The sequence below is a fragment of the Citricoccus sp. NPDC055426 genome, from assembly GCF_040677445.1.
Classification (GTDB): Bacteria; Actinomycetota; Actinomycetes; order Actinomycetales; family Micrococcaceae; genus Citricoccus.
In genome coordinates, this window is the sequence record NZ_JBFARZ010000002.1 from 1 (window position 1) to 115,343 (window position 115,343).

The following is a 115,343-nucleotide window of genomic DNA, read 5'->3' on the forward strand; positions in this document are numbered from 1 at the left end:
GACGGCGGCTGCACCGCCCCCGGCTGCTGGATCCCCGCACCATGGTGCGAAGCACACCACGTAGAGCATTGGGAACACGGCGGACCCACCTCAGTGCAGAACGGGGTACTACTCTGCGTCCACCACCACCACGCCGTGCACTCCGGCGCCTGGGACATCGACATGAGAACCGGCAACCCGTGGTTCATCCCCGCCCCCTACCTGGACCCCCGAAGACAACCCCAACGCAACCTCTACTGGCGACAACGGTGAACCCTCCGCAGGAAATCCGACGGACCTACTCCACCGCCGCTGACCACCACGCCCGACTACAGACGCACCCGGCGCGCACGCATGCCCGCAGCACGAGCCGCCAACGCGGCAGACGGGGCCAGGGAGACCCCAACGCGTGAACCTGCTGGTCTGGTTGGGCACCCGGCAGCACGAGGCGCCCAGATTCGCTGAAGACCTGCGCAGACCCCGCACAGATAGCGGAGCCGAACACGATGTACAGCCACCTAAGATCCAGACGAGAATCGCCGGCGACCTCGGCACCCTGGCCGATCCCGAACCTTGACTGCCCGGACTTGAGCCTCGGAAAGTCCCGGCGGAAGGGGCCCGGACAGGGCGAAGGCCCCGGGACACCATCGCTGGTGTCCCGGGGCCTTCGCCGTGGGATGGTGGAGATGGCGGGAATTGAACCCGCGTCCGATGCAGTGTTGCCAGGTCTTCTCCGGGCGCAGTGTGCACTGGGTGTTACTCGGCCCTGGCTGTCCTACACACAGGCAGCCAACCCGGGCCCAGCCGGATTAATGTCTCCACCACGACCCCCGGCGAGGGCGGTGGACAGTGGCTATCTAGTTGACGCCAGGATCCGGGGCGATAGCATCCCCGGGCTGACGGACTCGTTCACTGATCAGGCAGCGAGAGCGAAGTCAGTGCGCTTAGATTCGGCACTTGTTGGTTTGCAGAGAGCGTTGACGAGATGACTCTGCATCCTCGGCCCGCTTCCCCTGTCGCGACTCACATCGTCGAAACCGATCATCCCCGTATTCAGTTGACAAGCAACCGTCCATCATCCGGTCCCTGCGGAGCTTCGCTGACTCTCCACCTGACCCGGACTGTCCAGTGTAACGCATGCGCCGCCCCGGGTATTCCACGCCGGCCGACCACCAGGCCGGCCGCCGGGTCGGGCCCTCCGGTCAGGCGGCGCCGCGGTTGCGGAGCCGCATGGCCCGCTGGGCCTCACGGTTGTCCTGCTTCTCCCTCAGCGCATGGCGCTTGTCATAGTCCCGCTTGCCCTGGGCCACCGCGATCTCGACCTTGACGCGGCCATCCCGGAAGTACAGCTGCAGGGGGACGATGGTGTGCCCGGCCTCAGCGATCTGGCGGGAGATCTTCGTCAGTTCCTGGCGGTGCAGCAGCAGCTTCCGCCGGCGCCGGGCCGAGTGGTTGGTCCAGGAGCCGTTGAGGTATTCCGGGATGTAGACCTGCTCCAGGAAGAGTTCGTCGCCGTAGAACACCGCGAAGCCCTCAACCAGAGAGGCGTGACCTTCCCGCAGGGACTTGACCTCGGTGCCCATCAGGGAGATCCCGGCCTCATAGGTGTCCAGGATGAGGTAGTTGTGCCGGGCCTTGCGGTTGGTCGCGATGACCTGCCGGCCGTCCGGCGTCTTCTTGCTGCCGGTCTTGCCGGCTGACTTCTTGGCCACGGTGACTCCTCTCCCGTCCAGTGACACGGACTGACCAGTCTACCCGCGCCGTCCATGGCGGCACGGCGCTCCCTCCAGGGCCCCGGCCAGAACCCCTAGAGCAGGCCGGCCGGGTTGACGGCCCGGCCGTCCAGGATGGTCTCGAAGTGCAGGTGGCAGCCCGTGGAGTTTCCGGTGGTGCCCGTGTAGCCGATGACCTGACCGCGCTTCACGTCTTGGCCCGGGGAGACGATGGAGCGGGTCATGTGGTGGTACTTGGTAGCCAGGGCGCGGCCGTTGACCACCCCGTGGGAGACGACCACGCGGTTGCCGGAGGTCCAGACAGCCCAGTCGGCGTTCCAGACCTCGCCGTCCGCCGCGGCCCGGATCGGCAGGCCACAGCCTCCACCGAAGTCCATCCCGGTGTGCACGTACCCGCCGGCGCCCCCGTAGTCGAAGGTGCCGGACGGCGTCGGGCGCCATCCGAAGCCGGAGGTGATGTAGGTGTTCAGGGGCCACTGCAGCCCCCAACCGCTGGAGGTGCTGGCGGCCTTCTGGGCCGTGCTGGCCCGCTCCTCCGCGGCCTCGGCCTCCCGGTTCGCCTGCTCCGACGCCTGTTGGGCCTTGCGGGCGGCCGCCCGGTCCGCCTGTGCTGCGGCCTCGCGGGCCTTGCGGGCCGCCTCCTCGGCGGCGCGCCGCTTGCGCTCGGCCTCGGCGACGGCCTCACGGTGCTTCTCCTGCAGGTCCGAGGTCTTCGAGGCCTCCGCCGTCAGCGCCCGCTGGCGTTCGGCGATCTGCTCGTTGACCTGGTCCTGCTCCGCACGGTTGGCGTCGATCTGGGCCTGTATTTTCGGGCGCTCGGCCTTCAGCTCGTCTGTCAGCCGGGAGGTTGCGGAGACCATCTGGTCCAGTTCCCGCTTGGCATCGGCGGCCTCGTTGCGGGCCTGCTCCTCGCGCTGCAGCGCCTGCTCGGCCTCGGCCCGCAGGTCCCGGATCTCGCCCTCGACGGCGGCCAGGCGCACCTCGGCGTTGACCTCGGTGGATCTGGATTGGGAGACCGAGGAGATGCGGCTGTTCTGGATCCGCAGGGCCTGGTTGGCCAGCCCCATGGCGTCCGGCAGCGAGGAGTCACTCAGCCCCAGGATGAAGGCCAGGTCCGAGGAGACCCCGCCCTGCTTGTAGGCCTGGTTGGCGATCTGCCCGATCTCGGTGGCGGCGGCGTCCAGCTCCTGCTCGCTCGCGGCGATCTCGGCCAGGATCTCCGAGCGGCTCGACTCGGCCTGTCGGACCCGTTCGTTCAGGGACGCCACCTCGGCGGTGGCCGCCGAGACGCGCCCCTCCGCCGCGGACAGCGCCTTCTGGGCTCCCGGCAACTGGTCCTGCAGTCCGTTCAGGTCCCGGATCTTCTCGGCGATGTCCGCGTCGAGCCCCTCGAGGGACGCGTCCAGGTCACCCTGGCGGTCCTTCAGCTCGGACTGCTCGCCCCCGAGGTCCCCGATCTCCCGGTCGATCTCCGCCTGGTTGCGCTCAGCCTGCTCGATCTGCCGCTGCAGGTCATCCACCGAGTCCTGGGCCACGGCGGTACCGCCCATGGACAGGGTCATCAGCGTCACCAGACCGGCGCCGAGGATGGCGCGGGAGAGTCGGCGTCGGGTCACGGTGGGCCTCCGGGGTCGGGGTGCGATGCGAGTGGTCGGGCTAAGGGTCGGGCTAAGGGTCGAACGAGGGGTCAGATCTCAATACGGCAGACGTCAGGTCACAATAGTCACACGAGCCCCAAGGTCATCACACCTTAAGATAACGTCTCAGCGTCAGAATCGACGAAAGCGCGGCCAGCAGGACCGCCACGCCCAGCAGCAGCGGGATGAGGATGAGCGCGTCCACGCCGGCGATGAACCCGGTCCCCGGGTACTGTCCCGTGAGCCAGTCCCCGATGAAGAACTCCGCGATCGCCCAGGTGGTCAGGCTCGCCAACAGGGCGCCGATCAGGGCCGCGATGACGCCCTCCAGCAGGAAGGGCAGCTGGATCATGGTCTTCGAGGCGCCGACCAACCGCATGATCCCGGTCTCGCGCCGTCTCGAGAAGGCTGAGAGTCGGATGGTGGTGGCGATCAGCAGCACCGCGCAGACCAGCATCACCACGGCCACGGAGACGGCGATGACGGAGGCCATGTTCATCAGCGAGAAGATCTGCTCGAGCAGTTCGCGCTGGTCGGACACGATCTCCACGCCGGGCATCGACGAGAACAGCTCGTTCACGACCTCGTACTGCTCGGGGTCCACCAGGGCCACCCGGAAGGACTCCGGCAGCTGCTCGGCCGTGACGGTTCCGGACATCGCCGAGTTCTTGAACTGTTCCTGGAAGATCTCCAGGGCCTGCTCCTGGGACTCGTGCTCGTAGCTCTTGATATAGGGGGCGGCTGTGGAGGAGTCCAGCAGCGCCTGGATGGACTCCCGCTGCCCGTCCGTGACGGGCCCGGAGGCGCAGGAGGTGGTGGTGGAGGTGTCAGTGCACAGGAAGATCGCCACCTCCACCCGGTCATACCAGTACCCCTTCATCTGGTTGATCTGCAGCTGGAGCAACCCGGCGGTGCCCACGAAGGTCAGGGAGATGAAGGTCACGAGGATCACCGAGACCACCATGGACAGGTTGCGGCGGATACCGGAGAAGGTCTCCCCGAGGACGAAAGCGAACCTCATGCCGTGGCCCCCTCGGTGCCGACGGGATCGGTGCCGGCGGGATCGGTGCCGGCGGGATCGGTGCCGGCGGGGTCGATGCTGGCGGGATCCGTGCCGGCGGGATCGGTGCGGTAACCGCCCTCGGTCTCATCGCGGATGATCTCGCCGGCGCTCAGCTCCACCACGCGGCGGCGCATCTGGTTGACGATGTCGTCGTCATGCGTGGCCATCACCACGGTGGTGCCGTTCTGGTTGATCTTGTCCAGCACGGACATGATGCCCAGCGAGGTCTCCGGATCGAGGTTTCCGGTCGGCTCGTCCGCCAGCAGGATGTCCGGCCGGTTCACGATGGCGCGGGCGATGGCCACGCGCTGCTGCTCGCCGCCGGAGAGCTCGTGCGGCATGCGCCTCTCCTTGCCCGCCAGGCCCACCGTCTCCAGGACCTCGGGCACGTCCTTGCGGATCTGGGCCCTGCCCTTGCCGAGGACCTGCATGGCGAAGGCCACGTTGGCGTAGACGGTCTTGTTGGGCAGCAGGCGGAAGTCCTGGAAGACCACGCCGATCCCCCGACGCAGCCTCGGCACCCGCCAGGACGGCAGCCGCGCCACGTTCCGGCCCACCACGTAGACCGCACCCCGACTGGCCCGTTCCTCTCGAAGCATGAGACGGATGAAGGTGGACTTCCCGGAACCGGACGCCCCCACCAGAAAGACGAATTCGCCGCGCTCGAACTCCACCGTGACGTCCTGCAACGCTGGACGGGAACGGCGGTCATAGACCTTGGTGACCTGCTCGAACCGGATCATGTTCCATACTCGCCCCCGGACATAGACGTCCTGCGGCACCAGGGGGGATCGGTAGGGGAAGACGCGGTGCTCGCGGAGTCCACCGTAGTCACGAAGTGATAACAGCGGTGGGACCTCGGGCCCGGAAGGTGCCGGTGTGTCACCACCGGGCGCCCCGGCGCCCCGGCCCCGACGGGGGCTCAGTCCTCCTCTGCGCGGACCACCGCCGCCACGGCCCCGGCCCCGGCCGGGGCCATCACGATCGTGTAGTGGTTCGTCCCCGGGACCTCCACGCTGCGCAGGTGGGCCGCGAGCGCGGGAACCCGGTCCCGCCAGGCGGCCAGGTACTCGGGGGTGTACAGCCCCGGCTGCTCGTTGTACAGCCCCCGGGCGGACCACAGCAGGGTGGCGGGTACCGCCAGGGCCTCGAGGGCCGCCAGCAGGGAGCCGTCCGCCTGCAGCTCCTGGGTGTCCTGGGCCATCGCCTCATACCGGGTGGCCGGACGCAGGGAGCCGACGGACGGATCCGCCGGGGCGCACGGTTCGAGGTCGTAGGCGATGTAGTCCTCCATCAGCGGCCGCATGCCGGGCTCCGCGCCCGGGCCCCGGCCCCAGGCCATGCCGAGGGCGGGGTGGACCTGCCAGAAGCCCCGGTACTCGTCCACGGAGCCGAAGCGCATGGCCAGCCGTTCGGCCACCGGGCCAAGGATCGCCTGCACGATCTCGTCGGGTCCGAGCCCGGCGGGCACCTTCAGGGGGATCCCGCCGTCCACCAGGACCACGGAGGAGACCTGCTCCGGATGGAGGTGGGCGAGCACCAGGGTCACGAACGCTCCCATCGAGTGACCGATGACGGTGACCGGCCCGGAGGCCAGCTCACCGATCACGGCGGCCATGTCCGCCGCATGGGTCCTCATCCCGAAGGGACCCGGCAGGTGGTTGGAGCGGCCACGGCCGCGCAGGTCCGGGGCCAGGATGCGGACCTCGGGCAGCTGTTCGGCCAGCAGGCCGAAGCTGCGGTGGGAGGCGGAGACACCGTGCACCGCCAGGATGGTGGGCGCCGCGGGGTCCGTGGGACCCCACACCCCGACCGTCAGCAGGCCCCCCGGCACGGCCACTGTCTCCTGCCGGTACCCGGGGCCCACCTCGGTGTGCCGGTGCAGATCCTTCAACACGGCCAGCTCAGCGGTGGACTCAGCAGTGGACTCAGCGGTGGTCATCATCAGGTCCTGTTCCGTCCACGGGGGCCAGGGCCCGCTCGATGAACTCCATCATGGTGTCGAAGACGTGGTCCGGGATGTCCGCGGCGGCCTGCCCTGCGGAGTCCTCCTCCTGGGGCCAGAGCACCCAGCGCATCCCGATGATCTCGCCGATGCCCATCAGGGCCCAGGCCACCACCTCGGGGTCCATCCGGTGCACCTCACCGGTCTGCTGGCCCTCCTCGATCCCCTGGGCGTAGCCGTCCACGATCTTGGCGTAGTGCAGACGCAGCGCATCCGGTGAGGCGAACTCCGCCTGGCGGATGATCCGGTACAGCGCCGGGTGCTCTGCCGTGAAGCGGAAGAAGGCCCGGAAGCCGGCGCGTTCGGAGGCGATCCGGCCGGTCTCGGCCCGGGAGGCGTCGTTCATGGCGCGGCGGACCCGGCGGTTGAGGTCCACCACGACCTCGTTGAAGATCTCCTGCTTGCCCTCGAAGTAGAGGTAGAAGGTCCCGAGGCCGCAACCGGCCTGCTCGGTGATCTTGACGATCGAGGCGGCCGGGTAGCCCAGCTCGGCGAAGATCGTCTCGGCGGCGTCCAGCAGCCGGCGCCGGGTGCGCAGCCCGCGGGCGGTCAGGACCGTGCCCCGCGTGGTCGTCGGGGCGCTGACATCCGCCGCGTCGGTGTCCGTGTCTGGGTGGAGCGGCTCAATGGCCATGGTGGGTCCTCTCAGGGGCCGGCACTGGGTTGGCTGGGGTTGCGGCCCGGCCCGGCGCGGGGTGGGCGGTCCGCAGCCGGGAGCGGGCGATCTTCTCGAGCCCGGTCCGGGGCAGTTCGGTCACGAAGGTGTAGGCGGCCGGTTGCTTGAAGCCGGCGAGCCGGCCGGCACAGTGCTCCCGCAGGGCGGTCTCGTCCACGGGGACGCCGCGGCGCAGCACCACGTAGGCGTGCCCGCTCTCCCCCCAGCGCCCATCCGGTACGCCCACGACGGCGGCCGCGGCCACCCCGGGGTGGCTCACCAACACGTCCTCCACCTCGGCGGGGACCACGTTCTCCCCGCCGGAGACGAAGATGTCCTTGAGCCGGTCGACGATCCGGAAGTACCCCTCGGCGTCCCGCTCGACCAGGTCCCCCGTGTGCAGCCAGCCGCCGACCAGGGCCCGGTCCGTGGCGGCCGGGTCCCGGAAGTACCCGGCGAAGACGCTGGGCCCGGCGACCAGCAGCTCCCCCGTGGCGGGGCCCTCCAGCACGGCGCCGGTGACCGGGTCCGCCACCGCCACCTCCACGTGGGGGTAGGGCCGGCCCATCCAGCCGACCCGCTCGGTGGCGTCCTCGGCCGGCAGGGACAGCACGTTGGGGCCGGCCTCGGTCAGGCCGTAGCCCTGGACCAGGGGCACCCCGCGGACATGCCAGACACGCAGCAGGGCCGGCGGCATGGAGGCCCCTCCCACCACGGCCAGGCGGAGGCTGGACAGGTCGGTGGCGGCGAACCGCGGGTGTTCGGCCAGCATCAGGTACTGGGCCGGCACGGCCATCAGGGTGGTGATCCGGCGGTCGGCGATCAGCGCGAGCACCCGGCCCGCGTCGAAGGTCCGCTCCATCACCACGGTCGCACCGGTCCACCAGGCCAGCAGCGGCTGGATGTTCCAGCCCCCCGTGTGGAACTGGGGCAGCACGGCCAGCACCACGTCGGAGGAGGTGATCTCCAGGGTGCGGGACAGGGCCAGGTTGTTCCAGAAGCAGTTCGCATGGGTGAGGACCGCCGCCTTGGACCGCCCCTCCGTGCCGGAGGTGAACGGCATCAGGACGGGGTCCTCGTCCCGGACGGGACTGCCCGGCTCCCGCCACAGGGCGGGGTTCAGAGCCTCGCAGCTGGGACCGGAGGCAGTCGCGGAGGGCGGCCGGGCCGGCGTCGGGACCTCCGCCTCGATCCCGTCCAGGCCGGGCAGGGCCCTCGGCGGGGGCAGCGGCACCAGGGCGCAGGCCTCCGCCGCCAGGGAGCCGAAGTCCTCCTCGACGACTAGCAGGGCGGGATCCGCGGTGCCCAACTGGGTGGCCACCTCCGCGGGGCGCAGCCGCCAGGACAGGGGCGTGAGCACGAGCCCGGACTTGGCGCAGGCGAAGAACAGCACCACCTGGTCCGCGCTGTTGCCGCTCAGCGTGGCGATCCGCTCCCCCGGCCGGTACCCGGCGGCCACGAGCCTCTCGGCCAGCCGGGTCGCCCGGGCCTCCAGGTCGCGGTAGGTCAACGCGACCCCCGCGTCTAGGATCGCCGTGCGGGTCGGGGTGGCCACCGCGCGGTCGGCGGTCCACCGGCCGAGGGTGTGCAGCCCGCCGGTGGCCGGGGTGCTCATGGCGTGCTGGGGGCTCATGCCGACTGCTCCAGGAGGTCCACGGGGTCCTTCTTCCGGTTGGTGCGTCCACCGTAGCGGGCACCCATCCGGCGCACGAAGCCGGCGAGGCCGCCGGGCATGAACAGCACCACGAGCACGAAGAGCGTCCCGAGCAGGAACAGCGGCTCGGACAGCGGCACCCGCAGGATGGCGGGCATCGCCTGGATCGTGTCGGACTGGGCCAGCACGGTCAGGCGCTGGTCCAGCAGGGTGTAGAGCACCCCGCCCAGCACGGCGCCCCAGCGCGAGCCCACTCCGCCGAGCACCACCATGACCAGCAGGGAGATGGTGAAGTCCGCGGAGACGGTCTTGGGCACGGCCCCGGACTGCAGCAGCAGGTGCACCATGCCCACGCAGGCGGCCAGGGTGCCGCCGACCACGAAGACCAGCAGCTTGGCCACATAGGGCTTCAGCCCCAGCACCCGCACCCGGTTCTCGTTCTCCCGGACGGCCTCGGCGAGGCGCCCGGCGCGGGAGTTCTGGATCCAGGTGACCACCGCGAAGACCAGCACGAGCACGATCAGCGCCAGCCAGTACAGGTTCCGGGTGTTGGACACGCCCACCAGGAACGCGGGGACCTGCTCCGTGTTCAGGCTCAGGCCCTCCTCACCGCCGGTGGCGCTGCCCGGGTTGCGGCGCACCAGCACGGAGCCGGCCTGGGCGAACGCGAGGGTGACCATGGCGAAGGGGATGCCGGAGACCCGCAGGGCCACCGAGCCGGTGAGCCCGGCCAGCAACACCACGAGCACCAGGGTGAGGATCATGGCGGGGATCAGGCCCATGCCGGTGCGTTCGAGCAGGATGCCCAGCAGGTACGCCCCGGCCCCCACATAGAGGGCGTGGCCGAAGGACAGCAGCCCGGCCACCCCGATCAGCATGTGGTAGGTCAGCGCGGCCGCGCCCATCAGCAGGCACAGGGCCATCAGCTGCAGCGCGCCGGGCTGGTAGGTGGCGGTCGGCAGGAGGCCGGGCACCTGGATGTTCAGCATCGGCAGCAGGGCCAGGAACAGAAGCCCGACGGCGGCCAGGGCCGGTTTCAGGAATCGGCGCTCCGGGCGCGCCCCGCCGGTGGAGGGCCGCGGTCCACCGCCTCGCGGCGGCGGGGTCAGGGACGCCTGCAGCCGATCCTTCACCGTGGTGCCGGTCGAGGAGGTGCCGGTCGATGAGGTGCCGGTCGATTCTTCCGTGGAGGCGCTCATGCCGTGGCCACCTTTCGTCCCATCAGTCCGGAGGGCCTGGTCAGCAGGACCACTGCGAGGAGGATGACGACCACGAAGTCGCCGACGCCCCAGTAGAAGTTGGCGAACTGCTGGAGCACGCCGACCACCACGGCCGCCACGGCCGCACCGGCCAGGGAGCCCAGCCCGCCGATCACCGTGACGATGAACGCGAAGATCAGCAGGGATCCGCCGAGCATCGGGGAGACGTAGCCGAAGAAGTGGCTGGCAAGCACGCCACCCAGTCCGGCCACCGCGCCACCGATGGTGAACACGAGGGTGAAGGCCCGGCGGACGTCGATCCCCAGGGCGGTGACCATGGAGCGGTTCTCCACCCCGGCCCGGATGATCATCCCGTAACGGGTCTTCTTCAGGAACAGCACCAGGCCGAGCAGCACGAGCCCCGCGAGCGGGATGGTGATGAACAGGTCGTTGGAGATGTGGGCCCCGAGGATCTCGGTGGTCATCCCCATCCACGTGGGCCCCTGGATGAACACGGGGTCCGTGCCCCAGACGCCCTCGAAGAGGGCGATGGCCGCGAGGTTGAGCCCCACCGTCACCAGGACCTGTTCGATGTGGCGTTCATACAGCGGTCTGATGAGGATGAACTCCGTGGCGGCCGCGAGCAGCGCGCCCACCAGGCAGCCGACGAGCAGGGAGAGGGCGAAGCCGCCCCAGGAGTCGGCCCCCACCAGGCGGGCGGTCTCCCACCCGATGAGCGCACCCAGGGTGAGGAAGGCCCCGTGGGCGAAGTTCAGCACCCCCATCAGCCCGTAGATCAGGGACAGCCCGGAGGCCACCAGGAAGTACACGGCGCCGAGGCCGAGGCCGGTGATCAGCAGCAACACGATGGTGCTCATGGGTGGGCCCCCTCTGCGGTGGTCTGGGTGCTGGTCTGGGTGCTGGTCTGGGCGCTGGTCTCGGTGCTCGTCTCGGTGGCTGTTCCGACGCCGAGGTACCGGGTGACCAGCTCCTCGTCCGCCAGGAACTCCGCCGCGGAGTCGGTGGTGTGCACCACGTGGCCGTCCGAGAGGACGATCGCCCCGGCCGCCAGCTGGCGGACCACCGCGAGGTTCTGCTCCACGAGCAGGATGGGGACGGTCCGGGCGGCCTCGGCCAGCGCCTCGGCCACCTCGCCGACGATCTTGGGCGCCAGGCCCTTGGTGGGTTCGTCCACCAGCAGCACGCGGTTCTGGTTCATCAGGGCGCGGGCCAGGGAGACCATCTGCTGCTGGCCGCCGGAGAGTGTGCCGGCGGGCTGCTGGGCCCGCTTGACGAGGTCCGGGAACAGGGACTCCACGAGCTCGCGCCGCGGGTTCTCGTCCCGCTCGGAGAGCCGGAGGTTCTCCGCCACGGACAGCCCGGCGAAGACCTCCCGGTCCTCCGGCACGTAGCCGACGCCGCGCTGGACGATCCGGTGGGTGGCCAGGGAGGTGATGTCCTGCCCCTCGAGGCTCACGGTGCCGGCGTCGCGGTGGATCAGGCCGAGGATGGCCTTGATCGAGGAGGTCTTGCCGACCCCGTTGCGGCCCAGCAGGGCGGTGATGCCCTGGGCGGGGACATCGAAGGTCACGTCCTCCACCACCTGTTGGCCGTTGATCGAGGCCTGCAGGTTCTGCACGGAGAGTATGGAGCTCATGCCACCTGTCCTGTCTGTTCGGTCGGTGCGCCCGCCTGCCCTTCGGACTGTCCGAGGTAGGCGGCCTGGACCTCGGCGTTGGCCATGATGGCCTCCGGCTCGTCCACGGCCAGCAGCGTGCCGCGATGCATCACGGCCACCCGGTCCACGAGCCCGAGGACCACCTCCATGTGGTGTTCGACCATCATCAGGGTGCGCCCGGACTCGCGGTGGATGCGCCGGATGATCTCCACGAGCCCGGGGACGTCCCCCGAGCCGACCCCGGCCATCGGCTCGTCCAGCAGCACGACCTCCGGATCGGTGGCCAGGATCATGGCGATCTCGACCTTGCGCTTGTCCCCGTGGGACAGCCCCCCGGCCGCGGCCTGGAGCCGGTGGGTCAGGCCCACCTGCTCCAGGCATTCCAGGGCCCGCCGGGTGGCCGCATCCGAGGACCGCGGGAAGCGGAACAGGGACAGCGAGCCGCCCATGGCGGCCTGGGCCGCCAGGCGGACGTTCTCCTGGACGCTCAGGCCCGGGAACAGCGAGGAGGTCTGGAACGTGCGCCCCAGCCCGGCCCTGGCCCGGCGGTCGACGGCCAGGTCGGTGATGTCCTGGCCGTTCATGGTGATCCGCCCCTCGGTGGGGCGCATCAGTCCGGAGACCAGGTTGAACAGGGTGGTCTTGCCGGCCCCGTTGGGGCCGATCACCCCGACCATCTCGCCGGAGGCCACCTCGAGGTCGATGGCCTCGAGGATGCGGGCGCCGCCGATCTGCAGTCCGATGCCCTGGAAGCGCAGGGCCACGCCCCGTTCGGTCGGTGGGGTCGGTGCCATCGCCGTGGTGCCGGCCACCGGCCTCACTGCTCCGCGACGGGAGGAGCGGCGTCCTCCGCCGAGACGGTGTCGACCAGCTCGGCCGTCCACTCGGAGCCGTCCTGGACCAGTTCGGCCTGGTACATGTCCTGGATCAGGGCGTGGTCCTCGCCGCGCACCGTGGTGGTGCCCTTCGGGCCCTCGAACTCCCAGTCCTCGAGGGAGGCGATCATGGAGTCCACGTCCGTGCCGCCGCCCTCCTCGATGGCGCGGACGATCATCTGCCCGGCCACGAAGCCGTCCGGGGTGAAGAGATCGGGCTCGGCCCCGGCCTCCTCGACGTGCTCGATCATGAAGTCCTCGACCTCGTTCTGCCCGGCCCCCGGGAAGTAGTGGGAGAGGAAGGAGATCTTCTCGCCGGCGGCACCGTACGCGCCGTAGGTGGCCTTGTTCGCCAGGCCGGTCACGATCGGGGCGGCCTCGAAGGCCCCCTGCTGGTCCAGTGCCTGCCACATGGACCCGGCGTTGGCTCCGGCCCAGGCGACGAACACCAGGTCCGGGTCGGCGTCCACGATCTGGCGGGCGAACGGCGTGAACTCGGTGACGTCCTCGGGGACCAGGATCTCGGAGACGTTGGCGCCCTCGGCCCCGAGGACGGCGTCCACGGCGGCCACATTGCCCTGGCCGAAGGCGTTGTCCTGGGCGAAGACGGTGACATCCGCCCCGTCCAGGTCGTCCACGAACTGGCCGGCGGTGGCCACGTCCTGCACCGACTGGCGGCCGGAGCGGAAGGTGTAGTCGTTGATGCCCGTGATGGCGTCCGTGGCGGCCGGTCCGGAGATGTACAGCACCTGGTTCTGCTCGGCCTGTTCGGCGAGCTTAAGGGCGATGCCGGAGACGGTGGTGCCGGCGAGGATGGAGTACTCCTTGCCGATGAGCGTCTTGGCGATGGAGACACCCTTGTCCGGGTCGCCGCCGTCGTCATGGTAGGTCAGGTTGATCTCGGTCTCCCCCACCTTCCCGGTGCCGTCCGTGGCGTAGTCGATGCCGGCCTGGAGCCCGTTGTAGTACTCCTCGCCGTAGGCGGCCAGGGGGCCGGTCTCCGAGTAGACGATGCCGACGTCGACGGACTCGGGCGCTCCGCCCTCCTCGCCTCCGCCGGTGGCCGTGCCCTCGGTCGGGGCGCAGGCGGTGAGGGTCAAGCCGGCGGCCAGCAGGCCTGCGGTGAGGAATGTGGCTGGGGTCTTCGCGTTCTTCACGGCGGTGGGCCTTTCCATGGGACCGATGATGCGGTGCTGGGTTCAGTGCGCTGGGTTCAGTGCTGAGTGCGGTGTTGGGTGAAGTGCTGAGTGCGGTGTTGTGCGGTGTTGCCGGGGGATTCACCTGAAAGGCGATTCAGGTTCTGGATCGAGTATGTGTGACGCGTCACACCGGCGTCAAGGGTTCCGGGGAAATTTCCTGAATCACCTTTCAGGTTGACCTGATGTCGCAGGTCACCGCCCAGCTGTGGCGATCCGTTCCGGCCCGTGGATGCAGCGAGGCCCGGCCACCGCGTTGCGGTGACCGGGCCTGCGGGAACCGGCCGGCCGGCGTCGTGCCGGGGGTCGGATGGAGGGGGGTCGGATGGAGGGGGTCGGACGGAGGGGCGCCCCTAGTGCAGGGTGGCGCCGGTGGCGGAGCGGACCTCGTCCTCGCTGAGGCCGGGCGCGGTCTCCACGAGCACCAGCCGGGGGGCCGAGCCGTCAGCGGGCTTCTCCACGTCGATCACGGCCTTGTCCGTGATGATCCGGTCCACCACGCCCTGGCCGGTGAGCGGCAGGTCGCACGTGCTGAGGATCTTCGGGGAGCCGTCCTTGGCGTTGTGGTCCATCAGCACGATCACCACGCCGGCGCCGTGGACCAGGTCCATGGCCCCGCCCATGCCCTTGACCATCTTGCCGGGCACCATCCAGTTGGCGAGGTCCCCGTTCTCGGCCACCTGCATGCCGCCGAGCACCGCCACGTCGATCTTGCCGCCCCGGATCATCCCGAAGGAGGCCGCCGAGTCGAAGAAGGAGGCGCCCGGGCGGACCGTCACGGTCTCCTTGCCGGCGTTGATCAGGTCCGGGTCCACGTCCTCGTCCAGCGGGTAGGGCCCCACCCCGAGGATGCCGTTCTCCGACTGCAGCACCACGGTGCGGGATTCGGGGATGTGGTTCGGGATCAGCGTGGGCATCCCGATCCCCAGGTTCACGTAGGCCCCATCCGGCAGTTCCTGGGCGGCACGGGCCGCCATCTCATCACGGGTCCAGCTCATCGGGTCTCCTCCCCATCCTGTCCGGCGCCGGCTGCGGCGCGCACCGTGCGCTTCTCGATCGGCTTCTCGATGTCCGGGCCGACCTCCACGATGCGGTGGACGTAGACCCCGGGCAGGTGCACGTGATCCGGATCGATCTCCCCCGGTTCCACGAGCTTCTCCACCTGGGCGATGCACACGGTGGCGGACATGGCCGCCGGCGGGGCGAACTGGCGGGTGGCCTTGTTGAAGACGAGGTTGCCGTGGCGGTCCCCCATCGCAGCGTGGACCAGGGCGAAGTCCGTCACGATGGACTCCTCCAGTGCGTAGTCCTTCTCACCGGTGTGGCCCAGGGTGAAGGACCGGACGTCCTTGGCGGCCGAGGCCTTGGCCACCGAGCCGTCCGCGTTGTACTTCATCGGCAACCCACCGTCCGCCACCTGGGTCCCGACGCCGGAACGCGTGTAGAACGCGGGGATGCCGGCTCCCCCGGCGCGCAGCTTCTCGGCCAGGGTGCCCTGCGGCACCAACTCCACCTCCAGCTCGCCCTCCAGGTACTGCCGGGCGAACTCCTTGTTCTCCCCCACATAGGAGGAGGTCATCTTGGAGATGCGGCCGGCGCCGAGCAGGATGCCCAGTCCCCAGCCGTCCACGCCGCAGTTGTTGGACACGATGGACAGGTCCTTCGCGCCCTGCTCCTTCAGCGCCTCGATCAACTGGATGGGGTTGCCGGAGAGGCCGAAGCCGCCTACGGCCAGCGAGGAGCCGTCCGGGATGTCCTGGACGGCTTCCGCCGCCGATGCCACCGTCTTGTCCAAACTCATGGTGAACCTACTCTCTTGCTCGTGTGGTCTGGCTGGTCACTGGGGCGGTCCGGCTCACTGGGCGGTCCAGCCGCCGTCCATGGTGTAGGAGGCGCCGGTGGCCATCCCGGAGGCGTCCGAGGCCAGCCACAGCACGAGCGAGGCGACCTCCTCCGGCTCGGTCAGCCGCTTGATGGCCGAGTGCGTGAGCATGATCTTCTCCAGCACCTCGTCCTCGGAGATGCCGTGGGTGCTGGCCTGGTCCGCGATCTGCTGCTCCACCAGGGCGGTCTTCACGTAGCCGGGGTTGATGCAGTTGGAGGTGACCCCGTGCGGCCCGCCCTCCAGGGCGGTCACCTTGGACAGGCCCTCGAGGCCGTGCTTGGCGGAGACGTAGGCGCTCTTGAAGGCCGAGGCCCGCAGGCCGTGCGCGGAGGACAGGTTGATGATCCGGCCGAAGCCCCGCTCGTACATGCCCGGCAACACGGCCCGGGTCAGCAGGAACGGGGATTCGAGCATGAGCCGGTGGATGAAGCGCCAGGCCTGCGGGTCGAACTCGTGGATCGGTGCCACCCGCTGGATCCCGGCGTTGTTCACCAGGATGTCCGCGTCCAGCCGCACCTCCTCCAGGGCCTGGGTGTCGGCCAGGTCCGCCACCCAGGCGGTGCCCCCGACCTCGGCGGCCAGGGCCTCGGCGGCCTCGGCGTTGAGGTCCGCCACGGTCACCGTGGCTCCGGCGGAGGCCAGGGCACGCACGCAGGCCGCGCCGATGCCGGAGGCCCCGCCCGTCACCACGGCGGTGCGGCCGGCCAGGTGGCCGTCCCGGAAGATGGAGGCCCCCTGCTGGGGCCGGTGCTGCTGGGAGGGTGCGTCGGTCACGGTGTGCCTGCCTCTCGTGGGTGGGGGTAGGGGTGAGGGTGAGGGTAGGGGTGGTGGTGGGGGTGGTGGTGGGACGGATGCGGTGCGGTCGGTTCTAGCGGCGAGTCAGACGGTCGGTCCTAGAGGCTCAGCAACAGGGCCTCGCCCTGACCGCCACCGCCGCAGAGGCTGACGGCGGCCCTGCCGCTGCCGCGCCGGGACAGTTCCAGCGCGGCCGTCAGGGCGAGCCGTGCGCCGGAGGCCCCGATGGGATGGCCCAGGGCGATGGCGCCACCGTGGATGTTGGTCTGCTCGGCCGGGTAGTCCAGGTCCTTGAGGGACTGGACCAGCACGGCGCCGAAGGCCTCGTTGATCTCGATGAAGTCGAGATCCCGGACAGCCCAGCCTCCCTTGGCCACGGCCGCCTTGATGGCGTTGGCCGGCTTGGAGTGCAGGGAGGAGTCGTCCGGGCCGGCGACCTGCCCGGCCGCGCCCACGGTGGCCAGGATCCTCAGGCCCCGCTCCTCCGCGAAGGCGCGGGACGTCACCACGAGCGCCGCGCCGCCATCCGAGATGGGCGAGGAGTTGCCGGCGGTGATGGTGCCGTCCTTGCTGAAGGCCGGGCGCAGCGTCCCGAGGGATTCCACGGTGGTCTCCGGGCGGACGCCCTCATCGGCCGAGACCACGATCGGCTCGCCCTTGCGCTGCGGGATCTCGATCGGGGCGATCTCCGCCTCGAACAGCCCCTCGGCCTGCGCTGCGGCGGCCCGCTGGTGGGAGGCGGCGGCGGGCGCGTCCTGGGCGGCGCGGTCGATCTGCCGCTCGGCGTTGCCGTCCTCGGTCAGGTCCCCCATGGACTCCTTGCTCAGGGCGTCCGTGAGGCCGTCGTAGGCGACCGAGTCGACCATCGTCACGGGGCCGTACTTGTGGCCCTTGCGCGAGTCGGGCAGCAGGTGCGGCGCGTTGGTCATGGACTCCTGGCCGCCGGCCACCACCACGCTGGCCTCACCCAGGCGGATCAGCCGGGCGGCATCGATCACGGCGGTCAGGCCGGACAGGCAGACCTTGTTGACGGTCACCGCCGGGACGTCCCAGCCGATCCCTGCCGCCAGGGCGGACTGCCGGGCCGGGTTCTGCCCCTGGCCGGCCTGGACCACCTGGCCCATGATGACCGCCTCGACGTCACCGGCCTCCACCCCGGAGCGTTCCAGGGCGTGCCGGATGGCGTGCGCCCCCAGGTCCATGGCCGTCAGGGACGCCTGCTGGGACAGCAGCCGGGTGAAGGGGGTCCGCGCCCCGCCGACGATCACCGCATCGTGGGCCGAGCGCTGCTCCGCCGCGGGGGTGGTTGCCGGGGTGGTGGGGTTGGTGGACATCGAATACTCCTTGGTGAATCACGATTAACTGATGGTCAAGACCTTACCCGGACCGGGCTCAGGCGAGGCCGAGCAGGAACAGCGCGCCCAGCAGGATCGCCACGGTGACGACGGGGACCACCAGGGTGACCATGCCGATGTCCTTGTACGACTGGCGGTGGGTCAGGCCGCACACGATCAGCAGGGTGACCACCGCACCGGAGTGCGGCAGGGTGTCCAGTCCGCCGGCGGCCAGGGCGGTCATCTTGTGCATGATCTCCAGGCTCACGCCCTGATCCTCGGCGAGGCTCCTGAGCTCCCCGCCGAAGGCGTTCAGGGCGATCGTCATGCCGCCGGAGGAGGACCCGGTGATGGCGGCGGTGACGGAGGTGGACACCACGGAGGTGATCAGGGCACCGCCGCCGATGTTGAACACGGAGTCGCGGATGAAGGCGAACGCGGCCACGGAGGCCACCACCGCGCCGTAGCCGACCTCCGAGCCGACCGAGAAGATCGGCAGCATGGAGCCCTTCACGCCCTCGGCGAAGCCCTTGCGCAGGGCGGCGAACTCGCGGGCGTTGAAGGCCACGATCACCAGGATGGCCACCAGCAGACCCAGGATCACGGCCCAGACGCCGGAGCGGCTGTCCATCTGGATCCCGCCGAACTTCTCCTCGGAGAGGTAGCTCCAGTCCAGGACCGGGAAGATCAGCAGGGTGCAGGCGAAGGTGACCGCGAAGACCGTCAACAGCGGGATGAAGGGGATGACCGCGTTGGACGGGGCGAGCAGTGCCGTGACGCCGTGGGCGTTGTCCTCGGTCTCGACGGTGGGGCGGTCGCCGGCGCGCTCGTCCTGGCGCAGTGCGGCACCGGGGCCGCCTCCGGCACGGGGATGGGCGGCGGCATGGCTGGCGGCGTGGATGGCGGACTTGCCGTCCGCCTTGGTGCCCACGGGGCTGTCGAAGTGCTCCCCCTTGGCCCGCATCGACTTGCGGCGGTACTCCAGCCAGGCCCAGCCGCCGCCGAAGATCATCAGGGCGGCGATGATGCCCAGCACCGGGGCCGCGTAGGCACCGGTGCCGAAGAACTGGCCCGGGATGAGGTTCTGGACCTGCGGGGTACCCGGCAGTGCGGTCATGGTGAAGGTGAAGATGCCCAGGGCGATGGTGCCGGGGATCAGCCGCTTCGGGATGTCCGCCACCCGGAACAGCTCACGGGCCAGCGGGAACATCACGAACGCGACCACGAAGAGGCTGATGCCGCCGTAGGTCATCAGGGCCGAGGTCAGCACGGTGGCCAGGATGGCGTTGCGGGCGCCGATCCAGCCCGTCACGGTGCGGGCGATCGACTCCGCATAGCCCGTCACCGTCATCAGCAGGCCGAAGATGGCGCCGAGCAGGAAGATCGGGAAGTAACTCCCCACGTACCCGGCCATGGCCGGCATGAAGATCTCGGTGTAGGAGGCCAGGATCGGCGCACCGGAGAAGACCACCGCGACGACGGAGGCGATCGGCGCCGCGATGATCACGGGCATACCGCGATAGGCCAGCGTGATGAGCAGGACGAGGGACAGGATGATCCCGATGATCCCCAGAAGCATGGGTGGTACCTCTCGGACGTGGGGGTGGAACGGCCGGTGCAGGACCGTGGCCCGCCGGCTGCAGGCCCGCCCCGAGGACTATAGAAGGACTATAGGAGCGTGACGTACATCACGATCACGACGAGGCGACTTCTACCAGCATGGACCTGAAGAGTGATTCAGGCTACGTCCGGGTCTTCAAAGGCGGGGCGGTCCTTTGGTAGCTGGCGACGAAACGCGGTGTGCGGTCAGGGCCCATGAGGCCTCGATGAGCGTCTCGACGTCCTGGACGTTGCCGCCGGTGAGCTCGCGGTACCGCTTCAGGCGGTAGCGCAGGGTGTTCACGTGCACCGGGATCGAGGCCGCCGCGTTCGGGATGTTCAGCCCGTGGTCCAGGTAGGCGCCCAGGGCCTCCAGCACCAGCTCGCCGAAGGGGCCCTCCTCCACCACGGGGGCCACGTGCTTGTCCAGCAGCAGCCGGGTGGTCTCCGGGCTGGACTGGATGCCCATGCGCCAGGACAGCGCGTCCACGTCCACCACACCGGTCCAGCCCACCCGGTGGGCGGCCTCCAGGACCCGGGTGGCCACGGTGAAGGACTCCCCCACCTGGGTCAGGTGGCCCGCCGAGCCCAGCGCGATGGTGAGCCCGGGCTCCGGGGCCGCGCGGCCGACGTCGTCCATCAGGATCCCCACGGCGCCCTCACCGCGGGGCGCGGTCAACAGCCGGACCCCGGCGCGCTCGGCCCACTGCTGCAGCTTCTCTGCAGGGTCCCCGCCCTCGCCGGCCGGCGCCGTGGCGCGCACGGCGCGGACCGGCCGGTCCAGGGGGAGGTCATAGGTGCCGGCGCCGGCCAGCAGGGCGGTGCGGTCCAGCCCGCCGATCACGGCATCCCGGATCCAGTGGGTGCGGCGGGCGGAATCAGCCACGGCCTGGGCGATCGAGCGGTCCCGGTGGACCACCACGGCCTGCGTGGTGAAGGCGTCTCCGAGCGCCCACAGCAGGGTGCTGAAGTCCAGCGCCCGCTCCGGGGGCACCCCGTGACGCGGGGCCAGGTCCAGCAGGTGGCGCAGGATCACGGACATGGACAGGCGGAAACCGGCGAGCACGCTGACGATGGACACGCCCTGGCGCATCCGCTCCTCCATCAGGGTGCGCGGCTCCTCGATCTGTTCGGCGTCCGGCGCCCGGCCGTCCCGGAGGGTCCGGATGCTCAGGTCCAGATTGCGCCGGGCCGAGGCGCGCACGGACTCGGCGGGGATGTCCTCGTAGCCCGGGATGGTGGCCCGCAGCTCGGCCACCGTGTCCTCGAGGATCGCGGCGTCCGACTCCAGGTCCGCCAGCAGCGCGCGCAGGCGATGGTCCCCGGCACTGTCCACCGTGACTACCTCCCGGACTCCGCGAGCCCCGCGAGGCGGTCGATCGAGCCCATCAGGCGTTCCGGGGTGTGCCAGCGGGCGCGGGCGAAGCGGGACTCGTCTGTGAGCCGGGTCCAGTCATAGGTGTGGCGGACCAGGGTGGTGCCGTCTGCGGCGGGTTCCAGCTCCCAGCGCCAGAGGTGGCCTCGGGGTTCCTCCCCGACCGGCGCAGGCAGCCAGGCGATGAGCCGGCCCTCCGCGAACTCGACCACGTGGTTCTGACGGGTGGCGCCCTCCTTGGTCAGGACCATGGTGAACACGTCCCCCACGGCGGTGACAACCTGCCCGGACGGTGCCTGCGCCAAGTTGTCGTTGCCGTCCCACTCGGGTTGGCGGGCCGGGTCTGCGATCAGCCCGAAGATCAGCGACGCCGGCGCGCGCACCGAGCGCTCGGCGCTCACGACGCGTTCGGACACGGGCGGCGAGCCAGGCTGGTCGGGCTGGTCGGGCTGGTCGGGCTGATCGGATCGGGTCGCCATGGGGCAGGTCCTTCCAGTCCGCTCAGTCGTCGGAGTGCTTGGCCCCGGCGCGCCAGCGGATGCCGGCGTCGATGAAGCCGTCGATGTGGCCGTCGAAGACGGAGGAGGGGTTGCCCTCCTCGTGGTTGGTGCGCAGGTCCTTGACCATCTGGTACGGGTTCAGCACGTAGGAGCGCATCTGGTCACCCCAGGAGGCCTTGACGTCCCCGGCCATCTCCTTCTTCTTCGCGTCCGCCTCGGCCTGGCGCACGAGCAGCAGGCGGGACTGCATGACGCGCAGGGCGGCGGCGCGGTTCTGGATCTGGGACTTCTCGTTCTGCATCGAGACCACGATCCCGGTGGGCAGGTGCGTCATGCGCACGGCGGAGTCGGTGGTGTTGACGGACTGCCCGCCGGGGCCCGAGGAGCGGTAGACGTCGATCTTCAGCTCGGTCTCCGGGATGTCGATCGAGTCGTCGGACTCGATGAGCGGGATGACCTCCACGGCGGCGAAGGACGTCTGGCGGCGGCCCTGGTTGTCGAAGGGGCTGATCCGCACCAGGCGGTGGGTGCCGGCCTCCACGGAGAGGGTGCCGAAGGCGTAGGGGGCCTTGATCTCGAAGGTGGCGGACTTCAGCCCGGCCTCCTCCGCGTAGGCGGTGTCCATGACCTTGGTGGCCCAGCCGCGCTGCTCGGCCCAGCGCAGGTACATGCGCATCAGGATCTCGGCGAAGTCGGCGGCGTCCACGCCACCGGCCCCGGCGCGGATGGTGATGACGGCGTCCCGCTCGTCGTACTCGCCGGAGAGCAGGGTGACGATCTCCAGGTCCGACATGGTCTTGCGGATGGCCTCGAGCTCCTTGACGGTCTCCTCGCGGGCAGCCTCGTCGTCCTCCTCGGCGGCCAGCTCCACCATGACCTCGAGGTCGTCGATGCGCTCCTCGAGCCGGGTGATGCGCTCCAGCTCGGACTGGCGGTGGGAGAGCTTCGAGGTGACCTTCTGCGCCGCCTCCGGATCGTCCCAGAGGTCCGGGGCGGAGGCCTCTGCCTCCAGCCGGGTGATGTCCGCCCGGATCCGTTCCATGTCCGAGACCTGCTCGATGTTGGACAGCGTGGAGCGCAGCTGCGCGATTTCTGCGGTGTAGTCAGTCTCAGCCATGGTGTCCTCCAGCCTACAGCGCGGTGGGGCCGGCCGACCGCACGTGCTCCAGCAGCTCCGGTTCGGCCGAGGTCAGCACGTCCATCTCCTCCCCGCCATCACAGGTCAGCAGGGACAGGGTGACCTCCTCGGCGGGCCCCGCACGGGCGACGTCCCCGGCACTGTCAGACCGGACGGCACCGTCAGAGCCGAGATGGCGGCGGGCCGCCACCCGCCAGGTGCCCCCGGACTCCTCCCAGCGGAGCAGGCGCTGCAGGTCGGGGTGCGGGGTGTTCTCGGCGGTCATGGAGATCTCCTATCGGGTGAGGGCGGTCCGGGACGAGCTCGAGGCCACCACCGTGACTCCCTCGGGCACGATCCAGTTCACGATCGGCGGGCGGGCGGTGGCGGTCAGCACCACCTCCACCGTCTGGCCGTTGTCCCCCACGGTGACCGATTCCACGGTCAACCCCTCGAAGCGGCCGTGGGCCCCTGCGGCGGAGAGGTATCCGGCGACGGCACCGGCGGCGGCAGCGTCGTCGAGGACGGGCGTGTTGCCGGTCTCCGCCCCGTCCTCCACGTCCACCGTGAAGCTGTCCGCGGCGGCCATGGTGGCACCGTCCGCTGCCGAGAGGAGTTTGCGGGCCTGAAGGTTGACGGTGGTGACGGCGAGGATCACGGTGGCCAGCAGCAGGCAGACGACGCTCAGCCCGACCACCAGGACCGTGGTCTGGCCCTCGTCCCCCGCAGCGTCCCCCGCGGCCCTCGTCCGCTCTCCGGCACCGCGTCTCATCCGAACCTCGGCACGGGTTGCTGGGACGAGCTGGTGACCGTGGCCGCGGCGGCGTCCCACCCCAGACCCCGCGGCAGCAGGGGGACGGGGACGCGGATGGCGACCTCCACGGACACGGAGGAGCCGGGCTCGAGGCAGGGACTGGCCGAACAGCTCACCGCGGAGTGTGCGAGGGACGGGTCCAGCCCATAGTCCCCGAGCGTCAGGGCCACCACCGCATCGGCGCGACCGGCGGCGCTCGGGGCGTCCGGAGCGGTCACCATCGCCTGGGCCGCCTGATCGGCCGCCGCCACCGAGGCATAGGCCGCGGATTGGATCTGGCTGGTCAGCATCAGGAAATAGATCACCGGAATCAGCAACAGGGCGGCCAGCAGCACGAACTCCACGGTGGCTGAGCCCTCCTCGCCGTCCGGGTCCGGTGCCCTCGTGTCAGTACCGGTACGCATGGCCGTCCGCCTCCAATCCCACGGGGCCTGCGAGGAATCCGACCATGGGCATCTGGGTGCGCACGGTGACCCGGACGAGGTCGGTGCCGTCCCCGCCGACGACCTCCGCCGAGACCTCGGCATCCGCCCCGCCGGGGATCGACCCCGCGAGCAGGTCCCGGGCCCTGGCGGCCCCGTCGTCCGGCGTCCGGTCCCCCAGCGCGCCGTACCGGGCGCCGGCGCTGGCCGCATCGATCAGCGTGTTCCGGACGTGGATGATGATGCCGAACTGCAGGATCGCGGCGAAGATCAGCGCCAGCAGCGCCATCACCATGACGGATTCGGCCACCGCCGATCCGCGGTCGCCAGGGTCACCGCGGCCCATGCTCAGTTCTGGGTGACCTGGCTGATGGCCTGGTTGAACAGGTCAGTCAGGGCGGGCCCGGCGATCGCCAGCAGCCCGGCGACGAGCACGGCCGACATGAGGGTGATCATGACCCAACCGGGGACATCACCGCGATCGTCGTCGCGGGCCTCTGCGAACAGGGCGGTGATGGTCGCCAGGAGCCGGTGCTGCACAGTGGTCTGTCGTTTCATGGTCCCCTCCAGGGCTGGTGATCGTGAGTGTTGGTTGGATTCGTCGGATGGCGGGCAGGAGAACGCTTCTGGTCTGGGGCTCAGAAGCCGAGGTTCATGATGGAGATTCCGGGGTACACGGCAAAGATGACCGTCAGTGGCAGGATGCCGAAGACCAGCGGGGTCATCATGCCGATCTCCTTGCGTCCGGCGGATTCCAGCAGTTCGCGCTTCGACAGCTCCCGGACGTCCTTGGCCTGCGCCCGGAGCACATCGGCCAGGGGCGTCCCGCGTTCCAAGGCCACGAGGATGCCCTCGATGAAGCGCTCCACCGGGGCCAGCTGGATCCGCCGGGCGCAGGACTTCAGGGCGGCGTGGATGGAGGACCCGGACCGCATGTCGGACAGGACCGTGGCGAACTCTCCCGCCAACTCACCACGGGCCGTGGCGGCCACACGTTCCAGGGCTCCGGCGGCGCTGTCCCCCGCGCTGACCGACAGGGCCACCAGCTCGGCGACGGAGGGGAACTCGCTCAGGATCTTGGTCCGGCGCCGGTTGACCTGGGCAGACAGGACGTTGTCTCGGAGGAAGAACGCCGCCACGGCCAGGGACACCACCAGCACCACCCCCAGAAAGGGGTTCAGCCTTCCGTTGACGGCGAGCGCCACACACCCGGCCATCCCCACGGCGGCGGCTGCTGCGGCCGCAATGAGCTGTTGTGCACGGTAGTCCTGCACGGAGAGCCGGGATCCAGCGGCCTCGAGCTTGCGTTCGAGCGCCTGGTTGCCCAGGTTGAACCGGCCCAGTTGACGGACGCCCTCGGAGAGCACCGGCTGGATGATGCGGCCCAGGGCGCCCCAGGGTGACACCACCTCCTGGTCGGCCAGCAGCGTCGAGGCCGGGGCATGGTGGCGCAGCTGCGGTTCCACCCTCCGGGCCAGGGACGGGCGCCAACCCCACGGCAGCGCGATCAGCACGAGGGCGAGTCCTGCGCCCAGGGCCAGGCCCAGCGCCAGGGCCATGGTGAACGTCGTCATCTACAGCACCCTCTGCTCGGGTGGCAGTGTGCCGATCTTCAGCATCAGTTGATAGCAGATGAAGGACACCACCAGGCCGGCTGCCAACACCAGCAGTCCGGAGAAGGTCTGGTAGACCCGGACGGCGTCCGGCTGGGTTCCCAGCAGGAGCAGCACCACCCAGGGTGCCGCCACGGCCAATCGAGCGGCGTTGACGGTCCAGGACTGGCGCGATTCCAACTCGCTGCGTGTTCTGGCGTCCTCCCGCAGGAACTCGGACAGGGTGGACAGGAGGGTGCCGATGTCCGCGCCCCCGACCTCCCGGGTGAGCCGCAGGGAGGCGATCAGCCGGTCGGCCACCGGGTCCGCCATCCGGAACTTGAGATGGTCCAGACATTCGGTGAAGCGCAGTCCGGAACGGTAGTCCCGCGCGAACTCACGGAAGGCGGCCTGTAGTTCGACGGGTCCCTTCTCCCCCAGCTGGATCAGCGCCTCGGGCAGGGTCAGCCCGGCCCGGATGGCGGAACGCAGATGGTCCACGGCATCGGGCCAGACGTCCCGCAGCAGGGTGCGCCGTTTCTTGGCCTGCCACCTCACGGCGACCCAGGGCAGCAGGGCGCCGAAGATCCCGAAGCACAGGGCGATCGGCAGGGCGCGGGTCAGGATGAACACGATCAGGAGGGCGACCAGTCCGCATCCGATCATCGCCGCCACCAGCCCGGCGGGGCCGACCCGTTCGATATCGGCCTGGGCCAGGGCCTGCCGCAACCGGCTGTCCCGGCGCGGTGCCCGCGCCGTCGTGTGGCGCGGCCAGAACGACCACCAGACCAGGAACAGGCCGGCGCCGAGCATCAGGCCGAGGAGCAGTGCCATCAGCCGACGCCCACCACGGAGCGGACGTCATGGCCGCGCGACTCGAGCTTGTGGTTCTCCAGCATGGCGGAGGGGTTGAGGACCAGCTGGCCGTCGACCCGGTGGAACACGGTCGAGGACTCGATGATGCCCTCCTCGACACGCGTCCCCACCGAGAGGATCTCCTCCACCGTCCGGCGGCCGTTGCGGTCTCGGGCGCAATGCACCACGAGGTCGAAACAGGAGGCGACGGTCGGGACCACGAAGTTCCGGGAGATGTTCTCCCCGGCCATCAGCGGCAGCGTGCAGATCTTGGTCAGCGCGTCTGCCGCACTGTTGGCGTGGAGGGTGCACATGCCGGGCATGCCGCTGTTCAAGGCGATCAGCATGTCCAGGCTCTCGGCTTCCCGTACCTCGCCGACGATGAGGCGGTCCGGGCGCATCCGCAGGGCCTCCTTGACCAGGCGACGCAACGGGATCTCCCCGTGGCCCTCCAGGTTCGGCTGACGGCACTGCATCTGCACCACGTCGCGCAGCGGCATCTTGAGCTCGAAGATCTCCTCGACGGTCACCACCCGCTCCCGGCTGCCGATCGACGCGGCCAGACAGTTCAGCAGGGTGGTCTTGCCGGCCTGAGTGGCCCCGGAGACCAGGATGTTGAGGCCCGCGTCCACGCTCGCGTCCAGGAAGCGGGCGGCCTCGGGGCTCAGGGAGCCGGACCGGACGAGGTCTTCGAGCCGGTGGGCACGCACCACGAACTTGCGGATGTTGACCGACCAGTGCCGCCGGGTGATGTCCGGGATGACCACGTGGAGCCGTGAGCCGTCCGGCAGGGCCGCGTCCACGAACGGCGAGGACAGATCCAGGCGGCGGCCTGAGGTCTTGAGCATCCGTTCGACCAGGTCCCGGACGTTCTCCTCGGTCAGGGTGATGTTCGTCAGCTCCGAGACCCCTCCCCGCGCACAGAACACCGCCGTGGGCGAGTTGATCCAGATCTCCTCGATCGTGTCGTCGTCCAACAGGGGCTGGAGCACCCCGAAACCTGCCACGGAATCGAACACCGTCTTGACGGCTTCAGCACGGTCCGGAAGCAGCGGCAGGGAACCGATGAGCGAGCGCGCGTCGTAGTCCGCCGTGGCATCTTGCACCAGGCGGCGGACCCCCTCCGGGTCTCGCTGCGGATCCACGCCTCGCCGGCGGATCAGCTCGCGGACCTCGTCCTCCAGAATGCGGACTGCTTCCATGGTTCCCCTCCATGCCGGGGCTGATGGCTTGGCCCCTCGGCTCCGAGAGTACCGAGTTCTGCCCCCGCACCACACTGGTCACGGACGAGTCTGTGGACAATCCCCCGTCCGGGCGTGTTGTCCACAGCCAGGTCACACCGGAGCGCGCCGCCTAAGAGACCTGCGTCACGCTGAAGGCAACTGGTTCGGTGACGTCCGGACAGAACGGCAAAACAGGAGGTCAACCCCGCGTGTGGTTGCGAGTGCTGGGCCTGCCGACGGACACGGGTCAGTGGTGGCAGGTTCTCGATCCTGTTCTCGGCCCTGCGGCGGACCCCTGGCCGGTGATCGACGAATTGTTACGCCGCCGCTTCCCCGGGTATCGCTTCTCCCCGTCGACGCAGTCCGGCAGTCCGGGGCACCAGGCGGCGGTCCACACCGTGGTGGCGCGCCCCGGCGAGGGGCCGGCGTCGGCCTCCCGGGGTGAGGGCCCGGACGTCCTGGTGGTCACCGAGGACGGGCCCGACGCCGGCCGGCTGGCCCCTCTGCCCCGGTCCGGTCTGACGGTGGGCCGCAATCATGCCGCGTGGCGCCTCTCCGACCCGTTCCTGTCCGCCCCGCACTTCCGGCTGGAGGTGGAACCGGGCGGCGTCCGCATCACGGAACTCACCTCTCGGCCGGAGCCCGCGGGCCGCGGGGACTCCTGGTGGCACGGCGACCGCCCCCATGGTGCGGGCAGCTCCGAGTTCCGCCTGGCCCGAGGCCGGCCCGAACCCCTGGCCCCGGCCCGGCCACTGCCGGAGCTGCTCATCGACCCGGGAGCAGAACCGGTCCGCCCCAACCCGCTGCTGCAGGCGATCATGGCCGCCGGCCCCCTGGTCATCGGCGTCGTCATGGCCGTGGTCACCGGGATGTGGTACTTCCTCTTGTTCAGCCTGGTGTCGGTGGCCGTGGTGGTGGTCATGTGGTCCCAGCACCGCGCCGCCGCCCGGCGCCACGGCGAACGCATCCGGGCCGCCGCCCATCGGATCCGCGATCAGCTCCATGAGGTGGCCCCCACCCCGGGGAGGCTGTCACTGGCCGCCCGGTCCGCGGCGGCGGACCGCTTCGCGGTGGCCGCAGCAGCGCCGCCCGACGCGGAGGGACCGCTCCTCCGCTGGGGTACGGGCCTGACCCGCCTGCCCTTGGCCTCGGAGAAGGACAACGATTCCTGGGACCGTTGGGCCACGGTGGAGCTGCCGGCCACCTCGGTCCTGCGCCGGGGCGGTTCGACGCTGGTCACCGGCCAGCCCGCCACCCTTCACGCCCTGGCATCCTGGGTGCAGGTGCAGCTGTGCCGCGATGCCATGTCCACCGGGCGCGGCGTCATCGTCCGCACCCCCGACGGGGATCTGCGATGGGGCGGCGTCATCGGGGCATCCTCCGGCACCGTCCTCTACTGGCCCGGGACCACCGTCCGGGGCCTCCCCGAGGGCTGGCACCGGATTCTCCTGCGCGAGACCAGTTCGCCGGGCGGCAGCCAGGACGCCCCTGGCGACACGGTGGCACCGCGGGACCGGCTGGACCCCGACCGAGGCCTCGCGAGACTCGGGGAACTGGAGTTCACGGGATTCAGGTTTCACGGCATGTCCGCCCCGACCGTGGACTGGTTGCTGGACGAGATGGGTGCCACGGAGCGCCCTCGGCCGGACACGGGGGCGGCCGGGTTGAACCTCCCGGATCCGCTGATGACCGGCTCGGCCGCTGATGCCCTGAGGGTCGAGTTGGCGTCGGGTGAGGAGGACGTGGACCTCGACCTGGTGGCCCGCGGACCCCACCTCCTCGTGGCCGGCACCACGGGATCGGGCAAGTCGGAGCTCCTGCTGACGCTGTTGACGGGGATGGCGGCAGCCCATCCGGCCACCGAGGTGTCCTTCGTGCTGATGGACTTCAAGGGAGGCTCCTCCTTCGCCGTCCTGGCCGGGCTGCCCCACACCATGTCCGTGGAGACCAATCTTGCCGAGGCCCAGTCCCTGCGCACCTTCGACGCGCTGAGCGCCGAACTGCGACGCCGGGAGGAGCTGTTCCTCGCTGCGGGAACCGCGGACTTCCGCGCCTACCGGCGCGCCCACCCGGACGCGGACCTGCCTCGGCTCGTGGTGGCGGTCGACGAGCTCCGTGTCCTGATGGACGAGCACCCGCAGGCCGCCGCGCTGCTGGCCCGGTTGGCCGCCACCGGCAGATCCCTGGGATTCCACCTGGTGTTGGCCACCCAGCGGGCCCAGGGCGCCGTGGGCCCGGACATCCGGTCCAACCTCGGCACCGTGATCTGCCTGCGCACCGCCACCGAACAGGAATCCTGGGACCTGCTGGGAACCGCGGAGGCCTTCACCATCCCCGCCGACTCGCCCGGTCAGGCCTACCTCAAGCACGGCGGACAACCAGCCCGGCCCTTCCGCGCCGGTCAGTTCTCGGTGGCCACCGGCCCGCCGACCCTGGTCCCGTGGACCCAGGGGCCCACGGACACCCCACCAGCCCCGTGGTCCGACCTCGTCGCCCTGATCGGGGCAGAGGCCATCGCCCGCCGCCTGCCGGTCCCGCGCCGGGCCGTGACCCCCGCACTGCCCGACTCCTGGACCCCCACGCCGGCCGAGCGGTCCGCGGTGCCGGGCGCCGTCGTCGTGGGCCTGGCCGACCTCCCCCGGCAGCGAGCGCAGGTTCCCGTGAGCTGGCGGCCCGGACAGGATGCCCCGGCCGCGTGGATCGGCGCGGCTGCCGGCGGGGTGGACGAGGCCGCCCGCAGTGTCCTGGCGCAGCTGGCCGATCAGGACGTAGCCGGCCCACCCGGTACCCCGGCCGTGACCACCGTGGTCCTGGACGGTGCCGGAGTGCTGTCCTCCCTCGCAGGGACGTGGCCGGCGGATCCGCCGCGGCCCCCAGAAAACTGGTCCGTGCTCACCGCCGAGCAGGCCACCGCGGAGGCCCTGGCCGAGGTCTTCGACGGGCTCCGGTCCGAGCTGGCCCGGCCGTCCGGCGTCCGCCTCGTGGTGACCCACTGGGGACGATGGGCCACCCGGCGGATCGGGACCGGGTACGAGACGCTCGAGGAGCACGTGGCCCAGCTGATGCGGGACCACGGTCCCGGGCTGCTGTCCGTCGCCCTGTTCGGCGGGCGGGAGCTGGCCGGCGGCCGGGTGCTGGGCCAGGTCCCGCTGCGGTTCTACCTGCCGGCCGGGACCACCCCGGAGCACCGGATGGTCTGGCCCACCCTGCGCCGGGTGCGGGAAGTCCCCGGCCGGGCCGTGATGGTCTGTGCCGAGCACCCCGCGCCGGGGGTGGCGGTCCAGCTCAGCGCGCCACCTTCCGGGGGAACACCACGGACATGATCCACACGGCAACCGCCATGAAGCCCAGGCACCAGGCCACCGCGATCCAGGGGTCCGCACCGGCGTCCTGGCCGTTCATGAGGGCCCGCGAGGCGTCGATCACCGGGGTCATCGGCTGGTGCTGCGCGAAACCCTGCAGCCAGCCCGGCATCGTCTGGACTGGCGCGAACCCGCTCGAGACGTAGGGCAGGAACAGCAGCACGAAGCCGTAGCCGTTGGCGGATTCAGGCGAGCCGGCCACCAGGCCCAGCAGGGCGAAGATGACGGTGATCGCCAGGATCCACAACAGGATCAGGCCCAGTGAACCCAGCAGCTGCCCCGCGTCGGCCTCGGTCCGGAAGCCCACGGCGAAGCCCACCAGGACGACCACGGCGGTGGCCATCAGGTTGCGCACCATGGAGGAGACGGCATGCCCCAGCAGGACGGTCACGGCGGGAAAGGGCATGGTCCGCAGCCGGTTCATGAAGCCCGTGGTGACGTCCTGACTGACCACCACCGCCGTGTAGGAGGCGCCGAACCCGGCGGCGGTGAGCACCACGGCCGGCATGACGTAGGCCAGGTAGGCCTGGCGGCCTCCCCCGCCCACGTCGATGGCACCGCCCATCACGAAGTTGAAGATCAGCATCAGGAACACCGGCAGCAGGATGGCCATCATCAGGGACTCCCCGTCCCGGAAGGACTTCTTCAGGCTCCGGGCCGAGAAGACCCGCAGCGCGGTCGCGAATCCCGCACCACCGGACCGTGCGGCGGGCGGGACCGGTGGAGGCTGTGGAGGCTGTGGGGACTGGACAGGCTGGGCGGTCTGTTCGGCGCTCATGCCGCCGCCCCCTCGGCCTCGGGGGATCCGTGCCCCGTCAGCTGCAGGAACACCTCGTCCATGCTCGGCTTGCGGACCGTCACGGCGAGTCCGGGCTGCTGGCCGGCGAGCGCGGTGAGGGTGCGCGCCACGTCCGCCGTGGACCCGTCCGTGGGGTGTTCGGAGACCAGCCGACCGGACTCGTCGTGGAGCTGGATGGTGGTCCCGCCCACCCGGTCCTTGAGCTCGTCCGCCGAGCCCTCGGCCACGATCCTCCCGCCGTCCAGCACCAGGATCCGCTCGGCCAGGGCTTCGGCCTCGTCCAGGTACTGGGTGGTCAGGAACACCGAGGTGCCCTGCCCGGCGAGCCGGTGGATCTCGTCCCAGAGCGCCTGCCGGCTGCGGGTGTCCAGTCCGGTGGTCGGCTCGTCCAGGAAGATCAGCTCCGGTTCGGCGATGAGGCTGACGGCGATGTCCAGCTTGCGGCGCATGCCCCCGGAGTAGGTGGAGACCCGTGCGGCCCGCGCGGCGCCCAGACCGAAGCGTTCCAACAGCTCATCGCCCCGGCGGAGCGCCTCGGCACGGGTCAGGCCGAAGAGCGTGCCCATCATCAGCAGGTTCTCCGCGCCGCTGAGGCCCTCGTCCACGGCGGCGTACTGGCCCGTCAGGGCGATCCGGCGCTGCAACCGGCGCCGGTCGGCCTGGGTGTCCAGCCCGAGGACCCGGGCGTGTCCGGCGCTCGGCCGCAGCAGCGTGGAGAGGATGTTCACGAGCGTGGTCTTCCCGGCCCCGTTCGGCCCCAGCAGGGCGTGGATCCCCCGTGGCAGGCGCAGGTCCAGGTGGTCCAGGACCCGCGGGCCGCCGAAGGCGATGGACAGCCCGGACACCTCGATCAGCGGCTCGTCAGTGACCGTATCTGCGTATCTCATACACTGAGTATTCCATACACAGTTGCTGCTCGTCCACGGCTCGCCCGCACTTCAGTGCGATGATGCTGGAATGGGAGACGACACCACCGAGGGCGGGCTGCCGCGGGCCGTGGCCGCCGCCTGGGGCCTGCTTCAGACACCGCAACGCGGCCCCGCCCGGGGACTGGACCATCAGCGCATCGCCGAGGCCGGCGTCGTCATCGCGGACCGGGACGGGCTGGCCGCCGTGACCATGGCCGCGGTGGCCCGGGAGCTCGGCTTCACCACCATGTCCCTGTACCGGTATGTCGGGAGCAAGGACGAGCTGCTGCGCCTCATGCAGAACGCCGCCGTGCAGATCCCGGACGGCCTGGTCCTGCCGGCCTCGTGGCCCGAGGGGATCCGGACCTGGGCGGAGGTGGTGCGCCGGGCCTACCGCGCCCGCCCGTGGCTGATGGACCTGCCCCGGGACCAGGCCGCGGTCCTGATGCCCAACACCCTGCGCGCGGCCGAACTGGGGCTGGCGACCATGGACGGCCTGGACCTGGAGGACGGCGAGAAGATCGGGATCATCCTGCTCGTCTCCCAGCACGTGATGTCCCTGGTGGAGCTGGAGCGGTCCCTCGCCGTGGAGGGCGGGGTGTCCATGACCCCGGAGGGACTGGAGCGGCTCGGCACCGTGGTCACCGCCGAGCGGTTCCCCCGCCTCGCGGCCCTGATCTCCACCGGTGGCTTCGCGGACCCCCCGCCCGCCGACCCGGTGGGAGATGACGGCGAGCACGGGGATGACAGCGAGCACGGAGTGGGCGGTGCGGGCGGCGCGGGCGGCGCGGGCGGCCAGGACCCGGCCGATGTGGAGATGGAGTACACGCTGGGACTCGATCTGATCACCGCCGGGATCGACGCCCTGATCGCCCGCCGCGCCGCGGGGCCGACGGCCAGCGGTTCCGCGGGCGCGTCCGGCACCGGATAATCCTGCCCATGACCGAGATCCTGCTGTTCCACCACGCCCTCGGGCTGACCGACGGCGTCCGCTGGCTCGCCGGCCGACTCACGGCGGCCGGCCACGAGGTCCACGCCCCGGACCTGTTCGCGGGCCGGACATTCACCACGATCGAGGAGGGCGTGGAGCACGCCGAGCAGGACGTGGGCGTGGAGGGCATCCTGCGCCGGGCCGACGAGGCGGCGGACGCCCACCCCGGGGCCACCGCGTTCATCGGGATCTCGCTGGGGGCCATGCCGGCCTATCGGCTGGCCCAGACCCGTCCCGCCGCGCGGGGATGCGTGGCGATCTCGGCGGCCCTGCCGGTGGACCACTTCGCGCCCCGCTGGCCGGAGAACGTCGCGCTGGGGATCCACCTGAAGAGCGCGGACCCGTGGGGCGAGGAGGACCGGCCCGTGGCGTGGGCGCTGGCCGGCGAGGTCGCCGAGCTCTACGAGTACCCCGGGGACCAGCACCTGTTCACCGAGCACGGCCACCCGGGCTTCGACGCGGACGCCACCGAGCTCGTCCTGGCGCGCACCCTCCAGGGCCTAGGAAGCCCCAGGGCCTAGGAAGCCGGTAGTCCGACTCGGTCAGCCCTGTGACCGACGCCGGCGCACCACGGTCCGGCCCGCCACGGCCACCCCCACCAGCCCCAGAGCGATCAGCCCGGCGAACAGGTACCCGGCCTCGGGCGAGATGCCGTCGATGAAGGCACCGGCCACCGGGGCGCCCATCGCCGCACCGGCGGTCATGGCCGAGCCGTAGTAGCCCATGGCCTCCCCGCGCCGGTCCTCGGTCACCACGTGGGACATCAGCGCGGAGGCGGCGGCCAGCGTGGGCGCGGTGAACAGCCCCGAGATGATGGACACCACCGCGAGCGCCCACACCCCGTCCACGAGGGCCATCGGCAGGGTCCCGAGCGCGAAGAGGGCCAGCAGCAGCAGCGGCGAGATCCGCCGGCCCAGGGCCCCGTAGAGGATCCCGCCCACCGCGGAGGCGCCGCACCAGAAGGCGATCACGACGCCGGCCTGGGCGGCTGCCCCGGACTGTTCCAGTTCCGCGACGATCGCCACCTCGGTCCCGGACATCAGCATCCCCGACCCCAGGGACACCACGAGAACGGCGAGCGCGGTGCCGGACAGCCAGCCGAAGGTCGCCCGCAGCCTGGCGAACGCACCCGGAGAGGCGAGGGGCCCCGGGGAGGCGAGGGGCCCCGGGGAGGCGGCCGGGCCGGCGTCGTGCGCGGGGCGCTGCTCAGACCGGATGACCGGCAGGGCGCCGGTGGTCAGCTCGCTGGCCGTGAGGTCCAGGTGGGCCGGGGCCCCGTGCACGGCGCCGTCCACGGCCCGCTGCAGATCCTCCTCGGCGGAGTACTCGCGCTCGGTGCCGGGCCGGGCCAGGAAGGTGCCCAGCTGGGAGGAGCGGGTGGGCGGGTTGAACCACATCAGGTACGCCCCCGCCGCCACGGCGGACCAGCCGACGATCGCCAGTCCCCCGGCGCTGGACCAGCTGGTGGCCACCACGGCGCCGAGGGCGGGGCCGATCATGAAGATGGTCTCCGTGATGATCGAATCGAGGGCGAAGGCGGTCTCCCGCCTCGGTCCGTGGGTGAGCACGCCGATGGACTGGCGCACCACGGAGAACACGGGCAGGGAGAACAGCCCGCCGAGGAAGGCGCCGATCAGCAGCCAGGGGAAGTCCAGGAACGGCACGGCGGTCCAGACGATCCCCAGGCTCACCACGGAGGGGATCAGCGCCCGGCGCAGGCCCACCCGATCCACGAGCCGGCCGCGCCACGGGGAGCCGACGGCCATGCCCAGGGTCATGGCAGCCACCGCCAGCCCGGCGGCCCCGTAGCCCTGGCCCAGGGTGACGGCCACGTGCAGGGTGAGGATGATGCCGGTGGCGGCGTTGGGGAACCGGGCGATGAAGCCGACGCCCAGCACCCGGCGGATGCGGGTGTCCCGCAGCAGGTGTCCGTAGGCGGCGAAGTTCACGAGGATCAGGTTACCCGTGAGTCACCGGGCGGGCATCGGTCAGTCGTTGTTCCGGCGGCTCTGCTTGGCGCGGATCAGGTCCAGGGCGATCACGGAGCCGATCACGGCGCAGCGCACCAGCGGCGGCATCCCGGGGTCCAGGGACAGCGCATAGCGGCTGCGGCCCAGCATCGCCTGGCCGAGCCCGGCCCACCTCCGGTTCACGGTGGCCACGGCCGTGCCGCCCGCGGTGAGCTGGAAGTCCATGCCCATCAGGTTCCCGTCCAGGACCAGTTCCGTGCCGTCCACCACGGAGACCTGGACCGAGGTGCGGAGGAAGGTCATCCGCTGGACGAGGTCGGCGATCGGTCCGCCCTGGGGATCGGTCACCCGGTAGCGGTCCCGCCCCCAGGTCATGGGGTCATGGACGTGGAACAGGGGCGTCCCGGACCGGTCCGTGATCTCGAACTGCCGGTTGCCGCCGAACATCCTCTCGGCCGTGGAGCCGAGGGTGTGCCCGTAGGCGACCGGCCGGCCCTCGGCGTCCTCCAGGGCGAAGTCGTTGGACAGGAAGCCGGTGACCTGCTGCATCACCAGCAGATCGGCGGATTCAAGGGCGTTGTCGCTGGACATGGAACCCAGTCTGCCGCAGTCGGGAATACTCCGCCGCACCTCGCCGTTGGACTGGGTGATTCAAATTTGCAATACTTTCATCGAGGCCAGCAACCACGGCAGAGCAGGGAGCACATCATGCAGTTCGGCATCTTCACCATCGGCGACATCACCACCGATCCCACCAACGGCACCACGCCCACCGAGCACCAGCGGATCAAGGACACGGTCAGGATCGCGAAGCACGCCGAGCAGGCCGGCTTCGAGGTCTTCGCCACCGGCCAGCACCACAACCCGCCGTTCGTGGCCCCCGGCAACCCGCCCACCCTGCTGGCCTTCCTGGCCGCGCAGACCGAGAAGCTCACCCTCTCCACCGCCACCACCCTGATCACCACCATGGACCCGGTGCGCCTGGCTGAGGACTACTCCTACCTGCAGCACCTGGCGGACGGCCGGCTGGACCTGACCATGGGCCGCGGCAACACCGGCCCGGTCTACCCCTGGTTCGGCAAGGACATCCGCCAGGGCATCCCGCTGGCCGTGGAGAACTACCACCTGCTCTACCGCCTGTGGCACGAGGAGAACATCGACTGGCAGGGCCGCTTCCGCACCCCGCTGCAGGACTTCACCCTGACCCCGCAGCCGCTGGACGGCGTGGCCCCCTTCGTGTGGCACGGCTCCATCCGCTCCGCGGAGATCGCCGAGCAGGCCGCCTACTACGGTGACGGGTTCTTCCACAACAACATCTTCTGGAACAAGGAGCACATCATCCAGATGGTGCAGCTCTACCGCCAGCGCTACGAGTACTACGGCCACGGCAAGGCCCACCAGGCCTACGTGGGCCTCGGCGGCCAGGCCTTCATGGCCAAGAACTCGCAGGACGCCGTCAAGGCCTTCCGCCCCTACTTCGACAACGCCCCGGTGTACGGCCACGGCCCGTCCCTGGAGCAGTTCACCCGGATGACCCCGCTGACCGTGGGCTCCCCGCAGCAGGTCATCGAGCGCACCCTCGAGTTCCGCGACTGGGTGGGTGACTACCAGCGGCAGATGTTCCTCATGGACCACGCCGGCCTGCCCACCGACGTGGTGTTGGAGCAGCTGGACATCATGGGCGAGGAGGTCCTGCCGGTGCTGCGGAAGGAGTTCGCCGCGCTGAAGCCCGCGGACGTCCCCGAGGCACCGACCCACGAGTTCCTGGTGGAGCGCGCCCGCCGCGGCGAGGCCCCCGTGCCGGGCGGCAAGGAGGGCTCGCAGGCCTGGGCTGACGCTCAGGAGCGTGAGGCGAAGGCCGAGTCCGCAGAGAAGAAGGAGGACGCCAAGTGAGCCTCTCCCCCGAGGCCACCGACCCCTTCACGCCGCAGACCCGCCACATCGTGGTGGTCTCCGGCGGGCTGGGCGAGCCGTCCTCCTCCACCCAGCTGGCGGACCGGATGGCCCAGGCGGCCGCCGATCTGCTCTCCGCCGAGGGGATCGTCCCGGAGGTCCACCGCGTGGAGATCCGGCTGTTGGCCACCGAGATCGCCGAGGCCACCGTGAACACCGCGCGGTCCGAGGCGCTGCAGGCGGCCCTGGACGAGGTGGAGCAGGCCGACGCCGTCGTGACCGTCTCCCCCACCTTCAAGGCCAGCTACTCCGGGCTGTTCAAGGCCTTCTGGGACCTCGTGGACAACGACGCCCTGCGCGGGGTGCCCGTGCTGCTCGGCGCGACCGGCGGCACCCCGCGGCACTCCCTGATGATCGACTCGGCGCTGCGGCCGCTGTTCAGCTACCTGCGCACCAAGGTCCTCTCCTCCTCCGTCTTCGCCGCCTCGGACGACTGGGGCGAGGTCACCGGCGGTCAGGAGTCGGCGCGCACCACGCCCCTGCAGCACCGGATCGAGGCCGCCGGCGAGGACCTGGCCTCCGTGGTCGGGCGGCTGCCGGCCCGCCCGCGCCGGCAGTCCGGGACGGCCAAGCCGCTGGAGGTGATCCCCTTTGACCAGCTCCTCCGTGGGAACTGAGGCCTGGTCCCGGACGGCCGCGCCGGGCCACACCGAGGCCGGGCTGCCGCGGCAGGCGTGGCGGGCCTACTTCGAGGCCACCGCGTTGCTGCAGGACCGCCTGGACCGGACGCTGAAGGACGGCGCGGACCTGCACCTGGCCGACTACAACCTGCTGCTGCTGCTCTCCGAGGCCCCCGAGGGCCGGATGCGGATGGGCGAGCTGGCCCGCCTGATGGTCTTCTCCCCGTCCCGCGTCACCTACCAGGTCAAGACCCTGGAGCAGCGGGGGCTGGTGGAGCGTTGCGCCTCGGCCACGGACCGGCGCGGGGCGGAGGCCGTGATCACCGACGACGGCCGGCACCTCTTCCGCAAGGCCGCGGCCCTGCACTCGCGCCAGGTCCAGGACCTGTTCCTCGACCGGCTCGAGGACGGCGAGGCCGAGACGGTGCTGCGGGTGTTCTCCCGGCTGGGGCGGGGGCTGGAGGCAGGCCCCGCGGGCTGACTGGAGCCCGTCAGCGGCTGACGGTGATCTCCACCGAATCGGCCTTCTCCGTCAGGGACGGCACCTCGGACAGCACCTGCTGGAGGGTGGCGGCCATCAGGCGCAGACCCGCCTCATCACCTCCTGGTGCGGCGGCGGTCAGCGCGACGTCCGGGTAGGCCACGAGCGCCAACTCCGGCCCGGATCCGCCGCCGGGCAGCACAGCGCCGGCGGCGGTGCGGGAGGCCACCCCGGAGCCGGGGGCCAGCCCGATCCGGTCCAGCCCGGGGACCAGGTCCACGACGCCGGCCAGGTCACCGGCCAGCGCCTCGTCGGCATAGGAGGGGGTCCAGTCGCGCTGCTGGGCCAGCGCCCACACGGCGGGCCGGCGCACCACGAAGGTGCGCTCGGCGGCCGGGTCCACCACCACGAGCTCGGCGCCCTCGTCCACGGCGGACAGGCACGCGCGCGGCATCCAGGTGGCGACGGGCCGGGCCCGCGGGTGCCAGGCGGTCAGGGCCGGCACGTTCGTGAACACGGGCAGGGCGGTGCGGCCGTCCGGGGCCTTCAGGGTCACGATCGCGACGTCGGCCTCCTTGTCCCCGCCGTGCTCGTCGTGTTCCGCGACGGTCGGCACCACGGCGGCGAACACCCGCATCCTGGACAGGGTGTCCACCACCTCGGGCTCCCCCACCTCACCCGCGGCCAGCCGGTCCAGCACGGCGCCCCAGGCCGGGTCCGCCGTGCCGTCGTCGGCGTCGAAGGCGTGCAGCGGGTTCGCCGAGCCGTCGATCCCGCCGCCGGAGAGGTCTCGGCCCTCCCAGGCGATGCCCGCGGAGTCGGCCGGGCGGCCGGCGTCGTCCCGGTGGTCTTGCGGGCGTTGCCTCTCCAGGCTGCGGTTGAGGGCCGCCTGGATGTGGCCGGGCAGGTGCTTGCCGCCGCCGGTGCCCCCCGTAGAGCCCGTCACGGGGCGGGGTGCTCCGCCACCGCCTGCTCGATACTGGCGCCACCGGCCACGGCCAGGGCCTGCTCGAGCGTGAAGCGCCCGGCGTACAGGGCCTTGCCCATGATGGCGCCCTCCACCCCGACCGCACCGTCGGCCCCCGTGCCGACCATGGCGTAGAGGGCGGCGATGTCCTCCAGCGAGGAGATGCCGCCGGAGGCGATCACGGGCCGGGCGGTCTTCGTGGCGACCTCGGCCAGCAGCTCGGTGTTCGGGCCCTTCAGGGTGCCGTCCTTGGTGACGTCCGTGACCACGTAGCGGGGGCAGCCGGCCTCCTCGAGGCGGGCCAGCACCTCCCAGAGGTCCCCACCCTCCTTCGTCCAGCCGCGGGCGGCCAGCGTGGTGCCCCGCACGTCGAGGCCGACGGCGATCTGGTCACCGAAGCGCTCGATGACCCGCGCCGTCCACGCGGGGTCCTCCAGGGCGGCGGTGCCGAGGTTCACCCGGGTGGCGCCCATGGACAGGGCGTTCTCCAAGGAGGCGTCGTCCCGGATGCCGCCGGAGAGCTCGATCTTCACGCCCAGCTCGGTGACCACGCGGGACATGACCTCGCGGTTGTCCCCGCGGCCGAAGGCGGCGTCCAGGTCCACCAGGTGGATCCACTCGGCGCCGGCCTGCTGGAAGGCCAGGGCCGCCTCCAGGGGCTCTCCGTAGCCGGTCGCGGTGCCGGCCTCGCCCTGGACCAGGCGCACGGCCTGCCCGTCCTGGACGTCCACGGCGGGCAACAGCTCGAGCTTCTTCGGCTGGGATTCAACGGTCATCAAAGGGGTCCTCTCGGGTTCATCAGGCGCGCTGACGGGGGCGGAACGAAAACTACTGGGCCAGCAGGATGCCGGCCAGGATGGCCATCACGGCGCAGACGACGAAGCCGACCTGCAGCCAAAGCGGGAACTCCTGCTTGCGCAGGGAGTAGGCGCCGCCGAGCAGCAGGCCGCCCAGGGCGATCAGCAGGGTGGTCCAGTACGGCATTACAGGGTCTCCAGCCAGTTGCTGAGCAGCTGCATGCCGGCGTCCCCGGACTTCTCCGGGTGGAACTGGGTGGCGGTGAGCGGGCCGTTCTCCACGGCCGCGATGAAGTCCGCCCCGTGGTGGGACCAGGTGACCTGCGGCGCCGTCATGGCCTGGTGGTGCGCCTCGAAGCCCCAGTCCAGCACGCCATAGGAGTGCACGAAGTAGAAGCGCTCGTCCTCGATGCCGCGGAACAGCTGCGTGCCGGCCGCCGGGCGGACGGTGTTCCAGCCCATGTGCGGGACGATCCTCGCCGGCAGGGCCTCCACCACGCCCGGCCACTCGGCCATGCCCGCGGTGCGCACGCCGTGCTCCACCCCGGCGTCGAACAGGATCTGGTGGCCCACGCAGATCCCGAGCACGGGGCGTCCGCCGGCCACCCGGCGACCGATCCAGCGGGTCGCGCCGATGCGCTGCAGGGCGGCCATCACGGAAGCGAAGGCCCCCACGCCGGGGACCACGAGACCGTCCGCGTTCATCACGGCGTCCGCGTCCGCGGTCAGCTCGGCGTCCGCCCCGGCGCGCTGCAGCGCGCGGACGGCGGAGTGGGTGTTGCCGGAGCCGTAGTCCAGCACGGCGACGGTGGGCCGGGAGGCGCGGGAGCCAGCGCTCACAGGGCGCCCTTCGTGGAGGGCACACCCGTCACGCGCGGATCGTCCTCCACCGCCGCACGCAGGGCGCGGGCGAAGGCCTTGAACTGGGATTCCACGATGTGGTGCGGGTCCCGGCCGCGGACCAGGTCCATGTGCAGGCAGATGGAGGCGTGGTACGTGATGGACTCGAAGACGTGGCGGGTCATGGATCCGGTGAAGTGCCCGCCGATCAGGTGGTACTGCTGCCCCTCGGGCTCACCGGTGTGGACCAGGTACGGACGGCCGGAGACGTCGACGACGGCGCGCGCCAGCGCTTCGTCCAGCGGCACCGAGGCCTCGCCGAAGCGGCGGATGCCCGCCTTGTCCCCCAGCGCGGTCTTGAGGACCTCGCCCAGGGTGATGGCCACGTCCTCCACCGTGTGGTGCACGTCGATGTGGGTGTCCCCGGTGGCCCGCACCGTCAGGTCGATCTGGGAGTGCTTGGACAGGGCCGTGAGCATGTGGTCGTAGAACGGCACGCCGGTGGTGATCTCCGAGGCCCCCGTCCCGTCCAGGTCCATCTCGACGTAGACGTCGGACTCGCTGGTGGTGCGCTGCATCCGGGCCTTCCGTCCGGAGATCAGCTCTGCGCCCATGCTCGTTCAGCTCCTCGTTGGTGGGGGTCATTCGTGGGGGATTCGATCTCCCAGTCTACGCCGCCCGCATGGGCCTGTTGGCGCCCGTCAGCGGGTGAGACGATTCGACTCGAGGCCGTACTCCTTGATCCGGACGAACAGCTGCGCGTGGTCGTCATGCATGATGCACATGCCCGGGGTGCCGGTGTAGCTGCCGTTCGCCGGGATGGTCCAGGAGCCGGTGATGAACTCGTACTCCCGGCCCGCGTTGCTGGTCCCCTCGGCTCCGACCGCCACGCAGGTGATCTCCACCGGTCCGGGGTTGAAGCCCTCGATCTCGAAGTGAGTGGGGTTGCAGTTCTGGAACTCCTTTCCGGGCCCGCAGTTCGACTTGATCCCGTCCACGGACCGGCCCTGGCTGATGCGCACGGAGGGGTCGGGGATGGGCAGGGAGGTGGCCTTCTTCTGGGCCGTCTCGCAGTCGTCGGTGCCGGTGGCGCACACCCGGATCGTCATGGTGAAGTCCCGGGCGGCCCGGTAGCGGTCGGTGATGTACTCGCCGTCATTGGCCACCTGCTGGGTGTTGACCACCGGGGTGATGGTGACGTCCCGTCCGTTGCCGATCGTCGTCGCGTTCGTCCGGTCCCAGGTGAACTTCACGTTGCCCTGCTGGGGTGTGGCCGTGATCGTGGGCATCCTGAAGTCGCCGTGAGCGCGGGCCGAGGGGGCCTGGACGGTCTCCCCCGCGCCGGCGGCGTTCTGGGCCCGGACGCGCAGCGGGTAGCTCTGCCCGTTGGCGGGGACGGTCAGCGTGCCGGACGTCGCGGTGCCCAGGGAGGCCCAGCCGCCGCCGGTGGAGTACTGGTAGGTGACGGGAGAGCCGTTGGCCGCCGCCCCGTTGAAGGAGTAGTCCAGGGTCCGGTCGGCCCCGGTGGCCGAGGTGCTCAGCCCAGACACCGCGCCCGGGAGGCCGAACGGCGTGACGGCGGCCGACCGGCCGGAGGCCGGCGAATCGCCCTTCGCGTTCGTGGCCACCACGGAGAAGGAGTAGGCCGTGGACTTGTCCAGCCCGGACCACTCCAGCGAGGTGGTGCCGGCTCCGACGGGGCGCTCGGTCACCGAGCCGCCCGCGTGGGCGCGCACGGTGTACCCGGTCAGCGCGGCCCCGTTGTCGTCTGCCGCCGCCCAGGACACGCGCACCACGCCGCCGAACACCGCAGAGGTGTCCTTGACCGCGGAGGGAGTCCCGGGGGCGAAGGGCCGGCCGGCCGGTACCGCGTCCGTGGACCAGCCGGACCATGCGGAGGGCTCGGCCGCCTGGTTGACCGCCTGGATCCGGAACCGGTAGGCCACCCCGTTCTCCAGCCCGTCCCAGCGCAGGGCGGTTCCCGCCCCGCTGGTGCGGGTGGCCGCCCCGGCCAACGCCGGCGAGACCTGGACCCGGTACTCGGTGATGGCCGATCCCCGGTTCTCGGGGGCGGTCCAGGACAGGTCCACCACCCCGTCGCCGGCCGTGGTGCCCGGCGCGGCGGGCTGCTCCGGCCGCACGTCCGGGATCGCGGGGGCGGAGTTGGCGGAGGACTCGGACTCCCCCACCTCGTTGGTGGCGGTCACCGTGAACCGGTGCTCCACGGCGTTGGTCAGCCCCGTGATGGTGCAGGCCGTCGCCGCGCACTCCTGGGCGGCCCCGGTGGTCGTGTCCGTCACCGTGTATCCGGTGATCGGTGCGCCGTGGTCCGGTGGGGCGGCCCAGGACAGGGAGACCTCGGAGTCGTCCACGCCCTCGATGCGCGGGACCCCGGGAGCCGCGGGGGCACCCTTGACGACCACGGTGACGGTGCCCTGGGCCCGACGGGTCGGGTCCCCGGTGATGTCCTCGATCCCGTAGGTGACCTGCATCCGCCCGTGGTAGGCGGCATCCGGGGTGACGGTGACGGTGGAGCCGTCCGTGGCGGCGCTGCCGGCCCCCGTGGTCACGGCGGCCGAGGTGACGCTCAGGGGCCCCTGATCGGCGAAGGGGTTCACGTCATTGGCCAGCACGTCCACGGTGACCGGTTCACCGGCCCGGCCCTCGAGGACCTCGTCATCCAGGGCCCGGGGAGCCGGCCGGGAGGTCCCCACCACGGCCACGGAGATCTCCGCCGGGACGGGATCCGCCTCGCCGTCGGACACCGTGAACCGCACCGCACCGGAGGTGCCGCGCTGGGCGTTGGTGGAGGGGGTCACCGTCAGGACGGTCCCCGTCAGATCGGCACCGATCTCGCCGGTGACCTCGCCGAGCCGGAGGGTGGTCTCATCGCCGTCCGGGTCGTGGGCCAGCGGGGCCAGGTCCAGGTTGACGGGGTCCCCGCCCTGCTCCACCTCCATCGAGCTGGACTGGACCGAGGGCGGGTTGTTCTGTTCCGGGCGGGGCGTCACGGTGACGGGGATGGAGAGGGTGGAGACCAGCCCGTTGGGGTCCCCGCTGGCCTCGCCGTCCGTGACGGTGACGTTGACCGAGGCGTTGCCCGCGTAGCCCTCGTCCGCGGTGAAGGTGACCTCGGTGGCCGAGCCCACGGCCAGCTGCGCGGAGCCGGGCGCGGCCGTGGCCGCGTCATCCCCGGTCAGTCGTGGGGTGCGGCCCTCCCGGACGCCGATGTGGTCTCCCAGGTCCACCCGCAGCGGTTCGCCGGCCATCACCTCCAGGGGATCCGCGGTGGTGAGCCAGGGGGCCCGTGCGTCCTGGCCGGGAATCAGGATGAAGGCGTGGCCCACTCCCCCGTCCACGTCGGTGACCGTGTACATCAGGGTCTGCGCGTCCTGGGCCACGGGGACGATCACCTGGTCCCCCTGGACCCTGGCTCCGGCCTCCTGCGCGGCGGGGTCGAGGCTGATCTCGAGCTCGTCGACCGCGCCGTCCGGGTCCTCGTCGTTCTCCAGCACCGCGACGGCGACCTGGTCCCGGTCGGCGACCTGCTCGGCGCCCACCGTGTCGTCCCGGGCGATCGGCGGCATCAGGGGTGCCTCGGGGTGGACCGTGATGGAGAGGTTGCCGGTGTCCGTGGCCCCGGCCGGGTCGGCGATCGTGTACTGCACGTTCACGTGGCCCGACTGCTCCGGGACGGTGACCCGCAGCAGGCCGTCCACAATGCCCACCCGGGTCTCGGGCGAGGAGGTGTGGATGCCGCCCTCGACCAGGGCGACGGGGTCCCCGTCCGGGTCGGCGTCGTTGACGAGCACATTGGTGGTGAAGGTCCGGCCGGGACGGATCTCGACCGCGTCGTCGAGGGCCACCGGCGGGTGGTTCGTGGCCAGCGGCTGGGCGATGCCCACCGCCACCGTCCCGGTCGCGGTGGCTCCCAGCCGGTCCGCCACCTGGTAGGTGAAGGTGTCCGTGCCCGCCGCCGATGCGGTGGCCGTGTAGACGAGCCGGCCCTCCTCCATCCGTACCGAACCCTGGGCCGGCGGGGACTGCACGCCCACGAGCGTGACCGAGTCCCCGTCCGGGTCCGTCCCGTTGAGGTCGATGGGCACCGACACCGCGTTGCCGGCCAGCACGCGCGCCTGGACGGTGGGTGGGACGGGCGGGTTGTTCGCCGCGCGGTCCATACCCGTCACGGTGAACTCCACCGGCGCGGAGGCCTTCTGCCCGTCCGGGCCGCTGACCTCGTAGGCCACCGTGACCCGTCCCGCCCGGTCCCCGGCCCGGTACCGCAGCAGGCCGTCGGAGACGAAGGCCCGGCCCTGCGACGGCTCCCCGACCAGCGCCGGTTCCAGGGTGAGGTCTCCGTGGTTCGGGTGCGAGTCGTTGGCCAGCACGTCCACGGTGACGATGTCCCCGGCCCGGACGGTGGCCGCGTCCGCCGTGGCCACGGGAGGTTGGAGGACCTCCGGTGCCGGCAACGGGATGACGGTGACCTCACCGGTGGAGGCGCCCTGGGCGTTGGCCACGCGGTAGCTGAAGGTGACCGGGCCACTCAGGCCGCCGCTGTCCACCACCCGCAGGTGGTTGAAGTCCTCCACGGCCACGGTGATGGGCGGGGCGTCGCTCCCGGAGCGGTCGACGCCCTCGATCCCCTGGACCACGAGCAGGCCGCCGGCGGGGTCCGTGTCGTTGCCCAGCACGTTGACCAGCACGTCCCCGCCGGCCGGCAACAGGGCGGTGTCCCGGACCGCCACGGGCAGCCCGCCCTCCTCCTGCTCCTGAAGCACGTCCACGCGGATCAGCCCGGGGGCGGAGTCGAACTCGTTGGCGGCCACGTACTCCAGGTAATAGGTGCCCGGGGTGGACCCGGCGACCTGCACGGTCCCGGCCGTGGCGCTGTAGGTCACCTCGGCCTCGGGGACGGTGTCCACATAGGCCAGTCGCAAGCGGCCGCCCAGGGGGTCCTCGTCATTCTCCAGGGGGTGCAGGGTGGCCTCCTGCCCGGCCTGGACGGTGACGTGGTCCGCCTGGGTGATGGGTGGCTGGATCCCACCGCGGTCCAGGACCTCCACCTGTGCCGTGCCGGTGGAGGTCTCCCGGCCGTCGGAGACGGTCAGTTGGATCTCGCGGGTGCCCGGCTCGCCCGTGTTGTCCTGGAAGGTCAGCTGCCCGTCCGGGCGGGTCCGCACGCTGTCCGTGTCCTCGGTGGAGGCGCCGGTGAGCTGCAGGTCGTCACCGTCCGGGTCCAGCCAGTCGGTCAGGATCTGGGCGGAGGCGGATCCGCCGGCGGGGACGCGGAGCACCGGGACGCGTTCCTGGGTCGGGGCGCCGTTCTGGGTCTCGGGCACGACCCGCAGCGAGATCTCGGCGGTGTCGGTGCCGCCCCGGCCGTCGTCGGCCACGTAGGTGACGCTCTCGCTGCCGGTGGCCGATTCCGGGACCACGACCTGCATCCCGACGCCGTCCAGGACGCGTTGGATGGTGCCCAGTCCGGGTTGCTCGCCCTCGAGGCGGGCCGTGAGCACGTCACCGTCTGGATCGGAGTCGTTGAACAGCACCGGCAGCTGGGTGGTCCGGCCCGCGCGCACCCCGAACGTGTCGTCGACGGCGACCGGTGGTCGGTTCTCCTCCTGCCGGTCCGGTAGCGCGGTCTGGCGGGTGACCTCGTCGGACTCCTCGTCCTCCTCGTCCCCCTCGCCCTCCGGCGGCTCCAGGTCATCCCAGTTGGAGACGACCTTCATCTGCTCCAGGACCAGCCAGGTGGTGCCGGCGCCGGTGTCGTTGAGCACCACCCGGTCCCGGTTCACCCGGAACACGAGTTCGGCACCGGCCGAGAGCTCAGGGATGGGCACGATCTCGTCGTTCCCCTCGGCCGGGCAGTCACGCAGGTAGTGACCGGTCCGGGCGGAGGCCGCGTGGATGCACCCGTCGACCTGGACGGGGGCCGTGGCGGCGCTCGCCCCGGTGCTGCCGCCGGGCAGGGTCGCCCCGGCCCCCGCATCGGCCGGGTCGGCCAACGGCAGGGAGTCCACCTCGCCGCTGCCCAGGTCCACGGTGAGCAGGTCGTGACCGGTCGACAGGGCGATCCGGCCCGTCGCGGGACCGGCCGGCTGGGGAACGGCCCCGACCAGGCGGTCATCCTGGACCGACCGCCCGGGCCAGGACAGCCGCCCGGCCCCGCTGTCGACGACCACGGGCGTCTCCCCCACGGCGGTCACGATCGGATCGGCCATCTCCGCCAGCGCCTCGAGGTCCTGCCGCTCGGTCTCCTCGAAGGGGCCGCCGGCCGTCTCCGGGGCGTCGAAGCGGTGCACGGCTCCCTCCTGCAGGTCCGCGACGAGCACCTGGCCCTCCACCGTGGTGGTGGAGGCCACGGACCCTTCACCCTCGTAGAGGGGGTCCTCGCCCGAGACCTGGGGCGCCGGTTGTGCGAGGCCGGCGAACACGGTGCCCTCGTCCGGGTTGCTCGCGGAGACGCTGCCGCCGCCGAGGGCGAATCCGGTGGTGGCGGGCATCATGACCTGGTCGCCGACGGCCATGGCCGTGGTGTCGACCCCGGTCAGCGCGCCGGATGCCGGATCCAGCATCAGCACGGTGGAGCCCTCCTGGTGCAGGTCGAAGCGTTCCACCGGGGGCTTCAGCCCGCCGTCCAGAGTCCTCGACTCATAGTTCAGGTGGCCCAGGTACCCGCCGTCGTCGTAGGTGACCCAGACGCCCCCGTCATGCAGGTCCAGTTCTGCGGTCTGGAACCCCGGGTACAGGAAGGCACCGGTCGCCATCATGGCGCCCAGGGCGGAGAACGCCACCGGGGCCTTGACCGACTTCTTCCAGCCCCGCCGCGCCACCGCACTCCCTCCGCACCGGCCGGATCCTCCCCACGGGATCCGGTCCCGGTGCCACAGTCTAGTGGCTCACGGTTCCCGCCGAGCGACCGCTCAGCCGGCGGCCAGCACCTCGCCCAGGGCGTCGAGGAAGGCGGTGGTCTCGGCCTCGGTCCCTGCGGTGACGCGCAGGTGGTGGTCGATGCCGACGTCGCGCACCAGCACCCCGCGCTCCAGCAGCCCCTCCCACGTCGCGTGGGCGTCCGCCAGCCCGCCGAAGAACACGAAGTTCGAGTCGGAGACAGCGGGCGTCAGGCCCAGTTCGCGCAGGCCGTCCACGATCCGGTCCCGCTGGGCCTTGATGTCCTCCACGGTGGTCAGCAGCACGTCGTGGTGCTGCAGGGCGGCGTTGGCCGTGGCCTGGGAGACGGCCGAGAGGTGGTACGGCAGGCGGACCAGCCGCAGGGCGTCCGCGACCTCGGGAGCGGCCGCGAGGTACCCCAGCCGGGCGCCGGCCAGCGCGAAGGCCTTGGACATGGTGCGGGTGACCACGAGTCGTGGCCGGTCGGGCAGCAGCGAGAGGGCCGACCGGGTGCCGGCGAGGGCGAACTCGGCGTAGGCCTCGTCCACGATCACCATTCCCTGATGGGCCTCACTCGCCCGGTAGACGGCGTCGACGACGTCGAGGCCGAGGGCGGTGCCGGTGGGGTTGTTGGGCGAGCACAGCAGCACGAGGTCCGGACGGTGCTCGGCGACCTGTTCCGCGGCGGACTCCGCGGTCAGGGAGAACTCCTCCCCCCGCACCCCGGCCAGGTAGCGGGTGTCCGTCCCGGCCGCCAGCAGCGGGTACATCGAGTAGGTGGGCGGGAAGCCCATCACGGTGCGTCCGGGACCGCCGAAGGCCTGCAACAGCTGCTGCAGGATCTCATTGGAACCGTTGGCGGCCCACAGCTGGGAGGCGCCGAGCCCATGGCCCAGGTACCGGGCCAGGCGCTGGCGCAGCTCGGTGAACTCACGGTCCGGGTAACGGTTGAGGGACACGGCGGCCTCGGCCACGGAGGCGGCGATCGCGCGCACCACCTCGTCCGGTACGGGATGCGTGTTCTCGTTGGTGTTCAGGGTGACGGGCACGTCCAGCTGCGGGGCGCCGTAGGGGCTCAGACCCCGCAGGTTCTCGCGCAGGGGCAGGGCCGCCAGGGCCTCAGGGGACGAGGTCGAATCCGCGGTGCTCACCGGGCCATTCTAGGTGCACCGCACCGCACGCGGCCGCGGGTTACCAGGGTGCGGTGAGCGTGTTGGTCGACAGCGACCCGTCGATCACGACCTTGGCGCTGGTCAACCGGTCCGAGATGATGCAGGCGTCCGGGAACCCGTCGAAGGCGCCGTTCGCGTCGGTCCGGATCGTCGCGGTGTTCCACACCACCGACCGTCCGGTGCCAATGGGATGACCCGGGGCGGTCACCCCCACGCATTCGATGGCGTGGCTGCTGTTCGGTTCGAAGTGCTCCAGGATGAGCCTCGAGTAGTGGCAGTTGGTGTAGAGGTTCTCCGCCGCATCGGGTTCCGCGCAGAGGCCGGCCGAGTCGGCCGCCGCCCCGAGTTGCAGGCTGGCGGTGGGGTCGGGGATCCGCTGCGAGGTGGCCGAGTCCGTCACGGTGTCGCAGGTGGAGGTCCCGGTGACACAGACCTGGATGCTCATCGAGTAGCTGGTGGCGGCACGGGTCCGTGGACTCGTGTAGGAGCCGTTGTTGTCCACCGTGGACGAGTTGACCTTCGGGGTGACCGTGACGGACCGTCCGTTGCCGATGGTCGCGGTGTTGGTCGGGCTCCAGGTGAACTCCACGGTGCCCTGCCGGGACGTGGCCTGGATGGTGGGCATGTTCAGCGGCCCGTAGGCGACCTTCGTGGCCACCGTCTGGGATGTCCCGGTGCCCGCGGCGTTCGTGGCCCGCACCGTGAGCTGGTAGCTGGACCCGTTCGCCGGGACCGTGATGGTGTCCGAGGTCGCAGAGCCGAGACTGGACCAGCCGCCGCCGAGGTTGTACTGATAGGTCACGGGCGAGCCGTTGGACGCCGCCCCGGAGAAGGAGATGTCCAGCTGCCGGTCGGACCCGGTGGCCTTCGTGGTGAGGCCGGTGACGGCGCCGGGCCGCCCGTAGGGCGTCACGGTGGCGGAGCGGCCCGACGACGGCGAGGCACCCTTCGCGTTCGTGGCCACCACCGAGAAGGAGTAGGCCGTGGACTTCTCCAGCCCCGACCAGTTCAAGGAGGTGGTCCCGGGGGACACGGTGCGGACCTGGGTGTCCCCGCCGCCGTGGGCCGTCACCGTGTAGTCCTTCAGGGCCGCGCCGTTGTCATCCGCCGCCGCCCAGGACACCCGGACCACCCCGCCGTCGACCGCGGACTCGTCCCGCACCGCGCGGGGGGTCCCGGGGGCGAAGGGCTTGCCGGCCGGCGTCGCGGCCACGGACCAGCCGGACCATTCGGAGGGCTCGTCGGCCTGGTTCACGGCCTGGATGCGGAACTGATAGGCCATGCCGTTGCTCAGGCCGTCCCAGCGCAGGGACGTCCCGGCGCCGGCCGAACGCAGGCTGCCGCCGGCCGGAGCCGGGGTCATCTGCACGCGGTAGTCGGTGATCGCCGACCCCCGGTTCTCCGGCGGCGTCCACTGCACGGCCACCAGCCCGTCTCCCGCCTCCACGCCGGGAGGGGCGGGCTGTTCCGGGCGCACGTCCGGGATGGCGGGGGCGGAAACGCCGGAGGGGTCCGACTCTCCCACGGCGTTGGTGGCGGTGACGGTGAACCGGTGCTCCACGGCGTTCGTGAGGTCCGTGATGGAACACGCGGTGGACGAGCATGGCTGGGTCCGGCCGGTCGAGGTGTCCGTGACCGTGTAGCCGGTGATGGGGTCGCCGTTGTCCGGCGGGGCGGCCCAGGACAGTTCCACCGTCTGGTCCGACACGGACTCGATCCGGGGCACGCCGGGCACGTCCGGACGGTCCTTGACCACCACGGTGATGTTGCCCTGGACCTGCCGGCTCGGGTCGTCGGTGAGGTCCCGGACCGTGTAGGCCACCTGCATCCGCCCCGAGTAGTCCGCCCCCGGGGTGATCGTCACGGCCGTGCCGTCCGTGGTGGCCGTGCCCGCGCCCGTGCTGACCTGTGCCCCGGTCACCGTCAGCGGCCCCTCGCCCTCGAACGGGTTGACATCGTTCTCGAGCACGTCGACCGTGACCGGTTCGCCGGCCCGTGCCTCCGGGACGGAGTCGTCCAGGGCGCGCGGCAGCTCTCGGGAGGTGCCGACGATGTTGACGGTGATCTGCGCCGTGACGGGGTCGGCCTCGCCGTCGGTCACGGAGAACGCCACCGTGCCCGTGGTGCCGCGCTCCGCGTTCGTGGAGGGCGTGACGGTCAGTTCTGTCCCGGTCAGCTCGGCGGCGAACTCGCCGGCCACCTCGCCCCGGGTGAACGTCAGCTCGTCCCTGTCGGCATCCGAGGCCAGCGGGGCCAGGTCCAGACTGACCGGGTCCCCGCCCTGTTCGATCTGCATCGAACTGGACCGGGCGGTGGGTGGGTTGTTCTCCTCCGGGCGGGGCTCCACCTGGATCGGTATGGACAGGGTGGAGACCAGGCCGTTGGGGTCCGAACCGCTCTCGCCGTCCGTGACGGTGACGTTGACCGAGGCTCCTCCGGCGTAGTCCGCCGGCGCCGTGACGCGGACCTCCGTGGCCGAGGAGACGGCGAAGGCGGCGGAGGTCGGGGTGGCCGAGGCAGCGGAGTCTCCCGTGAGCCGCGGCGTCCGGCCCTCCCGCACGCCGATGTGGTCCGTGAGTTCGACCCGCAGCTCCTCGCCCGCCATGACGCGCAGCGGCTCGCCGGTGGTCAGCCACGGTGCGCGGTGGTCGTTGCCGGGCACGAAGACGAAGGCCCGGCCGATGCCCCCGTCGATGTCGGTGACGGTGTACATGAGGACCTGTGCTGCGTCCCGGACCGGGATGACCAGGTGCGTGCCGTCCACCCGTGCGCCGTCCGCAGTGGCGGCCTCGTCCAGGGCGAGCTCGAGGTCCTCCACGGCGCCGTCCGGGTCCTCATCGTTGTCCAGCACGGAGACGGAGACCTCCTCCCTGCCGTTGATCTCCTCCGCCCCCACGAGGTCGTCGCGGGCGACGGGTGGCATCAGCGGTGCCTGCTCGTCGACGCGGATCGAGAGGTTGGCCGTGGCTGTGGCGCCGGCCGGATCCGTGATCGTGTACCCGATGTTCAGGAAGCCCTCGGTCTGCGGGGCCACCACGCGGACCCGTCCGTCCACGATGTCCACCGGCACCTCCGGTTGGCTGGAGGTGAACCGGTCCTGCACGAGGGTCACCTCGTCCCCGTCCGGGTCGGCGTCGTTGGAGAGCACGTTGGTGGTGAAGGTCCGGCCCGGCCGCACGTGGACGGAATCGTCCAGGGCCACCGGCGGGTGGTTCGTGTTGAGTGGTGCGGCGATCCCGATGGTCACGGTGCCCGTGGCCTGGGCCCCCAGCCGGTCGGCGACCGCGTAGGTGAAGGAGTCCGATCCCGTGGCCGCGTCCGAGGCGGTGTAGATCAGCTGCCCCTTCTCCATCCGCACGGACCCCTGGCTCGGCGGGGACTGCACCCCCTGCAGGGTCACCGAGTCGCCGTCCGGGTCGATGCCGTCCAGCGGGATGGGGACCGCCACGGATTCACCCACCAGCACGCGGGCGGAGACGGAGGACGGCACCGGCGGGTTGTTGGCCTCCCGGTCCATCGCCGTCAGGGTGAGGTCCACGGTCGCCGAGGCCTCCTGACCGTCCGGGGCCCGCACCGTGTAGGCCAGGGTGACCCGACCGGGTTCGTCACCGGCACGGAAGCGGACCTTGCCGTCGGAGACGAAGCCGATGCCCTTCCCGTCGGCCGCCTGGCGGTCGAGGACGGGTTCCAGCGTGAGCTGTTCCTGGTTGGGGTGCGAGTCGTTGGCCAGGACGTCGATGGTGACCACGTCACCCACCCGCACCGTGGCGGCGTCCGCCACGGCCACGGGAGGCTGCATCACCTCCGGCTCGGGCAGCGGGATCACCGTCACCTCGCCCTCGGAGGTGCCCTCGGCGTTGGACACCAGGTAGGTGAAGGTGGCCGGTCCGGTCATGCCCCCGGTGTCCACGACCCGGATATGGTTCAGGTCCTCGACCGCCATCTTCAGCGGCGCCGGGGCTCCGGACTCGGCGGTCGCCTCCCCGACGCCCTGCACCACGAGGACGCCCCCGCTGGGATCGGTGTCGTTGCCCAGGACGTTGACGAGCGTCTGACCACCGGCCGGCAGCAGGGCGATGTCCCGGACGGCGACCGGCAGACCCGCGCCGTCCTCCGGCTCGACCACGTCGACGCGGATCAGGCCGGGGGCCGAGTCGTAGTCGTTGGCGGCCAGGTACTCCACGTAGTACGTGCCGGGAGTCTCCGAGTACCAGGACACCGAGCCACCGGACGTGGAGTAGTCGAGCTCGGCGTTCGCGACGGGTCCCACGTGGGCGAGCCTGAGCTGCCCGCCGAGCGGGTCGGTGTCGTTCTGCAGGGGTGAGAACGTGATGTCCTGCCCGGCCGGCACGGTGACGTGGTCGGCCTGGGTGATCGGTGGATGGACCGAGCCCCGCTCAAGGACGTCGACCTGGACCGTGCCGGGGGCGGACTCGCGGCCGTCGGAGACCGTGATCGCCAGCTCCTTCCGGCCGGCCTCACCCGTGTTGTCCTGGAAGGTCAGGGTGCCGTCCGGCCTGATCCGCACCGAGTCCGGCTCCTCGGCCAGCGCGCCGACGAGCTGGAGGTCGTCGCCGTCCGGGTCGATCCAGTCGGTCAGCACCTGACTGGTCACGGACTCGCCGGCCGGCACGCGCAGCACGGGGGTCCGTTCCTGCCTCGGTGCGGTGTTCTCGATGTCCGGGACCACCCGCAGGGAGACCCGGGCGGAGTCCGTGCCACCTCGGCCGTCGTCCGCCACGTAGGTGATCTGGGCCCGTCCGCTGGCCGACTCCGGCACGACGATCTGCAACCCGATCCCGTCGATGATCTCCTGCACCGTGCCCACGGACGGCTGCTCGCTGTCCAGTGAGGCGGTCAGGACATCACCGTCCGGGTCCGAGTCGTTGAACAGGACCGGCAGTTGGGTGGTCCGCCCCGGGCGGACCCCGAAACTGTCGTCAACGGCCACGGGTGGACGGTTCTCCTCCTGCCGTTCGGGCAGCGCGGTCTGCTGGGTGACCTCGTCAGACTCCTCTTCCTTCTCCTCGCCCTCGCCCTTCGGCGGCTCGAGGTCGTCCCAGTTGGCCACCACCTTCATCTGGTCCAGGACCATCCAGTTGGTGCCGGACTCCGTGTCATTGAGCACCACCTGGTCGCGGTTGACCCGGAAGACCAGCTGCGAACCACCCTTGAGGTCCGGGATCGGCACTATCTGGTCCTGCGCCTGGCCCGCACAATCCTGCAGGTAGTGTCCCGTCACCGCCGAGGCAGCATGGAAGCACCCGCCGACCCGCACGGGAACCGTGGTACCGGCCTCACCCGAGGATCCCGCCGGAGCGGTGGATCCCGCGGCGGGATCCTCCGGCGGCGCCAGGGGCAGGGAGTGGACCTGACCACCGGAGAGGTCCACGGTCACGAGGTCCCGCGGGGTGGACAGGGCGATCTCATCGGCGGCGGGGCCAGAGGGCTGGGGCACCGCACCCACCAGGCGCTCGTCCTGGACGGACCGGCCCGGCCAGCTCACCGTCCCCGACTCGGAGTCCACGACCACGGGACGGTCCCCCACCGCCACGAGCTGCGGATCGGTCAGGGCCGACAGGCCGTCCAATGACTCGCGTCCGGTCTCCACGAGCGCGGACGCCGCTCCGCCCTCCTCGGCACCGAAACGCACGATCTGCTCTCCGGCGAGGTCGGCGACCAGCACCTCGCCGCTGCCCGAGGTGGTCGAGGCGACGCCGCCCTCGGCCTCGTAGAGGGGCTCGTCGGTGGGCCATTGGGGGGCCGGGTCCGCGGTCCCCGCGAAGACCGTCCCCTCCTCGGGGTTGTTCACGGATATGATCCCGCCACCCAGGGCAAAGTCCTGGGCCGCCGGCACCATGACCTGGTCCCCGGCCGCCATCGACGCCGTGTCGATGCCGGTCAGCGCTCCCGACGCGGGGTCCAGCATCAGGGCGGTGGCACCCTCCTGATGGAGCTGGAAGTCCTTTCCGGGGGGCCGGAATCCGCCGTCCAGGATCTGCGACTCATGGTTCAGGTGGCCCACGTAGCCGCCGCTGTGGTGCGTGACCCAGACGCCGGCGTCGTGCAGGTCGAGATCGGCGGTGTCGAATCCGGGATAGAGGAATGCGCCGGTGGCGACCACGGCGCCGATCGCGGAGAAGGCGACGGGAGCGGTCGCCCGCTTCATGCGCCGCCGGTCGATCCCCATGCTGCCCCCGTGATACTGGCGGTCCGTCACTCGACGGACCCAGTCCAGACTACCGGCTTCTCAACGGCCGGACGTCATCCGGCGGTGGGGACGAAGAGGACCTGACCCGGCTGGAGGTCAGCACCGTCCAGGCTGTTGAGCTCGCCGATGCGCAGGATCGTCTCGTTGCGGGAGGCATCCGGCGCCGACCGGCCGGCAATGCTCCACAGGGTGTCTCCATAGCCCACGGTCACGGAGTGCACGGTGCCGATGGGACGCTCGTCCGATGCCGCGGCCGGAGCCATGCCGTTCACCCCGAAGAAGACGGCGGCGGCAGCGGCCAACACCGCCAGGACGAGGACGGGAAAGCCGACGAAAAGGAAACGGCCACGACGGTTCAGGTGGAATCCGGCCGAGCCGGCGGTGCGGATCTGTGGTGATGCTGCAGTGCTCATGCTCTTCTGCCTCTCCGCCCGGACCTCCGGGCCATAGAACGCGTGTTCGAGTGCTTCGACCCCATGTCTAGCACGTCCGTTCGAAACACGCCAAGAAAAATTCGAACATACCTTTGAATCGACCCCCTGGTTCCGGTACCGTCGGAACCAGTGATCAACCTGGAAGCAGTCCACCCAGACCGACGGACACGATAAGAACGGATGGTCGAATGGCCCCCCGGAACCCCACTCCAGCCCCGGACCCGCAGCACGTCACGGACGCCCGCCCCCTGACGGCGCGGCAGCGCACCATCCTCGCCTCGATCCGCACGGCCATCGCCGAGCGCGGCTACCCGCCCTCCATGCGGGAGATCGGGGATTCCGCGGGCCTGGCCTCGCTCTCCTCGGTCACCCACCAGCTGGGCCAGCTGGAGAAGCTGGGCTACATCCGCAAGGATCCGGGCCGCCCGCGGGCCATGGAGGTCCTGCTCGACGAGAACGGCTCCCCCCTCACGGCCGACGTGGCCGCCCTCCCCCGCGAGTCGCCGGGGGCCCCCGTGACCACCCTGCATACGGGTGCCGCGGAGGGCGACGCGGTCCCGGTCCCCCTCGTGGGCCGGATCGCCGCCGGTGGGCCGATCCTCGCCGACCAGCAGGTCGAGGACGTCATGACGCTGCCTCGCCAGCTCACGGGCGAGGGGGAGCTGTTCATGCTCAAGGTGTCCGGCGACTCCATGGTGGACGCTGCGATCTGCGACGGTGACTGGGTGGTGGTGCGCCAGCAGAACAACGCGCACAACGGGGACATCGTGGCCGCACTCCTGGACGACGAGGCCACGGTGAAGACCTTCCGGCAGCGGGACGGCCACACGTGGCTGCTGCCGCAGAACTCGGCCTATGAGCCCATCCTCGGGGACGAGGCCACCATCATGGGCAAGGTCGTCACGGTCCTCCGGGCGCTCTGAGGACCGTGAACCACCGCCCCTTCCCGCCGGGGGTCCGGGCGGCGGACGCCGAGGAGTTCGTGGTGACGCACGGGCGCCTGCTGGAGCGCCGCCGGATCAGCCTGCTGCTGCACGGCGGCGGCCTCGACGGCGTCCTGGCCGCGTTGGGGGCCTACCGCAATCCGGATGGCGGCTTCGGACACGGCCTGGAGCCGGACGTCCGCTCGCCGCACAGTGAGCCGCTGTCCACGCTGGCGGCCCTCGACCTGTTGGCCTCCTGGGACCTCCCCGACCACCCGTGGGTGCGCTCGGGGCTGGAGTGGGCGGCCTCGATCTCGGCCGTGGACGGTTCCGTCCCGTTCGTCACGGACCCCTCGCTCGAGTGGCCCCACGCCCCGTGGGTCCAGCCCGCCCCCGGCGGCTCCCACCTGACCTACGGGTTCTCCGCCGCCGCGCGGCTGACAGGGTTCGACGGCGGCTGGGCCGAGGCCGCAGCGGACTGGTGCCGGCTGCGGCTGTCGACGTTCGGTGACCACCGGCAGTCGCCGGCCCGGGACCTGCCCGCCTACGAGGCGAAGTACGCCGTCCGCTTCCTGGCGGCCGAGGGCAGCCAGGACCCCTCTGGCCACCCGGTCCTCAGCGGCCTGGGCGCCCGGCTGCGCGCCGACGGCGCGCTCCGGGTGCCGGGTGGCGCACAGGACGAGAGGATCCACGCCGTCGATCTCCTCCACAACCCGTGGACCGTCCCGTTCCCCAGCGACCTGCCGCCTCGGCTGGCCCCGGAGGGGCTGGCGGAGCGGGATCGCCGCTGGCTGGTCTCGGGCCAACGGGCCGACGGCGGGTGGACCGTGGACTGGCCCGCCTGGTGCCCGGCCCAGGGGCTCGAGTGGCGGGGCCTGCGCACCGTGGAGGCCCTGGAGATCCTCGCCCGCTAGGCGTACCGCCCGGGCCGTGTCGCTAGGCCGCCTTCAACCGCTCCAGCACGCCCCGCACCACGGCCGGATCGGTGGTGGGCCAGAACTCCGGCAGGGTCGACCGCAGGAACGATCCATAGCGTTCGGTGGCCAGCCGCGAGTCCAGCACGGCCACCACGCCCCGGTCCGAGGCCGTCCGGATCAGTCGCCCGGCCCCCTGGGCCAGGCGCACCGCCGCGTGGGAGGCGGAGACGGCCATGAAGCCGTTGCCCCCGTGGCGGCTGATGTCCCGGGACCGGGCCGTCGCCAGGGGGTCGTCCGGCCGGGGGAAGGGGATCCGGTCGATGACCACCAGTCGGCAGGCCGCCCCCGGGACGTCCACCCCCTGCCACAGGCTCATCGTCCCGAACAGGCAGGTGTCCGGTTCCGTGGCGAACTGCCGCACGAGCGCCGTCAGGGTGGTGTCCCCCTGGCACAGGATGGTGGGGGTCGGTCCCAGCCGGGTCCTCATCTCCGCCGCGGCGTCCTCAGCGGCGCGCTTGGAGGAGAACAGGCACAGGGCCCCACCGCCTGAGGCACGCAGCAGCTGCTCCAGCTCGTCATAGCTCTCCGGTGAGGCGAACCGCCCGGGCTTCGGCAGGTGCCGGGCCACGTAGAGCACGCCCTGCCGGGCGTAGTCGAAGGGGCTGCCCACGTCCAGGCCGTTCCACGCCGGAGCGCTCTCCCCCAGGAGGCCCACCGCCCCCGCGACCGGTTGGAAGGAGTCACCGATGGCCAGCGTCGCCGAGGTCATGACGGTGGTGGCCTGCCCGAAGAGGCCCTCCCGGAGCTTTCCCGCCACGGACAGCGGCGCGACGTAGAGCACGGGGGGCGCGGTCTCGTCCCCAGGGATCCACCCCGTCCCCGGTTCGAAGTGCCCCGGCCGGGAGGCCCACAGCACCTCGGGGTGGCTCGTCTCCGGGACGGCCTCCAGCATGCGCTCGGCCACCTCCAGGACCTCCTGCAGCCGGGACCGGGCCATCTGACGCCCGCCGTCGGCGGAGGAATCGGAACCGCCGCTCGGCTTGGAGTCGCTCAAGGCCTGCCGGGCGGCGTCCCGCACGGCGCTGAGGGCACTGAGCTGGACCTCGTCCGGCCCGCGCGGGATCAGCCCCGTGGGCGTCGCGGTGAAGGCGGCGTCCAGGCCGACGCCGGACTGCATGAGCGGTTCGACGGCGACCGCGGTGTGCTTGCGGGCCGAGGAGGCGGCCGCCTGCACGATGGCGCCGGACAGCTGACCGGTGACCGCACCCGTCACCCGGTCCTGGAGCTCGTGGGCCTCGTCCACCACCACGGCGTCGAACTCGGGCAGCACGGCCAGCCCCTCGAAGGCGCTGATGGCGAGCATGGCGTGGTTGGTGACCACCACATCGGCCTCGCCGGCCTCGGAGCGGGCCCTCTCGGAGAAGCACTCGGCCGCCATCGGACACTTCTGCGCGCCGAGGCAGTCCACCGCGGACACGGACACCTGGCGCCAGGCGCGGTCCGTGACCCCGGGATCGAGGTCGTCCCGGTCCCCGGTCTCGGTCTCCTCTGCCCACTCCCGCAGACGGAGCACCTCGCGTCCCAGGGGGCTCGTCGGGTTGCCGTCCGCGCCGGCCAGCATCTCGCCGTCGTCCGCCAGGCCGAACAGCGCCTGGCCCTCCTCCTCGGGGAAACCGCCCTCGAGCTTGTGCCGGCACAGGTAGTTGGACCGCCCCTTGACCAGGGCCACGTCCATGGGCCGGGGCAGCTCTCCCGCCAGCGCCTCGAGCAGCTTCGGCGCGTCGCGGCGCATGATCTGTGACTGCAGCGCCAGCGTGGCGGTGGCCACCACCACGGGTCGCTCCGCCGCCAGCGCGTGCTGCAGCGCGGGCACCAGGTACGCCAACGACTTGCCCGTTCCGGTGCCGGCCTGCACCAGCAGGTGCCGGCCGGTCTCCAGGGACCGTGCGACCTCCACCACCATGCGCCGTTGGCCCTCGCGGCGCTGGCCCCCGGTCGCCTCGACCGCGGCGTCCAGCAGGCGCAGTGCCTCACGCTCGGCGTCGGAACGGGGCTCGGCCGCCTCCTGTCCGGTGTCCTGGACCGTCTGTGTCATGCCCCGTCCACCGCGAAACGACGCAGGTCCTCGGCGATGTCCTCCCGGACCAGGACGCGCATCCGCGTGCCCTCGGCCTCGTAGGTCTCCGAGATGATGTCGGCATCCGGTGAGTGCAGCCGCGAGACCACGTCCCCGTCGGTGAACGGGATGAGCAGGTCCAGTGCCACGTTCGGCCGCGGGATCGCGTCCGAGATGGCACGTTCCAGGTCCGCGATCCCCTCGCCGGTGCGGGCCGAGACCACCACGGACCGTGGCTCGCGCTGGCGGAGCCGCGCCACCACCAGCGGGTCCGCGGCGTCCGCCTTGTTCAACACGATGATCTCCGGGATCCGGCGCGCATCCACCTCGGCGAGCACGGAGCGCACCGCGGCGATCTGCCCCTCGGGGTCCGGGTGCGAGACGTCCACCACGTGCAGGATCACGTCAGCGTCCCCCACCTCCTCCAGGGTGGAGCGGAAGGCCTCGACGAGCTGGGTGGGCAGGGAACGCACGAAGCCGACCGTGTCCGAGAGCGTGTAGCCGATGCCGTCCGGGGTGACGGACTTGCGCACGGTGGGGTCCAGGGTGGCGAACAGCGCGTTCTCCACCAGGACGCCCGCATGGGTCAGGCGGTTGAGCAGCGAGGATTTGCCCGCGTTGGTGTAGCCGGCGATCGCCACGGAGGGCACCCGGTTCCGACGCCGGTTGGCCCGCTTGGTCTCCCGCGCCGGCTTCATGGCCGAGATCTCGCGGCGCAGCTTGGCCATCCGGGTCCGGATGCGGCGGCGGTCCAGTTCGATCTTGGTCTCACCGGGACCGCGAGAGCCGATCCCCTCACCGCCGGCGGCCCGGCCACCGGCCTGGCGGGACATGGACTCACCCCAACCGCGCAGGCGCGGCAGCAGGTACTCGAGCTGCGCGAGCTCCACCTGGGCACGCCCCTCGCGGGACTGGGCGTGCTGGGCGAAGATGTCCAGGATCAGCGCCGTGCGGTCGATCACCTTGACCCGCACCACGTCCTCCAGCGCGCGGCGCTGGGAGGGGGCGAGCTCGGAGTCGATGATCACCGTGTCCGCGCCGGTCATGGCGACGATCCCGCGCAGCTCCTCGGCCTTGCCCTTACCCAGGAAGGTCGCCGGATCCGGCAGGTGGCGACGTTGGATGACGCCGTCCAGGACCTCGGAACCGGCGGTCTCGGCCAGGGCCGCCAGCTCGCGCAGGGAGTTCTCGGCGTCCTGCGCCGTGCCCTCCATCAACAGTCCCGCCAGCACGACGCGTTCCAGCCGCAGCTGCCGGTATTCGACCTCCGACATGTCCTCGAGCTCGGTGGACAGCCCGTTGACGCGCCGGAGGGCCTGCCGCTCGGCGAGGTCGAACTGCTCGCCGTCCGCGTCGGTGTGCCCGTCGCCGCCGGCCGACAGGGCCTGGGCCCGTCCGGAGCCCGGCGCGTCCTTGGCGGCGCTGGCCGCGTCCGCGGCGAGGATCCGGTCGATGACACCCTGGATCTGGGTCTCATCCGGTCCGGGGGTGTTCTGGTTCCCGTGCTGGGGATTCTCGGTCATGGTCTCCTTGGAAGATGCGTGGTCTCTAGGATAATCGTTGGCGGCGCTGCCGGTGGGGTCCGGGGAGCCGTTGTGGACAGGCGGGGTCGGGGCCACGGTGGGCCTCCTTCATACGTCATGGGGGCGCGCCAGGGCGCGCGGAGGAATCAGGTGCATCGGGGGTGGGTGGCTTCAGGACGCCTCGACCCGCGGCAGGGCGGGGAGGACCGGGTCCGGAATCAGCGCAGGAAAATCCACATGCATCCAGTATAGGCGCGGTGTCAAGTAGCATCGGGCCGTGATGGATTCCGCGCACTACTTCTCCGCCGAGCCGGTCGGCCCCGAGCACCGGCGCCGGCTCGAGGTCACCCTGGCCGGTCGCTCCGTGGCCGTGGAGACCGCCAACCACATCTTCTCCCCGGACGGGATCGACAAGGGCACCGCCGCCATGCTGCGCACGGTGCCCCCACCACCGGAGTCCGGATCCTTCCTGGACATCGGCTGCGGCTGGGGGCCGCTGGCGCTCACGCTGGGGCTGGCCAGGCCCGCGGCGGAGGTGGCCGCCGTCGAGGTCAATGACCGAGCGGCCCAGCTGTGCCGGGACAACGCCGCGGCGCTGGGCGTGGAGAACCTCACGGTCTACCGCCCCGAGGAGGTCCCGGAAGAGGCCACCTTCGACCTGATCTGGTCCAATCCCCCCATCCGGGTGGGCAAGGAGGCGCTGCACGCGATCCTGCTGCACTGGTTGCCGCGGTTGGCACCGGGTGGCCAGGCGTTCCTGGTGGTGCAGAAGAACCTCGGCGCCGATTCGCTGCTGCCGTGGATCCGCACCGCGCTGGAGGAACGCCATCCGGGCCGGTTCACCGCCTCCCGGCACGCCACGGAGAAGGGTTTCAGGATACTGCTGGTCGAACGCGACTGAGGCGGCCTATGCTCAGCGCAGCAACGTACCTCAGGAGGCCCTCATGTCCCCACGGATCCGCCGGTCGACGGCCGGCGTCCTGGCCCTCTCCGCCCTGGCGCTGAGCGGTTGCGGCGGCGCGGACGACGACGTGCCCGAGGTCATCGCGCACGTCGACGTCTCGGAGCAGGGGACGGTGGCCGAGCGGCTGTCCGGGGGTGCTCGTCCCGATGACCAGTTCGGCCCGATGCTGCAGTGGGCCCGGCCCGACATGCTGGTGTTGACGACCTTCGGCAGTTCGAGCTGCCCGGTCCTGGTCGAGGACCTCTCGGTCCGCGAAGACGGCATCCAGCAGGTCGTGCTGACCGATCCGGCGGCGACGCACGGTCCCTGCACAGCAGACCTGGCTCCACGAGAGCTGCAGGTTCCCGTGCTGGACGAGGCGCTGGACGCCGGCGAGCTGACCGTCTGGATCCGATCTGCCGGTGAGCACTACGGCCAGGTCACCGAGTTCTCGATGGGTGACCCACCGACCGGGTGAGCCGTCACACCACCGTGCCGTCGGAGACCAGCACGGCCGGCCCGGACAGGACGACGCGTTCCGAGCCGTCGGGCTGCGGGCGGAACTCGACCCCCAGGGTGCCCCCGGGCAGGCCCACGCTCCACCGCAGTGCGTCCTGGTCCCCTGCCCACAGCCGGACCGCGGTGGCGGCGGCGCAGGCCCCGGTGCCGCAGGACAGCGTCTCCCCCACACCCCGCTCGTGCACGCGCATCTGCACGCGGCCCACCCCCTCGTAGAACAGCGGGTCGGCGGGGACCACGAACTCGACGTTGCTGCCGTTCGGCGGCACCGGATCCACGTTCGGCGCCCGCGTCAGGTCCACCTCCTGCAGCTCCGCCTCCTCGGACAGCGCCACCACGGTGTGGGGGTTGCCCAGCGACAGGCTCAGGGCGGGCCGGGGGTCTGCCAGTCCCGCGGCCAGCACGAGTGAGTCCGAGGCACGCTCCTCGGCCAGTTCGGGGTCGAGGTAGGACCACGGACCCATGTCCACCGAGTATCCGTCCGCCAGACGGTCCACCGTGCGCAGGCCGGCGCGGGTGCCGATGGTCAGCGCCTGCCCCGGCTCCAGGTGGACGAGTCCGCGCCTGCGCAGGTAGTGCACGAAGACGCGGACCCCGTTGCCGCAGATCTCGGAGAGGGATCCGTCGGCGTTGCGGTAGTCCATGAACCAGGTGGCCTCGGGGTGCTCGGCGAGCAGGTCCCGCCCCTCGATGAGATGTCTCGACTCGACGACCCGGATCAGGCCGTCGGCCCCCACCCCGAGGTGGCGGTCGCACAGGGCCTCGACGTGGTCCGGGGACAGTTCTGTCTCGCCGTCGAGGTCGGCTACGAGCACGAAGTCGTTGCCGGTGCCGTGGCCCTTGGTATAGGTCAGTCCGGACAACTGGTCGAGCGCGGTGCGCAGGCGGTCGAGGTCCCGGGCGATCGGCAGGGTCATGGCTCCAGTCTAGAGTTGCGCCCGCACCGCATCCGCCAGCGAGGGGGCGGCGGCGTCGAACCAGGTGATGCGCGGGTCGGCCCGGAACCAGGTGAGCTGGCGCCGGGCGAAGCGCCGGGTGGCCGTGGCGGTGTCCTCCAGCGCCGTCTCCAGGTCCGACGTCCCGTCCAGCACGGCGAGGAACTGGGCGTATCCGATCGCGCGGGAGGCCGTCCGGCCGCGCCGCAGCCCGGCGGCGTCCAGCGCACGCACCTCCTGCAGCAGGCCCGCCTCGGACATCCCCACCACGCGGGCGCGCAGCCGCTCGTACAGCACGGCCCGGTCCAGGTCCAACCCGATCTGCACGGTGGGCCGCAGGTGGACCCGCTGCGGCATGTAAGAGGTGAAGGTCCGGCCGGTGATCCGATGGACCTCCAGGGCCCGGACCATCCGCCGGGCGTCGGCCAGCCGCGCCGCGCTGGCCGGGTCCACGCGGGCCAGCTCCGCCCGGAGGCCCTCCACCCCGATCCGCTCTCCCAGCTCCTCGAAGCCGGCCCGCACCTCCGGGTCCGTGGGCGGGAACTCCAGCTCGTCCAGGGCCGCCCGGACGTAGAGTCCCGAGCCGCCCACGAGCACCGGTCGCAGCCCGCGGGACTGGATGTCCTCGATCACCGCATGGACCTGCCCCTGGAAGTGGGCCACGGAGGCCTCCTCGGTCACGTCCAGGACGTCGAGGAGATGGTGCGGGATCCCGCGCCGGGCGGCCTCGGGCACCTTGGCCGTGCCGATGTCCATGCCGCGGTAGAACTGCAGGGCGTCCGTGTTGACGATCTCCCCGCCCAGGCGTTCCGCCAGGTCCAGTGCCAGCTCGGACTTGCCGGTGCCGGTGGGCCCGACGACGGCCACGACCGGTTCGCGGTGGGGGTCGCCGCCCACGGTGGTCATGAGGTGCTCACGCGGGGCGCAGGGTGGGCATGCCCAGGCTCACGCCGGCGCCGGCGGCCCCGGCGGCTGCGCCGGCCGTGGTCACCCCACAGGAGTCGGCCTGTGCGCGGTCCCAGGCGTCCCCGGCACGCGAACGGCGCAGCACGTAGCCCTCGGGGTCGCCCGGGGTGGGGTCGGCGATGAGGAAGTAAGGGTGGGACTGCGTGACGGTGACCGTCACGAAGTCACCGGGGCGGGGCGTCTCGGCGCCGTCCGGCACGCTGAAGTGCACGAGGCGGTGGTCCGGGGCCCGCCCGGCGAGCCGGCCGGTGGTGGCGTCCTTGGAGCCGGACTGCCCGGTGACGAGCAGTTCCTGCCGGGTGCCCACGAGCGCGGCGGACTCCTCGGCGCTGATGCGGTCCTGCAGGGCGGTGAGCCGCTCGAAGCGTTCCTGGACGATCGCCTTGGGGACCTGGTCCTCCATCTCACCGGCCGGGGTGCCCGGGCGGATGGAGTACTGGAAGGTGAAGGCCGAGGAGAAGCGGGAGGCCTCCACCACGCGCAGGGTGTCCTGGAAGTCCTCCTCGGTCTCCCCGGGGAACCCCACGATGATGTCCGTGGTGATGGCGGCGTGGGGCATCCGCTCGCGCACGGTGTCCAGGATCCCCAGGAAGCGCTTCGAGCGGTAGGACCGCCGCATGTCCTTGAGTACCCGGTCCGAGCCGGACTGCAGGGGCATGTGCAGCTGGGGCATGACGTTGGGCGTCTGGGCCATGGCGTCGATGACGTCGTCCGTGAACGAGGCCGGGTGCGGGCTGGTGAAGCGGACGCGTTCCAGCCCCTCGATCTCCCCGCAGGCGCGCAGCAGCTTGGCGAAGGCGCCCCGGTCCCCGAACTCCACGCCGTAGGTGTTCACGTTCTGCCCGAGCAGGGTGACCTCCACGGCCCCGGCGTCCACCAGGGCCTGCACCTCGGCGAGGATGTCCCCGGGGCGGCGGTCCTTCTCCTTGCCGCGCAGGGCCGGGACGATGCAGAACGTGCACGTGTTGTTGCAGCCCACCGAGATGGACACCCAGCCCGAGGAGGCGGAGTCGCGCTTGGTGGGCAGGGTGGAGGGGAAGGTCTCGAGGGATTCGAGGATCTCCAGCTCGGCCTGCTGGTTGTGCCGGGATCGTTCCAGCAACACCGGCAGGGAGCCGATGTTGTGGGTACCGAAGACGACATCCACCCAGGGGGCCTTGTCCAGGATCGTCTGCTGGTCCTTCTGGGCCAGGCAGCCGCCCACGGCGATCTGCATGCCGGGGTGGCCGTCCTTGACCGCGCGCAGGTTGCCGAGGTTGCCGTAGAGCTTGTTGTCGGCGTTCTCGCGGACGGCGCAGGTGTTGAACACCACCAGGTCCGGCTCGGAGCTCTCCAGCGCCTGCACGTAGCCGGCGTCCTCCAGCAGCCCGGAGATCCGTTCGGAGTCGTGCACGTTCATCTGGCAGCCGAAGGTGCGGACCTGGTACGTCCGGTCGTCGAGTCTCTGGGGCACGGAAGTCACCGCAGCATCCTAGTCGTCCTCGGTCCCACCGAGCACATCCTTGACCACGCCGAGCGCCATCGACGGCGGGTAGCCCTTGCGGGCGAGCATCCCGGCGAGGCGGCGGACCGCCTTGTCCCGTTCGGCCCGTGACTCGGCGTCCGTCCCGGTCGGCACCGGGCGCCCGCGCAGCCTGCGCTCGATGAGTTCCACCGCGGCCTCGCGCTCCGTGTCCTCGCTGATGGCCTCCAGCGCGTGTTCGGCTGCCTCGCCGCTGACGCCCTTCTGCGCCAGCTCCCGGCGCAGGGCACCGCGGGCCAGGCCCTTGGTGCGCTGGCGGGTGCGCACGAAGTCCTCCGCGTACGCGGTGTCGTCCACGAGCCGGACGTCCTCCATCCGGTCCAGGACGGCGGCTGCCACGTCCGCGGGCACGTCCTTCTCCGCCAGTTTCTCCTCGAGCTGCCGGCGGGACTTCGGGGACCCCGTGAGCTGGCGCAGCACGATGGTCCGGGCCACCTCCGCGGCGGCCGGTTCCGGGTCTGCCGCGAGGTGCTCGGGGACGTCCGGGACCGCGCGGAGGTGACGGGGTGACATCAGGCCGGGGTGTTGCCGGAGACGGCGCGCAGCTGCGGCTCGCCGCCCTCGTCCTCGCCCTCGGGGGCCACGCCGATGCCGAGCTTCTCGAGGATGCGGGTCTCGATCTCGTCGGCCAGGTCCGGGTTGTCCTTGAGGAACCGGCGGGCGTTCTCCTTGCCCTGCCCGAGCTGGTCGCCGTCATAGGTGAACCAGGCGCCGGACTTCTTGACGATGCCCTCGTCCACGCCCATGTCGATGAGTGCACCCTGACGGGAGATCCCCTCGCCGTAGATGATGTCGAACTCGGCCTGCTTGAAGGGCGGGGCCATCTTGTTCTTGACGATCTTGGCGCGGGTGCGGTTGCCGACGGGCTGGCCGCCCTCCTTGAGCGTCTCGATGCGGCGGACGTCGATCCGGACGGAGGCGTAGAACTTCAGGGCCTTGCCGCCGGTGGTGGTCTCGGGGCTGCCGAAGAACACGCCGATCTTCTCACGCAGCTGGTTGATGAAGATGGCGGTGGTCTTGCTCTGGGCCAGCCGGCCGGTGATCTTCCGCAGCGCCTGGGACATCAGCCGGGCCTGCAGGCCGACGTGGCTGTCTCCCATCTCGCCCTCGATCTCGGCGCGCGGCACGAGCGCGGCCACGGAGTCGATGACGATGATGTCCAGCGAGCCGGAGCCGATCAGCATGTCCATGATCTCGAGGGCCTGCTCACCGGTGTCCGGCTGCGAGACCAGCAGGGCGTCCGTGTCCACGCCGAGCTTCTTGGCGTACTCCGGGTCCAGGGCGTGCTCGGCGTCGATGAAGGCGGCGATCCCGCCGTTGCGCTGGGCATTGGCCACGGCGTGCAGGGCCACGGTGGTCTTGCCGGAGGACTCCGGACCGTAGATCTCCACGACACGGCCGCGCGGCAGGCCGCCGATGCCCAAGGCGACGTCCAGGCCGACGGACCCGGTGGGGATCACCTCCATCGGGACCCGGACCTCGTCCCCCAGACGCATCACCGATCCCTTGCCGTACTGCTTGTCGATCTGGGCCAGTGCGGCTTCCAGAGCCTTGTTGCGGTCTGTGGCTGACGCCATGATTCACCCCTAGGTGTGCTGGTGGAGGGCGGCCGGTGGGCCGTTCCCGTGCTTTCCTGACGAACCTACGTCACGCCTCGGACGCGTTAGCGGTACGCCGCTCGTGCTGTGGATGACAGGCCCGGGAATCGTCCCGGAGGATGTCCTGTGGAGGAGCTTACAGCGGTTCGAAGATGTTTTCGAAGAACTGGGGCGCCGGACGCGTGGCGTGTCCCGGGTTCACTCCCCCGCCCCGTCCTTCACGGGGATGTCCCGGCCCAGCCGGCGCGACTCCGGGACACCCTGCAGATCACAGACGTCCAGCCACACGGCCTTGGGGTCCGCACCGGTCTCGAGCGCCTGCTCGGCCGTCACCTGCAGCGTCGGCAGCACGAGGGAGGTCGCGATGACCCCCGCGTTGCCGGGGCCGAACTCCTCGTCCATCAGGCGCCGGAAATCACTGGTCTTCATGGTTCCATTCTTCCACTGCCCCGGAAGGCCCCGGTACCCCAGCCGCACAGCGGACACCAGGCTGACGGCGAACGGGCCGCAGACCGTGTGGTCTGCGGCCCGTGCCGTCGCGGCGCTGTGCCGGTGTCCTGGTGCTGGCTGCTCAGTGGCTGCCGGCGAGCTGGCCGAACTCGTCCGGGACCTCGTCCGGGATGCGGGCGGCCAGTTCCTCGGCCGCGAAGGAGCTCTCGAGGTCGGCGGGGACGGTGTCCGGGATGTGCACGCCCTCCTGCAGGGCGATGCGGTCCGAGACCTCGCGGAGCATGAGGGACATCGGCACGTTCAGCGCGCTGCAGATGGAGGAGAGCAACTCCGAGGAGGCCTCCTTCTGACCCCGCTCGACCTCGGACAGGTAGCCGAGGGAGACGCGGGCGTGGTGGGAGACCTCACGGAGCGTGCGACGCTGGCGCTGGCGGACGTCACGCAGGACGTCTCCGATTTCCTGGCGGAGGACTGGCACGGCGTGCTCCTTGGTCTCGTGGGTTTCGCTGGAAACGCGGTCGCCGGTCTCCAGCCAACGGGTGATGCCGTGGACGGTGACCGGATGCTTCATCATGTCTACTGTCTTCTCCTGAGTGGGTCCTGAGAATGGCCGATCAGGCCAACTGCTGTGTACAACCATGACGGGCCTGGATTTTGTTCCCCAGCCTACCGACAACCTCGCCCCCGGCGGCAAGGGCGCTCACGGCGCGGGGGACATCCGTGATGCAAACGTCACACCCAGCGGTCCAGGACCTCCTGCAGGGTCCGTAGGACCGTGGCCCGTCGGATGGCCTCCCGGCCCCCGTCCAGGCGGAGCAGCACGGCCTCGGCCCCGCCGCCGCGGGCCTGGCCCGCCGGTCCGCCCAGCCCGGCCAAGCCCACATACACGGTGCCGACCGGCCGGCCCTGGTGCGGCTCCGGTCCGGCCACGCCGGTGGTCGCCAGGCCCACCTCGGCCCCGGTCGCCCGCCGGGCACCCTCCGCCATCTGCCGGGCCACCTCCGGGTGCACGGCCCCGTGGCGGGCCAGCAGGTCCGCGTCCACGTCCAGCAGGGACGTCTTGACGTGGTTCTGGTAGGCGATGATGCCGCCCTGCAGGGTGCCGGAGGCGCCGGGCACCTCGGCCAGGGTGGCCGCGAGCAGCCCGGCCGTCAGGGATTCGGCGGTGGCCACCGTGAGCCCCCGGCTGATCAGGCCGTGCACGACGGCGGCCGGCGTCTCCCCCGGCGTGCTCGGCCCGGACAGCGGCCCCGTCAGCGGCTCGGTCACCGGCTCGGCTCGCCCGCCCGGGCCGATCGGCGCAGCCGGACGGCCTTGACCAGGTAGTCGATCCCGGTGACCAGGGTGACGACCAGCGCGGCGGCCATGAGCGTGTAGCCGACGTAGAGCCACCAGTCCCCGACCAGCGCGCCGAGCGGGGCCAGCAGCGCCAGCAGGGCACCGGCCTGGAGCACGGTCTTGAGCTTGCCGCCCCTCGAGGCGGGCATCACGCCGTACTTCAGCACCAGCAGGCGCATCAGGGTGATGCCCCACTCGCGCACGAGGATCAGCGCGGTCACCCACCACCACAGCTCGCCCAGCAGGGACAGCACCACGAAGGCAGCGCCGGTGAGCAGCTTGTCCGCGATGGGGTCGGCGATCTTGCCGAAGCTGGTCACCAGGCCGCGGGCCCGGGCGATGTCCCCGTCCAGCTTGTCCGTGTAGATGGCCACCGCGAACAGCCCGAAGGCCACCCAGCGCAACACCATCGAGTCCTCGCCGAAGGGGCCCCCGCCCACGAGCGTCCAGATGAAGAACGGGACCATGACGATCCTGAGGCCGGTCAGGATGTTCGGCAGGTTCCAGTTCTCACTCATGGCGGCAGTCTACGGTTCTCAGCGGCCGGTCAGGTCCCAGGCGTCCTCGGATCCGTCCTCGTCCTCGCCGTCGTACCAGTCCTCCGCCATGGGCCGTCCGGACAGGTCGTCGGCCACCAGGTCGCGGCCGTAGCCGCCGTCCCCGGCGTCTTCCTCGTCCGGCAGGGAGCCGCGCACGAGCTCCTGGTCGGAGGGCCTCGATCCGGACTGTTCCGGGATCTCGGCGTGCACCACGTCCTCGGCGTAGGCCTCGGGCGCGTCCTCGCTGGGCGCCGGCGCCGGCGGGGTGTCTCCGCGGATGGTGGCCAGCAGGGCCGGCAGGTCGTCCGGCTGGACCAGCACGTCGCGGGCCTTGGACCCCTCGGAGGCGCCCACCACGCCGCGGGACTCCATCAGGTCCATGAGCCGGCCGGCCTTGGCGAAGCCGACGCGCAGCTTGCGCTGCAGCATGGAGGTGGAGCCGAACTGGGTGGTCACCACGAGCTCGGTGGCCTGCAGCAGCAGGTCCATGTCATCGCCGATGTCCTCGTCGATGACCTTCTCGGCCTTCTCCGGTACCACGTCCTCGCGGTACTGGGCCGTCATCTGGGTCTTGACGTGCTCCACCACGGCGTGGATCTCGGACTCGTTGACCCAGGCGCCCTGCACGCGCATGGGCTTGGACTTGCCCATCGGCAGGAACAGCGCATCGCCCTGGCCGAGCAGCTTCTCGGCGCCCGGCTGGTCCAGGACCACGCGGGAGTCGGTGACGGAGGACGTGGCGAACGCCATCCGGGAGGGCACGTTGGCCTTGATCAGGCCCGTCACCACGTCCACGGACGGCCGCTGGGTGGCCAGCACCAGGTGGATGCCGGCGGCCCGGGCCAGCTGGGTGATGCGCACGATGGCGTCCTCCACGTCCCGCGGGGCGACCATCATCAGGTCCGCCAGCTCGTCCACGATCACCAGCAGGTACGGGTACGGCTTGAGCACGCGTTTGGAGTCCGGCGGCAGGTTCACCTTGCCGGCGCGGATCGCCTTGTTGAAGTCGTCCACGTGCTTGTAGCCGAACGCCGCGAGGTCGTCATAGCGGGTGTCCATCTCGCGGACCACCCACTGCAGGGCCTCGGCGGCCTTCTTGGGGCTCGTGATGATGGGGGTGACCAGGTGCGGGACGCCCTCATAGGCGGTGAGCTCCACGCGCTTGGGGTCCACCATCACCATACGGACCTCGTCCGGGGTGGACCGCATCAGGATCGAGGTGATCATCGAGTTCACGAACGAGGACTTGCCGGCGCCGGTGGCACCGGCCACGAGCATGTGCGGCATCTTGGCGAGGTTGGCCATGACGAAGCCGCCCTCCACGTCCTTGCCGACACCCATCACCATGGGGTGGTCCGTCTTGCGGGCGGCGTTGGAGCGCAGCACGTCCCCCAGCGCCACGACCTCCTTGTCCGCGTTCGGGATCTCGATGCCGATCGCGGACTTGCCCGGGATCGGCGAGAGGATGCGCACGTCCGAGGACGCCACGGCGTAGGAGATGTTCTTGGACAGGGCCGTGACCTTCTCCACCTTGGTGCCCGGTGACAGCTCGATCTCGTAGCGGGTGACGGTCGGGCCGCGGGAGAAGCCGGTGACCTCGGCGTCCACCTTGAACTGCTGCAGGGTCGAGGTCAGGGCGGCCACCACCGCGTCGTTGGCCTCGGTGCGGTCCTTGTGCGGGGGCCCAGCGGGCAGCAGGGAGGACTCCGGCAGCGTGTAGGTGATGTCCCCACCCAGGTGCAGCTGCTCGGATCGGGCCGGCATCGGCGGCAACTCCGCCGGCCGGGCAACGGGGGTGGCGGGAACGGCGGCGGCCGGGGCCACGGTGCCGATCGGTTCGGTCGCGGGCCCGGCCGCGCCCTCGGGCGCCTCGCCGGACGGGTCCGCAGGGCTCCCGACGCCGGCCCGCTCGCCTGCCTGCCCACCGGCCTGTTTGGCGCGGGCGATGGCCAGTTCCCCGGCGGTCGGGCGGCGGACCCCCGGCGGGATCGCCGGTCCGGCGGCCTCGGCGGGGCTGGCGGACGAGGCGGCGGTGGCGGCGGTGGCGGCGCCTTCCGAGGTGTCGGTCTCCACGTCGTCGATCACGGCGGTCTCGTAGGCCTCCGTGGCCGTGATCGGCTCGCCGTCCCGGTCCAGGGCCGCGGTCGGCTGCTCGGCGTCACGGCCGAAGAGCTTGAGGCCCTTGCGCCCGCGCTTGCGGCCGTCCTTGTCATCGCCCTTCGCCTGGCGCCGACGGTCGTGTTCGGTCAGGTAGGACTGGTCGTGGTCCGGGTCGCCGTCCCGGTCGGCCCGCGCCGAGCGGGAGGAGCGCCCGGCGCGCTCGGTGACCGCGCCGCCGTCGGGCTGGCCGGTGAGCCAGGCGTAGGCGTCCTGCAGGCGCTGCGGGATCTGGCCCACGGGCGTGGCCGTGACCACCAGCAGTCCGAAGAGCACCAGGACCACCATCAGGGCCCAGACCGGCCAGGGGGTGAGCAGGGAGGCCAGCGGGGTGGTGGCGAGGTAGCCCACGATCCCGCCGCCGGCCAACAGGTCGTCGAAGGATTCGGCCACGGTGGGCAGCCCGGCCACGAGGTGCGCGATGCCCGCGGCCCCGACGGTCAGGGTCAGCAGGCCGATGGTGATACGGCCGTTGTCCCGGTGCTCCTGGGGTGTGCGGAAGTACCGGACGGCGACGATCAGCAGCACGGCGGGGAACAGCAGGGCGGCCCACCCGAGGGTGCCGGCGGCGACCTGGTGGACCACGGTGCCGTAGCCGGGGGTGCCGCGCAGGCCCCACCACTCGACGGAGCCGATGACCAGGGCGAGGACCACGAGGAAGAATCCGGTGCCGTCCCGGCGGTCCTCCGGCTCGATCCGCGCGTCGCGGCCGATCTTGCGTACCCCGGCGCCGAGGGGCGTGGCCAGGGCCATCCAGAACCCGCGCAGCGCGCGCACGAACAGGTTGCCCTGCGGCTCGGGCGGTGGCTCGGGCGCGGTGCGTTTGCGTGCAGTCGACGTCCCGGTCTTCGACGCCGGACCCTTGCGGGCGGCGGAACTCGAGGAGCGGGTGGACTGCGAACGCGTCGGGGAAGTACGGGTCGCCATGCTACGTAGGGTACCGGCGTCCCTGTAGCCTGTCCGTGACCAACACAGGGGTTCCGCCGACAGTTCCGGCGGCGCCGGGGCTGTCCCTCCGGCCGGCGCGAGGAGCAGAGCGGATGATGGATCGTCACCTGGATGCCGGCGAGCAGCGCCGCACCCGCGGGCTGACCCGCACGGCACCTGCGGCGGCCGTCGCCCTGGTGGTGGCCCTCTACGCCGCGGCGGCGGCCAGCGGCCTGATGCCGCTGCTGTGGGTCTCCCACGTGGACGGCCGGGGGAACGCCCAGTACTCCGCGCACTGGCCACTGGTGAGCGTCGCTCTCGCCGCGGCGGCCGTCGCCTTCGTGGTCGGCTGGCTCCTCGCCCGTGAGCACGCGCAGGCCGGCCACTGGCATGACCTGGAGAAGGGCCTGGTGGTGGTCGCGTTCGGCACGGGGTACGGGCTGCTGGGTGTGGTGGTGGCCAACGTCGCCGCCTCCCTCGGCCGGCCGGCGGCGACGGCGGGCCAGGAGCAGCTGGGTCTGGCCCTGCTCGGCTTCGTCCTGGCCTTCATCCTGGCCGCCGTGGTCTACACCACCGCCCTGCCGAAGGCCCGGGTGGACCGGTGGACGCCGCGGTACTGACGCTCGCCGCCCGCTCCGCACCGCCCTGCTGAGGTTCCGGCCGTGCCTGCTGCTCCGGCCCCTCGGATCGGAGCGGCGCCTCAGACCTCCAGGACCACCGGAACGATCATGGGGCGGCGGCGCAGGGTGCGGTTGACCCAGGTGCCGATGACACGCCGGACCACCTGCTGCAGCTGGTGGGTGGTGTGGTCCGCGTTGGACTGCACCGCCTCCTCGAGGGCGCGGGCGATCTTGGGCTTGACGTCGTCGAACACCGCATCGTCCTCGGCCACGCCGCGGGCGTGGATGTCCGGGCCGGAGACGATCGTGCCGGTCTGTCGGTTGACCACGGAGATGATGGAGATGAAGCCCTCCTCGCCCAGCACCCGGCGGTCCTTGAGGTCCGCATCCGTGATCTCGCCGATCGAGGAGCCGTCCACGTAGACGAGGCCGCACTCGACCTGGCCGACCACGCGGGCCACCCCGTCGGCGAGGTCCACCACGGAGCCGTCCTCGGTGAGCAGGACGTTCTCGGCCGGCACGCCGGTCGCCTGGGCGATCCGGCCGTTGGCGATCAGGTGGCGGGTCTCGCCGTGGACGGGCATGACGTAGGCGGGCTTGACGATGTTGTAGCAGTAGAGCAGCTCGCCCTCGGAGGCGTGGCCGGAGACGTGGACCTGGGCCATGCCCTTGTGCACCACGTCCGCGCCGAGCTTCATCAGGCCGTTGACCACCCGGAACACGGAGGTCTCGTTGCCGGGGATGAGGGAGGAGGCCAGGATGACGAGGTCCCCGGCCTCGAGCTGGACGCGGTGGTCCCCGTTGGCCATCCGGGACAGCGCGGCCATGGGCTCCCCCTGGGAGCCGGTGCACATCAGCACCACGCGGTCCCCCGGCAGCTGGTCCACCTGCTTGAGGTCCACCAGGATGCCCTCCGGCACGTTCAGGTACCCCAGCTTGGCGGCGATCCCCATGTTCCGGACCATGGAGCGCCCCACGAAGCAGACCTTGCGGCCGTGCGCGTGTGCGGCGTCCAGGACCTGCTGGATGCGGTGCACATGCGAGGCGAAGGAGGCCACGATCACGCGCTGGGACGCGCGCCCCATGAGGGACTCCAGGACCGGCCCGATCTCCTTCTCCGTGGTGGTGAAGCCGGGGACCTCCGCGTTGGTGGAGTCGGTGAGGAACAGGTCCACGCCCGCCTGACCGAGTCGGGCGAAGGCGCGCAGGTCGGTGATGCGCCCGTCCAGCGGCAGCTGGTCCATCTTGAAGTCACCCGTGTGCAGGATGGTGCCGGCCTGGGTGGTGATGGCCACGGCCAGGGCATCCGGGATGGAGTGGTTGACCGCCACGAACTCGCACGCGAAGGGGCCGAGGTACTCGGTGTCACCCTCGGTGACGGCGAGGGTGAGGGGCCGGATTCGGTGTTCCTCCAGCTTGGCCTCGATCAGGGCCAGGGTCAGGGTGGAGCCGATCAGCGGGATGTCCGGCCTCAGCCGCAACAGGTACGGCACGGCACCGATGTGGTCCTCGTGGCCGTGGGTCAGCACCACCCCGACCACGTCCTGCAGGCGGCCCTCGAGGTAGCTGAAGTCCGGCAGGATCAGGTCCACGCCGGGCTGGTACTCCTCCGGGAAGAGCACCCCGCAGTCCACGATGAGGATCTTGCCGTCCAGCTCGAAGACGGTCATGTTGCGCCCCACCTCCCCGAGACCCCCGAGGGGGACGATCCGGCAGGTGCCGGGCTGCAGCGCGGGAGGGGTGGACAGGCGGGTCCCTGAGGCCATGGGTTCGGTCCCTTCTAGACGGTGAGTCCGGCTTCCGCGAGGTCCGCGCGGATGATGGTCTTCTCCTGATCGGTGGCCTGCACGAGCGGCAGCCGCACCGCCGGGGACGGCAGCAGGCCCTGCCAGTGCAGGATCAGCTTGGAGGAGACGGCCCCCTGGATGTGCGTCATCACGGCGCGCTGGTACGGGTCCAGCCGGAAGTGCGCCTCGCGCGCCGCGGCCAGGTCACCGGCGTTCATGGCGTCCACCAGCTGCCGGTACAGCCCGGTGGCCACGTGGGCGGTCACGGAGACCACGCCCACGGCCCCCAGGGTCATCAGCGGCATGGTCAGGGAGTCCTCGCCGGAGTAGATCTCCAGGTCCGTCTGGGCGGCCACGAGGGTGGTGGACTGGAAGTCCCCCTTGGCGTCCTTGAGCCCCACGATGTTCGGGTGCTCCGCCAGGGCGATGAGGGTGTCCGGGTTGATCGGCATGACGGACCGGCCCGGGATGTCGTAGAGCATCACGGGCAGGTCCGTGGCGGAGGCGATGGTCTCGAAGTGGGCCCGGATGCCGGCCTGGTTGGGCTTGTTGTAGTACGGGGTGACCAGCAGCAGCCCGTCCACGCCGGTCTTGGCGGCCAGCTGGGACAGGTGCATCGAGTGACCGGTGTCGTTCATGCCGGTTCCGGCGATGACCTTGGCCCGGCCGCCCACCGCTTCCACGACGGCCTCGAACATGGCGATGTTCTCCTCGTCCAGCAGGGTCGAGGTCTCGCCGGTGGTGCCCGTGATGACCAGCCCGTCCGCCCCCTCGTCCACGAGGTGGCTCGCGAGGGACTGGGCGGCCTCCAGGTCCAGGCTGCCGTCCTGCGTGAACGGCGTCACCATGGCGGGGACGACGGTGCCGAAGGTGGTCTCGGGGCGCGCGGCAGGGGTCTCGATCATGGGGTCAGACTACCTGCGAGAATGGCCTGCGGTACGGATCCGGCGCACGCCGGCGAGCAAGGAGTGGCCCATGGCACAGACCCAGGCGGTGAGACGCCGCATCCCCGGCGTGGACGCGGCCCGGGGGCTGGCCCTGCTCGGCATGATCGCCACCCATGTGGCAGGTCTGGTCACGGCGCACGGGACCGAGCCGACCGTCGTCGGGCTCGTGTTCGCCGGCAAGTCCTCGGCCCTGTTCGCCACCCTGGCCGGCGTGGGGCTGGCGCTGCTGACCGGCGGCGCGGGATCCCGCGCGGCTCCCCACCGGGGCCCGCGCCTGGCGTGGGACCGGCGTCGGGTGGCCGTGCGGGCGCTGATGATCTTCGTGATCGGGCTGGCCTGCGGCTTCCTGGACATGAACGTGGCCGTCATCCTGGCCCACTACGCCCTGTTGTTCCTGGCGGCTCTGCCCTTCCTGCGCCTCGGGGCCAGGGCTCTGGCCGGCTGGGCGGCCGGTTGGATCCTGCTTGCCCCCGTGGCCGCCAGCCTGCTGTCCGCGGCGATGCAGTCGGCGCTCGGCGGCTCCGCCTATGTGGACGGCTGGCGGCTGTGGTCCAACCCCACGCTGATGGACCTGTTCGCCCGGCCCGGGCTGCTGACCTGGGACCTGCTGTTCACGGGGTACTACCCGGTGCTGCAGTGGCTGGGCTACGTGCTGTTCGGGTTGTTCCTGGGACGGCTGCGGCTGGACCGGCTCCCGGTGGCGGGGATCCTGGCCGTCGGCGGCGCCGCGGTGGCTGCGGCGGCGTTCCTGTTCTCCCGCGGCCTGCAGTCCCTGCCGGGGGTCGCCGAGGCGTTGGCGACCGGGACGGGGGCGGACAGCCGGGCCCTGGCCGCCGAGCTGCTCACCGGGGCCAGCCTGTCCACCGAACAGGTCCAGCACTCCCCGGTCTGGTTCACCCTGGCGACGCCGCACTCCGGGGCGCCCCTGGACCTGGTGCTGACCTGCGGCACCTCGGCCATGGTGCTGGGGGTCTGCCTGCTGGCCACCCAGGTGGCGCGCGGGGTGCTGGTCTGGCCGCTGATGCCGCTGATCGGCGCCGGGGCCCTGCCGCTGACGCTGTACGTGGGCCACCTCGTGGCCCTGGACGTGTTCGAGTCGGCCACGGCGGCCTGGCCGCGCGCCGGCCTGCTCATCGCCTACTGGGTGGGGTGTCTGCTGGTCGGCACCCTCTTCCGCGGCTTCGGCTGGCGCGGCCCGCTGGAGGGGGCCCTGTCCAGGGTGTCCGGCACGCTGGCCGGACCGCGCCCCTAAGGGTGGATGGGGCCGCGGAGCTGGTGCAGCGGCAGGTTCGACCCGGAGCGCCGGGCGGAGATGACCTCCGCCATCATGGACACCGCGGTCTCCTCCGGGGTGCCGGCCCCGAGGTCCAGGCCGAAGGGCGCACGCAGCCGCGCCAGCTCCTGCTCCGAGAGGCCCCGTTCCCGCAGGCGGTCACGCCTCTCCCCGCTGGTCCGCCGCGATCCCATGGCCCCCACGAAGGCGGCCGGCGAGCGCAGGGCCCGTGCCAGCAACGGGTCGTCGAACTTCGGGTCATGGGTCAGTGCGCAGAGGACCGTGCGGTGGTCGAGGTCCAGTTCACCGAGGTATTCGTGCGGCCACCGCACCACGATCTTCTCGGCCTCGGGGAACCGCGCCCGGGTGGCGAACGCCGGCCGGGCGTCGCAGACGGTGACGCGGTAGCCGACCATGGTGGCCAACCGGGTGAGGGCGGCGGCGAAGGCGTTGGACCCGAAGACGATCATCCGCGCCGGCCCGGGGTGGCTGCGGACGAAGTAGTCGCCGGACGGTGCTCCCCCGGTGCCGGGAACGGTCACGACGCCGGAACGGGATTCCCGCAGCAGGGTTCCGGCGGCGGCGAGCAGCGGCTCTGAGGCCGCGGCGGCCTCTGAGGTGGAGTCCGACGCGGAGTCCGAGGCGGAGTCCGAGTCGGAGTCCGAGTCGCCACCGGTCACCGTGCCGCGCCACCCGGGCGTGGGCCCAGACAGGGCCGTGACGGAGGCGACCGGTTCGCCGGACCGGACGGCGGCGGCGAGGCGGCGGACAGGGCCCAGGCCGGCCGGCTCGACCCGTTCGAGGAAGACCCGGATCGATCCTCCACAGGTCAGCCCGATGGCGAGTGCCGCCGCGTCGCTGTAGCCGTAGTCCTGCAGCACGGGCCGGCCTGTGGTCCTCACCTCCTCGGCCCGGGCGTGGACGTCGGCCTCCACGCACCCGCCGGAGAGGCTGCCCACGGCCGTGCCGTCGTCCAGGACGGCCATCTGCGTGCCCACGGGCCGCGGCGCGCTGGACGAGGTCGCCACGACGGTGGCCAGCACGAAGCCCCGTCCCTGCTCCAGCACCGGTTCCATGGCGGTCCAGAGATCGTCAGGTTCGGACACCCCGGCTCCCCTCCGCGGTCTCCAGGCGCGTCCACCGGTGCAGGTCGGCCGGCGTGTCCAGGTCCCGGCCCGTGGCCAGGTGGCTCACGTCCAGCACCTCCACCGCCTCCGGGTGGGCCCGCAGCCAGACGCGGCCGGCGGCGTCCCCCGCCGCCACGGCGGCGGCCTCCCGGGCCAGGTGCAGCGGGAAGACCAGGGGGTGGCCGCGGACGAGGCGGCCCTGCCCATCCGGGAAACCGGCCGCCGTCACCCGCCGCCCGGCGGTCTGACCGGCGGCGGTGCCCGGCCCGGCGGCGGCACGCAGGAGGTGCGCGACGACGGCGGCGCCGATGTCCGGTTGGTCCACCAGGGCCAGCATGACCACACCGTCCGGTGCTCCCGGTGCTGTCAGTGCTGCCGGTGCTGTCAGTGCTGCCGGTGATTCCGGTGATTCCGGTGATTCCGGTGCGGACAGGATCCGATCGGCGGCGGCGATGCCGGCCCGGAAGGAGGACCCCATGCCGGTCTCCCAGTGGGGGTTCACCACCACCCGGCAGCGTCCCTGCTCCGGTGTCCCCGCCAGGGCGCGGTCCAGCGCCTCTCGCACCCGCTGGCCGGAGGCCCCCACGACCACGACCACCTCGTCGCAGCCTCCCCGCAACAGGGCCGTGGCCGAGGTGGCCACCAGGGGTCGCCCGCCCTGCTGGTTCTCCAGGCTCAGCGGGTTCTCGAGGCTCAGCAGGGCCTTGGGTCCACGGCCCAGGCGGCGGCCGGCCCCGGCGGCCAGCAGCACCCCCACCATCGGCCGGCCCGGGCAGGGGCTCACAGGAACGCGTCGGCGGTCGCGGGCAGGTCGCGGACCCGGACCCCGGTGGCGTGATGGGTGGCGTTGACGATCGCGGCGGAGGTGCCGACGATCCCGATCTCGCCGATGCCCCGGGACCCCATGGGGGTCGCGTGCTCATCGACGTCGTTGAGCCATTCCACCTGCATCTCGCCGATGTCCGCATGCGAGGCCACGTGGTAGCTGGCGAGGTCCTGGGTGACGACGTGCCCGAAGCGGGCGTCCCGCACCGATTCCTCGAACAGGGCGGCCGAGAGGCCCATGACGAGCCCGCCGCGGAACTGCGAGCGCGCCGTGGTCGGGTTGATCACCCGGCCGACCGAGTAGACGCCCAGCATCCGGGGCACCCGGACCTCGCCGGTGAAGCGGTGCACGCGCGCCTCGGCGAAGACGGCGCCGTAAGAGTGCATCGCCAGGTTCTCGGTGTCGGGGTAGGACTCGGCGGTCGAGGTGGTGTGGACCCCGGGGTCGGGGTCCTCGCCGTGGTCGGTCCGGAACTGCTGCGCGGCCTGGGTGATGGCGGTGCCCCAGGAGCCCGTGCCGGAGGATCCGCCGGCCACGGTGGCGAACGGCAGGTCCGTGTCGCCGATCTCCAACTCGATCCCGGGCACCGCCACGCCCAGGGCATCGGCGGCGATCTGCGTCAGCACCGTCCGGGCCCCCGTGCCGATGTCCACGGCACCGATGGAGACCCGGTAGCGGTCCTCGCCGAGGGCGAGGATGCGGGCCGCGTTGCCCGGGAAGAAGTTGGCCGGATAGGTGGCGGAGGCGACGCCGGTGCCCACCCACCAGTCACCGTCGAGGGTGGACCGCGGCGCGGCGGGGCGGGCTGCCCACCCGAAGCGCTCGGCGCCCCGGTGCAGGCAGTCCACCAGGCGCCGGTTGCTGAACGGGTTGCCGGAGTCCGGGTCCACCGCGGGCTCGTTCCGCACGCGCAGCTGCACGGGATCGACCCCCGTGGCCACGGCCAGCTCGTCCAGGGCCACCTCCAGGGCGTACATGCCGGGCATCTCCCCCGGGGCCCGCATCCACGAGGGGACCGGGACGTCGAGCGAGGCCACCCGGTGGCTCGTGCGCCGGTGGTCGGCGGCGTACATCATCCGGGCCGGGACGGCGGCGTGTTCCACGAACTCCTTGATGGCGGCGGTCTGGACCGTGACCGCATGGTCCAGCGCGGTGATCCGCCCGTCGGGTTCGGCCCCGAGGCGGATCTCGGAGACGGTCTGGGTCCGGTAGCCGGTGAGCGGGAACATCTGCTGGCGGGTCACGGCCAGCTTCACCGGACGGCCCTCGGCCCACCGGGCGGCCAGGGCCACCGCCATCTCGGGACCGTGCGGCAGCCCCTTGCTGCCGAATCCGCCGCCCACGTAGGGCGCCAGGACCCGCAGTCGGTCCTTGGCCAGTCCGAGCATCGGCGCCAGGGTGGAGGCCACGCGGTGGACGCCCTGGGTGGAGTCCCACATCGTCAGCGTCCCGTCGCGCCACAGCGCCGTGGCGGCGTGCGGCTCCATCGCGTTGTTGTGCTCGTGCGGGGTGGTGTAGGTCTGTTCGATGCGCACCGGCGCGGCGGTCAGCGCCGCCTCGACGTCGCCGACGTCGGTGTCCGTTGCGGAGCCCACGCTGGCGGGATCTGGGCGGTAGGTCTCGGCGCCGGCGAGGGTGGCTGAGAAGGGCTCGGGCTGTTCGTGGATCCGGACCAGCCGGGCGGCCTCGCGGGCGGACTCGGGGGTCTCCGCCAGCACCAGGGCCACGATCTGGCCCCGGAAGCCGATCCGGTCGTCCTGCAGCACGGACAGCTCGCGGTCCTCGGTGCTGGCGAGCCGTGGCGCATTCGTGTGGTCGAGCACGACCACCACGCCGGGCTGGGCCATCGCCTCGCTCGAGTCGATGCGCAGCACCCTGCCCTTCGCCGTCGTCGAGGTCACCAGCCAGCCGTGCAGCGGCCGCCCGGCTCCGGTGCTGGCCTCGGCGTCGTTCTCGACGGCATAGGCCGCGCGGCCGGTGACCTTCTCCCGGCCGTCGACGCGGTGGATCCCGGTGCCCATCGACACGGCGCGGACCGGACGCGCGGTCACCGTGGTCCCCGCCGATCGGTCCCGCCGGCGAGCCGGGCCAGGGCCGCCGTGGTGGCGCCCCGCAGCAGCGGACGCTTGTACCCGGTGTCCGGGCCGAAGTCCGCGTCCCGCAGCTCCGCGTCGACTGCCCGGGAGACCACACGGTCGATGGCGTCCTCATCGATCCGTTCCCCGCGCAGGGCCTCCTCGGCGCGGCGGGCTCGCCAGGGTTTGTGGGCGACCCCGCCCCAGGCGAGCGCGATGTCCGCGACCGTGCCGTCGTCGTCGAGCCTCAGTGCGGCGGCGACCGAGACGAGGGCGAAGGCGAAGGAGGCCCGGTCCCGGGTCTTGACGTACGTCGAGTGCCGGGCGAGGTCGGTGGCCAGCAGCTCGACGGCGGTGATCAGTTCCCCGTGGTCGAGCGTGGTCTCCACCTCGGGGTGGTCACCGGGCAGGGTGTGCAGGCCGGTGACCGGGATCCGCCGCTCGCCGTCGGGACCGAGGACCACCACGACGGCGTCCAGCGCGGTGAGCGCGACGGCCAGGTCTGAGGGGTGGGTGGCCACACAGGCCTCGCTGGCCCCGAGCACCGCGTTGTACCGGCCGTAGCCCGCCAGCGCCGAGCAGCCGCTGCCCGGCTCCCGCTTGTTGCAGGCGGTGGTGGTGTCCTGGAAGTAGACGCAGCGGGTGCGCTGGAGCAGGTTGCCGCCGGTGGTCGCCTGGTTGCGGATCTGACCGCTGGCCCCAGCCAGCAGGGCGCGGCTGACGCCGGGCCACCCGCTGCGCACGAGCGGGTGGGCGGCCAGGTCGCTGTTGCGGACGTTCGTGCCGATCCGCAGCCCGTCCTCGGTTCGTTCGACCGTGTCGAGCGGGAGCCTGCTGATGTCCACCAGCCGACCGGGGGTGCTCACCCCGAGCTTGAGGTGGTCGACCAGGTTCGTGCCCCCACCCAGGTAGCGGGCCTGCGGGTCCCCGGCCACGGCGGCCACGGCCTGGGCGGCGGTGGCCGGCACCTCGTAGGTCAGCGGTCTCATCGGCCCGCCGTCCCGCGTCCCGCGACCTCGCGGACGGCGTCGAGGATGCCGGCATAGGCACCACAGCGGCACAGGTTTCCGCTCAACCGCTCGCGGATCTCGGCGTCGTCGAGCTCGGTCTCCGCCTCCAGGTCCGCGGTGACGTGACTCGGATGGCCCCGGCCGGCCTCCTCCAGCATGCCGACCACCGAGCAGACCTGGCCCGGGGTGCAGTAGCCGCACTGGAAGCCGTCGTGGGTGATGAAGGCCTGCTGGACGGGATGCAGTGCGCCCTCCGTGCCGTCCGACCCGCCCTGACCGTCACCGGCGAGACCCGCGGCGGTGACGACCTCGGTGCCGTCGTACGCCACGGCGAGGGCCAGACAGGTCAGGTGACGGCGCCCGTCCAGCAACACGGTGCACGAGCCGCACTGGCCGTGGTCGCAGCCCTTCTTGGGCGAGGTGTTGCCGATGCGTTCCCGCAGGGCATCCAGCAGGGTGGTGCGGGTGTCGACGGACAGCTCGTGCTCGGCCCCGTCGATCCGCAGGGTGATGGTGTGCTCCATGGTCCCTCCCAGGGCCGCCTGTCACGTGGTGACGCTGCACACACCGTACTCGCGCACGTCGGCACGCCACAACAGGCTCCCGGGACGGCCGGTCATGGGGTGGGGGCCGCCGCGTACAGCCGCACCGCGTCCCGCATGGCCTTGCGGGCCCGGGAACGGTCTCCGGAGGCGTCATAGCCGAGCGAGAGCCGGTACCAGGAGCGCCAGTCCCCCGGCGCCGCCTCCGCCTCGTCGCGGAAGAGGGCGAACTGGGCGTCCGCGGCGGCACGGTCGATCCGTCCGGCCGGTGAGCGGGGCAGGTCATCCGCCGGCAGGCCGCCCTCGACCGCCAGGGTGCGTCCCATCCTCTGCATGGCCATCCCGAAGCGCAGCTCGCGCCACAGGGTCCACAGGCCAACGACCACCACGCCCAGCACGGCCACGCCGAGGACCTTCGCGATGGTCTGGGGCGCCTGCAGGAAGGCGATGGCGGAGCCGACCGCCAGCACGGCGAACAGCAGCATGAGGGCCACGATCGCGGCCACCCCGATCTTGCTTCTCATCGGTGCCATCCCCCGCCTCAGCCGAGGTCCAGGTAGGCGTCGAGTCCGTAGGCCAGCCCGGGACGGGAGGCCACGGTCCGCAGCCCCAGCAGCACGCCGGGCATGTAGGCGCCCCGGTCGAAGGCGTCGTGCCTGAACACGAGCTGCTCCCCCGGGCCGCCCAGCAGGACCTCCTGATGGGCCTCCAGCCCGCGCAGCCGCACCGCGTGCACCCGGACGCCGTCCACCAGGGCGCCGCGGGCACCGTCCGGATCGTGGGTGGTTGCGTCCGGGGAGGGCCCGACGCCGGCCTCGGACCGGGCGTCCGCGATCAGTCCCGCGGTGCGCACGGCGGTGCCGGACGGGGCGTCCACCTTGTCCGGGTGGTGCATCTCGATGATCTCCACCGAGGGGAAGTGCCGCGCGGCCGCCGCGGCGAACGCGCTGGCCAGCACCGAGCCGAGCGAGAAGTTGGGGGCGATCAGCACCCCCACCCCCGGGTGCCCCGCCAGCTGCTCCTGCAGGCTCGTCCGCCGCTCGTCCGACCAGCCGGAGGTCCCCACCACGGCGTGCAGCCCGTGCTCCACGGCGAAGGCGACGTTCTCAGGCGAGGCCTGCGGGACCGTGAGGTCCAACAGGTGGCTCGCGCCGGCGTCGAGTACCTGCTGCAGGGGGTCGGCGGAGCCGAGCTCGGCGACCAGATCCAGGTCCGGGGCATCCGTCACGGCCCGGACGGCGTGGCGGCCCATCTTGCCGCCGGCGCCGAGGACGGCCACGCGGATCGGATCGGTGCTGGTGCCGGGGCTGGTGCCCGTGCCGGGCTCAGGCGAAGTCATGCCCTCCAGTTTAGGTGCTGGCCCGGGCCTTCAGGTGCTGGTCCGCGCCGTCGTGGCCGGACCCTGCCCCGCGTCCCGTTCATCCACCCGTCCGCCGTTGCGCACGGTGAAGGTCAGCAGCAGCGCCACCACGGCGAAGGCGGCCAGCAGCATCAGTCCCACGAAGTAGCTGTTGTGCTCCGCGTTGTAGGTGGCCCCCATGACCAGCGGCGGGAAGTATCCGCCCAGGCCGCCCGCGGCGGCGATGATGCCCCCGATCGTGCCCACGTCCCGCGGGTCGGCCGCCCGCCCGACCCAGGCGAACACCCCGCCGGTGCCCAGCCCCAGGAACAGCGCCATGATCAGGAAGACCGGGCCGAAGACGCGTTCCTGCCCCGGCTGCAGGGCGACGACGACGGCGAGGACGGCGGCGCCGGCGAAGGAGGTCAGGGTGACTGTGCGGGGGCCGATCCGGTCGGCCAGGATGCCGCCGACCGGGCGGGCGACGACGGCTGCCGCCGCGAATCCGGCCGTCCGCCAGCCGGCCTCGGTGGCGGCGTAGTCGTAGATGTTGCCCAGGTACGTCGGCAGGTAGTTGGAGAACGCCACGAAGGCGCCGAACACCACGCCGTAGAGGAAGCACAGCTGCCACGTGACCAGCTGGGAGAAGGCCCGCCGGAGCTTGGGCAGGGCCGGCGTGGGCGTGATCCCGGCCCGGGACGGCGCCTCCCGCAGGAACACCGCGCAGAGCACGGCGACCACCGCCACCACGACGGCGACCAGGATGTGGGTCGCGAGGTAGCCGATCCCGGCCGCCAGCTGGGGGGTGGCGAAGGCCGAGATCGCCGTGCCGACCATGCCGGCGCCGAAGATCCCGGTGGCGAAGCCCTTGCGGTGCGGGGGGTACCACGCGGAGACGAAGGGGATGCCGATCGCGAAGACCGCCCCCGCGATCCCGAGGAAGAACGCCACGACCAGCAGCGGGATGTAGGCGTCCATCATCCCGACCAGGCCGGTGACCAGCACCAGCGGGGCCGTCACCCCGAGCAGCGCGGCGAACATGATCCGGCCGCCGTAGCGGTCGGTCATCACGCCGACCGGCACGCGCGCGATCGAGCCGACGAGGATCGGCATGGCCACCAGCACGGCGTTCTGGGTGGAGCCCAGCGACATGTCCTCGGAGTAGCGCGAGGCCAACGGGCCGATCATCGTCCAGGCCCAGAACCCGACCGTGGAGGCGAGCGTGGCCAGCAGCAGGTTGAGGGTCTGGCCCGGGACGGGCCCAGACCCGGCGGCGGACGGGGTCGGCACGGCGGAGGGGGACGGTGCGGCCATGACGGTTCCTCCTAGCGCCGGCGTCCGCCGGTGTGCTCGCGGTCCGGGGTGCCGATGGGGTCCCAGCCGCGGCGTGCCGGGGTGGAGCCGTGACCGCCCCGGCGCGCGTCCCGCGAGCGGTAGACGATGTAGGGGCGGAAGAAGTAGTGCAGCGGGGCGGTGAAGGCGTGCACCAGGCGGGTGAAGGGCCAGACCATGAACAGGGCCAGCCCCCACAGCACGTGGACCTTGAAGGACAGCCCGGCCGCGGCCATGGCGGCCACATCCGGCTGCAGGATCCAGATGGAGCGGAACCACGGGGAGACGGTCTCGCGGTAGTTCGTGACCGAGTGGTCGAACACGGAGATGGCGGTGGTGACCAGTCCGGCCAGGATGGCGCCGAGCAGCAGGATGTACATGAACTTGTCATTGGTGGTGGTGGCCATGAAGACCGGGCCGGTGGTCCGCCGCCGCCAGATCAGCAGGGCGATGCCCAGCAGCGTGGCGATCCCGGCGATCCCGCCGATCCCGAGGGCCCCCACGTGGTACATGTCCTCGGTGACGCCGAACGTGTCCGTCCAGGACTTGGGGATGATCAGCCCGACGATGTGGCCCACCAGCACCGCCAGGATGCCGAAGTGGAACAGGGGCGAGGCGATCCGCAGCAGCCGGGACTCGTAGAGCTGGCTGGACCGGGTGGTCCAGCCGAACTGGTCATAGCGGTAGCGCCAGATGGTCCCGCCGATCACCACGGCCAGCACCACATAGGGCAGCACGCCCCACAGCAGGATGTCCCAGATGCCGATCTCAACGCCGTCCATGGTCCGGTTCTCCGTTCATCGTGGTCCCCTGGCCAGAGGCGCCGGTCGGCGTGAAGGGCAGCAGGCGCGGGTCGGAGGGGTCCAACCCGACGGTCTCGGTGGGCGGCCCGTAGCCGGCCATGGCCTGCACGGCGGACTTGTCCTTCGGGGAGGGCCCCGGCAGCGTGGAACAGACCAGGGCGATGAGACCGTAGTGGGGCAGCTCGTCCTCGTCCAGGGCCAGTCGCAGCAGTTCGAGGGACGGCCGGTAGCGCTGCAGCATGTCGTAGCCGGCCTCTGCGTCCACGCGGGCCGCGAATTCCAGGACGAGCGGCAGGTAGTCGGGCAGTTCCGCGTCGTCCAGCGCGCAGCCGGCCGCCCGGTAGACCTCCTTGAAGGCGGCTAGCGCCTCACCCCGGCGGCGGGTGTCCCCGTCCGTCCAGTAGGTCAGGTGCAGGCTGTGCCGCCGGGAGAGGTCGAACTCCTGGACGTAGTCTGCCTGGACCTCGTGCAGGGGCCGGGCGGTGAGCCACTCGTAGAGCGGGTCCACCAGGGCGACGTCCGCCCCGACCTCCGCGATCGCCTCGCGGACCTGCCCCAGCCGGCCCAGCATCGGCTCGTCGGGGTAGGACAGCAGCACGGCCCCGGCCTGGCGCACCACGGCGCTGCGGAACGGGTCCGGGTCACGGTACTCCCCCGGATCCAGGGAGCCGGGTCCGGCCTTGCCGAGGAGCCTCTCGAGCAGCCTCATGCCGTCTCACCGCTGCGCGTGGTGGTGCCGTCGGCCGGGCTGTCCGGTTCCTCCAGCTGGCCGATGTCCCGCGCCGTACGGGCCTTCCGTCCGGGGAACAGCCCTTCGGGGCTGCCGTTGCCATCCCAGTTGAGCAGGTTGACGCGCCCCGCCAGTTGGGTGTTGCCGGTGGCGTCCTCCGCGGTCTGGCGTGCCTGCAGGGCCATGAAGTTCTCCTGTGCCACCGGCACCGGCCGGCCCGAGGCCTCCCCGAGCCCGCCCAGCTGGCCCATGCCCGGGCCGCCGTCCACGTCCAGGGAGCACCCCAGTTCCTCCAGGTTGTGGGCATCCTCCACGTGGGCGGTGGGGATGACGTAGCGGTCCTCGTACTTGGCGATCGCCATCAGCCGGTACATCTCGTAGACCTGTGACCCGGTCATGCCGACGGCCTCGGCGATCGACTCGTCGGCCTCCCGGCCCAGGGTGATGTCCCGCATGTAGGAGCGCATGGCCGCGAGCCTGCGCAGCACGCCGGTGATCAGCTGCGTGTCCCCGGCGGTGAACAGCTCGGCGAGGTACTCGACGGGGATGCGCAGCGACTCGATGGCGCCGAACAGGTTGTCCGCGTCCTCGCCGTCGTGGCCCTGGTCCTTGAGCAGGTCCACCACCGGGGACAGCGGAGGGACGTACCAGACCATGGGCATGGTCCGGTACTCGGGGTGCAGGGGCAGGGCCACCCGCATCTCCTTGGCCAGCTTGTACACGGGCGAGCGCCGGGCCGCCTCGAGCCAGTCCTCGGGGATGCCCTCCGCCCGGGCCGCCTCGATCACTTCCGGGTCGTGGGGGTCCATCATCAGGTCGAGCTGGGCCTCGTAGAGGTCCTGCTCGTCGGGGACGGACGCGGCCTCGGTGACTCGGTCGGCGTCGTACAGGAAGATGCCGATGTACCGCAGCCGGCCCACGCAGGTCTCCGCGCACACGGTGGGGATGCCCACCTCCACGCGCGGGTAGCAGAAGGTGCATTTCTCGGCCTTGCCGGACTTGTGGTTGTAGTAGATCTTCTTGTACGGGCAGCCGGTGACGCACTGGCGCCAGCCGCGGCAGCGGTCCTGGTCCACCAGCACGATCCCGTCCTCCTCGCGCTTGTAGATGGCACCGGAGGGGCACGCGGCCATGCAGGAGGGGTTCAGGCAGTGCTCGCAGATCCGTGGCAGGTAGAACATGAAGGTCTGCTCGAACTCGAACTTGATCTTCTCCTCGGACTCCCGGCGCACCTTCTCCACGATCGGATCCAGGTGGCCCATCTGCGCGGTGCCGCCCAGGTTGTCATCCCAGTTGGCGGACCAGGTGATCTTGGTGTCCTGGCCGGTGATGAGGGACTTGGGCCTGGCCACCGGGAAGTCGTCCCCGGCCGGGGCGTTGATGAGGTTTTGGTAGTCGTAGGTCCAGGGCTCGTAGTAGTCCGCGAGCTTGGGCTGGACCGGGCTGGCGAACAGGCCGAACATCTTGGACAGCCGACCGCCGGACTTGAGCTTGAGGTTGCCCCGCTTGTTCAGCTCCCAGCCGCCCTTCCAGGTCTCCTGGTCCTCGTAGCGGCGGGGATAGCCCTGCCCGGGGCGGGTCTCCACGTTGTTGAACCACACGTACTCGGTGCCGGCCCGGTTGGTCCAGGCCTGCTTGCAGGTGACGGAACAGGTGTGGCAGCCGATGCACTTGTCGAGAGCCATCACCATGGCGGTCTGGGCCATGATCCTCATCAGTACTGAACCTCCTGGGAGCGCTTGCGGACCATCGAGATGATGTCGCGCTGGTTGCCGGTGGGGCCGAGATAGTTGAACGCCCAGGACAGGTGGGCGTAGCCGCCGATCATGTGCGTGGGTTTGACCAGGATGCGGGTCACCGAGTTGTGGATGCCGCCGCGCCGGCCCGTGGCCTCGGACTTCGGCACGTCGATGGTCCGCTCCTGCGCGTGGTGCACGTAGACCACGCCCTCGGGCATGCGGTGGCTGACGATGGCCCGTCCCACGAACACGCCGTTGTTGTTGACGCATTCGACCCATTCGTTGTCCGTCACCTCGATCAGCGCCGCGTCCTGGGGGCTCATCCAGACGTTGGTGCCGCCGCGGGAGAGCGAGAGCATGAACAGGTTGTCCTGGTATTCGGAGTGGATGGACCACTTGTTGTGCGGGGTGAGGTAGCGCAGCGAGATGGACAGCTCCCCGCGCTCACCGAGTTTCGGTTCGCCGAAGAGCCGGTGCATGTCCAGGGGCGGCCGGTACGTCGGCAGCATCTCCCCCATGTCCTTCATCCAGTCGTGGTCCAGCAGGAAGTGCATGCGGCCGGTGAGCGTGTGGAAGGGCTTGAGCCGCTCGATGTTGACCGTGAACGGGGCGTAGCGGCGTCCTCCGGTCTCCGATCCCGACCACTCCGGAGACGTGATCACCGGCACCGGGGCGGCCTGGGTGTCGGCGAAGGAGATGCGCTTCTCCTGGGAGCCGGCGGCCAGGTCGGCCAGCTGCACGCCCGTGCGCTTCTCCAGGGTCTCGAAGCCCTGCACGGCGAGCTCGCCGTTGGTGGCACCGGAGAACATCAGGATCGCCTCCGCCATCTTCGCGTCCGTGTCGATGGCGGGCCGCCCGGCGGCGGCACCGGAGTCGAAGACCCCGTGCATCCGGCCCAGCCGGTCGACCTCCTCGGTGACGTCGAAGGTGACGTTCTTGGTGGTCAACCCCAGGGTGTCCGCCAAGGGCCCGATGGCGGCGAACTGCTCCCCGATTGCCGTGAAGTCCCGCTCGACGACCTTGAGGTTCGGCAGGTTCTTCCCCGGCACCGCCGGCAGGTCGGTGCCCTTCCAGTCGGGGGCGTGGCCGCCCGGCTGGGCGATCTCCCCGGGGGTGTCGTGCTGCAGGGCCGTGGCCACCACGTCCCGGCGGACGCCCAGGTGGGTCTTGGACTGGCGGGCGACCTCCTCGGCCAGCAGGCGGAACAGCTCGAAGTCCGTCTTGGCCTCCCACGGAGGCGTGATGGCCGGTGTGAAGGCATGGACGAAGGGATGCATGTCCGTGGAGGAGAGATCGTGCTTCTCGTACCAGGTGGCCGCGGGGAACACGACGTCGGAAAGCAGGGTGGAACTCGTCATCCGGAAGTCCGCCGAGACCAGCAGGTCCAGCTTGCCCTCCGGCGCCTGCTCGTGCCAGGCCACCTCCCGCGGCCGGGACTCGCCGTGGTCCGTTCCCATCACGTTGTGGTGCGTGCCGAGCAGGTGCTTGAGGAAGTACTCCTCGCCCTTGGCCGAGGACCCCAGCAGGTTGGACCGCCACAGCACCAGGGTGCGCGGCCAGTTCGCCTCGGCGTCCGGGTCCTCCACCGCCATCTGCAGGGTCTCGTCCTTGAGTCGTGCGGCGATCCACTCGGCCTCCGTGGCGGCTTCGCCGTGCTCGACGGCGGCCGCGGCCTGATCCGCCACGTCCAGCGGGTTCTGGGTGAACTGGGGGAAGAACGGCATCCACCCCATGCGCGTGGACTGGGCGATCACGTCCGCGGTGTGCTTGCCGGCCAGGTGCCCCTCCGCGAGGGGGGACTGCAGCGAGTCCGAGGAGTAGCCGTCCGAGCGGAACTGGTCCGTGTGCAGGTACCAGTAGGCGGTGCCGATCATGTACCGCGGCGGGCGGACCCAGTCCGTCGCGCCGGCCATGGTGGCCCAGCCGGTGATGGGCCGCGCCTTCTCCTGGCCGACGTAGTGTGCCCAGCCGCCGCCGTTGCGGCCCTGACAGCCGCACAGCATCAGCAGGGCCAGGATCGCCCGGTAGGTGGCGTCCCCGTGGTACCACTGGCAGATGCCGGCGCCGAGGATGATCATGGACCGTCCGCCGGACTCCTCCGCGTTCTTCGCGAACTCCCGCGCGGTGCGGATGGCGGCCTCGGCGGGCACGGAGGTGATGTCCTCCTGCCAGGCCGGCGTGTAGGGGGTCGTCGGGTCCTCGTAGCCGGTGGCCCAGTCCCCCGGCAGGCCCTCGCGGCCGACACCGTACTGGGCGAGCATCAGGTCGAAGACGGTGGTGACCGTCCGCCCCGCGACCACGGTGACCGGCACGCCCCGGTGGATCACCGACCCGGAGCCGTCCGCATCGGTGAAGGCGGGCAGGGCGACCGGGGAGGCGCCGCCGTCGTACCCGGTGGTGTCCGCCACGGACACCGAGGGCCGCACGCCCTGCAGGTCCAGGTTCCACCGGCCCTCGTCCTGATCGTTGTACCGGAACCCGACCGAGCCCTGCGGCACCACCGGGGTGCCGGCGTCCCGGTCCAGCAGGACCGTCTTGAACTGCGGGTCCGCCGCCTCGGCCTCGGCCCCGCCGAGGTCCGCGGCCGTGAGGAACTTGCCGGGCACCACCGTGCCGTCCTCGCGCTCGTCGAGGGTGACCAGGAAGGGCAGGTCCGTGAACTGGGTGACGTAGTCCTCGAAGAACGGCACCCGCCGGTCCACGAAGTTCTCCTTGAGCACGACGTGGCCCAGGGACATGGCCAGGGCGGCGTCCGTGCCGGCCTGGGCGGGCAGCCATTCGTCGGCGAACTTGGTGTTGTCCGCGTAGTCGGGGCTGACGGAGACCACCTTGGTGCCGCGGTAGCGGACCTCGGCCATCCAGTGGGCGTCCGGGGTGCGGGTGACGGGGACGTTGGAGCCCCACATCATCAGGTAGGTGGCGTCCCACCAGTCCCCGGATTCGGGCACATCCGTCTGGTCGCCGAAGACCTGCGGGCTGGCGACGGGAAGGTCCGCGTACCAGTCGTAGAAGCTGTTCATCACCCCGCCGATGAGGTTCATGAACCGGGACCCGGCCGCGTGCGAGACCATGGACATGGCCGGGATGGGGGAGAAACCCGAGCAGCGGTCCGGGCCGTAGGTCTTGATGGTGTGCACGTGCGCGGCGGCGGACAACTCGATGGACTCCTGCCACGAGGCCCGCACGAGGCCACCCTTGCCGCGGGCCTGCTGGTAGGCGCGGCGCTGGACGGGATCGTCGACGATGGACTTCCAGGCGAGCACCGCGTCCCCGCCGTGGTCCCGTTTGGCCTTCCGGAACAACTCCAACAGGGTGCCGCGGACATAGGGGTAGCGCACCCGGGTGGGCGAGTACGTGTACCAGGAGAAGGCGGCCCCGCGGGGGCAGCCGCGCGGCTCGTACTCGGGGCTGTCCGGGCCGACGGAGGGGTAGTCGGTCTCCTGCGCCTCCCAGGTGATGATGCCGTCCTTGACGTACACCTTCCAGGAGCAGGAGCCCGTGCAGTTCACCCCGTGCGTGGAGCGGACCACCTTGTCATGGCTCCACCGGTTGCGGTAGAACGCGTCACCGTCCCGGCCTCCCTCCCGGAAGACCGCTCGGCCGTCCTCGGTCTCGTCCCATCGGGTGAAGAACCTGCCGATGTTGAGCAATGCCTGGGATGCCGGACCGTCCAATCCGGGCTTGACCGGGGTCGTCATGGTTCCACTGTAGGCAGGAAAAGGCCCCGGCGGCAGTCCTTTTTTGAAGAATCTACCGCCGGGGCCGAGACCTTTACCTTGCGCTCAGTATCGGAAATGATGAAGGGCTTGCCACCCGATCCTGAACGGATTCCGGGCCAAGACTATGTGCTAATCCATCTTCTGGGCGTCCTGCACGGGTGCGCGGCCGGTGTGCGTGCGGGACGAGCCCACCACGTTCCCGGACTTCCAGTCCGCCCAGCCCGGCCGCTCCACCATGAACGCCTCGATCTCCGCCGTGGTGGCCACGAGCTTCGGATCGTGCTTGAGATAGTGCTTCGTCTCGCGCGCGACCAGACCGGACAGGACCAGCAGACCGATGAGGTTCGGCAGGGCCATCAGGCCGTTCATGACGTCCGAGAAGCTCCAGACGATGGACAGCGGCACGGTGCACCCGATGAACACCACGATCGAGAAGACCACCCGGTACGGCATCACCAGCCGCTGGCCGAACAGGCGCTCCACGTTGCGCTCGCCGTAGTACGACCACCCCAGGATGGTGGAGAAGGCGAAGAGGATCAGGCCCACTGTCACGATCAGGTGGCCCCAGTCGCCGGGCATGCCGGCGGCGAATGCCTCACCGGTCATGGTGCCGGCTTCATCTCCCCCGAGCTCCCAGGCGCCGGTGGTGATGATGACCAGGCCCGTGAACGACACCACGATGATGGTGTCGATGAAGGTCTGCGTCATGGAGACAAGGCCCTGACGCACCGGGTGCGAGGTCTGCGCGGCGGCCGCTGCGATGGCGGCGGAGCCCAGGCCGGACTCATTCGAGAACATGCCGCGGGCCACGCCGAACTGGATGGCGATGATCAGGATGGAACCGGTGAAACCGCCCACGGCGGCGGTGCCGGTGAAGGCATCCGTGAAGATCAGCGCCAAAGCCGCCGGGATGTCCACGATGTTCACGGCCAGGACGAAGATGGCTGCCGCGACGTACAGGACGATCATCACCGGGACCAGACCGGCGGTGACTCGGCCGATCGACTTGATGCCGCCCAGCAACACCAGCATGGTCAATATGGTGAGGACCACGCCGGTGAGCCAGGGGGCCACGCCGAACGAACCCTCCACATTGGCCGCGATGGCGTTGCCCTGGGTCATGTTGCCGATGCCGAAGGAGGCGAGGAAGGCGAAGATCGCGAAGGACAGGGCCAGGATCTTGCCGAAGGGGCCCTTGATGGCCTTCTGGAGGTAGTACTGCGGGCCACCGGACTTGTCGCCGGCCTCGTCCGTGGTGCGGAACCGGACCCCAAGATAGGCCTCGGTGTACTTGGAGGCCATGCCCAGCAGGCCCGTGACCCACATCCAGAACAGGGCACCGGGGCCGCCGATGCCGATCGCGGTGGCCACGCCCACGATGTTGCCCGTCCCGACCGTGGCGGCCAGCGCCGTGGTGAGGGCCTGGAACTGGGAGATGTCCCCCTCGTCGGTGTCGTCCTTGCGGCGGAACAGACCGAGCCGGAGGGCAGGGAACAGCTTGTGGAACTGCAGGAATCCCAGCCGGACCGTCAGGTACAGGCCGGTGCCGAGCAGCAGCGGGATGAGGAAGAACGGCCCCCAGACGAAAGAGCCGATGGTGTCCAGCACGACTTGCAGTTGATCCATGACGGTGACCCGGTCCTTCTCTTCACGGTGCGGTGCCCGACCCCCTCAGGCCACAGGTCGGCCCGGGCGGACCGACGCCGTCCAGACTGTTGCACACATCACCTCGAGTCAAGCAACGAGGGGTTCAACACGCCGTGTCGTCTCGTTCCCCCGGCCCGACGACCACCGTGGCCCGCGGTGAATCCGCCATCCGCCGGGCCACCTGACGCACGTCGTCGGCCGTCACGGAGTGCAGGCGCCCGAGCGCACCGTCCAGGTCCACGAACTCCCCCGTGACCATCTCAGCGCGGCCCAGCCGCGACATCCGGGACCCCGTGTCCTCCAGCCCCAGCACGGTGCCGCCGGAGAGCTGGCCGCGCGCCCGGTCCAGTTCCTCCTCCGTCAGGCCGTGCTCGGCCAGCCGCTCGAGTTCGGCGACCATCAGCTCCGCCACGGTGGCGGCCTTCCACGGGGAACAGCCCGCGTACAGGCCGAAGTACCCGGCGTCCGAGTACCCGGCATGGAACGAGTAGGTGTTGTAGGCCAGCCCCCGCCTCTCCCGGATCTCCTGGAACAGCCGCGAGCTCATCCCCCCGCCCAGGGCCGAGTTCATCAGGGCCAGGGCGAATCGGTCCGGATCCACGGTGTGCATCGAGCGCCCGCCCACCAGGACGGAGGACTGTTCGACCGGCCGCACTATCCGGTGCACGCCCTCGGAGATCCCCGCCCCGGCATAGACGTGGCTGCGCCGGGGTGCGGGGGCGGCTCCCTCGGGCAGGTCCCATCCCGAGCGTCCCAATGCCTCGAGGACCAGGCGGCAGACCTCGTCGTGGTCCAGGCCCCCGGCCGCCGTCACCACGAGCTCGTCCGGCCGGTACCAGTGGCGGTAGTGGTCCATGACCCGGTCCCTGGTGACGGCGTTGATGGTCTCCGGGGTACCGCCGATGGGCCGGCCCAGCGGGTGGCCGACGAGCAGCTGGGCGGCGAGGGCCTCATGGGCCACGTCGATCGGGTCGTCCGCGTCCATGGCCAGTTCCTCGAGGATGACCCCGCGCTCGGTCTCCAGCTCCCCGGCGTCGATCAGCGCTGAGGTCACCATGTCCGTGATGACGTCGATGGCCATGGGCAGGTCGGTGTCCAGCACCCGCGCGTGGTAGCACGTGGATTCCTTGGCCGTGGAGGCGTTGGACTCGCCGCCCACCCGGTCGAAGGCCGTGGCGATGTCCATCGCCGAACGCCGCGGGGTGCCCTTGAACAGCAGGTGCTCCAGGAAGTGGGTGGAGCCGAACCCGCCCTCCGCCTCATCGCGTGAGCCCACGGCGATCCAGAATCCGATGGTGACGGACCGCTGATCGGGCATCGACTCCGTGAGCACCCTGACACCGCCCGGCAGGACCGAGCGTCTCACCACCGAACCGTGGCCCGAGTCCTGGATGGTTCCGGTGAAGTCGGCGGGGATGGGGAAGGTGGGGGTCATGATCCCGAAACTACCAGCGCCGCCGGGTCCACCGGACCAGCACCGCGTCCCCGGGAGGATCAGACAGGAGGTTAGAACAGGCCGTGGCCCGCACCTGGGGTGCGGGCCACGGCCTGGTGGCGCTGAGGGCTCAGCGCCGGGATCCGGAGATCACGAGATCAAAGGATCAGTTCTCCTCGGCGCCCTCGGCATTGCCGCCGTCGGCAGCATCCTCAGACCCCTCAGACTCGCCGTCCGCGACCACGGGGGCCAGGGACAGCTTGCCGCGGTCGTCGATCTTGGTGATCTCGACCTGGATCTTCTGGCCGACCCCGACGACGTCCTCGACGTCCTCGACGCGCTTGCCGTCGTTGATCTTGCGCAGCTCGGAGATATGCAGCAGGCCGTCCTTGCCCGGGGTGAGGGACACGAAGGCGCCGAAGGTGGTCAGCTTCACCACGGTGCCGAGGTAACGCTCACCGACCTCGGGGACCTGCGGGTTGGCGATGGCGTTGATCGCCGAGCGGGCCGCCTCGGCCGAGGAGCCCTCGGTGGCGCCGATCAGCACGGTGCCGTCGTCCTCGATGGAGATGTCCGCGCCCGTGTCGTCCTGGATCTGGTTGATCATGGCGCCCTTGGGGCCGATGACCGCACCGATCTTGTCCACGGGGATCTTGACGGCGATGATGCGCGGCGCGTACTGGCTCATCTCGTCCGGGGCGTCGATCGCGGCGTTCAGGACACCCAGGATGTGGAGGCGGGCCTCGCGGGCCTGGGTCAGCGCGGCGGCCAGCACGGAGGCCGGGATGCCGTCGAGCTTGGTGTCCAGCTGGATCGCAGTGACGAACTCGGCGGTGCCGGCCACCTTGAAGTCCATGTCACCGAAGGCATCCTCGGCGCCGAGGATGTCGGTCAGCGCCGCGTAGCGGGTCTGGCCGTCCACGGTGTCCGAGACCAGGCCCATGGCGATGCCGGCCACGGGGGCCTTCAGCGGCACGCCGGCGTTGAGCATGGACAGGGTCGAGGCGCAGACGGAACCCATCGAGGTGGAGCCGTTGGAGCCCAGCGCCTCCGAGACCTGGCGGATCGCGTAGGGGAACTCGTCGCGGGAGGGCAGCACCGGCACGATGGCACGCTCGGCCAGCGCACCGTGGCCGATCTCGCGGCGCTTCGGGGAGCCCACGCGGCCGGTCTCACCCACGGAGTACGGCGGGAAGTTGTAGTGGTGCATGTACCGCTTGTGCGTCTCCGGGGCCAGCGAGTCGATCTGCTGCTCCATCTTGAGCATGTTCAGCGTGGTGACGCCCATGATCTGGGTCTCGCCGCGCTCGAAGATGGCCGAGCCGTGCACGCGCGGCAGGACCTCCACCTCGGCGGTCAGCTTGCGGATGTCCGTCAGGCCACGGCCGTCGATGCGGACCTGGCTGGTCAGGATCGACTGGCGCACGGCCTTCTTGGTGGCGGCCCCGTAGGCCTTGGAGACCTCGCCGCGGCGCTCCTCGTACTGGGTGCCCTCGCCGGCCAGGGCCTCGAGGACCTCGGTGCGGTAGGCGTCGTCGGCGTTCTGACGCTCCTGCTTGTCGGCGATCGAGTAGATCTCCGCCAGGCGGGCGCCGGCGAACTGCTCCACGGCCTCGGCGACGTCGTCCTCGAAGTCCTTGAAGATCGGCACCTCGACCGGTGCCTTGGCGGCGCGCTGGGCCAGGTCGGCCTGGGCCTCGCACAGGGCCTTGATGAACGGCTTGGCGGCCTCGAGGCCTTCGGCGACGATCTCCTCGGTCGGGGCGGTGGCGCCCTGCTCCTTGATGAGGTTCCAGGAATCCGGGGTGGCCTCGGCCTCCACCATCATCACGGCGATGTCGTCACCGGACACGCGGCCGGCCACGGCCATGTTGAACACGGCGTTCTTCAGCTGGGAGTGCTTCGGGAAGGCCACCCACTGGCGGTTGCCGGCGCCGTCGTCGATCAGGGCCACCCGCACGCCGCCGATCGGGCCGGAGAAGGGCAGGCCGGAGAGCTGGGTGGACATGGAGGCGGCGTTGATGGCCACCGTGTCGTAGACCTCGTCCGGGGCGATCGAGGTGACGGTGATGACCACCTGGACCTCGTTGCGGATGCCCTTGGTGAAGGCCGGGCGCAGCGGGCGGTCGATCAGGCGGCAGGTGAGGACGGCGTCCGTGGACGGGCGGCCCTCACGGCGGAAGAAGGAGCCGGGGATGCGGCCGGCAGCGTACATGCGCTCCTCGACGTCCACGGTCAGGGGGAAGAAGTCGAAGCCCTCGCGAGGGGACCTGCCGACGGTGGTGGCGGCCAGCATCGAGGTTTCCTCATCGATGTAGACCATGGCCGAACCGGCGGCCTGCTGGGCCAGCCGGCCGGTCTCGAAGCGCACGACGCGCTGGCCGTAGGTGCCGTTGTCGATGACGGCTTCGGCGAACTTGATCTCGGGACCCTCCATAGGTGGGTGTCCTTTCTTCTCGCCCGGCGCGGAACCAGCCGGTCTTCGATCGAAGCCCCCGGACTCCGACGGACGCACTGGTCGGGAGGATTCCGGAAGCCACTGTCGAGGACCGCGAATGGATGCGGGCTCGGGGCGTGGTGGTGGGTGACGGGAGCGGGCACATCGGGTGCCCGTCCCCAGGGTAAGACTAGAGGCGGCGGCACGATGGGGAAAACCCCACCGGGACACCGCCTCCGTCCACAGTGGCTACTTGCGCAGGCCCAGACGCTCGATCAGCGCGCGGTAGCGGCCGATGTCGGTCTTGGCCAGGTAGCCGAGCATGCGACGACGGCGACCGACCATGGCCATCAGGCCGCGGCGGGTGTGGTGGTCGTGCTTGTGGGACTTCAGGTGTTCCGTCAGGTCCGAGATGCGACGGGTCAGCACAGCGATCTGCACTTCCGGGGAACCGGTGTCGCCCTCATGGGTGGCGTATTCCTTGATGATGTCCTGCTTGACGGCGGGGTCGAGTGCCACGCGAACTCCTTGGAGAGTTGTGCCGCGATCATGAACGGTGGCCCCGCCACCGCGGACTACAGCGGGCACCAACGGATCAGTCTAACAGAGAGGTCCGGACCGCGAAGGTCAGGTACGGCAGCTCGACCGCCTCTCCGGGGCGCAGGCCGAGGTGATCGAACAGGTACCAGTCCAGGTTCGTGGTCATCCTGGCCCGGATGGCCGCCGGTGACCGGAGCCAATAGGAACGGGACGCCATCAGCGCGTGCAGCCCGGCCGGCGTCGTGCCATCCATCCAGCGCACCTGGCGGTGCTCTTCCGCGCCGAAGGGCGCGCGGGTGCGCCGCCGGTCCGGGTCCGTGGCGTGGACGTCCCCGGCGTGCATGATCCGGGTCAGCCGGTGCACCCATGGCACCGTGGTGTCCAACTGGTTCCACACCAGGGCCAGGGTGCCCCCGGGCCGCAGCAGGCGGGCGGCCTCCGCCGAGCCGGCCTCGGGATCGATCCAGTGCCAGGCCTGGGCGCTCACCGCCAGGTCGAAACCCCCGGTGGGCAGGCCGGTCCGCTCCGCGGTGGCCTGCACCGCGGTGACGGCCGGCAGCGCGCGCCGCAGCGGTGCCAGCATGGAGGCGGAGGGGTCGACGGCGGCCACCTGGAGGCCGCGTGCGACCAGCAGAGCCGTGAAGAGCCCGGTGCCGGCGCCCAGGTCCACAGCGGTGCGGGCGTCGGCGGGGACCATGAAGTCGACGATCTGCTCCGGATAGGTGGGGCGTACCGCGTGGTAGTGCTCTCCCCCGGCCTGGAAGGCGGCTCCCAGGCTGCGGCGGGCGGCCGGGTCCAGCCGCGGGTCACCGGACGGGCGGGCAGGGACGGGGCGGCCCCGGCCGGTCACGGGCCCGGGACGGCGGCCAGCACCTCTCGGGTGCGGTCCACGTCCTGGGTCATCTGCTCGATCAGGGTGGGGATGCCCTCGAAGGCCACCATGCCGCGCAGCCGCTCCACGAACTCCACCGTCACGAACTGGCCGTAGAGGTCGAAGTCCTCCACCTGCTCGTGGGGCCGGTCGATGACGTGGGCCTCGACCACGCGGGAGACGCCGTCGAAGGTCGGGTTGGAACCGATGGAGATCGCCACCGGCCACCGGCGCCCGGCCTCGTCCCGCAGCCACCCGGCGTAGACGCCGTCGGCGGGGATCATGCCCTGGACCTCGTCCGAGAGGTTGGCGGTGGGGAAGCCGAGCTCACGGCCGCGGGCGAAGCCGTGGACCACCTCGCCGTGCACGCGGTGCCGGCGGCCCAGGACGTGGGCGGCCTCGCGGACATCGCCCTGGCGCAGGGCCTCGCGGATCCAGGTGGAGGAGCAGCGGCGGTCCTCACCGAAGTCCGCCACGTCGATCACCTCGAAGCCGTGCTTCCGGCCCAGCTGGACCATGGTGTCGAAGTCGCCGGAGTTGCGGAAGCCGAACCGCACGTCCCGGCCCACCACCACGGTCCGGGCGTTGACGGCGTCCACGATCACATTCTTGACGAACTCCTCGGGGCTCTGCTGCGCGAACTCAAGGGTGTAGTGGATGACGAGCATGGCGTCGATCCCGGCCCGCTCGATCAGGTGGGCCTTCTCCTCGTAGCCCGTGATGGCCTCCTGGAGGTCGTTCGGGCGGTGCACCACGCGGGGATGCGGATCGAAGGTGATGGCCACGGAGAGGGCCCCGGCGGCCCGCGCGGCGGAGACCACCTGGTCCAGGACCTGGCGGTGGCCGCGGTGGACGCCGTCGAAGTTGCCGAGGGTGACCACCGAGGGGGCGGGGTCCCGGGGCACGGCGCCCAGGCCGTCCCAATAGTGCATCGTCGTCTCTCCGCTTCGGCTCACCACTCGATTATCCACCCCATCACGGCTGCGGCTGCACCGGGGCCCGGTCCGGGCCGTCGCCCGGCACGGACTCGCGGGCGTCCACGGGCCGGTGCACCAGCAGCCAGGCCATGCCGATGACCGGCAGCACCAGCGGGATGTAGCCGTATCCGGCGCCGAAGCGGCTCCAGACCGTGTCATCGGCGAACAGCTGCGGGTCCAGCACCGTCCAGAGGCCGATGGCGATCACGCCGAGCAGCTCGATGCCGACCGCCACGAGGGAGACGAACCAGGCGGTCCGCCCCGCCCGCGCCAGGGACAGCGTGGCCACGATGTAGACCGCGGCGGCGAACCCCGAGAGCAGATAGGCCAGCGGCGCCTCCTCGAAGTGCACCAGGATCTGGTAGATCGACCGGGCGAAGGAGGACAGCGCGAAGACCGCATAGACCATGACCAGGATGCGGCCGAGGCCCTGGTTGCGCTTCAAGGGGGTGGAGGACTCATCAGCCAAACCAGATCACCTGCATCCTGTGCAACATCACGAACACGGTGGGGCCCACCGCCGCCATCACGAGGTTGGACCAGCGGGTCTTGTCCGTCACGGCCCAGAGGAAGGCCACGACGGGCACGATCAGCGCCGTGATCACATAGCCCCAGAACTCCCACACCTCGCCCTGGATGGGCTCCGCTGACCCGCGCAGCAGTGAGCCGGCGCCGTAGACCAGCAGGAACAGCTCGACGGCTGCGAGCGAGAGGATGGCGGAGTCGGCCGGATGCCGGCGCAGGAAGGTCATGGCGACGCACACCAGCAGCGAGGCCGCGCAGATCGTGGTGCCCACCCAGAACCAGGCATCGGTGATCATGGCGCGCCATCCGTTCCGGGGGTCGTGGCGGTGGTGCTGGCGGGAGCGGTGGCGGGCGCGAAGACGATCTCGGGTTTCGCGGAGACCTCCTGCGCCGGGGACTGGCCCTTGCGGGCCTGGTCGGAGATGAGCGCGACGACGGCCCCGGCCGGGTCCTGCGCGGCCACCAGGCCGTCGGTGCCGGTGGCGGGGATCCTCCGGCCGAAGGACAGCTCGGAGGCCTCGTGCCCCGTCAGCCGGCGCACGGGGAACAGCCCGGCGGCTGCCGCCGAGAGCTCGGTGGCGGTGAACCGGACGGCCAGGTCCTCGAGGGTCGCGGCCTCGGCCACGGAGAAGGGCCCGACCACGGTGCGCCGCAGCGCGGTCAGGTGGCCGCCGGTCTCCAGCGCCTCCCCCAGGTCCCGGGCCAGGGCCCTGATGTAGGTCCCGGTGGTGCAGTCGACCTCGACGTCCACGTCCACCGTGGTGCCGTCCGCGGCCCGGCGGTAGCCGGTGACCTCGAAGCGGTGCACGGTGACCGGCCGGGCGGCCAGCTGGACGTCCTCGCCGGCCCGCACCCGCTGGTAGGCCCGCTGCCCGTCCACCTTGATGGCGGAGACCGCCGAGGGGACCTGCTGGATGTCCCCCGTGAGGCCGGCGACGGCAGCGGCCACCCGCTCCTCGGTGACGGCGTTGGCCAGGCGGGTCTGGACGACCTCGCCCTCGGCGTCGTCCGTCACGGTGGCGACCCCGAGCCGGATGGTCGCCAGATAGGTCTTGTCGGCCCCCGTGATGGCGGTCAGCAGCCGGGTCGCCTTGTTGAACCCGATGACCAGCAGCCCGGTGGCCATCGGGTCGAGGGTGCCGGCGTGGCCGACCTTGCGGGTACCGGCCAGCCGGCGCACCTTCCCGACGACATCATGGGAGGTCACGCCGGCCGGCTTGTCCACGAGCACCAGGCCGGAGGCCTGCGTGCCGGGAGCGCCCGGGGGCAGCTCCCGGCTCGGTCCCCGCTGGGAGGTCCTGCTCAACGGGCCGTGTCCTCGTTCCCGTCCGGGCCGGCGTCGCCGTCCTCGCCGGCCTTCTTGTAGGGGTCCGCGTCCCCGGCGAAGGTGGCGTTCTCACGCAACCGCGCCAGCTCGGCGTCCCGTTCCCGGGCCTGCGCGAGCACCTCCTCGAGGTGCGCGGCCGACTCGGGGACCTCGTCCGCCACGAACTCCAGGGTCGGGACGAGCCGGATGGTCAGCTGACGGCCCACCTCGTGCCGCAGGGCACCGTGGTTCGCCGCCAGGACCTCCCGCGCCGCCTCCGACGCCGCGGCATCGCCGAGCACCGTGTAGTACACGGTGGCGTGCTGCAGGTCGTTGGTGACCCGCACCTCGGTGAGGGTGATGGCCTCGGCCCGTTCGTCCTTGACCCGCTTGCGCAGGGCCTCGGCGACCAGGACCTTGATCCGTTGGGCCAACCGGGCCGCGCGTGCCTGATCCACCATGGGCTCAGTCCTCTCCTACTCGTTGTGACTCTCGTTGTGACGGCATGCGGACCACGGCGTCAGCTCAGACGCGCGGCTTCTCCTGCATCTCGAAGGTCTCGATGATGTCGCCTTCCTTGACGTCGTTGAAGCTGCCCAGGCCGATACCGCACTCGTAGCCCTCGCGGACCTCGGTGGCATCGTCCTTGAACCGGCGCAGGGACTCGATCTTGAGCTTGTCCGCCACCACGTTGCCGTCCCGCACGAGGCGGGCGGAGGAGTTGCGGCGGATGAGCCCGGACCGGACCAGCGAACCGGCGATGCTGCCCCACTTGGAGGACCGGAAGACCTCGCGGACCTCCGCGGAGCCCAGCTGGACCTCCTCGTACTCCGGCTTGAGCATGCCCTTCAGCGCGCTCTCGATGTCATCGATCGCGTCATAGATCACCGAGTAGAAGCGCATGTCCACGCCCTCCTTGTCGGCGAGGTCGGTGACGCGCTCGGCCGGACGGACGTTGAAGCCGATGATGATGGCGTTGTCCACGGTGGCCAGGTTGACGTCGTTCTGCGTGATGGCACCCACCCCGCGGTGGATGACGCGCAGCTGGACGTCGTCCCCGACCTGGACCTCGAGCAGGGAGTCCTCGAGGGCCTCCACGGCGCCGGAGGCGTCGCCCTTGATGATGAGGTTGAGGGTGTCGATCTTGCCCTCGGCCACGGCCTGGTCGAAGTTCTCCAGGGAGATCCGCTTGCGGCGCTTGGCCAGCATGGCGTTGCGGTCCGCCGCCTCACGCTTCTCGGCGATCTGGCGGGCGGTGCGGTCGTCCTCGGTCACCAGGAAGGTGTCGCCGGCACGCGGCACCGAGGACAGGCCCAGCACCTGGACCGGACGCGACGGCGGCGCCTCGGTCACGGTGGTGCCGTCGTCGTCGAACATCGCCCGGACACGGCCGTGGGCGTTGCCCACCACCATGGTGTCCCCGACGCGCAGGGTGCCGGACTGCACGAGCACCGTCACCACGGCACCGCGGCCCTTGTCCAGGTTCGCCTCGATGGCCACACCACGGGCACCCTTGTTCGGGTTGGCGGTGAGCTCCAGGGCGGCATCCGCGGTGAGCAGGACGGCCGAGAGCAGCTCATCGATGTTGAGGTTGTTCCGGGCGGAGACGTCCACGAACATCGTGTCGCCGCCGTATTCCTCCGGCACGACACCGTACTCGGCGAGCTGGCCACGGATCTTCTCCGGGGAGGACTCGGGCTTGTCGATCTTGTTGACCGCCACCACGATCGGCACGTCGGCCGCCTTGGCGTGGTTCAACGCCTCCACCGTCTGCGGCATGACGCCGTCGTCGGCGGCGACCACGAGCACGGCGATGTCCGTGACCTTGGCACCACGGGCACGCATGGCGGTGAACGCCTCGTGACCCGGGGTATCGATGAAGGTCAGGCTGCGGTCATCCTCACCGTGCTTGAAGTCCACCTGATAGGCACCGATGTGCTGGGTGATGCCGCCGGCCTCGCCCTCGATCACCTTCGTGGAGCGGATGGCATCCAGCAGGCGGGTCTTGCCGTGGTCCACGTGACCCATGACGGTGACCACCGCCGGGCGCTTCTCGAGGTCCTCGGCGGTCTCGGCCTCCTCCTCGGCGTCGAGGTCGATGTCGAAGCCCTCCAACAGCTCCCGGTCCTCGTCCTCCGGGGAGACGATCTCGATCCGGTAGCCGAGCTCCTCGCCGAGCACCTTGAAGGTCTCCTCGTCCAGGGACTGGTTGGCGTTGGCCATCTCACCGAGCTGGAACAACACGGTCACCAGCGAGGCGGCATCCGCATTGATCTTCTCGCCCAGATCGGACAGGGAGGAGCCGCGACGCAGGCGGATGACGGTCTCGCCGTCACCACGCGGGACGCGGACGCCCCCGATCTCGCGGGTACGCGACTGCTCCATCTCCTGGCGCTTCGCGCGCTTCGACTTGCGCTGCTTGCCCCGCGGGCCGCCACCACGGCCGAACGCACCCTGGGTGCCGCCGCGGCCACCGCGACCACCGCCGCGGGGCGGACCACCGGGACCGCCGCCGGGTGCGCCGCCGGGACGGCCACGGCCGCCGCCGCCCGGACGGGCGGACGCCGGCTGCGGCTTGTTGATGTGGCCCGGCATCATGTTCGGGCTGGGACGTGCGCCACCCGGGCGGGGTGCGCCGGCACCGGCACCCGCACCCGCCGGACGCGGAGCGCCGGGGCGGGGGCCGCCGGCACGCTCACCGGCATCGGGACGACCCGAGCGCATGCCCTGCTTGGGCGCGAACGGGTTGTTGCCGGGGCGAGGGCCACCGGGGCGGGGCCCACCGGGACGCGGGCCGCCGGGGCGTTCGCCGCCGCGCTCGTCCGACCGGGGGGCGGACTGCTTGGACGTGAAGGGGTTGTTGCCGGGCCGCGGGGCGGACGGCTTGGTGCCACCCGGCTTGGGTGCGGCCGGGCGGGACGGGGCCCCCGGCGTCGGCGCTGCCGGGCTCGCCGCGGCGGGGCGGGCCGGGGTGTCCTGCGCAGGGCTGCTCTGTGCCGGGCTGTCCTTGGCCGGGGCGGCCGGGGCAGGGCTGTCCTGCGCAGCGGCCGGAGACGGCGCGGGAGCAGGGGTGGCCGGGCCCGGGGTGGGTGCCTTCGGCGCCGCGGGGGCAGCCGGTGCTGCCGGCTGCTCAGCGGCCGGCGCGGCAGGCTGGGCGCCCGGCTTCGCCGGGGCCGGCGTGGCGGGCTTCGCGGAGGCCGGCGCGGACGCGGGCTTCGGCGCGGACCCTGCCGCCGGCTTGGCGGGTGCCTTCGGGGCGGCGTCCGCATAGGCGGAACGCAGCTTCTTGACCACCGGTGGTTCGATGGTCGAGGAGGCGGAGCGGACGAATTCGCCCATGTCCTGAAGCTTGTTCAGGGCCTCCTTGGATGAAATGCCGAGCTCTTTGGCGAGCTCGTGGACGCGGACCTTGGCCACGGTTCTCCTGTTCTGGTCCGCGTCGTGGCCTCAAGGGGAGCCTCAGCGGCTCCCTCGGGCCGTGTCAAGCGGACCGTAATGACGGGTGGTGTTCATCGTTGGGCACTCATCGTGTGGTGCTCATCGGGTTTCCATCAGATCTCTGACCCGCTTTCGTTGTCGGTCTTCAGCGCCGATGCCTCCGGGTGTGCCGCCAGCAGCCCGGCCAGGGAGGTCGCATCCACGCGGCCTCGGAAGGCCCGGTTGAACGCACCCCGTCTCAGGGCCGCCTGCAGGCAAGCATCGTCCGGATGGAGCCAGGCCCCTCGGCCCGGCATGCGGCGGCGCCAGTCAGGAAGCACGGATTCCGAACCCGTGACCCCGTCCAACACCAGCCGCACCAGCTTGGTGTGGTCCTCTTTCCCCCGGCATCCGATGCAGGTGCGCACCGGGGTGTGTGCCTGCATGAACACGCCTGCTTACATCAGGAGAGGGAAATGGACCTCACCCAGTCTACCCCAGTCCCTCTCAGCCGGCGTCCCCGCCGGCGATATCGATGCGCCAGCCGGTCAGCTTGGCCGCCAGGCGGGCGTTCTGGCCCTCCTTGCCGATCGCGAGCGAGAGCACATCCCGCGGGACCACCACGCGGGCCGAACGGGTGGCCTCGTCCACGATCTCGACCGAGCTGACGCGCGCCGGGGACAGCGCGGAGGAGATGAACTTCGCCGGGTCCTCGTTGAAGTCGACGATGTCGATCTTCTCGTCGTTCAGCTCGCTCATGACCGCGCGGACGCGGGAGCCCATCTCCCCGATGCAGGCGCCCTTGGCGTTGATGCCGGCCTTCGTGGCCTTCACCGCCATCTTGGTGCGGTGTCCGGCCTCGCGGGCCAGGGCCAGGATCTCCACCGACCCGTCCGCGATCTCGGGCACCTCCAGCTCGAAGAGCTTGCGGACCAGCCCGGGGTGGGACCGGGAGAGGGTGATCGAGGGGCCCTTGAGCCCGCGGTGCACGTCCACCACATAGGCGCGCACCCGCAGCCCGTGGGAGTAGTCCTCGCCGGGGACCTGCTCCGGCGGCGGCAGCACGGCCTCCACCGTGCCCAGGTTCACCTGGATCATGTGCGGGTTGTTGCCCTGCTGGATGAGCCCGGAGATGATCTCACCCTCGCGGCCCTTGAACTCGCCCAGGATGTTGTCGTCCTCCGCGTCCCGCAGGCGCTGGAGGATGATCTGCCGGGCGGTGGATGCCGCGATGCGGCCGAAGCCCTGCGGCGTGTCGTCGAACTCGCCGACGGCCGCGCCGGCCTCGTCGGTCTCGGTGGCCCAGATGGTCACGTGCCCCGACTTGCGGTCGATCTCCGCACGGGCTCGGGACAGGGCCCCGGGTGACTTGTGGTAGGCGACCACCAGGGCCTGTTCGATGGTGGGGATGAGGCGGTCCAGAGGGATCTCGCGCTCGGCCTCCAGCATCCGCAGGGCGCTCATATCGATGTCCACTCAGACCTCCGTGTTCAGTTCTCCGGTGGCGGCACCGGCGCCGCCGCGGGTCAACTCTACCTGCACCTGGGCCGGTCCCAGACGGTCGTAGTCGTGCCGTTCCGGCTCGCCCACCTTCGCCGGCATCCCCTTCTTGGCCCCCGGCCGCACCGGGATGAGCACGACGCCGGCCTCGTCCGCGGCCTGGATCCGTCCGGTCAGCGCGGGGCCGGCCTCCCCCAGGAGCCCGACCGTGACCAGGCGCCCCACGTTCCGTCGCCAATGGCGTGGTTCGGTGAGCGGGCGGGAGACCCCCGGCGTCGAGATCTCGAGCTGATACGGCTCGGTGCCCAGACCGGGCAGCTCCTCCCCCGCGGCGTCCAGCGCGGCGGAGACGGCCCGGGTGGCCTCGGCCAGTTCGTCCAGGTCCAGCCCGGCGGTGCCCTCGGCGCGGTCCACGACGACCGTCAGGACCCGCTGCTCGGGTTCGCCGCCCACGGTGGCGGATTCCAGGTGCAGCCCGAGGGCGTTGACGGCGGGGGCGACCAGTTCGTGCAGGCCGGTGGCATCAGGGGATGTGTCCATGGGGTCCATTCAATCCCATTCAGGCCCGTTCACGCCCATTCACTGATCAGGTCGTAGCCGAGTTTGGCGATCAGGACGAACACCACCACGAGGAACACGATCCGGATGAAGCCGGAGCCACGCTGGATGGCCATCCGCGCCCCGAGGTAGCCGCCGACCATGTTGGCCACACCGAGGACGAGGCCCAGTCCGATCAGGATGTGGCCGGAGGGCAGGAAGAACGCGATGGCCCCCAGGTTCGTGGCCAGGTTCACGATCTTGGCCTTCGCGGAGCCCTGCAGGAAGGTGTAGCCCAGGACCGCCACGAGGGAGATCACCAGGAACGTGCCGGTGCCCGGACCGAGGACGCCGTCGTAGAAGCCGATCACCAGACCGATGACCAGGGCGACCGCCAGGTGGCGCCGGCCGGTGTAGCGCAGCCCCGAGTCCCGGCCCAGCTGCGGCCGGGCGGCGGTGAAGACGGCCACGCCGATCAGCGCCGCGACGATGACGGGCCTGATGACCTCGGCCGGCAGCAGGGTCGCCACGATGGCCCCGCCGAAGCTGCCCACCAGGGCGACCACAGCCATCGGCAGGGCTGTGGACAGGTCGGGGTGCACGCGCCGGTAGTAGGTGATGGCGCTCGTGGTGGTCCCGAAGACGGACCCCAGCTTGTTGGTGGCCAGCGCCTGGACCGGGGTGATCCCGGGGACCATCAGCAGCACGGGCAGCTGCAGCAGCCCTCCCCCGCCCACCACGGCGTCGATCCAGCCGGCCGTGAGTCCTGCCAGGACCACCATGGCCAGGGTGGCGAGGGTGATCTCCTCCAGGCCGGTCAGCACGGCTAGCCCCGGGCGATGCGTGCGACCGTCTCGGCCGCGGCGTCCACGGGGACGTCCACGGCCTCGCCGGTCTCGCGGTCCTTGACCTCGACGACGCCGTCCGCGAGGCCGCGGCCCACCACCACGGAGGTGGGGATGCCGATCAGTTCGACGTCCGAGAACTTCACGCCGGCGGAGACCTTCTTCCGGTCGTCGTAGAGGACCGTCAGGGACTGGGACTCGAGTTCGGCCACGAGCTGCTCGGCGGCGGCGAAGATCTCCTCCCCCTTGCCGGTGGCCACCACGTGGACATCGGCCGGTGCGACCGCCCGGGGCCAGACCAGGCCCTTCTCGTCGTGGTGCGATTCGGCCAGGGCCGCCACGGCGCGGGTGACGCCGATACCATAGGAGCCCATGGTCACCACCACCTGCTTGCCGTTCTCGTTGAGGACCTTCAGGTCGAGGGCCTCGGCGTACTTGCGCCCGAGCTGGAAGATGTGGCCCATCTCGATCCCGCGGCGGGTGTGCAGCGGGCCGGAGCCGTCCGGTGCGGGATCGCCGTCGCGGACCTCGGTGGCCTCGATGACCCCGTCCCAGGAGAAGTCGCGGCCGGCCACGAGACCGAAGACGTGCTGCTGCGGTGCGTTGGCGCCGGTGATCCAGGAGGTGCCCGCGGCGATCCGCGGGTCCACGAAGAGCGGCAACCCGGAGCTGTTGCCCGGGCCGATGTAGCCCTTGACGAGGGAGGGGTGCTTCGCGAGGTCGGCTTCAGAGGCCTGCTCCACGCCGGGCTCACCGGCCACCTCGAGCAGGGCGCCGATGCCGGCCTCGAGCCGTTTGAGGTCCACGTCCCGGTCGCCGGGCACCGCCACGATGAACTGGCGCCGCTCGTTGCCGTCCAGCACGGCCGTGAGCACCACGCACTTGAGGGTGTCCGCGGCCGCCCACGGGCCGCCGTCGCCGCGCGGCGCCAGCTGGTTGGCGACGTCCACGAGGGCGGCGATGGTGGTGGAGTCCGGGGTGTCCTTGACCTCGGCGGCCGGCAGGGCGGCCATCGCCGCCTCGTCCAGGGGGGCCGGGGGCACCGTGGTGACGGCCTCGACGTTGGCGCGGTAGCCGGCGTCGGACTCCACGAACGTGTCCTCGCCGATCGGCGAGGGATGCAGGAATTCCTCGGACTGCGAGCCGCCCATGGCACCCGCCTGGGCCTGCACGGGGACGACGTCCAGGCCGAGCCGGGCGAAGATCTTCAGGTACGCCTCGCGGTGGTCGGCGTAGGCCTGGTCCAGGCCGGCGTCGTCCACCGTGAAGGAGTAGGAGTCCTTCATGATGAACTCGCGCACGCGCAGCAGGCCGGCCCGGGGACGGGCCTCGTCCCGGTACTTGGTCTGGATCTGGTACAGGTACGCCGGCAGGTCCTTGTAGGAGGAGTAGTGGTCCTTGACCAGGAGGGTGAACATCTCCTCATGGGTGGGGGCCAGTAGGAAGTCGGCACCCTTGCGGTCCGTCACCCGGAACAGGGAGTCGCCGTAGTCCTCCCAGCGGCCGGTGACCTCGTAGGGCTCCTTCGGCAGCAGGGCCGGGAACTGGACCTCCTGGCCGCCGATCGCGTCCATCTCCTCGCGCACGATCGCCTCGACCCTGTTCTTCACCCGCAGGCCCAGCGGCAACCAGGTGTAGGCGCCCGGACCGGAGCGCCGGATGTACCCGGCGCGCACGAGCAGCTTGTGGCTGGCCACCTCGGCGTCGGCCGGATCGTCACGCAGGGTGCGCAGGAAGAGGGTGGACAGGCGCAGGGGCACGTCGGGGCTCCGTTCGAGAATGGGGGTGGTTCGTGAGGGCTGGTTCGTGACAGTACGGAAGGGTGAGGGGGTGTTAGCCGTCGAGCTCGGCGCGCAGGGCGTCGATGAGTTCCACGCCCTCGGCTGCGGGCCGCGGCTCACCGCCGCCGGCGGCGGTGCCGGCGAAGCTGATCAGCCGCTCGCCGTCCTGGACGTAGACGGTGGTGGACGTGCTGTTCCCGGCTCCCGCCGGCAGGGAGGCGCCCTCCACGGACACGGTGGTTCCGACGGTGACGGCCAGGGCCGCGTCACCGGCGGCCTCGACGTCCTCCACCGTCATGGTGGCCTCCGCGGTCAGGCCCTCGCCCATCTCGAGCGTGTAGCTGGGGCAGGCCTCCGCGAAGTCGTTGAAGGCGGCCATCCCGGCGGCGGCCGCCTCCGCATCCGGGTACCCGGTCACGCTGAGCATGTCCGAGGTGGCGCCGCCGGTCTCGGTGGTCTCCACCACCACGGCGCCGGTCATCTCGGTGCCTTCGGGCAGCTCGCCGGTGGCGGCCACCTGGCCCTCCGGGCCGCATTCGGCCGGGGTGATGGTGATCCCCTCGGCCAGGCCCTGGGTGGACTGCTGCAGCTCCTCGAGCTGCGCCCCGGAGACGATCTGGGCCTCGTCCCCGAGGACCGCCTTCAGCGCCGCCTCGATGTCCCCGGCCTCGTCGGCCGTCGCCGAGCCGGAAGCGGACGCGCTGGGTGTGGCACTGGCCGAGGCTTCCTCGGAGCCGGATGGCGTGACGGTCTCGCTGGCGGCCGGCGCGCTGGAGGAGGCGTCGGAGCCGTCGCCGTCGTTCCCGCCGCATGCGGCCAGGGCGAGGGTGAGCACGCCGAGGCCGGCGACCGCGGGGAGGGCGGAGGATCGGCGTCTGCGGTGCTGGCGGTTCATGTCTGGTCCCCTCGTGGTTGCTGCCGGTGTTCCCGTCTGGCTTTCAAAAGCATAGGTCACCGCTAGAGCAATACCGTGGCGAAGGTGCCGACCTGTTCGAACCCCACGGTCCGGTAGGTCCGCAGGGCGGCCGTGTTGAAGCTGTTGACGTAGAGGCTCACCCAGGGGGCGATGCCGCGGGCGTGCTGTGCCACCGCGGCCACCGCCGGAGCCGCCAGTCCCCGGCCCCGGTGCTCCGGCGCCACCCACACGCCCTGGATCTGCGAGCACTGGGTGGACACCACTCCCAGGTCGGCCTTGAAGCGGACCTGCCCGGAGGCGTCGAAGTCCACCAGGGAGAAGCCGTTGCGGATCAGGTCCTCCACCCGCAGCCGGTACTGCACGGCCCCGTTCTGCAGGGGGGAGAACCCGAGCTCCTCCTCGAACATGGCCACGCAGGCGGGCAGCACCGCGGAGAACTCGTCGTGGCGGGCCGGCCTGACCCGCGGCGAGGGCTCCACCGCGGGCTCGCCGGGCAGCACCATGAGCGGCTGGTCGTCGCGGATCTGACGGGCCTGTTGGGGACCCCGGGAGAGTTCCCTCCACAGGTGCAGGACGGCCTCGCGGGGGCCGTAGACGGAGGCGAAGCGGCGGTGCAGGGCGGCCAGCGCCACCCCGAACAGGGCCCCTGACTCCGCGGTGGCCCCGATGGGCACCACGTTCGCCCCCACCCAGCAGGCCGCCTCCAGGGCGCCGGGGCGGCCCATGGTGGCCGGGGAGCCGGCGCCGGAGATCCCGAGGAACAGGGAGCCTCCGGAGCGGACCGGGGACGCGTCCCGCCCCTTCTCGAGCGTGGACTCCACGAAGCAGTTGGCCACCGGGTCGGTGGCGGCCAGCGCGGTGAGGGCCGTGGTGTCGGCGTGGCTCAGGACGCGGACGGCGCCGCCGGTGGCCCGGCGGACGGCATCGTCAGGAGACGGAGACCACGGGCGGGCCCTGGACAGGATTCTGGCCATCAGTGCCCTCCCCGCCTTCCTCGAGTCCGGACTCCGCGGCGATGCGGCGGGCCTCGGCCAGCAGCGTCTCGACGATCTGGTCCTCCGGGACCGTCTTGACCACTTCACCCTTGATGAAGATCTGGCCCTTGCCGTTGCCGGAGGCCACCCCGAGATCGGCCTCGCGGGCCTCACCCGGTCCGTTGACCACGCAGCCCATGACGGCCACGCGCAGCGGGACGGTCAGGTCCTTCAGGCCTTCGGTGACCTCATCGGCCAGCGAATAGACGTCCACCTGGGCCCGCCCGCAGGAGGGGCAGGAGACGATGTCCAGCCTGCGCTCGCGCAGGTTCAGGGACTGCAGGATCTGCAGGCCGACCTTGACCTCCTCCACGGGCGGGGCGGACAGGGAGACGCGGATGGTGTCCCCGATGCCCTGGCCCAGCAGGTAGCCGAAGGCGGTGGCTGACTTGATGGTGCCCTGGAAGGCGGGGCCGGCCTCAGTCACGCCGAGGTGCAAGGGCCAGTCGCCGCGCTCGGCCAGCAGCTCGTAGGCGCGGGACATGATCACCGGGTCGTTGTGCTTGACGGAGATCTTGAAGTCGCGGAAGCCGTGCTCCTCGAACAGGGAGGCCTCCCAGACGGCGGACTCCACGAGCGCCTCCGGGGTGGCCTTGCCGTACTTCTTCAGCAGGTCCGGGTGCAGCGAGCCCGCGTTGACGCCGATCCGGATGGAGGTGCCGTGGTCCGAGGCCGCCCGGGCGATCTCCTTGACCTGGTCGTCGAACTTCCGGATGTTGCCCGGGTTCACGCGCACCGCGCCGCAGCCGGCCTCGATCGCCGCGAAGACGTACTTCGGCTGGAAGTGGATGTCCGCGATGACGGGGATGGTGGACTGCTTGGCGATGACGGACAGGGCCTCGGCGTCCTTGTCCGTGGGGCAGGCCACCCGCACGATGTCACAGCCGGCGGCCGTCAGTTCGGCGATCTGCTGCAGCGTGGCACCGATGTCATGCGTCTTGGTGGTGGTCATGGTCTGGACCGAGACCTGGTGGTCCGAGCCCACCCCGATCCTGCCGACGTGCAGCTGCCTCGTCTTCCGGCGCGGGGCCAGGACGGGCGGTGGTGCGGCGGGCATGCCAAGGCTGACGGGCAATTCAGGACTCCTGATGGGGTTCGGGGAGGGCTTGCTCTGGTCCCAGTCTACTGGTACGAGACGAACCACGGCTGGGGTGAGACCTCCGTCATGGTCTGCTCCGGGGTGAAGGTCGGCGAGTCCTCGTCGATGAAGTTCTTCCATCCCAGGCGCATCCCGGACGGGAGGTCCCTCTTCAGCGAACGCCACGTCTCGAGCTTTTGTTCCGCGGAGCCGTTGCCGTCCGCGTGCACCATGAGCGCCAGTCCCTCGCGTTCGGCCACCGCGGCCCGGTCCGGGATCATACGGGTCTGGAACTGGTGCAGGATGACCAGTTTCTCCGGCAGGCGGTGTTCGGCCACGAGGCCGGCCAGCCACGCGGTGGTCTCGTTGACCTCCGCCGCCGAGACCTGGCCGATCTGCTCCATGTGCCGCTGGCCGGGCTGCAGCCGCCACTCGGGGTCCAGGGCCAGTCCCACGTGCGGCAGCGTCAGCAGGTCCTCGAAGGCCTGCGCCTGGGTGGTGAAGTCCTCGGTCCCGGGCTGCAGGTCCAGCACCACGTAGGTGCCCGCCTGCCCGGCCGCCTCGACCCACCGCGCCAGCTGCTCCGCCTCCACATAGGAGGTGTAGTCCCCCGTGGGCCCGGGGGCGGAGCTGGCCACGGTGGCGATGATCTCGAAGGCCGGGATCACCGGCTCCTCGCTGAACGGCTGGTACCGGGCGGCCAGGTCGGCGGCGCGGGCCAGGGCCCCGTCCACGTCCTGCTCCCCGAGCAGGCCGAGCGAGCCCGTGCCGGGGGTGCCGTACAGCGCCACCATCCGGCGGCCCGGGAACAGGGTGGTGCCGCCGCCGGGGAGCTCGGGTACCGGCTTCGGGGTGGGGCTGGGCGTGGGGCTGGCGGAGGCGGTGCCCGACGCCGGCCCCGCACCCGAGCCGGACGGCCCGCCGGCGCCCGGGCCGGGGGTGCAGGCGGCCAGTGCGGCCACCGCGCCGGCCCCCGTCAGCCCGGTCAGCAGGTGGCGGCGGCTCAGGACGTCACGGCGATGCAGGGGTGCGCGTCCGATCCTCAGGCCTCGTCCCCGCGGATCGCGGCGGCCCGGTCACCGACCGCGCACGACCATTCGTTGACGTCGGTGGAGGCGATCAGCCCGTGGTGTTTGAACGGGTCCCCGTCCAACAGGTCCCGGACGGCCCCGGAGGAATCGGACTTCACCAGCAGCAGGGCCGCGGCGGGCTCATCCACGTAGGCCCCGGCGGCCACCATGGCCGGCCCGAGGGAGACCAGGAACTCGCGGTGCGCGGCGCGGTGGACATCGCGCTGGTCCGCGAGCCCCGGGACGTAGTGGTACTGGACGGCGAAGATCTTCTGTGGTTCGGCCATGGTGCCAGCGTAGGCCAGTCAGCGGGTCCACAGGTTGCGCGACACCTCGCTCCAGCCGTCCCCGGGCAGGGCGTCGGTGTCGGCGTCGTCCCCCACGAGGGCGGCTTCGCCGTTCACGTCCTCGAGGGTCACGATCATCCGGGGCGACTCCGTGGAGCAGGCTGCGCCCCCGGACTCGTCCGGTGGGTCCCTGGGAACGCTCACCAGGCACACGATGCCGCGGGTCGCGGCCTCCTCGCCGACGTAGTAGTCGACCCCGTGGGCGGTGCCCAGGTGCCGCGCGGAGCCCGGCTCGAGGATGCCGTAGG

Annotated in this window: 101 protein-coding genes, 1 other RNA gene and 1 pseudogene (1 of these 103 running past the window's edge); 13 read left to right on the forward strand and 90 right to left on the reverse strand. The window is 71.3% G+C overall.

The annotated features are described in order from the left end of the window. Positions 1-252 (forward strand): HNH endonuclease signature motif containing protein (locus AB0K08_RS03865; RefSeq protein ID WP_363351886.1); only part of this gene is annotated, 252 nt, incomplete at its 5' end. A 405-nt stretch (positions 253-657) separates the two neighbouring features. On the opposite strand, the gene ssrA is transcribed toward AB0K08_RS03865, so the two are convergent. From ssrA to AB0K08_RS04010, 29 genes are all read right to left on the reverse strand, one after another. Further along, positions 658-1,028: a transfer-messenger RNA gene (gene ssrA / locus AB0K08_RS03870) on the reverse strand. Positions 1,029-1,181: 153 nt separating this feature from the next. Continuing rightward, on the reverse strand, positions 1,182-1,691 hold the full coding sequence (gene smpB, locus AB0K08_RS03875) for an SsrA-binding protein SmpB (protein ID WP_363351888.1): 510 nt from the start codon (positions 1,689-1,691) through the stop codon (positions 1,182-1,184). A 95-nt stretch (positions 1,692-1,786) separates the two neighbouring features. After that, the gene (locus tag AB0K08_RS03880) at positions 1,787-3,328 is read right to left on the reverse strand and encodes a peptidoglycan DD-metalloendopeptidase family protein (RefSeq protein WP_363351890.1); all 1,542 of its coding nucleotides are present in this window, start codon (positions 3,326-3,328) and stop codon (positions 1,787-1,789) included. Positions 3,329-3,455: 127 nt separating this feature from the next. Next, the gene (gene ftsX / locus AB0K08_RS03885) at positions 3,456-4,370 is read right to left on the reverse strand and encodes a permease-like cell division protein FtsX (RefSeq protein ID WP_363351892.1); all 915 of its coding nucleotides are present in this window, start codon (positions 4,368-4,370) and stop codon (positions 3,456-3,458) included. Further along, positions 4,367-5,155, reverse strand: coding sequence for a cell division ATP-binding protein FtsE (ftsE, locus tag AB0K08_RS03890; RefSeq protein WP_363351894.1), 789 nt, complete (start codon positions 5,153-5,155; stop codon positions 4,367-4,369). Before ftsE ends, ftsX begins: the two co-directional genes overlap by 4 nt. A 179-nt stretch (positions 5,156-5,334) precedes the next feature. Beyond that, the gene (locus AB0K08_RS03895) at positions 5,335-6,357 is read right to left on the reverse strand and encodes an alpha/beta hydrolase (protein ID WP_363351896.1); all 1,023 of its coding nucleotides are present in this window, start codon (positions 6,355-6,357) and stop codon (positions 5,335-5,337) included. Next, a complete protein-coding gene (locus AB0K08_RS03900; protein WP_363351898.1) occupies positions 6,341-7,051 on the reverse strand; it encodes a TetR/AcrR family transcriptional regulator in 711 nt (236 codons plus the stop codon). Before AB0K08_RS03900 ends, AB0K08_RS03895 begins: the two co-directional genes overlap by 17 nt. After that, entirely contained in the window at positions 7,041-8,705 is a 1,665-nt protein-coding gene (locus AB0K08_RS03905) for an AMP-binding protein (RefSeq protein WP_363351900.1), read from the reverse strand. The genes AB0K08_RS03900 and AB0K08_RS03905 overlap by 11 nt, the downstream gene beginning before the upstream one ends. Continuing rightward, the gene (locus AB0K08_RS03910) at positions 8,702-9,715 is read right to left on the reverse strand and encodes a branched-chain amino acid ABC transporter permease (RefSeq protein ID WP_363352551.1); all 1,014 of its coding nucleotides are present in this window, start codon (positions 9,713-9,715) and stop codon (positions 8,702-8,704) included. The genes AB0K08_RS03905 and AB0K08_RS03910 overlap by 4 nt, the downstream gene beginning before the upstream one ends. Before the next feature lie 206 nt (positions 9,716-9,921). After that, entirely contained in the window at positions 9,922-10,803 is an 882-nt protein-coding gene (locus AB0K08_RS03915) for a branched-chain amino acid ABC transporter permease (protein WP_363351902.1), read from the reverse strand. Continuing rightward, on the reverse strand, positions 10,800-11,582 hold the full coding sequence (locus AB0K08_RS03920) for an ATP-binding cassette domain-containing protein (RefSeq protein WP_363351904.1): 783 nt from the start codon (positions 11,580-11,582) through the stop codon (positions 10,800-10,802). The genes AB0K08_RS03915 and AB0K08_RS03920 overlap by 4 nt, the downstream gene beginning before the upstream one ends. Continuing rightward, the gene (locus AB0K08_RS03925; protein ID WP_363352552.1) at positions 11,579-12,397 is read right to left on the reverse strand and encodes an ABC transporter ATP-binding protein; all 819 of its coding nucleotides are present in this window, start codon (positions 12,395-12,397) and stop codon (positions 11,579-11,581) included. The genes AB0K08_RS03920 and AB0K08_RS03925 overlap by 4 nt, the downstream gene beginning before the upstream one ends. Positions 12,398-12,420: 23 nt before the next feature. Continuing rightward, on the reverse strand, positions 12,421-13,653 hold the full coding sequence (locus tag AB0K08_RS03930; RefSeq protein WP_363351906.1) for a substrate-binding domain-containing protein: 1,233 nt from the start codon (positions 13,651-13,653) through the stop codon (positions 12,421-12,423). Positions 13,654-14,027: 374 nt separating this feature from the next. After that, a complete protein-coding gene (locus tag AB0K08_RS03935) occupies positions 14,028-14,672 on the reverse strand; it encodes a 3-oxoacid CoA-transferase subunit B (protein WP_363351908.1) in 645 nt (214 codons plus the stop codon). Then, a complete protein-coding gene (locus AB0K08_RS03940) occupies positions 14,669-15,475 on the reverse strand; it encodes a CoA transferase subunit A (protein ID WP_363351910.1) in 807 nt (268 codons plus the stop codon). The genes AB0K08_RS03935 and AB0K08_RS03940 overlap by 4 nt, the downstream gene beginning before the upstream one ends. A 54-nt stretch (positions 15,476-15,529) precedes the next feature. Beyond that, positions 15,530-16,285 carry a 3-hydroxybutyrate dehydrogenase gene (locus AB0K08_RS03945; protein WP_363352553.1) on the reverse strand — a complete coding sequence of 252 codons (756 nt, stop codon included), beginning with the start codon at positions 16,283-16,285 and terminating at the stop codon, positions 15,530-15,532. Between the two features lie 167 nt (positions 16,286-16,452). Then, the gene (locus AB0K08_RS03950; protein ID WP_363351912.1) at positions 16,453-17,688 is read right to left on the reverse strand and encodes an acetyl-CoA C-acetyltransferase; all 1,236 of its coding nucleotides are present in this window, start codon (positions 17,686-17,688) and stop codon (positions 16,453-16,455) included. A 58-nt stretch (positions 17,689-17,746) separates the two neighbouring features. After that, complete coding sequence (locus AB0K08_RS03955) at positions 17,747-19,267, reverse strand: GntP family permease (protein WP_363351914.1); 1,521 nt, start codon at positions 19,265-19,267, stop codon at positions 17,747-17,749. A 177-nt stretch (positions 19,268-19,444) separates the two neighbouring features. Continuing rightward, positions 19,445-20,623: a helix-turn-helix domain-containing protein gene (locus AB0K08_RS03960; RefSeq protein WP_363351916.1), complete on the reverse strand. Its 1,179-nt coding sequence runs from the start codon at positions 20,621-20,623 to the stop codon at positions 19,445-19,447. Positions 20,624-20,628: 5 nt separating this feature from the next. Continuing rightward, positions 20,629-21,141: an SRPBCC family protein gene (locus tag AB0K08_RS03965; RefSeq protein ID WP_363351918.1), complete on the reverse strand. Its 513-nt coding sequence runs from the start codon at positions 21,139-21,141 to the stop codon at positions 20,629-20,631. 22 nt (positions 21,142-21,163) lie between these two features. Then, positions 21,164-22,279, reverse strand: a complete 1,116-nt coding sequence (gene prfB / locus AB0K08_RS03970; protein WP_363351920.1) for a peptide chain release factor 2 — start codon at positions 22,277-22,279, stop codon at positions 21,164-21,166. A 13-nt stretch (positions 22,280-22,292) separates the two neighbouring features. Next, entirely contained in the window at positions 22,293-22,565 is a 273-nt protein-coding gene (locus AB0K08_RS03975) for a hypothetical protein (protein ID WP_363351922.1), read from the reverse strand. Between the two features lie 9 nt (positions 22,566-22,574). After that, a complete protein-coding gene (locus AB0K08_RS03980; protein WP_363351924.1) occupies positions 22,575-23,051 on the reverse strand; it encodes a pilus assembly protein TadG-related protein in 477 nt (158 codons plus the stop codon). Then, positions 23,048-23,497, reverse strand: coding sequence for a hypothetical protein (locus tag AB0K08_RS03985; protein WP_363351926.1), 450 nt, complete (start codon positions 23,495-23,497; stop codon positions 23,048-23,050). The genes AB0K08_RS03980 and AB0K08_RS03985 overlap by 4 nt, the downstream gene beginning before the upstream one ends. Continuing rightward, positions 23,481-23,825 carry a TadE/TadG family type IV pilus assembly protein gene (locus AB0K08_RS03990; RefSeq protein WP_363351928.1) on the reverse strand — a complete coding sequence of 115 codons (345 nt, stop codon included), beginning with the start codon at positions 23,823-23,825 and terminating at the stop codon, positions 23,481-23,483. The genes AB0K08_RS03985 and AB0K08_RS03990 overlap by 17 nt, the downstream gene beginning before the upstream one ends. A 38-nt stretch (positions 23,826-23,863) precedes the next feature. Next, a complete protein-coding gene (locus tag AB0K08_RS03995) occupies positions 23,864-24,073 on the reverse strand; it encodes a hypothetical protein (protein ID WP_363351930.1) in 210 nt (69 codons plus the stop codon). 80 nt (positions 24,074-24,153) lie between these two features. After that, complete coding sequence (locus AB0K08_RS04000) at positions 24,154-25,089, reverse strand: type II secretion system F family protein (protein ID WP_363351932.1); 936 nt, start codon at positions 25,087-25,089, stop codon at positions 24,154-24,156. Next, positions 25,090-25,941: a type II secretion system F family protein gene (locus AB0K08_RS04005; protein WP_363351934.1), complete on the reverse strand. Its 852-nt coding sequence runs from the start codon at positions 25,939-25,941 to the stop codon at positions 25,090-25,092. After that, entirely contained in the window at positions 25,941-27,164 is a 1,224-nt protein-coding gene (locus tag AB0K08_RS04010; protein WP_363351936.1) for an ATPase, T2SS/T4P/T4SS family, read from the reverse strand. Before AB0K08_RS04010 ends, AB0K08_RS04005 begins: the two co-directional genes overlap by 1 nt. A 230-nt stretch (positions 27,165-27,394) precedes the next feature. Between AB0K08_RS04010 and AB0K08_RS04015 the strand changes: the two genes are divergently transcribed. After that, positions 27,395-30,508: an FtsK/SpoIIIE domain-containing protein gene (locus AB0K08_RS04015; protein ID WP_363351938.1), complete on the forward strand. Its 3,114-nt coding sequence runs from the start codon at positions 27,395-27,397 to the stop codon at positions 30,506-30,508. On the opposite strand, the gene AB0K08_RS04020 is transcribed toward AB0K08_RS04015, so the two are convergent. Both AB0K08_RS04020 and AB0K08_RS04025 read right to left on the reverse strand, forming a co-directional pair. After that, positions 30,471-31,325, reverse strand: a complete 855-nt coding sequence (locus tag AB0K08_RS04020) for an ABC transporter permease (protein ID WP_363351940.1) — start codon at positions 31,323-31,325, stop codon at positions 30,471-30,473. The two genes, AB0K08_RS04015 and AB0K08_RS04020, sit on opposite strands and share 38 nt — an antisense overlap. After that, a complete protein-coding gene (locus AB0K08_RS04025) occupies positions 31,322-32,233 on the reverse strand; it encodes an ATP-binding cassette domain-containing protein (protein ID WP_363351941.1) in 912 nt (303 codons plus the stop codon). The genes AB0K08_RS04020 and AB0K08_RS04025 overlap by 4 nt, the downstream gene beginning before the upstream one ends. A 70-nt stretch (positions 32,234-32,303) precedes the next feature. On the opposite strand from AB0K08_RS04025, the gene AB0K08_RS04030 reads away from it, so the two are divergent. Both AB0K08_RS04030 and AB0K08_RS04035 read left to right on the forward strand, forming a co-directional pair. Further along, positions 32,304-33,185, forward strand: a complete 882-nt coding sequence (locus tag AB0K08_RS04030) for a TetR/AcrR family transcriptional regulator (RefSeq protein ID WP_363351943.1) — start codon at positions 32,304-32,306, stop codon at positions 33,183-33,185. Positions 33,186-33,193: 8 nt separating this feature from the next. Beyond that, positions 33,194-33,766, forward strand: coding sequence for a dienelactone hydrolase family protein (locus AB0K08_RS04035; protein ID WP_363351945.1), 573 nt, complete (start codon positions 33,194-33,196; stop codon positions 33,764-33,766). Between the two features lie 21 nt (positions 33,767-33,787). Here AB0K08_RS04035 and AB0K08_RS04040 read toward each other — a convergent pair whose 3' ends face one another. Both AB0K08_RS04040 and AB0K08_RS04045 read right to left on the reverse strand, forming a co-directional pair. Further along, entirely contained in the window at positions 33,788-35,194 is a 1,407-nt protein-coding gene (locus AB0K08_RS04040; RefSeq protein ID WP_363351947.1) for an MFS transporter, read from the reverse strand. Positions 35,195-35,233: 39 nt separating this feature from the next. Then, positions 35,234-35,806, reverse strand: a complete 573-nt coding sequence (locus tag AB0K08_RS04045) for an LURP-one-related family protein (RefSeq protein WP_363351949.1) — start codon at positions 35,804-35,806, stop codon at positions 35,234-35,236. Positions 35,807-35,923: 117 nt separating this feature from the next. On the opposite strand from AB0K08_RS04045, the gene AB0K08_RS04050 reads away from it, so the two are divergent. The 3 genes from AB0K08_RS04050 to AB0K08_RS04060 are packed head-to-tail and all read left to right on the forward strand — an operon-like array spanning position 35,924 to position 38,269. After that, positions 35,924-37,108, forward strand: a complete 1,185-nt coding sequence (locus AB0K08_RS04050; RefSeq protein ID WP_363351951.1) for an LLM class flavin-dependent oxidoreductase — start codon at positions 35,924-35,926, stop codon at positions 37,106-37,108. Next, positions 37,105-37,785 (forward strand): CE1759 family FMN reductase, encoded by a 681-nt coding sequence (locus AB0K08_RS04055; protein ID WP_363351953.1) that lies wholly within the window; start codon positions 37,105-37,107, stop codon positions 37,783-37,785. The genes AB0K08_RS04050 and AB0K08_RS04055 overlap by 4 nt, the downstream gene beginning before the upstream one ends. Continuing rightward, a complete protein-coding gene (locus AB0K08_RS04060) occupies positions 37,760-38,269 on the forward strand; it encodes a MarR family transcriptional regulator (protein ID WP_363351955.1) in 510 nt (169 codons plus the stop codon). The genes AB0K08_RS04055 and AB0K08_RS04060 overlap by 26 nt, the downstream gene beginning before the upstream one ends. 10 nt (positions 38,270-38,279) lie before the next feature. Here AB0K08_RS04060 and AB0K08_RS04065 read toward each other — a convergent pair whose 3' ends face one another. From AB0K08_RS04065 to AB0K08_RS04105, 9 genes are all read right to left on the reverse strand, one after another. Further along, entirely contained in the window at positions 38,280-39,215 is a 936-nt protein-coding gene (locus AB0K08_RS04065) for an SseB family protein (RefSeq protein WP_363351957.1), read from the reverse strand. Beyond that, a complete protein-coding gene (gene priA / locus AB0K08_RS04070) occupies positions 39,212-40,012 on the reverse strand; it encodes a bifunctional 1-(5-phosphoribosyl)-5-((5-phosphoribosylamino)methylideneamino)imidazole-4-carboxamide isomerase/phosphoribosylanthranilate isomerase PriA (protein WP_363351959.1) in 801 nt (266 codons plus the stop codon). The genes AB0K08_RS04065 and priA overlap by 4 nt, the downstream gene beginning before the upstream one ends. 52 nt (positions 40,013-40,064) lie before the next feature. Further along, a complete protein-coding gene (locus AB0K08_RS04075) occupies positions 40,065-40,220 on the reverse strand; it encodes a hypothetical protein (RefSeq protein WP_363351961.1) in 156 nt (51 codons plus the stop codon). Then, positions 40,220-40,873: an imidazole glycerol phosphate synthase subunit HisH gene (gene hisH, locus AB0K08_RS04080; RefSeq protein ID WP_363351963.1), complete on the reverse strand. Its 654-nt coding sequence runs from the start codon at positions 40,871-40,873 to the stop codon at positions 40,220-40,222. The genes AB0K08_RS04075 and hisH overlap by 1 nt, the downstream gene beginning before the upstream one ends. Beyond that, the gene (hisB, locus tag AB0K08_RS04085; RefSeq protein WP_363351965.1) at positions 40,870-41,487 is read right to left on the reverse strand and encodes an imidazoleglycerol-phosphate dehydratase HisB; all 618 of its coding nucleotides are present in this window, start codon (positions 41,485-41,487) and stop codon (positions 40,870-40,872) included. The genes hisH and hisB overlap by 4 nt, the downstream gene beginning before the upstream one ends. Before the next feature lie 87 nt (positions 41,488-41,574). Further along, positions 41,575-47,715, reverse strand: a complete 6,141-nt coding sequence (locus AB0K08_RS04090; RefSeq protein ID WP_363351967.1) for an Ig-like domain-containing protein — start codon at positions 47,713-47,715, stop codon at positions 41,575-41,577. A gap of 90 nt (positions 47,716-47,805) precedes the next feature. Further along, positions 47,806-48,924: a histidinol-phosphate transaminase gene (locus AB0K08_RS04095; RefSeq protein WP_363351969.1), complete on the reverse strand. Its 1,119-nt coding sequence runs from the start codon at positions 48,922-48,924 to the stop codon at positions 47,806-47,808. A gap of 40 nt (positions 48,925-48,964) precedes the next feature. Continuing rightward, on the reverse strand, positions 48,965-55,135 hold the full coding sequence (locus AB0K08_RS04100) for an Ig-like domain-containing protein (RefSeq protein ID WP_363351971.1): 6,171 nt from the start codon (positions 55,133-55,135) through the stop codon (positions 48,965-48,967). A gap of 74 nt (positions 55,136-55,209) precedes the next feature. Next, positions 55,210-55,569: a LysM peptidoglycan-binding domain-containing protein gene (locus AB0K08_RS04105; RefSeq protein ID WP_363351973.1), complete on the reverse strand. Its 360-nt coding sequence runs from the start codon at positions 55,567-55,569 to the stop codon at positions 55,210-55,212. Between the two features lie 263 nt (positions 55,570-55,832). On the opposite strand from AB0K08_RS04105, the pseudogene lexA reads away from it, so the two are divergent. Both lexA and AB0K08_RS04115 read left to right on the forward strand, forming a co-directional pair. Further along, positions 55,833-56,513, forward strand: a pseudogene (gene lexA, locus AB0K08_RS04110) (transcriptional repressor LexA); the annotation flags it as partial. Between the two features lie 5 nt (positions 56,514-56,518). Further along, positions 56,519-57,427 carry a hypothetical protein gene (locus AB0K08_RS04115; protein ID WP_363351975.1) on the forward strand — a complete coding sequence of 303 codons (909 nt, stop codon included), beginning with the start codon at positions 56,519-56,521 and terminating at the stop codon, positions 57,425-57,427. 22 nt (positions 57,428-57,449) lie between these two features. Here AB0K08_RS04115 and AB0K08_RS04120 read toward each other — a convergent pair whose 3' ends face one another. After that, positions 57,450-59,525, reverse strand: a complete 2,076-nt coding sequence (locus tag AB0K08_RS04120; RefSeq protein WP_363351977.1) for an ATP-dependent DNA helicase — start codon at positions 59,523-59,525, stop codon at positions 57,450-57,452. Further along, complete coding sequence (gene hflX, locus AB0K08_RS04125) at positions 59,522-61,069, reverse strand: GTPase HflX (protein WP_363351979.1); 1,548 nt, start codon at positions 61,067-61,069, stop codon at positions 59,522-59,524. The genes AB0K08_RS04120 and hflX overlap by 4 nt, the downstream gene beginning before the upstream one ends. 280 nt (positions 61,070-61,349) lie before the next feature. Here hflX and AB0K08_RS04130 point away from each other — a divergent pair, with 280 nt between their 5' ends. Then, complete coding sequence (locus AB0K08_RS04130; RefSeq protein ID WP_363352554.1) at positions 61,350-61,970, forward strand: methyltransferase; 621 nt, start codon at positions 61,350-61,352, stop codon at positions 61,968-61,970. A 43-nt stretch (positions 61,971-62,013) separates the two neighbouring features. Next, entirely contained in the window at positions 62,014-62,490 is a 477-nt protein-coding gene (locus tag AB0K08_RS04135) for a hypothetical protein (protein WP_363351981.1), read from the forward strand. 4 nt (positions 62,491-62,494) lie between these two features. On the opposite strand, the gene dapF is transcribed toward AB0K08_RS04135, so the two are convergent. The 10 genes from dapF to AB0K08_RS04185 all read right to left on the reverse strand — a co-directional run bounded on the left by dapF (position 62,495) and on the right by AB0K08_RS04185 (position 72,963). Next, entirely contained in the window at positions 62,495-63,448 is a 954-nt protein-coding gene (dapF, locus tag AB0K08_RS04140) for a diaminopimelate epimerase (RefSeq protein WP_363351983.1), read from the reverse strand. 9 nt (positions 63,449-63,457) lie between these two features. Beyond that, a complete protein-coding gene (miaA, locus tag AB0K08_RS04145) occupies positions 63,458-64,372 on the reverse strand; it encodes a tRNA (adenosine(37)-N6)-dimethylallyltransferase MiaA (RefSeq protein ID WP_363351985.1) in 915 nt (304 codons plus the stop codon). Between the two features lie 7 nt (positions 64,373-64,379). After that, positions 64,380-65,894, reverse strand: coding sequence for a tRNA (N6-isopentenyl adenosine(37)-C2)-methylthiotransferase MiaB (gene miaB / locus AB0K08_RS04150; protein WP_363351988.1), 1,515 nt, complete (start codon positions 65,892-65,894; stop codon positions 64,380-64,382). 9 nt (positions 65,895-65,903) lie between these two features. Then, positions 65,904-66,467 carry a regulatory protein RecX gene (locus AB0K08_RS04155; protein WP_363351990.1) on the reverse strand — a complete coding sequence of 188 codons (564 nt, stop codon included), beginning with the start codon at positions 66,465-66,467 and terminating at the stop codon, positions 65,904-65,906. Next, on the reverse strand, positions 66,467-67,531 hold the full coding sequence (gene recA / locus AB0K08_RS04160; protein ID WP_363351992.1) for a recombinase RecA: 1,065 nt from the start codon (positions 67,529-67,531) through the stop codon (positions 66,467-66,469). Before recA ends, AB0K08_RS04155 begins: the two co-directional genes overlap by 1 nt. Before the next feature lie 219 nt (positions 67,532-67,750). Further along, complete coding sequence (locus AB0K08_RS04165; RefSeq protein WP_363351994.1) at positions 67,751-67,981, reverse strand: DUF3046 domain-containing protein; 231 nt, start codon at positions 67,979-67,981, stop codon at positions 67,751-67,753. Positions 67,982-68,123: 142 nt separating this feature from the next. Then, the gene (locus AB0K08_RS04170; RefSeq protein ID WP_363351996.1) at positions 68,124-68,576 is read right to left on the reverse strand and encodes a helix-turn-helix transcriptional regulator; all 453 of its coding nucleotides are present in this window, start codon (positions 68,574-68,576) and stop codon (positions 68,124-68,126) included. Between the two features lie 158 nt (positions 68,577-68,734). Then, positions 68,735-69,205: a nicotinamide-nucleotide amidohydrolase family protein gene (locus tag AB0K08_RS04175; RefSeq protein ID WP_363352555.1), complete on the reverse strand. Its 471-nt coding sequence runs from the start codon at positions 69,203-69,205 to the stop codon at positions 68,735-68,737. Between the two features lie 62 nt (positions 69,206-69,267). Further along, the gene (gene pgsA, locus AB0K08_RS04180) at positions 69,268-69,858 is read right to left on the reverse strand and encodes a CDP-diacylglycerol--glycerol-3-phosphate 3-phosphatidyltransferase (protein ID WP_363351998.1); all 591 of its coding nucleotides are present in this window, start codon (positions 69,856-69,858) and stop codon (positions 69,268-69,270) included. Positions 69,859-69,876: 18 nt separating this feature from the next. Continuing rightward, the gene (locus AB0K08_RS04185) at positions 69,877-72,963 is read right to left on the reverse strand and encodes a DNA translocase FtsK (protein WP_363352000.1); all 3,087 of its coding nucleotides are present in this window, start codon (positions 72,961-72,963) and stop codon (positions 69,877-69,879) included. Positions 72,964-73,076: 113 nt separating this feature from the next. On the opposite strand from AB0K08_RS04185, the gene AB0K08_RS04190 reads away from it, so the two are divergent. Beyond that, on the forward strand, positions 73,077-73,583 hold the full coding sequence (locus tag AB0K08_RS04190) for a hypothetical protein (protein ID WP_363352002.1): 507 nt from the start codon (positions 73,077-73,079) through the stop codon (positions 73,581-73,583). Positions 73,584-73,663: 80 nt separating this feature from the next. Here the strand turns inward: AB0K08_RS04190 and AB0K08_RS04195 are convergent, their stop codons facing one another. Beyond that, entirely contained in the window at positions 73,664-75,349 is a 1,686-nt protein-coding gene (locus AB0K08_RS04195; protein WP_363352004.1) for a ribonuclease J, read from the reverse strand. Positions 75,350-75,363: 14 nt separating this feature from the next. Then, positions 75,364-76,275 carry a 4-hydroxy-tetrahydrodipicolinate synthase gene (gene dapA, locus AB0K08_RS04200; RefSeq protein ID WP_363352006.1) on the reverse strand — a complete coding sequence of 304 codons (912 nt, stop codon included), beginning with the start codon at positions 76,273-76,275 and terminating at the stop codon, positions 75,364-75,366. A 70-nt stretch (positions 76,276-76,345) separates the two neighbouring features. Between dapA and AB0K08_RS04205 the strand changes: the two genes are divergently transcribed. After that, entirely contained in the window at positions 76,346-77,569 is a 1,224-nt protein-coding gene (locus AB0K08_RS04205; protein ID WP_363352008.1) for a heparan-alpha-glucosaminide N-acetyltransferase domain-containing protein, read from the forward strand. On the opposite strand, the gene AB0K08_RS04210 is transcribed toward AB0K08_RS04205, so the two are convergent. The 34 genes from AB0K08_RS04210 to AB0K08_RS04375 all read right to left on the reverse strand — a co-directional run. Continuing rightward, complete coding sequence (locus AB0K08_RS04210; RefSeq protein ID WP_363352010.1) at positions 77,566-78,696, reverse strand: XdhC/CoxI family protein; 1,131 nt, start codon at positions 78,694-78,696, stop codon at positions 77,566-77,568. The genes AB0K08_RS04205 and AB0K08_RS04210 overlap by 4 nt on opposite strands. Beyond that, entirely contained in the window at positions 78,683-79,501 is an 819-nt protein-coding gene (locus AB0K08_RS04215; RefSeq protein ID WP_363352012.1) for an NTP transferase domain-containing protein, read from the reverse strand. Before AB0K08_RS04215 ends, AB0K08_RS04210 begins: the two co-directional genes overlap by 14 nt. Continuing rightward, complete coding sequence (locus AB0K08_RS04220; RefSeq protein ID WP_363352014.1) at positions 79,498-81,594, reverse strand: xanthine dehydrogenase family protein molybdopterin-binding subunit; 2,097 nt, start codon at positions 81,592-81,594, stop codon at positions 79,498-79,500. The genes AB0K08_RS04215 and AB0K08_RS04220 overlap by 4 nt, the downstream gene beginning before the upstream one ends. Then, positions 81,591-82,607, reverse strand: a complete 1,017-nt coding sequence (locus tag AB0K08_RS04225; RefSeq protein WP_363352016.1) for a xanthine dehydrogenase family protein subunit M — start codon at positions 82,605-82,607, stop codon at positions 81,591-81,593. The genes AB0K08_RS04220 and AB0K08_RS04225 overlap by 4 nt, the downstream gene beginning before the upstream one ends. Beyond that, on the reverse strand, positions 82,604-83,152 hold the full coding sequence (locus tag AB0K08_RS04230; RefSeq protein ID WP_363352018.1) for a 2Fe-2S iron-sulfur cluster-binding protein: 549 nt from the start codon (positions 83,150-83,152) through the stop codon (positions 82,604-82,606). Before AB0K08_RS04230 ends, AB0K08_RS04225 begins: the two co-directional genes overlap by 4 nt. 92 nt (positions 83,153-83,244) lie before the next feature. Then, the gene (locus AB0K08_RS04235) at positions 83,245-83,694 is read right to left on the reverse strand and encodes a hypothetical protein (RefSeq protein ID WP_363352020.1); all 450 of its coding nucleotides are present in this window, start codon (positions 83,692-83,694) and stop codon (positions 83,245-83,247) included. Positions 83,695-83,711: 17 nt separating this feature from the next. Beyond that, positions 83,712-84,509: a 4-hydroxy-tetrahydrodipicolinate reductase gene (dapB, locus tag AB0K08_RS04240; protein ID WP_363352022.1), complete on the reverse strand. Its 798-nt coding sequence runs from the start codon at positions 84,507-84,509 to the stop codon at positions 83,712-83,714. A 30-nt stretch (positions 84,510-84,539) separates the two neighbouring features. Then, the gene (locus AB0K08_RS04245; RefSeq protein WP_363352024.1) at positions 84,540-85,823 is read right to left on the reverse strand and encodes an MFS transporter; all 1,284 of its coding nucleotides are present in this window, start codon (positions 85,821-85,823) and stop codon (positions 84,540-84,542) included. Between the two features lie 11 nt (positions 85,824-85,834). Beyond that, positions 85,835-86,623: a respiratory nitrate reductase subunit gamma gene (narI, locus tag AB0K08_RS04250; RefSeq protein WP_363352026.1), complete on the reverse strand. Its 789-nt coding sequence runs from the start codon at positions 86,621-86,623 to the stop codon at positions 85,835-85,837. Continuing rightward, on the reverse strand, positions 86,610-87,353 hold the full coding sequence (narJ, locus tag AB0K08_RS04255) for a nitrate reductase molybdenum cofactor assembly chaperone (RefSeq protein WP_363352029.1): 744 nt from the start codon (positions 87,351-87,353) through the stop codon (positions 86,610-86,612). The genes narI and narJ overlap by 14 nt, the downstream gene beginning before the upstream one ends. Beyond that, positions 87,350-89,089, reverse strand: a complete 1,740-nt coding sequence (gene narH, locus AB0K08_RS04260) for a nitrate reductase subunit beta (protein ID WP_363352031.1) — start codon at positions 89,087-89,089, stop codon at positions 87,350-87,352. The genes narJ and narH overlap by 4 nt, the downstream gene beginning before the upstream one ends. Beyond that, positions 89,089-92,811, reverse strand: coding sequence for a nitrate reductase subunit alpha (locus AB0K08_RS04265; protein WP_363352033.1), 3,723 nt, complete (start codon positions 92,809-92,811; stop codon positions 89,089-89,091). The genes narH and AB0K08_RS04265 overlap by 1 nt, the downstream gene beginning before the upstream one ends. Positions 92,812-92,961: 150 nt before the next feature. Continuing rightward, the gene (locus tag AB0K08_RS04270) at positions 92,962-94,458 is read right to left on the reverse strand and encodes a sodium:alanine symporter family protein (protein ID WP_363352035.1); all 1,497 of its coding nucleotides are present in this window, start codon (positions 94,456-94,458) and stop codon (positions 92,962-92,964) included. A gap of 124 nt (positions 94,459-94,582) precedes the next feature. Further along, positions 94,583-95,914 carry a pitrilysin family protein gene (locus AB0K08_RS04275; protein WP_363352037.1) on the reverse strand — a complete coding sequence of 444 codons (1,332 nt, stop codon included), beginning with the start codon at positions 95,912-95,914 and terminating at the stop codon, positions 94,583-94,585. A gap of 166 nt (positions 95,915-96,080) precedes the next feature. Beyond that, entirely contained in the window at positions 96,081-98,351 is a 2,271-nt protein-coding gene (locus tag AB0K08_RS04280) for a polyribonucleotide nucleotidyltransferase (protein WP_363352039.1), read from the reverse strand. 249 nt (positions 98,352-98,600) lie between these two features. Then, entirely contained in the window at positions 98,601-98,870 is a 270-nt protein-coding gene (gene rpsO / locus AB0K08_RS04285) for a 30S ribosomal protein S15 (protein WP_363352041.1), read from the reverse strand. A gap of 76 nt (positions 98,871-98,946) precedes the next feature. Then, positions 98,947-99,741 carry a class I SAM-dependent methyltransferase gene (locus AB0K08_RS04290; protein WP_363352043.1) on the reverse strand — a complete coding sequence of 265 codons (795 nt, stop codon included), beginning with the start codon at positions 99,739-99,741 and terminating at the stop codon, positions 98,947-98,949. After that, complete coding sequence (locus tag AB0K08_RS04295; protein ID WP_363352556.1) at positions 99,738-100,694, reverse strand: bifunctional riboflavin kinase/FAD synthetase; 957 nt, start codon at positions 100,692-100,694, stop codon at positions 99,738-99,740. The genes AB0K08_RS04290 and AB0K08_RS04295 overlap by 4 nt, the downstream gene beginning before the upstream one ends. Positions 100,695-100,737: 43 nt before the next feature. Continuing rightward, positions 100,738-101,148 (reverse strand): hypothetical protein, encoded by a 411-nt coding sequence (locus tag AB0K08_RS04300; RefSeq protein WP_363352557.1) that lies wholly within the window; start codon positions 101,146-101,148, stop codon positions 100,738-100,740. A 52-nt stretch (positions 101,149-101,200) separates the two neighbouring features. Further along, a complete protein-coding gene (locus AB0K08_RS04305; protein WP_363352045.1) occupies positions 101,201-101,560 on the reverse strand; it encodes a hypothetical protein in 360 nt (119 codons plus the stop codon). Further along, on the reverse strand, positions 101,557-102,489 hold the full coding sequence (gene truB, locus AB0K08_RS04310; RefSeq protein WP_363352558.1) for a tRNA pseudouridine(55) synthase TruB: 933 nt from the start codon (positions 102,487-102,489) through the stop codon (positions 101,557-101,559). The genes AB0K08_RS04305 and truB overlap by 4 nt, the downstream gene beginning before the upstream one ends. Positions 102,490-102,566: 77 nt before the next feature. Beyond that, positions 102,567-103,031: a 30S ribosome-binding factor RbfA gene (gene rbfA / locus AB0K08_RS04315; RefSeq protein WP_363352047.1), complete on the reverse strand. Its 465-nt coding sequence runs from the start codon at positions 103,029-103,031 to the stop codon at positions 102,567-102,569. A 64-nt stretch (positions 103,032-103,095) separates the two neighbouring features. Further along, complete coding sequence (gene infB / locus AB0K08_RS04320) at positions 103,096-105,987, reverse strand: translation initiation factor IF-2 (RefSeq protein ID WP_363352049.1); 2,892 nt, start codon at positions 105,985-105,987, stop codon at positions 103,096-103,098. Positions 105,988-106,121: 134 nt separating this feature from the next. Continuing rightward, positions 106,122-106,433: a YlxR family protein gene (locus tag AB0K08_RS04325; RefSeq protein ID WP_363352051.1), complete on the reverse strand. Its 312-nt coding sequence runs from the start codon at positions 106,431-106,433 to the stop codon at positions 106,122-106,124. A gap of 61 nt (positions 106,434-106,494) precedes the next feature. After that, a complete protein-coding gene (gene nusA / locus AB0K08_RS04330; RefSeq protein WP_363352053.1) occupies positions 106,495-107,463 on the reverse strand; it encodes a transcription termination factor NusA in 969 nt (322 codons plus the stop codon). Next, the gene (locus tag AB0K08_RS04335; protein WP_363352055.1) at positions 107,464-108,027 is read right to left on the reverse strand and encodes a ribosome assembly cofactor RimP; all 564 of its coding nucleotides are present in this window, start codon (positions 108,025-108,027) and stop codon (positions 107,464-107,466) included. Positions 108,028-108,056: 29 nt separating this feature from the next. Further along, the gene (locus AB0K08_RS04340; RefSeq protein WP_363352058.1) at positions 108,057-108,848 is read right to left on the reverse strand and encodes a TSUP family transporter; all 792 of its coding nucleotides are present in this window, start codon (positions 108,846-108,848) and stop codon (positions 108,057-108,059) included. Positions 108,849-108,850: 2 nt separating this feature from the next. Continuing rightward, positions 108,851-110,629, reverse strand: a complete 1,779-nt coding sequence (locus tag AB0K08_RS04345) for a proline--tRNA ligase (RefSeq protein ID WP_363352060.1) — start codon at positions 110,627-110,629, stop codon at positions 108,851-108,853. A gap of 73 nt (positions 110,630-110,702) precedes the next feature. Beyond that, complete coding sequence (locus AB0K08_RS04350; RefSeq protein ID WP_363352062.1) at positions 110,703-111,545, reverse strand: hypothetical protein; 843 nt, start codon at positions 111,543-111,545, stop codon at positions 110,703-110,705. A 62-nt stretch (positions 111,546-111,607) separates the two neighbouring features. Beyond that, positions 111,608-112,540 carry a GNAT family N-acetyltransferase gene (locus AB0K08_RS04355; protein ID WP_363352064.1) on the reverse strand — a complete coding sequence of 311 codons (933 nt, stop codon included), beginning with the start codon at positions 112,538-112,540 and terminating at the stop codon, positions 111,608-111,610. Next, complete coding sequence (ispG, locus tag AB0K08_RS04360) at positions 112,494-113,657, reverse strand: flavodoxin-dependent (E)-4-hydroxy-3-methylbut-2-enyl-diphosphate synthase (protein WP_363352559.1); 1,164 nt, start codon at positions 113,655-113,657, stop codon at positions 112,494-112,496. Before ispG ends, AB0K08_RS04355 begins: the two co-directional genes overlap by 47 nt. Before the next feature lie 65 nt (positions 113,658-113,722). Beyond that, positions 113,723-114,640: a hypothetical protein gene (locus AB0K08_RS04365; RefSeq protein ID WP_363352066.1), complete on the reverse strand. Its 918-nt coding sequence runs from the start codon at positions 114,638-114,640 to the stop codon at positions 113,723-113,725. Positions 114,641-114,720: 80 nt separating this feature from the next. Next, positions 114,721-115,035: a YciI family protein gene (locus tag AB0K08_RS04370; protein WP_363352068.1), complete on the reverse strand. Its 315-nt coding sequence runs from the start codon at positions 115,033-115,035 to the stop codon at positions 114,721-114,723. Between the two features lie 18 nt (positions 115,036-115,053). Further along, on the reverse strand, positions 115,054-115,343 hold the 3' portion of the coding sequence (locus AB0K08_RS04375) for a hypothetical protein (protein WP_363352070.1). Its footprint extends 184 nt past the window's final position; the window shows 290 of its 474 coding nt (coding positions 185-474); its start codon lies off the right edge, out of view; the stop codon is at positions 115,054-115,056.

Bases quoted from the DNA above. Each gene is read 5' to 3' on its own strand.
- hisB (WP_363351965.1), bottom strand. From the start codon at position 41,487: ATGGGCGCAGAGCTGATCTCCGGACGGAAGGCCCGGATGCAGCGCACC.
- AB0K08_RS03955 (WP_363351914.1), bottom strand. From the start codon at position 19,267: ATGCTTCTGGGGATCATCGGGATCATCCTGTCCCTCGTCCTGCTCATC.
- AB0K08_RS04195 (WP_363352004.1), bottom strand. From the start codon at position 75,349: ATGGCCTCAGGGACCCGCCTGTCCACCCCTCCCGCGCTGCAGCCCGGC.
- hflX (WP_363351979.1), bottom strand. From the start codon at position 61,069: ATGACCGAGAATCCCCAGCACGGGAACCAGAACACCCCCGGACCGGAT.
- priA (WP_363351959.1), bottom strand. From the start codon at position 40,012: ATGACCGTTGAATCCCAGCCGAAGAAGCTCGAGCTGTTGCCCGCCGTG.
- narH (WP_363352031.1), bottom strand. From the start codon at position 89,089: ATGAGGATCATGGCCCAGACCGCCATGGTGATGGCTCTCGACAAGTGC.
- AB0K08_RS04010 (WP_363351936.1), bottom strand. From the start codon at position 27,164: ATGGAAGCAGTCCGCATTCTGGAGGACGAGGTCCGCGAGCTGATCCGC.
- AB0K08_RS04000 (WP_363351932.1), bottom strand. From the start codon at position 25,089: ATGACGACGTTCACCATGGCCCTGGCGCTGGGCCTGGCCCTGGGCGCA.
- AB0K08_RS04130 (WP_363352554.1), top strand. From the start codon at position 61,350: ATGGATTCCGCGCACTACTTCTCCGCCGAGCCGGTCGGCCCCGAGCAC.
- AB0K08_RS04325 (WP_363352051.1), bottom strand. From the start codon at position 106,433: ATGCAGGCACACACCCCGGTGCGCACCTGCATCGGATGCCGGGGGAAA.
- AB0K08_RS04245 (WP_363352024.1), bottom strand. From the start codon at position 85,823: ATGGCCGCACCGTCCCCCTCCGCCGTGCCGACCCCGTCCGCCGCCGGG.
- ftsX (WP_363351892.1), bottom strand. From the start codon at position 4,370: ATGAGGTTCGCTTTCGTCCTCGGGGAGACCTTCTCCGGTATCCGCCGC.
- AB0K08_RS03995 (WP_363351930.1), bottom strand. From the start codon at position 24,073: ATGAAACGACAGACCACTGTGCAGCACCGGCTCCTGGCGACCATCACC.
- dapA (WP_363352006.1), bottom strand. From the start codon at position 76,275: ATGATCGAGACCCCTGCCGCGCGCCCCGAGACCACCTTCGGCACCGTC.
- AB0K08_RS03915 (WP_363351902.1), bottom strand. From the start codon at position 10,803: ATGAGCACCATCGTGTTGCTGCTGATCACCGGCCTCGGCCTCGGCGCC.
- AB0K08_RS04075 (WP_363351961.1), bottom strand. From the start codon at position 40,220: ATGCCGTACTGGACCACCCTGCTGATCGCCCTGGGCGGCCTGCTGCTC.
- AB0K08_RS04005 (WP_363351934.1), bottom strand. From the start codon at position 25,941: ATGGCACTGCTCCTCGGCCTGATGCTCGGCGCCGGCCTGTTCCTGGTC.
- AB0K08_RS03895 (WP_363351896.1), bottom strand. From the start codon at position 6,357: ATGATGACCACCGCTGAGTCCACTGCTGAGTCCACCGCTGAGCTGGCC.
- pgsA (WP_363351998.1), bottom strand. From the start codon at position 69,858: ATGAGTGAGAACTGGAACCTGCCGAACATCCTGACCGGCCTCAGGATC.
- AB0K08_RS03920 (WP_363351904.1), bottom strand. From the start codon at position 11,582: ATGAGCTCCATACTCTCCGTGCAGAACCTGCAGGCCTCGATCAACGGC.
- AB0K08_RS03965 (WP_363351918.1), bottom strand. From the start codon at position 21,141: ATGGCGACCCGATCCGATCAGCCCGACCAGCCCGACCAGCCCGACCAG.
- miaA (WP_363351985.1), bottom strand. From the start codon at position 64,372: ATGACCACCGTGGGCGGCGACCCCCACCGCGAACCGGTCGTGGCCGTC.
- AB0K08_RS04045 (WP_363351949.1), bottom strand. From the start codon at position 35,806: ATGTCCAGCGACAACGCCCTTGAATCCGCCGATCTGCTGGTGATGCAG.
- dapB (WP_363352022.1), bottom strand. From the start codon at position 84,509: ATGACTTCGCCTGAGCCCGGCACGGGCACCAGCCCCGGCACCAGCACC.
- AB0K08_RS04265 (WP_363352033.1), bottom strand. From the start codon at position 92,811: ATGACGACCCCGGTCAAGCCCGGATTGGACGGTCCGGCATCCCAGGCA.
- AB0K08_RS04300 (WP_363352557.1), bottom strand. From the start codon at position 101,148: ATGGTCTATGCGGTCTTCGCGCTGTCCTCCTTCGCCCGGTCGATCTAC.
- AB0K08_RS04225 (WP_363352016.1), bottom strand. From the start codon at position 82,607: ATGAGACCGCTGACCTACGAGGTGCCGGCCACCGCCGCCCAGGCCGTG.
- AB0K08_RS03950 (WP_363351912.1), bottom strand. From the start codon at position 17,688: ATGTCCACCAACCCCACCACCCCGGCAACCACCCCCGCGGCGGAGCAG.
- AB0K08_RS04185 (WP_363352000.1), bottom strand. From the start codon at position 72,963: ATGGCGACCCGTACTTCCCCGACGCGTTCGCAGTCCACCCGCTCCTCG.
- AB0K08_RS03985 (WP_363351926.1), bottom strand. From the start codon at position 23,497: ATGCGTACCGGTACTGACACGAGGGCACCGGACCCGGACGGCGAGGAG.
- AB0K08_RS04280 (WP_363352039.1), bottom strand. From the start codon at position 98,351: ATGGAGGGTCCCGAGATCAAGTTCGCCGAAGCCGTCATCGACAACGGC.
- AB0K08_RS04135 (WP_363351981.1), top strand. From the start codon at position 62,014: ATGTCCCCACGGATCCGCCGGTCGACGGCCGGCGTCCTGGCCCTCTCC.
- AB0K08_RS04295 (WP_363352556.1), bottom strand. From the start codon at position 100,694: ATGCACTATTGGGACGGCCTGGGCGCCGTGCCCCGGGACCCCGCCCCC.
- AB0K08_RS04165 (WP_363351994.1), bottom strand. From the start codon at position 67,981: ATGAAGACCAGTGATTTCCGGCGCCTGATGGACGAGGAGTTCGGCCCC.
- AB0K08_RS04050 (WP_363351951.1), top strand. From the start codon at position 35,924: ATGCAGTTCGGCATCTTCACCATCGGCGACATCACCACCGATCCCACC.
- AB0K08_RS03980 (WP_363351924.1), bottom strand. From the start codon at position 23,051: ATGAGACGCGGTGCCGGAGAGCGGACGAGGGCCGCGGGGGACGCTGCG.
- AB0K08_RS03935 (WP_363351908.1), bottom strand. From the start codon at position 14,672: ATGAGCTGGACCCGTGATGAGATGGCGGCCCGTGCCGCCCAGGAACTG.
- AB0K08_RS04030 (WP_363351943.1), top strand. From the start codon at position 32,304: ATGGGAGACGACACCACCGAGGGCGGGCTGCCGCGGGCCGTGGCCGCC.
- AB0K08_RS04190 (WP_363352002.1), top strand. From the start codon at position 73,077: ATGATGGATCGTCACCTGGATGCCGGCGAGCAGCGCCGCACCCGCGGG.
- AB0K08_RS04035 (WP_363351945.1), top strand. From the start codon at position 33,194: ATGACCGAGATCCTGCTGTTCCACCACGCCCTCGGGCTGACCGACGGC.
- narI (WP_363352026.1), bottom strand. From the start codon at position 86,623: ATGGACGGCGTTGAGATCGGCATCTGGGACATCCTGCTGTGGGGCGTG.
- AB0K08_RS04105 (WP_363351973.1), bottom strand. From the start codon at position 55,569: ATGAGCACTGCAGCATCACCACAGATCCGCACCGCCGGCTCGGCCGGA.
- dapF (WP_363351983.1), bottom strand. From the start codon at position 63,448: ATGACCCTGCCGATCGCCCGGGACCTCGACCGCCTGCGCACCGCGCTC.
- AB0K08_RS04355 (WP_363352064.1), bottom strand. From the start codon at position 112,540: ATGGCCAGAATCCTGTCCAGGGCCCGCCCGTGGTCTCCGTCTCCTGAC.
- AB0K08_RS04025 (WP_363351941.1), bottom strand. From the start codon at position 32,233: ATGAGATACGCAGATACGGTCACTGACGAGCCGCTGATCGAGGTGTCC.
- AB0K08_RS03925 (WP_363352552.1), bottom strand. From the start codon at position 12,397: ATGGCACCGACCCCACCGACCGAACGGGGCGTGGCCCTGCGCTTCCAG.
- ispG (WP_363352559.1), bottom strand. From the start codon at position 113,657: ATGCCCGCCGCACCACCGCCCGTCCTGGCCCCGCGCCGGAAGACGAGG.
- AB0K08_RS04120 (WP_363351977.1), bottom strand. From the start codon at position 59,525: ATGACACAGACGGTCCAGGACACCGGACAGGAGGCGGCCGAGCCCCGT.
- AB0K08_RS04370 (WP_363352068.1), bottom strand. From the start codon at position 115,035: ATGGCCGAACCACAGAAGATCTTCGCCGTCCAGTACCACTACGTCCCG.
- AB0K08_RS04350 (WP_363352062.1), bottom strand. From the start codon at position 111,545: ATGAACCGCCAGCACCGCAGACGCCGATCCTCCGCCCTCCCCGCGGTC.
- AB0K08_RS03905 (WP_363351900.1), bottom strand. From the start codon at position 8,705: ATGAGCCCCCAGCACGCCATGAGCACCCCGGCCACCGGCGGGCTGCAC.
- ftsE (WP_363351894.1), bottom strand. From the start codon at position 5,155: ATGATCCGGTTCGAGCAGGTCACCAAGGTCTATGACCGCCGTTCCCGT.
- narJ (WP_363352029.1), bottom strand. From the start codon at position 87,353: ATGAGGCTGCTCGAGAGGCTCCTCGGCAAGGCCGGACCCGGCTCCCTG.
- AB0K08_RS04230 (WP_363352018.1), bottom strand. From the start codon at position 83,152: ATGGAGCACACCATCACCCTGCGGATCGACGGGGCCGAGCACGAGCTG.
- AB0K08_RS04270 (WP_363352035.1), bottom strand. From the start codon at position 94,458: ATGGATCAACTGCAAGTCGTGCTGGACACCATCGGCTCTTTCGTCTGG.
- AB0K08_RS03930 (WP_363351906.1), bottom strand. From the start codon at position 13,653: ATGGAAAGGCCCACCGCCGTGAAGAACGCGAAGACCCCAGCCACATTC.
- AB0K08_RS04205 (WP_363352008.1), top strand. From the start codon at position 76,346: ATGGCACAGACCCAGGCGGTGAGACGCCGCATCCCCGGCGTGGACGCG.
- AB0K08_RS03910 (WP_363352551.1), bottom strand. From the start codon at position 9,715: ATGCTGAACATCCAGGTGCCCGGCCTCCTGCCGACCGCCACCTACCAG.
- AB0K08_RS04275 (WP_363352037.1), bottom strand. From the start codon at position 95,914: ATGACCCCCACCTTCCCCATCCCCGCCGACTTCACCGGAACCATCCAG.
- AB0K08_RS04335 (WP_363352055.1), bottom strand. From the start codon at position 108,027: ATGGACACATCCCCTGATGCCACCGGCCTGCACGAACTGGTCGCCCCC.
- AB0K08_RS03975 (WP_363351922.1), bottom strand. From the start codon at position 22,565: ATGACCGCCGAGAACACCCCGCACCCCGACCTGCAGCGCCTGCTCCGC.
- AB0K08_RS04235 (WP_363352020.1), bottom strand. From the start codon at position 83,694: ATGAGAAGCAAGATCGGGGTGGCCGCGATCGTGGCCCTCATGCTGCTG.
- prfB (WP_363351920.1), bottom strand. From the start codon at position 22,279: ATGGCTGAGACTGACTACACCGCAGAAATCGCGCAGCTGCGCTCCACG.
- AB0K08_RS04305 (WP_363352045.1), bottom strand. From the start codon at position 101,560: ATGATCACCGATGCCTGGTTCTGGGTGGGCACCACGATCTGCGCGGCC.
- AB0K08_RS03900 (WP_363351898.1), bottom strand. From the start codon at position 7,051: ATGGCCATTGAGCCGCTCCACCCAGACACGGACACCGACGCGGCGGAT.
- AB0K08_RS04020 (WP_363351940.1), bottom strand. From the start codon at position 31,325: ATGAGCGCCGAACAGACCGCCCAGCCTGTCCAGTCCCCACAGCCTCCA.
- AB0K08_RS03940 (WP_363351910.1), bottom strand. From the start codon at position 15,475: ATGAGTTTGGACAAGACGGTGGCATCGGCGGCGGAAGCCGTCCAGGAC.
- recA (WP_363351992.1), bottom strand. From the start codon at position 67,531: ATGGCGTCAGCCACAGACCGCAACAAGGCTCTGGAAGCCGCACTGGCC.
- rbfA (WP_363352047.1), bottom strand. From the start codon at position 103,031: ATGGTGGATCAGGCACGCGCGGCCCGGTTGGCCCAACGGATCAAGGTC.
- AB0K08_RS04155 (WP_363351990.1), bottom strand. From the start codon at position 66,467: ATGTCACCCCGTCACCTCCGCGCGGTCCCGGACGTCCCCGAGCACCTC.
- AB0K08_RS04170 (WP_363351996.1), bottom strand. From the start codon at position 68,576: ATGATGAAGCATCCGGTCACCGTCCACGGCATCACCCGTTGGCTGGAG.
- AB0K08_RS04100 (WP_363351971.1), bottom strand. From the start codon at position 55,135: ATGGGGATCGACCGGCGGCGCATGAAGCGGGCGACCGCTCCCGTCGCC.